Origin of the sequence: Streptomyces sp. NPDC007905 (assembly GCF_042959345.1) — a bacterium.
Lineage (GTDB): Bacteria > Actinomycetota > Actinomycetes > Streptomycetales > Streptomycetaceae > Streptomyces.
On the sequence record NZ_JBIBKS010000013.1, the window covers coordinates 113493 to 228835 of the forward strand.

The following is a 115343-nucleotide window of genomic DNA, read 5'->3' on the forward strand; positions in this document are numbered from 1 at the left end:
GGAGGAGGCCGGCGAGCGGCGCAAGGAGGCGATCGCGGCGGTGGCGGCGGAGGCCGGGCTGCCGAAGCGGGTGGTGTTCGACGCGGTGGTGGCATCGAAGAAGGAGGGGGCGCTCTAGACGCGCACACGCCCTCTGAGCAGGCCTCTTCTCGACTGAGCGGGCGCCCCATGGGAGGGCAAAAGGCCGGCGTGCAAGGCAAAGCCCAGACCCCTCACCGGGGCCCCTTCGGCAAGGAACGTCCAAAACGCCTCCAACACTCGACAGGCCTGATGCATTCGCACTGGTGGAGGCGTCCACTGGCCGAAGGGACGCACCCGTCCCTCGCCCCAGGGGTTCCGGGGGGGAACCCGCGCCGGGGCGCTTGTCCAGCGGACAAGAGGAGCTGGCATGAGTGAGATTGCAGGGCAGACCGGCCTCCGCGGCACGGCCACAGCCGTCGTTCACGAGTCCTATGCGTTCGCCTGCATGCGTTGCGGGCACGGCTGGGAGCAGTCGTACGCGATAGAGCACCACACGGACGCCGACGGCCAGGAGTTCGTGATGTACGTGGCCGACGGCCGGGTCGTGCCGTCGCCGCTGAGCCGGCCCACGTGCCACAACTGCGACGGACACGTCGTCAGGATCATGCGCGCGGGCCAGGTCTCCTCGGTGCGGAGCGCGGCCGAGCGGCAGCACCGCGTGGCGCAGGCGGGCCCGGTCGAGGCTCCGCAGGTGCCGGGGCAGGCCAAGGAGCCGCACCACTGGCATCTGTCCGATCTCCTGCACCCGTTCCACCGCAGGGCGAGCTGAGCGGATCACCGGCGTTCGAAGGCGTGCCCCTTTCGTAGGATCGGAGCATGCCTTCGAACGCCGGCCGCGCCGCACACAAGGACGACAAGAACACGGCTCCGCCGCTCCCGGCACCCCTGCGGGTGCCCGTCGCCGACTCCCACACCCACCTCGACATGCAGTCCGGCACCGTCGAGGAAGCCCTCGCCAGGGCCGCGTCCGTGGGCGTGACGACGGTGGTCCAGGTCGGCTGCGACATCAAGGGCTCGCAGTGGGCCGCCGAGACCGCGGCGGCGTACGAGAACGTCCACGCGACGGTCGCCCTGCACCCCAACGAGGCACCGCGCATCGTCCACGGCGACCCCGACGGCTGGTCGAGGCAGGGCGCCCGCGAGCCGGGCGGCGACCGAGCGCTGGACGAGGCCCTCGCCGAGATCGACCGGCTCGCCGGCCTGCCCCAGGTGAAGGGCGTCGGCGAGACCGGGCTGGACCACTTCCGCACCGGCCCCGGGGGCAAGGCCGCGCAGGAGCGGTCCTTCCGCGCCCACATCGAGATCGCCAAGCGGCACGGCAAGGCCCTCGTCATCCACGACCGCGACGCCCACGCCGACGTCCTGCGCGTCCTGAAGGAGGAGGGCGCCCCCGAGCGCACCGTCTTCCACTGCTACTCCGGCGACGCCGAGATGGCCGGGATCTGCGCCCGCGAGGGCTACTACATGTCCTTCGCCGGCAACGTCACCTTCAAGAACGCCCAGAACCTCCGGGACGCCCTCGCCGTCGCCCCACTGGAACTGGTCCTCGTGGAGACCGACGCGCCCTTCCTGACCCCGGCGCCCTACCGCGGACGGCCCAACGCCCCCTACCTGATCCCGGTCACGGTGCGCGCGATGGCCGCCGTACGCGGCATCGACGAGGACGCGCTCGCGACGGCCCTCGGCGAGAACACCGCCCGAGCCTTCGGGTACTGAGCACACGTTCGGTGGGCAACAGTACGTAATCGAACCACTTTGGAGAGTGACCACCGCTCCGCTAGGTTCTGGGGGCCCCATCCGGACCCCTCTGGCCCATCTGGAGCGTGTCGGCGTGAGCAAGTCGCAGTTCGAGACGTACGGCCCCTACGGCCCTGCCTCCGTGCACACCGCGGAGACGCTGCCGTACGGGATGTACGAGGACACCTACCGGCCCGCTTACGAGGCCGAGGCCTACTTCGTCACCGAGCCGGTGCTGCCGCTGCCGCGGCAGGTGACGAGCGCGCCCGGGACGGCGGTTCAGGTCCCCGAAGCGGTCATGTCCCAGCCCGGGGCGCCCGCAGCGGCGGGCGGCCGTGCCGCGCGCCGGCGCAGGGCGCGCTCCATCGAGCGCCCGGAGTCCGCCCTGCGCCGCCTGCTGCCCCAGGCCCTGGTGGTGGCGTTCCTGGCCGGCGGCACCACCGCCTTCGTCGCCAAGGACAAGGCGATCGAGCTGAGCGTCGACGGCAGGCCGCGCACCCTGCACACCTTCGCCGACGACGTGTCGGAACTGCTCGCCGAGGAGGGCGTGCGCGTGGGGGAGCACGACATGGTCGCTCCCGCCACCGGCACGGCGCTCGCCAGCGGCGACGAGGTCGCGGTGCGCTACGGGCGCCCGGTGCGGCTCACGCTGGACGGCGAGCCGCGCGAGGTGTGGACGACGGCGCGCACGGTGGACGGGGCGCTGCGGGAAATCGGCGTGCGTTCGCAGGGCGCGTATCTGTCGACCTCACGCTCCCAGGGCATCGGACGTGCCGGGCTCGCGCTCGACGTGCGTACCGAGCGCGCCGTCACGATCATGGCGGACGGCCGCACCCGCACCATCCGCACCAACGCGGCCACCGTCCGGGAGGCCGTCGAGGAGGCCGGCATCACCCTGCACGGCCAGGACACCACCTCGGTCCCGCCCTCCAGCTTCCCGCGCGACGGGCAGACGGTGACCGTGCTGCGCGTGAGGGGCGTCAGAGAGGTGCGCGAGGAGCTGATCCCCTTCGGCGAGGAGCGGACCGCGGACCCCTCCCTCTTCAAGGGCACCGAGGTCGTCGAACGCCCCGGGCGGCCCGGGTTGCGGCGGGTCACCTACTTCCTGCGCACCGTCAACGGCGTCCGGGACAAGCCGCGCCGGGAGAAGTCCGAGGTGGTGCGGGGGCCGCGCAAGCAGGTGGTGAAGGTGGGCACCAAGCCCCGGCCGTACTCCGTGCGCGGCGCCGACCACCTCGACTGGCACGGCCTCGCCGTCTGCGAGTCCGGCGGCCGCCCCGAGGCGGTGGACCCCTCGGGGACGTACGGCGGGCTCTACCAGTTCGACACGCGCACCTGGCACAGCCTCGGCGGCAGCGGACGCCCGCAGGACGCGTCGGCGCAGGAGCAGACGTTCCGCGCCAAGAAGCTGTACCTGCGCCGGGGCGCGACCCCCTGGCCGCACTGCGGGGCGCGGCTGCACGGGTGAGCGCCGGACGCCGGACGAAGGGCACCCGGCAGCCCCGTACCCTTGTCCCGTGAGCAGCCCCACCCCCGACGCCCTTCTCGGCCCCGCCGACGTCCGCGAGCTCGCGGCCGCGCTCGGTGTACGCCCCACCAAGCAGCGCGGCCAGAACTTCGTGATCGACGCCAACACGGTCCGCCGTATCGTCCGCACCGCCGGGGTCCGTCCCGACGACGTGGTCGTCGAGGTCGGCCCGGGGCTCGGCTCCCTCACGCTCGCGCTGCTGGAGGCCGCCGACCGGGTCACCGCCGTCGAGATCGACGACGTGCTGGCCGGCGCGCTGCCCGCGACCATCGCCGCCCGGACTCCGGAGCGCGCCGACCGGTTCGCTCTGGTCCACTCCGACGCGATGCACGTTGCCGAGCTGCCCGGTCCCGCACCGACGGCCCTGGTGGCGAACCTGCCCTACAACGTGGCCGTACCGGTGCTGCTGCACATGCTCGAGACCTTCCCGAGCATCGAGCGGACGCTCGTGATGGTGCAGTCCGAGGTCGCCGACCGGCTGGCCGCCGCACCCGGCTCCAAGGTGTACGGCGTCCCGTCCGTGAAGGCCAACTGGTACGCCGATGTGAAGCGGGCCGGGGCCATCGGGCGCAATGTCTTCTGGCCCGCGCCGAACGTCGACAGCGGGCTGGTCTCGCTCGTCCGGCGGACCGAGCCGATCAAGACGACGGCCTCCAGGAAGGAGGTCTTCGCGGTCGTCGACGCGGCGTTCGCGCAGCGCCGCAAGACCTTGCGGGCCGCACTGGCCGGCTGGGCCGGGTCCGCGGCGGCCGCCGAGGCCGCCCTGGTCGCGGCCGGGGTCTCGCCGCAGGCGCGCGGAGAGGCACTGACGGTGGAGGAGTTCGCTCGGATCGCCGAGCAGAGGGAGGCGGGCAAGTGAGCGTGACGGTGCGGGTGCCGGCGAAGGTCAACGTGCAGCTCGCGGTGGGCGCCGCCCGCCCCGACGGGTTCCACGACCTCGCCAACGTCTTCCTCGCGGTCGGTCTGTACGACGAGGTCACCGTCACCCCGGCGGACGAACTCCGCGTCACCTGCGAGGGACCGGACGCCGGCCAGGTCCCCCTGGACCGCACCAACCTCGCCGCGCGCGCGGCGATCGCGCTCGCCGGACGCCGGGGCATCGAGCCTGCCGTGCACCTGCACATCGCCAAGGACATCCCGGTCGCCGGCGGCATGGCGGGCGGCAGCGCGGACGGCGCGGGTGCGCTCCTCGCCTGCAACACGCTGTGGGGTGCGGGTGCTTCACGGGCCGAGCTCCTCGCCATCTGCGCCGAGCTCGGCAGTGACGTGCCCTTCAGCCTGGTCGGCGGTGCGGCCCTCGGCATCGGGCGCGGCGAGCGGCTGACCGCCCTGGAGGTCGGCGGCACGTTCCACTGGGTGTTCGCGATGGCCGAGCGCGGGCTGTCCACCCCGGCGGTCTTCCGTGAGTTCGACCGGCTGGCCGAGGGGCGCGAGATTCCGGAACCGGTGGCCTCGCCGGGCCTGCTGGGGGCGCTGGCGAAGGGCGACCCGGAGGCGCTGGCGGCGGCCGTCTCCAACGATCTTCAGCCTGCTGCCCTGTCCCTCTTCCCGGAGCTGGCCGACACGCTGGAGGCAGGGCGCGGGGCCGGTGCGCTCGCCACGCTGGTCTCCGGGTCGGGGCCGACGACGGCGTTCCTCACGCGTGACGCCGAGTCTGCGGAGAAGGTGGCCCAGGCGCTGCGCGGGTCGGGAACGTGCAGGTCCGTGCGGACGGCTGAGGGGCCGGTGGCGGGGGCGACGGTGGTCTGAGGGCGATCAGAGGGCGTCGATGGCGGTCAGGTCGATGTCGATGTCGTAAGGAACGCTGACCTTGACGTGCTCGTGGTAAGTGCCGGTCAGTGCATAAGTGCCGGTGGCCTCGCCGCGTTCGTAGACCTGGACCACCGGGTGGTGGTCCTGGCCCGCCATGTCGACCAGCCAGTAATGGGGGATGCCTGCCGCGGCGTATTTGTGCGGCTTGTAGTCGCGGTCGCGAGCCTCGGAGTCCGGTGACACCACTTCGACGGCGAGCAGGACATCAGCGACCTGGTAGTACGTCTGTTCCGGGCCCTTGACGGCCTCCGCACGGACGATCGAGACATCAGGCTCCGGGCCGTTGCGACGGTCGATGACGACGGTCATCTCACGGCGGACTCTCAGTTCCCGTGGCGCCGTGCGTCGCAACTCGCTCACCAGCAGGTCGATGACAACGCTGTGGAAGTCCCGCTGGGCACTCACGAAAACCAGGCTTCCGTCGATCAGCTCGGTGTGCGGCGGGAGATCCGGCAGCGTGAACAGGTCGTCCACGGTGTAGCCGTCCGGGGGCGGCACCGGCCAGGAACGGCGGTGCTCTACGGACTCGGCGGCGGTCATGGTTCCTCCCATGGGCGGGATCCTGCTGCCTGCCCTCCACGGTAGCGGCCGTGTCCCGATCACGTCATCACAAAGAGTGACAACCCCCTCGCGCCCTGCTCTCACGCCGCGAGGCCCTACGCTAGAAGGCTGAGATCCCCGCGCACAGGAGTGAAATGGCCGTCAACCTGGTCAATGTCGAGAACGTCAGCAAGGTGTACGGCACCCGTGCCCTGCTGGACGGCGTCTCGCTCGGTGTGCAGGAAGGGGACCGGATCGGGGTCGTCGGGCGCAACGGCGACGGCAAGACCACCCTCATCCGGATGCTCGCCAAGCTGGAGGAGGCGGACACCGGACGCGTCACCCACTCCGGTGGGCTGCGCATCGGCGTGCTCACCCAGCACGACTCGCTCGACCCCGCCGCCACCGTCCGCCACGAAGTCATCGGCGACATGGCCGACCACGAGTGGGCGGGCAACGCCAAGGTCAGGGACGTGCTGACCGGGCTGTTCGGAGGGCTCGACCTGGCCGGTTTCCCGAAGGGACTCGACACCGTCATCGGGCCGCTGTCCGGTGGAGAGCGGCGCCGCATCGCACTCGCCAAGCTGCTCATCGAGGACCAGGACCTGCTCGTCCTGGACGAGCCCACCAACCACCTCGACGTGGAGGGCATCGCCTGGCTCGCGCAGCACCTGCAGAACCGGCGCTCGGCGCTGGTGTGCGTGACGCACGACCGGTGGTTCCTCGACCAGGTCTGCACCCGCATGTGGGACGTGCAGCGCGGCGACGTGTACGAGTACGAGGGCGGCTACTCCGACTACGTCTTCGCGCGTGCGGAGCGTGAGCGGATCGCCGCCACCGAGGAGGTCAAGCGGCAGAACCTCGTCCGCAAGGAGCTGGCCTGGCTGCGCCGAGGCGCGCCCGCGCGTACCTCCAAGCCGCGCTTCCGGGTCGAGGCCGCCAACGAGCTGATCGCGGACGTCCCGCCGCCCCGGGACAGCAGTGAGCTGATGAAGTTCGCCTCCTCGCGGCTCGGCAAGACGGTCTTCGACCTCGAGGACGTCACCGTGCAGGCCGGGCCCAAGGTGCTGCTCAAGCACGTGACCTGGCAGCTGGGCCCCGGCGACCGGATCGGGCTCGTCGGCGTCAACGGCGCCGGCAAGACCTCCCTGCTGCGTGCCATGGCGGCGGCGGCCCGCACCGAGGGCGAGGAGCAGCCGGCCGGTGGCCGTGTCGCCGTCGGGAAGACCGTCAAGCTCGCCTACCTCTCCCAGGAGGTCGCCGAGCTGAACCCGAACACGCGGGTCCTGGAAGCCGTCCAGCAGGTCCGTGAGCGCGTCGACCTCGGCAAGGGGCGCGAGATGACCGCAGGACAGCTGTGCGAGACGTTCGGCTTCAGCAAGGAGAAGCAGTGGACGCCGGTCGGGGACCTGTCGGGTGGTGAGCGACGGCGCCTGCAGCTCCTGCGTCTGCTCATGGACGAGCCCAACGTCCTCTTCCTCGACGAGCCCACCAACGACCTCGACATCGAGACCCTCACCCAGCTGGAGGACGTCCTCGACGGCTGGCCCGGCTCGATGATCGTCATCTCCCACGACCGGTTCTTCGTGGAGCGCACCACGGACCGGGTGTTCGCCCTCCTCGGCGACGGCACCCTGCGGATGCTGCCGCGCGGCATCGACGAGTACCTGGAGCGGCGACAGCGGATGGAGGAGGCGGTCGCCGCGCAGGCCGCCTCGGTGCCCAAGCCGGCCACCACGGAGAAGAGCGCCGCCGACCAGCGCGCCGCCAAGAAGGAACTCCAGAAGATCGAGCGCCAGTTGGACAGGATCTCCGAGAAGGAGTCCAAGCTGCACGCCCAGATCGCCGAGAACGCCACCGACTTCGCCAAGGTCGCCGAACTGGACGCCCAGTTGCGGGAGTTGACCGGTGAGCGGGAGGAGCTGGAGCTCCGGTGGCTGGAACTGGCAGAGGACGCCTGACATTTCTCGCATCTCACGCCGGGGGCGCACGCGCCGTGTGAAGGGGGCGTGAAGGCGCATAACAGCGGTGTCACGGGCCGGTCCTCCCTTGGGAACAGGGGAGGGCACGGCCCCGTCCGCTGTCTGCCCCCAGTGATAGAAAGAGCCGTCTGAGAACTGTCTGAGTACGACCTTGGGTCCGTGAACGAACCTCAGGGCGTGGCTAAAAATCAGTGAACGAGGGGGAAGAGCGCTGATGACGCAGCCGCCCGACCAGCCGCCGCAGGGTGGCTTCGGAGCACCGCAGGACCAGCCGTCGCACGGTGGCGGATTCGGAGCCCCGCAGACGCCGCCCTTTCCGCCGGCCCAACCACCCCAGGCACCGGCTCAGCCCCCGCAACCGCCGCAGCAGCCCCAGCCCGGTTACGGCTATCCCCAGCAGCCCGGCCCCTACGCCCAGCCGGGCCCCTACGGAGCCCCCGGCGCACCCGCAGCCGGAGCGCAGGGCCCCTACGCCCAGCCCCAGCAGCCCGGCCCGTACGGCCCGCAGCCCGGCTCGTACGGCCCGCAGCCCGGCCCGTACGACCCGCAGCCCGGCTCGTACGGCCCGCAGCCCGGTTACGGCCACCCCCAGCAGCCGCCCCAGTACCCGGGCGTGCCCGGCGGCGCCCCCCTCGGCGGGAAGCCGGCGTCCAAGGGCCGTACCGCGCTGATCATCGGTGCCGCGGCGGCCGCGCTGCTTGTCATCGGCGGCACCGTCTACGCGGTCACCAGCGGCGGTGACGACGGCGGCAAGAAGAAGCCGGTGGCCCACAGGAGCGACGACGGCAAGCAGTCCTCCGGCGCGCCGGTCGACCCCGGTGACGGCAGCGGCAACGGCGGCGCGGACCCGGACAACCTCAACGACGGCCGCAAGCCCGGCGAGGCGAAGGTGCTCTGGTACAAGAGCGCACCCGACGCCCCCGGTTCGGGCGCCGACGCGCCCGGCATGTGGTTCACCGGCAGGACGGCGGTGAAAGCGGCGTACAAGCAGGTCTTCGCCTACGACCCGGGCAACGGCAACCCGGCCTGGGACCCGATCACCTTCCCGCAGAAGATCTGCGCGGTCACCCCGCGGAAGTCGGCCGACGACAAGATCGTCGTGGCGTACATGAGCGGCGTCAGCGACCGCGCCAAGTGCAACCAGCTCCAGCAGATCGACCTGGACACCGGCAAGAAGGGCTGGAGCGCCGAGGTCGCCGACGGCGAGCTGTTCGACAGCGCGATCAGCGTGGAGCTGAGCGTCAGTGACAAGACGCTGATGGTGGGCCGTTCACAGTCGGGCACGGCCTACGACATCGACAGCGGCCACAAGCTGTACGACAAGAAGAAGTACGGTGCGGCCTGCTTCCCGAGCGCGTTCGCGGGCGGCGCGGGCCGGCTGGTCCAGGTGGCCTCCTGCGGCGCCGGCGGCAGCAACGAACACGACGAGATCCAGGAACTGGACCCGGCCACCGGCAAGGTCAAGTGGACGCAGCCGGTCAAGAAGGGCTGGAAGGTCGCGCGCACGTACTCCCTCGACCCGCTCGTGGTCTACCTGACCAACGAGGACAAGAAGGCCTGGAACATCTCCACCTTCACCCAGGACGGCAAGTTCCGCTCGGAGGTCAAGGTGAACGAGAAGTTCGCCCCGCGCTGCGGCTGGGCGATCCTGGAGCGCGATCTGCAGGGCTGCCAGGGCGTCGCCGTCGACGCCGACACGCTCTACCTGCCCACCGACACCACCACCGGCGCCAACGAGATCGTCGCCATCAGCCTCGCCACCGGCAAGGAGAAGTGGCGCGTCAAGTCGCCGGCGCAGGAGCCGATGTCCCCGCTGAAGACCGAGGGCGGCAAGCTCATCGCATATGTGCGGCCGTCGTACGACGCCGGCGGCCAGGTCGTGTCGATCCCGACCGGCGGCGGCTCGCACACGACGACCAAGCTGCTGCAGAACCCCTCGGGCACCGCGGAGATCGAGAGCAGCTACTTCGACGGTGCGGTCGACTGGGTCGGCGGGCGCTTCTTCATCTCCTCCACCCGGCTGACCGGCAACGACGACTCGAAGGAGAAGCTGATGATGGCTTTCGGCAAGTGAGCCCCGGCCCGTCTTCCGTCCTCCTTCCGCCGCCCGGCCCCGAGAGCGTCACCGAGGTACCTCCGTCATGACCCAGCCGCCCCCTCCGCCACCGAACCAGCCGCCGCAGCAGGGCGGTTTCGGCCCGCCCCAGGACCAGCCGCCGGCGGGACCCCAGCCGCCCCAGCCCCCACCCGGCTACGGCTACCCGCAGCAACCGCCGGCACCTCAGCCGCCCCAGCCCCCGCCCGGCTACGGCTACCCCCAGGCCCCCCCGCCGGCGCAGCCGCCCCAGCCCGGCTACGGCTACCCGGGCGCGCAGCAGAACCCGTACGCCCAGCCGACCCCGGGCCCCTACCCCCAGCAGCAGGGTTACGGCTACCCGGGCGGCCCTATAGCGCCGCTGCCGCCGCAGCCCGCGCGGCCCGGCGGCGGGCAGAACAACACCGCCCTCGTCATCGTCGTCGCGGCGCTCGTCGTGATCGCCCTGATCGTCGGCGGCGGTGTCTGGTACGCCAAGTCCTCCGGTGACGGAGGCAAGAAGCACGACACCGCCGGCTCCAGCGGGGGCACGGGCGGCAAGAACGGATCCGGGGGAACGTCCACCGGCGGCAAGGAGAAGGTGCCGTCGAACCCCGCCGCCAAGGTTCTCTTCCAGGTCCCGCTGCCCAAGACCGACGACACCGTCGTCACCGCGGGCTCCTGGCTGACCGACAAGGTGTACGCCAAGAGCGGGATCGCGGAGATCGTCGGCTACGACCCCGCCAAGGGCACCAAGCTGTGGACGCTCAAGCTGCCCGGCCCGGTGTGCACGGCCGCCAGGCACGTGACGGCGGACGACCGGACGGCGATCGTCTTCCAGCCGAAGATGCCCGCCAAGAACTCCACCGCGGGATGCAGCCAGGTCGCCGCCGTCGACCTCGACACGGGCACCCGGCTGTGGACGAAGACGGTCAAGGCCGGTGACACCGCGATCAACCTCGACAACGTCACGGTCTCTCAGCACACCGTCGCGGTCGGCAGCACCAACGGCGGTGCCGCGTTCGACATCGACACCGCCAAGGCGCTGTGGCAGCCGAAGCCGGGGGACTCCTGCTACGACGCCGGGTACGGCGGCGGCGCCAAGCTGGTCGCGGTGCGCAAGTGCGGCAGCTACGACAACCGCCAACTGCACATCCAGACCATCGACCCGACCTCCGGGAAGGTGATCTCCGACTACAGGATGGCGGCGGGCGTCGAGTACGCCAGTGTCGTCTCGACCGACCCGCTGGTGGTGGCCGCCGACGTCGGTGACAGCGCCGGAGACGGCAGCGGCATCTCGGACTACTTCTCCATCGACAACAAGACCGGCAGGCTGCTCAGCCGCATCTCCGCGCCCGGCGACACCTACGCCGGCCGCTGCGACGGCATCACGCGCATCGAGGACTGCAAGGAGGTCGTCGCCGGAGGCGGCAAGCTGTACGTGCCGACCGAGGATCACGACGGCAGCGGCAAGTACAGCAAGACCAACGAGATCATCGCCTTCGACCTCGCCACCGGCAAGGAGACCGGCCAGCGCGCCGAGGCCGGCGACGGCTACCTGCTCTCGCCGCTGCGCATGGACGGCGGCAACCTGCTCGCCTACAAGCGGCCGCCGTACGACAAGGGCGGCCAGGTCGTCAGCATCGACGGCGGCTCCTTCAAGACGAACGAGCTGCTGGAGAACCCGGCCACCCAGGACGTGCGGCAGGCGGAGACCACGATGCTCCCCGACTACGCGGAGATCCTGTACGGGCAGGGCCGGCTGTACATGTCGGCCGTGTACGCGCACAAGGTCTCCTACGGCAAGGAGTATCTGCTGCTCGCGTTCGGCGCGGGCGGCTGATCGTACGCCCCGGGGCGCTTCCGAGCGCCCGGGGGTGAATGCGAGGGATTACCAGGGAGTGCCCCGGATTTCATCGATCCGGGGCACTTCTCCTTCATAGGGGCAGCGCGACGTCGAACAAGCGTGTAGCTTCCGGGGGCATGAAGGGCGGGGTGCCGGGGGGCCTCTGTCGTGGTGGGCCGGTGGGCGTCCATAGTGGGGCATCCATGGGGGGGACTGGGGGGTTGCTCTATGGGAGTGCGGCTCATGGTCGTCGACGACCATCGCCTGCTCGCGGAGGCACTGGCGTCGGCGTTGAAGCTGCGCGGGCACCGGGTGCTCGCGGCGGCGGCGCCGGCCGTGGGCGCGGCCGATCTGGTGATCGCGCGGGCGCCGGAGGTGTGCCTGCTGGGCACGGCGGCGCCGGCCGAGCCGGGGGCGTTCGACCCGGTGGTGAAGATCAAGCGGGAGCGGCCGCAGGTGGCGGTGCTGGTGCTGGGTCCGGTGCCGTCACCGAGGGGTATCGCGGCGGCCTTCGCGGCCGGTGCGTCGGGGTACGTACGGCACGACGAGCGGATCGAGGGGGTCGAGCGGGCCATCATGAAGGCCCGGGCCGGTGAGGCGGCGGTGGCTCCTCAGCTGTTGCAGGGAGCCTTCGGCGAGCTGCTCAATCCGGCGGCGCAGCCCGATGACGAGGGGCAGCGGCTGCTGCAGATGCTCACGCCGCGCGAGGTGGAGGTGCTGGTCAGGGTCGCCGAAGGGGAGGACACCCGGCTGATCGCCGCCGGGATGGGGATCGCTCCGAGCACGGCGCGTACGCATGTGCAGCGGGTCCTGATGAAGCTGGGGGTCGGCTCCCGCCTGGAGGCTGCGGCACTGGCGGCGCGGACGGGGCTGCTGGACCGTGCGGGGCCGCTGACGGCGGGGCCGGAGTCGTAGCGGACCCCCGCCCCGCGGGCGACGGGGCTGCGCCCTACTCGTTCTTCCCCGGCTCCACCGGCTCCTCCGGCAGGCCTTCCGGAGGCAACGGCGGCGGGGTCGGCCGCAGTTTCAGCCATGCCAGGAAGAAGACGCCGAGGAGCAGCATGCCGATGCCGGTCCACAGGTTGATGTTGACGCCCTGGGCCTTGGCGATGGCGGCCTGGGAGTCGGTGATGCCGACGATCGTGACGATGACGCCGTAGAGCACGAACAGGCCGCCGATGATGCGGCGCAGGTCGAAGATGCGGGCCGCGGTCGCGGACTTGCCCTCCAGCTCGGTGACTTCCCGCTGGACGTCGTCCTCGGAGTAGTGGAAGGGCTCGTGGTGCTCGTGACGGCGCGAGTGCTCGGTCATGGTTTCCTCATCCTCCCGCGGTCAGAACGAGAACGGGATGTAGCAGACGGCGGCCAGGATGATCGCTCCCCAGCCCAGCAGGGCGGGCCTGCGGTACCAGGCGTCGTCGCCGGGGGCGGGCGGTTCGGCCATGCCGGGGGAGCGGGTGCCGTAGACCAGGCCCTGCAGCTCGTGCGCCGGCTTCGGCGTGGTGAACAGGGACACGGCGAACATCACGACCGCGCCGGCGACGAAGCCCGCGATGGCGGAGACGAAGTTGGCGCCCTGGTCGGAGGGGATCGAGATGATGCCCTTCTTGTAGAACACGAAGTAGTTGACCATCGCGGTCACGGTGCCGGCGAGCAGCCCCCAGAAGCCGGACCTGGCCGAGGCGCGCTTCCAGAACATGCCGACGATGAAGACCACGAACATCGGCACGTTGAAGAAGGAGAACAGCGTCTGCAGGTAGGCCATGATGTTCGAGAACGAGGACGCCAGGAACGCGGTGCCGATGGAGGCGACGACGCCGATCGCGGTGATCAGGCGGCCGAAGCGCACGTAGTACCCGTCCTCGCGGCCCCGCACGACGTAGCGGCCCCAGATGTCGTTGGTGAACACCGTGTTGAACGACGACACGTTGGCGGCCATGCCGGCCATGAACGCGGCGAGCAGACCGGTGACCGCGATGCCCAGCACGCCGTTGGGGAGCAGCTCCTGCATCAGGTAGGGGATGGCGTCGTTGTACTGGTAGCCGGAGCCGGGAGTGCCGAAGTTCGGGATGAGCGCGGCGACGACCAGTCCGGGGATCATCACCAGGAAGACGAAGAAGACCTTCGGGTAGGCGGCGATCAGCGGGGTCCGCTGGGAGGCGGAGAGGTTCTTCGCGGACAGGGCGCGCTGCACCTCGGCGAAGTTGGTGGTCCAGTAGCCGAAGGAGAGGACGAAGCCGAGGCCGAGGACGATCGTCAGCCAGTTGGCACCGAGCGGGTTGCTGCTGCCGATGCCGGTGCCGCCCCAGGCGGTGGTGAAGTTGTGGCCGTGGGTGGCGGTGAGCTTGTCGGTCAGGCCGCCCCAGCCGCCGACCTTCTTCAGGCCGAGGACGGTGATCGGGATGAGGGCGGCCAGGATCACGAAGAACTGGAGCACCTCGTTGTAGATCGCGGAGGACAGGCCGCCCAGCGTGATGTACGCCAGCACGAAGGCGCCGGCGACCACGATGGCCACCCACTGCGGCCAGCCGAGCAGGGCCTCGACGACGATCGAGAGGGCGTAGAGGTTGACGCCGGCGATCAGGATGGCTGCGAAGGCGAACAGGATCGAACTGAGCAGGTGAGCGCCCCGGTCGAAGCGCAGCAGCAGGAACTCGGGGACCGAGCGGACCTTGCTGCCGTAGTAGAAGGGCATCATCACCAGGCCCAGGAACACCATGGCCGGGATGGCGCCGATCCAGTACCAGTGCACGGTGTAGGCGCCGTACTGGGCGCTGTTCGCGGCCATGCCCAGGATCTCGGTGGCGGCCAGGTTCGCGGAGATGAAGGCGAGGCCGGTGATCCAGGCGGGCAGCGAGCGTCCCGAGAGGAAGAAGTCGAGGCTGGTCTTCACCGAGCGGCGGGCCGCGAAGCCGATGCCGAGGACGACGACGAAGTAGATCGCCAGGATCGTGTAGTCCAGCCAGTTGGTGGGGAGCCGTAGCTGCGCCGCCAGATAGGTGGGGGCGTGTGTGGGGGTTTGCATGAGAACTCGCTTCGTTGCGCGAACTGATCCAGAGCGGAACCTACGCCTCCGCGTTCAGCAATTGAACACTTCTGTTGGGGTTCTTTGTTTGATCGTGATGGGCCGAGGTGTTGTCGGGTTGTGATCTGTTATGTTTGATTGTGTTGAGTGATTGGGTGCGGGACGTAGAGGAGTCCGGCGTTGAAGAAGACCTCGACACGGCTGGCCGACGGTCGTGAACTGATCTACTACGACCTTCGGGACGACAGCGTGCGGACCGCCGTCGACCGCCGTCCGCTGGACCGTACGGTCACCACGTCCGAGATCCGCCGCGATGTGCTGCTCGGCGACTCGGTGGCCATCGCCTCCCACCGTCAGGGCCGCACCTACCATCCACCGGCCGACGAGTGCCCGCTGTGCCCGACACGGGGCGAGCGCCTCAGCGAGATCCCGGACTCCTCGTACGACGTCGTCGTCTTCGAGAACCGCTTCCCCTCGCTGGCCGGCGACTCCGGCCGCTGCGAGGTCGTCTGCTTCACCTCCGACCACGACGCCTCCTTCGCCGACCTCACCGAGGAGCAGGCGCGCCTGGTGCTGGACGCGTGGACGGACCGGACGTCGGAGCTGTCGCATCTGCCCTCCGTCGAGCAGGTGTTCTGTTTCGAGAACCGCGGTGAAGAGATCGGTGTGACCCTGGGGCATCCGCACGGACAGATCTACGCCTACCCCTTCACCACGCCCCGCACCGCGCTGATGCTCCGCTCGCTCGCCGCCCACAAGGAGGCGACCGGCGGGGAGAACCTGTTCGACGCCGTCCTGGAGCGGGAACTCGCCGACGAGCGGGTCGTCCTTGAGGGTGAACACTGGGCGGCCTTCGTGCCCTACGCGGCGCACTGGCCGTACGAGGTCCACCTGTACCCGAAGCGCCGGGTGCCCGATCTGCTCGCGCTCGACGAGGCGGCACGCACAGAATTTCCCCAGATCTATCTGGAACTCTTGAGGCGCTTCGACCGGATCTTCGACGGCCGGGAGGGAGGGGAAGGCACCGTGGAGGAGCCTCCGACGCCGTACATCGCGGCCTGGCACCAGGCCCCCTTCGGCACGCTGGAGGAGTTCGACGGTGTCACGCGGGACGACTTCGCACTCCACCTCGAGCTTTTCACCATTCGCCGCACTTCCGGCAAGCTGAAGTTTCTCGCGGGTTCCGAGTCCGGCATGAGCGTGTTCATCAACGACGTGCCGCCGGAACGCGCGGCCGAGCGACTGCGAGAGGTAGCGAGTTCATGAAGTACCTGGTGACGGGTGGCGCGGGTTACGTCGGCAGTGTCGTGGCCCAGCACCTGCTGGAGGCCGGCCACGAGGTCACCGTCCTCGACAACCTCTCCACCGGCTTCCGCGAGGGCGTGCCCGCCGGGGCCGCGTTCGTCGAGGGCGACATCCGCGATGCCGCCAAGTGGCTCGACGCCTCCTACGACGGCGTGCTGCACTTCGCCGCCTCCTCGCAGGTCGGGGAGTCGGTGGCGAAGCCGGAGAAGTACTGGGACAACAACGTCGCCGGCAGCATGGCCCTGCTCGGCGCGATGCGCGAGGCGGGTGTCCGCAGGCTCGTCTTCTCCTCCACGGCGGCCACCTACGGCGAGCCCGAGCAGGTCCCGATCGCGGAGACCGCCCCGACCAGGCCGACCAGCCCCTACGGCGCCACCAAGCTCGCCGTCGACCACATGATCACCAGTGAGGCGAACGCCCACGGCCTGGCCGCGGTGTCCCTGCGCTACTTCAACGTGGCCGGTGCCTACGGCGCGTACGGCGAGCGCCACGACCCCGAGTCGCACCTGATCCCGCTGGTCCTCCAGGTCGCTCAGGGCCGCCGCGAGGCGATCTCCGTCTACGGTGACGACTACCCCACCCCGGACGGCACCTGCGTCCGCGACTACATCCACGTCGCCGACCTGGCCGAGGCCCACCTGCTGGCCCTGACGGCCGCGCAGCCGGGCGAGCACCTGGTCTGCAACCTCGGGAACGGCAGCGGCTTCTCCGTCCGCCAGGTCATCGACACCGTCCGCAAGGTCACCGGGCACCCGATCCCCGAGGTGGTGGCACCGCGCCGCGGCGGCGACCCGGCGGCCCTGGTCGCCTCGGCGGACACGGCCCGCGAGAAGCTGGGCTGGAACCCGTCCCGCGCGGACCTCGCGGGGATCGTCGCGGACGCGTGGGAGTTCGCGCAGAGCATCGCAAGGGAGCAGTAGTGGGGGCACAGCAGGTCCGGGAGCGCTTCGCCGAACTGTACGGAGCGGAGCCCGAGGGAGTGTGGGCGGCGCCGGGCCGGGTCAACCTGATCGGCGAGCACACCGACTACAACGACGGCTTCGTGATGCCCTTCGCGCTGCCGCACCAGGCGACGGCGGCGGTCTCCCGCCGCACCGACGGCGTCCTGCGCCTGCACTCGGCGGACGTCGAGGGCGGGGTCGTGGAGCTGTCGCCGGACGCACTCGCCCCGCGGAGCGACCAGGACTGGACGGCCTACCCGGCGGGCGTGGTCTGGGCCCTGCGCGGGGCCGGGCACCCGGTCACCGGCGCGGACGTCCACCTCGCCTCCACGGTCCCGACCGGCGCGGGCCTGTCCTCCTCGGCAGCTCTGGAGGTCGTGATCGCGCTCGCGCTCAACGACCTGTACGAGCTCGGCCTGCCGCGCTGGCAGCTGGCCCGCCTGTGCCAGCGTGCCGAGAACGTCTACGTCGGCGCGCCGACCGGGATCATGGACCAGACGGCGTCGGCCTGCTGCCAGGAGGGCCACGCCCTCTTCCTCGACACCCGCGACCTGTCCCAGCGGCAGATCCCCTTCGACCTGGCGGCCGAGGGGCTGCGCCTGCTGGTGGTCGACACGCAGGTCAAGCACGCCCACAGCGGTGGCGAGTATGGCAAGCGCCGGGCCGGCTGCGAGAAGGGCGCGGCCCTGCTCGGCGTCGACGCCCTGCGCGACATCCCCTACGCCGGACTCGACGCCGCCCTGGCCCGGCTCGGCGACGAGGAGGAGGTCGTCCGCCTGGTCCGGCACGTCGTCACCGAGGACCAGCGGGTCGAGCGGGTCGTGGAACTCCTCCGCTCCGGCGAGACCCGCGCGATCGGCCCGGTCCTCACCGAGGGCCACACCTCCCTCCGCGACGACTTCCGCATCTCCTGCCCCGAGCTGGACCTGGTCGTCGACACCGCCCTGGCGCACGGCGCCCTCGGCGCCCGGATGACCGGCGGCGGCTTCGGCGGCTCGGCGATCGTCCTGGCGGAGGCGACCGACGTGGACACCCTCACCAAGGCGGTCGAGGAGGCCTTCGCCGCGGCCGGCTTCATGACACCCCGCGTGTTCGAGGCGGTGCCGGCGGCGGGGGCGCGGCGGATGAACTGACGGCATCGACTCCCCCGGCCCTCACCGGGCCTCGTGCGCGATCCACGTGCACGGGGCCCGGTGCCGTCCTTCCCGGACCGTGGCACCGGCCGCCGAAGTACCAAGCTCAGACGGGGCACTTGGCACCGGCCGGTAATGCACATGGCCATTACCGCCCTGCGGCGGTACACCAGGAGACACGGGGGAGGCCACGCATGGCGTGGGAGGAGTGGGAGCAGCTGAAGGCTCAGGCGGCCGATCGGCATTCCACACGGATGCAGCTCACTGAGCACGCCTACAGGCCGGCCGGGTGCAAGGGTTCCCGCGACTTTCCCCAAGAGTTGCCCCCCCTACGAGGACGGCTGATGAAGGACGACGAGATCGTCGCGCATTTCGACGGCCGTGGCCGTGTCCACCTGCGGTTCGGCCGCGTCTGTGCCGAGAAGGCTCGCCGCATGGTGGAGATCGCCCACGCGCTCGGCTACCGGCCGCTTGCTGCGGGCGCTCTCCGTCGGGGTGACGTCCCACGTTTCCACGAACGCGACGACGACCCCCGGGCCCGCCGCCGGGCCGAGCGGACCGTCGAGCGGCTGCGGGCGGGCGGTCCCGTGCTGGTGGACGACGAGTCGGCGTTGCCCCCTCCGCCCCCGCCGGCCCCGGCCCCGCCGCTGATGCCCCGGCAGCCGACGCCCCGCCCCCGGCGGTCGTTGGAACCCCAGCCGACGCCACCGGTGGGGCCGCCCGGGCCCCGGGTTCCGCCCCGGCCGCCCCACCCGCCCCCGCCTCCGGCGCCTTTGTCCGCGGCGGAGTGAGCGTCCGTCAGGCCAGACACTTCGTCAGCGAGTACTCCGTGATGCCCGGTGGATAGTCGGGGATCACGCACACCACCTCGTAGCCCTGCTTCGTGTAGAACTCCGGGGCCTGGAAGTCCCACGTCTCCAGCCGGGCGGTCGTGCAGCCGCGGGCGGTGCGGGCGATGTGCTCGGCCTCGGCGAGGAGGCGCGTGCCGAGGCCCGCGCCGCGGTGGCGGGAGTCGACCCACAGGTAGGTGACGTGCAGCCAGGTCGTCCAGGTGTGGCCGACCAGACCGCCCGCCAGGTCGCCCGCCGCGTCCAGTGCCCACACGTGCAGCGGGACTTCGCGCTCGCCGGGCGTGCCGCGCAGGGCCGCGAGGACGGGGGATGCCGCCGTGTTGGTGTCCCTCAGCCGGGAGCGGAGCAGATCACGTCGGCCTTTGTCGACTTCCGCCTCAATACGAAACATGCGGCACACCATAAACGTGCCGGACGGCCAGTTCTGTAAATCGACTTCCGCTCCGTGCTCCCATCCGTACTCTGAGGAACAGCACCGGTGGGGGCCGGTGCCGATCAGGGGGCGAGACAGGCGGGTACGGCACCCGCGGTGGGGGTAGCAGTGTCCGCAACGGCGGCGGCCGTGCGGTCGGCGTTCCTTCCGCGGGTGTCGTGTCCGCGCGCCTCGTCGTTCAGCCGGACCTTGGGTATCCCCTGCTCCGCGCGGAGCCTGGGGAAGGGGGTTTCGTGGTTCGCATTCGAGTCCTGGTCGTCGACGACCACCGCATCTTCGCCGAGTCACTGGCCGCGGCGCTGGCCGCCGAGCCCGACGTCGACGTCTCCGCCGCGGGCAGCGGCCCGGCCGCGCTGCGCTGCCTGGAACGAGCGGCCGCCGAAGGCCGCCGCTACGACGTCCTGCTCGTCGACGCCGACCTGGGCGGCAACCTGCCCGGCGTCCGCCCGGCCGTGCCCGTCCAGGAGGGCAACGAGGAAGGCCTGGTGGACGGGATCTCGCTGGTCGTGGGCGTCCGCTCGGCACAGCCCGCGGTGCGGACCGTGGTCCTCGCCGAGAAGGACGATCCCCGGCGCGCGGCCCTCGCGCTGCAGGCCGGCGCCTCCGGGTGGGTCGCCAAGGACTGCTCCCTCTCCCGGCTGCTGTCGGTGATCCGGGGTGTGCTGCGCGACGAGACCCATCTGCCGCCCGCCCTGCTCACCGGCGTTCTCAAGGAGCTGACGGCCGCGCGCAAGCACCGCACCGAGAGCGAGCGGCTGGTGGAGTCGCTGACCCCGCGCGAGCGGGAGGTGCTGCGCTGCATGGTCGCGGGCCTGGGCCGCAAGGCCGTCGCCGAACGGCTGTTCCTCTCCCCGCACACCGTGCGCACCCACATGCAGAACGTCCTCGGCAAGCTGGGCGTCCATTCGACCCTGGCCGCCGTGGCGCTCGCCCGGCGGGCCGGCGTGGGACCGGTGGACCTGGGGCCTGCCGGGCGGATGGTGCCGGAGAAAACGAACAGCGCCTGATCAACGTGCGTCAGCGGGGTCTGGTGCGGATGCAAGGCGGAGGAGGGAGTCGACGCGGAGCGTCGGCGAGTGGCGACAGCGCGGCAGCTGTGCGTGCCAGACCCCCGCGTCTCCGGCAGGAGCCGCGCGGCAGGCCCCTAGCTGGTGCTGTGACCGGAAAGGTGTGCCGGAAAGCTCGCGGCGTCCGGTGCTGGGGGCACCTCCCACGCCGTTCACAGTGGGGGAGCCTCGCAAGGCGGAGCATCGCCTGCGTACTGGATGTACTCGGGTGATGCGACAACGCGGCGAGGTGCCGTGCCGGGCGTCGCGAGCCGGTGAATCTTTCCGGCCACAGCCCTTCTAGCCGGGGATGTTGTCGAACGGGGCGGTCAACTGGCGTAGAAGTGCCGCCAGTTCGGCGCGCTGGGCGCGGGACAGCTCGGCGAGGATCGCCCGCTCCTGGTCCAGCAGGCCCGCCAGCGCCTGGTCCGCGCGATCGCGGCCCGTGTCGGTCAGCCGGACCAGCACGCCCCGCCGGTCGCTCGGGTCGGGCAGCCGTTCCACCAGGCCCTTCTTCGCGAGCCGGTCGATCCGGTTGGTCATGGTGCCCGAGGTGACCAGGGTTTGGGTCAGCAGCTGTCCGGGGGAGAGCTGGTACGGCGTTCCCGCGCGCCTGAGTGCGGTCAGTACGTCGAACTCCCAGGGCTCCAGTTGGTGCTCGGCAAAGGCGAGCCGCCGTGCGCGGTCCAGGTGCCGGGCCAGTCTGCTGACCCGGCTGAGCACCTCGAGCGGCTCCACGTCGAGGTCCGGGCGCTCCCGGCGCCACGCTGCGACCAGCCGATCGACCTCGTCCTCCATGGAGATCAGTGTAGTGGTTGTGTCGACATGAAGTCTCTTGATCTCAAGTCTCTTGACATCGAGATAAATGGGGCGGGACAGTGGGAGACATGACGACGCCCACCTGGGATCCGGCCCAGTACCTGCGCCATGCCGGCCACCGCGCCCGCCCCTTCATCGATCTGCTCGCCCGCGTCCCCGCCCTCCCGGACGAACGGCCGCGCATCGCCGACCTCGGCTGCGGCCCGGGCAACGTCACCGCCCTGCTCGCCGAACGCTGGCCCACCGCCCACATCACCGGCTACGACAACTCGCCCGAGATGCTCGACAAGGCGCACGTCGACCACGAGGGCGCGACGGCAGGGGGCGGCCGACTGGACTTCGCGCACGCCGATGCCCGCGTGTGGACGCCCGGGGAGCCGTACGACCTGATCGTCTCCAACGCCACGCTGCAGTGGGTGCCGGGCCACGCCGACCGCTTCGTCGACTGGATCGCCGCTCTGAAGCCCGGCGGCACCTTCGCCTTCCAGATCCCGGACAACATCGACGCCCCGCTGCACGCCCTGATGCGCGAGCTGGCCGCCGGGCCCCGCTGGAAGTCCCGCCTCGCCGACGTGCTGCGCCACACGGACTCCGTCCACGCGCCCGGCACCTACCTGGACCGCCTCGCCCGGCTCGGCTGCGCCACGGATGTATGGCAGACCACGTACTTCCACGTCCTGACCGGCGAGGACCCCGTCCTCGACTGGGTCAAGGGCACCGGTCTGCGACCCGCCCTGACCGCACTGGCCGACGACCCCGGGGCCCGGGAAGCCTTCGTCGCCGAGTACCGGGACCTGCTGCGGGAGGCCTACCCGAGCGCGCCGTACGGCACGGTCCTGCCGTTCCGCCGGATGTTCGCCGTGGCCGTGAAGGGGGAGTGAGGGTGCTCGTCGCGATCGACCACGTCCAGCTTGCGGCGCCGCCGGGCTCGGAGGATGCCCTGCGGGCGTACTACGGGAACGTCCTGGGGCTGACGGAAGTACCCAAGCCGCCGGTGCTCGCGGCGCGCGGGGGCTGCTGGTTCCGGGCTGGTGCCGTCCGGCTCCACCTGGGCATCGAGGGGGACTTCCGCCCGGCACGCAAGGCGCACCCCGGACTCCGGGTGACGGACATCGAGGCCTACGCGGCTCGGCTCGCCGAGCGCGGAGCACCGGTGACCTGGGACGACAACCTCCCGGGCCACCTGCGCTTCTACTCCGTGGATCCGGTGGGGAACCGGCTGGAGTTCCTGGAGGCGGTCAAGCCGTCCGGTCCAGGTGCGTGACGAGGACCCGGGCGACGGCTCCGGCCAGTGCGCGGCGCCCGGATCCCGGACGAGGCGGACGCTCACGGATCCGGCCCCGGCATTCACTCGACTCGTGCGCGGGGGACAGCTGGTCCGAGCGTCCCCCTCGGCCCTGCGCGCCGCCGGTAATCGGCAACCCGTCAGGGCGTCTTCGAGATCCTCCGATCGCCCACGGTCTCGCGGGGCTACCTCGTGTCCCCCCGGTTCAGCTCTTCCGGTGCCCGATCAACCGCGGCTTCTGCTCCAGCCCGTCCAGCCCGTGCCAAGCCAGATTCACCAGATGGGCAGCGACCTCCGCCTTCTTCGGGCGGCGCACGTCCAGCCACCACTGGCCGGTCAGGGCGACCATCCCGACCAGGGCCTGCGCGTACAGGGGCGCCAGCTTCGGGTCGAAGCCGCGGCTCTTGAACTCGCGGCCCAGGATGTCCTCCACCTGGGTGGCGATGTCGGAGATGAGGGAGGCGAAGGTTCCGGTGGACTGCGGGATGGGGGAGTCGCGGACCAGGATACGGAAACCGTCCGTGTACTCCTCGATGTAGTCGAGCAGCGCGAAGGCCGCCTGTTCGCACAGTTCGCGGGGGTGGCCGGCCGTCAGCGAGCTGGTCACCATGTCCAGCAGGCGCCGCATCTCGCGGTCCACCACCACCGCGTACAGTCCCTCCTTGCCGCCGAAGTGCTCGTACACCACCGGCTTGGAGACCCCGGCCTTCGCCGCGATCTCCTCCACCGAGGTGCCCTCGAAGCCCTTCGCCGCGAAGAGCGTGCGACCGATCTCCAGCAGCTGCTGGCGGCGCTCCGCACCGGTCATACGCGTCCGGCGGGTCCGCCGCTGCTTGTCATTGCCGGGATTGCTGCTGGAATCGGTCGCCACGGCGTCAATCATGCCGCCTCGGCCGTATCCTTCCGGCGCTGGGAGCCGCCTTCCTCGGTGTTACGGCGCGAATCGATACGCGAGCGTGACGGCCAGCGCACGTCGTACGCCCAGCCGAGCAGCTCGAACCAGCGGATGAAGCGGGCCGAGGAGTCGATCTGCCCACGCATCACACCGTGCCGGGCCGAAGTCGGGTCGGCGTGGTGCAGGTTGTGCCAGGACTCCCCGCAGGACAGGACCGCAAGCCACCAGACGTTGCCCGAGCGGTCCCGCGACTTGAACGGCCGCTTGCCCACCGCGTGACAGATCGAGTTGATCGACCACGTCACATGGTGCAGCAGCGCCACTCGCACGAGTGAACCCCAGAAGAACGCGGTGAACGCGCCCCACCAGGACATCGTCACCAGGCCGCCGATCAGCGGAGGCAGGGCGAGGGACAAGGCCGTCCACAGGACGAACTGGCGGGAGATCGCCCGGATCGCCCTGTCCTTGATCAGGTCCGGCGCGTACTTGTCCTGCGGCGTCTGCTCCTCGTCGAACATCCAGCCGATGTGCGCCCACCACAGGCCCTTCATCAGCGCGGGGACCGTCTCCCCGAACCGCCACGGAGAGTGCGGGTCGCCCTCGGCGTCGGAGAACTTGTGGTGCCTGCGGTGGTCGGCCACCCAGCGCACCAGCGGCCCCTCGACCGCCAGCGACCCCATGATCGCGAGCGCGATCCGCAGCGGCCGCTTGGCCTTGAAGGAACCATGGGTGAAGTACCGGTGGAAACCGATCGTGATGCCGTGGCACCCAAGGAAGTAGAAGAACACCAGCAGGCCCACATCGAGCCAGCTCACCCCCCAGCCCCAGGCCAGCGGCACGGCCGCCACCAGTGCCAGGAACGGCACGGTGATGAACAGGAGCAGCGTGATCTGCTCGATCGAGCGCTTCTGCTCGCCGCCCAGCGTGGCGGAGGGGGTGGAAGTGTCGTTGGCCTTACGGGCTTCTTCGATCACGTCGGAACTTGAGGTCATGCGCGTCCCCTGTGGGGTCGAGGGTAGAGGCGGGTGCCGGGCCGCCGGGACCGGGCGGGACTCGAACGGTGCTCCCCTACGGTTCCGTAACCTACGGCAACGTAAGTATGGCAGCGCGTCCCCCGGCGGCAAGAGCCCCAGAGCCTGCGCGTCCGCATGGCCACCTATCCTTGGAGTCGGTCGGACAGCGCGGTCCGCTCTGAATCCTTCCCGGACGTTCCAGCCCGTATGCGGCACCCGCCGCGTGATGGACGGATGTCCCGGGTTCCCTCCCAGACGAGCTTCAACACTGCAAGGAGCCGCACCTGTGAGCAGTGCCGACGACCAGACCACCACGACCAGCAGCGAGTTGCGCGCCGACATCAGGCGACTGGGTGACCTCTTGGGCGAGACTCTCGTACGGCAGGAAGGCCCCGAGCTTCTCGACCTGGTCGAGAAGGTCCGTCGCCTCACCCGCGAGGACGGCGAGGCCGCCGCCGAACTGCTGCGTGGCACGGAACTGGACACCGCGGCCAAGCTGGTCCGCGCCTTCTCCACCTACTTCCACCTGGCCAACATCACCGAGCAGGTGCACCGCGGCCGCGAACTGCGCGCCAGGCGCGCCGCCGAGGGCGGCCTGCTCGCCCGCACCGCCGACCGGCTCAAGGACGCCGACCCCGAGCATCTGCGGCAGACCGTCGAGCACCTCAACGTTCGCCCGGTGTTCACGGCGCACCCCACCGAGGCCGCGCGCCGGTCGGTCCTGAACAAGCTCCGGCGCGTAGCCGCGCTCCTGGACACCCCCGTCCTCGACTCCGACCGCCGCCGCCACGACGTCCGCCTCGCCGAGAACATCGACCTGGTGTGGCAGACGGACGAGCTGCGCGTGGTGCGCCCCGAGCCCGCCGACGAGGCCCGCAACGCCATCTACTACCTCGACGAACTCCACGCCGACGCCGTCGGCGACGTCCTGGAGGACCTCACCGCCGAGCTGGAACGCGTCGGCGTCAAGCTCCCCGACGACGCCCGCCCCCTCACCTTCGGCACCTGGATCGGCGGCGACCGCGACGGCAACCCCAACGTCACCCCCCAGGTCACCTGGGACGTCCTCATCCTCCAGCACGAGCACGGCATCAACGACGCCCTGGAGATGGTCGACGAGCTGCGCGGCCTGCTCTCCAACTCCATCCGCTACACCGGCGCCACCGAGGAACTCCTCGAGTCCCTCAAGGCCGACCTGGAGCGGCTGCCCGAGATCAGCCCCCGCTACAAGCGCCTCAACGCCGAGGAGCCCTACCGGCTCAAGGCCACCTGCATCCGGCAGAAGCTGGAGAACACCAAGCAGCGCCTCGCCAAGGGCACCGCCCACGAAGAAGGCCGCGACTACCTCGGCACCGGCGAGCTGCTCGCGGACCTGCGGATCATCCAGACCTCCCTGCGCGAGCACCGCGGCGCCCTCTTCGCCGACGGCCGCCTCAACCGCACCATCCGCACCCTGGCCGCCTTCGGCCTCCAGCTCGCCACCATGGACGTCCGCGAGCACGCCGACGCCCACCACCACGCCCTCGGCCAGCTCTTCGACCGTCTCGGCGAGGAGTCCTGGCGCTACGCCGACATGCCCCGCGAGTACCGGGCCAAGCTCCTCGCCAAGGAACTGCGCTCCAGAAGGCCGCTGGCCCCCACCCCGGCACCCGTCGACGCGGCCGGCGCCAAGACCCTCGGCGTCTTCGAGACCGTCAAGCGCGCCCTGGAGGTCTTCGGCCCCGAGGTCATCGAGTCCTACATCATCTCCATGTGCCAGGGCGCCGACGACGTGTTCGCCGCGGCCGTGCTGGCCCGCGAGGCCGGCCTCCTCGACCTGCACGCAGGCTGGGCCAAGATCGGCATCGTGCCCCTCCTGGAGACCACCGACGAGCTGCGCGCCGCCGACACCATCCTCGAGGACATGCTCTCCGACCCGTCCTACCGGCGCCTGGTCGCGCTGCGCGGCGACGTCCAGGAGGTCATGCTCGGCTACTCCGACTCCTCCAAGTTCGGCGGCATCACCACCAGCCAGTGGGAGATCCACCGCGCCCAGCGGCGACTTCGCGACGTGGCCCACCGCTACGGCGTGCGCCTGCGCCTCTTCCACGGCCGCGGCGGCACCGTCGGCCGCGGCGGCGGCCCCTCCCACGACGCCATCCTCGCCCAGCCCTGGGGCACCCTGGAGGGCGAGATCAAAGTCACCGAGCAGGGTGAGGTCATCTCCGACAAGTACCTCATCCCCTCCCTCGCCCGGGAGAACCTCGAACTGACCGTCGCGGCCACCCTGCAGGCCTCCGCCCTGCACACCGCCCCCCGCCAGTCCGACGAGGCCCTCGCCCGCTGGGACGCCGCCATGGACGTCGTCTCCGACGCCGCCCACGCGGCCTACCGCCGCCTGGTCGAGGACCCCGACCTGCCGGCCTACTTCTTCGCCTCCACCCCGGTCGACCAGCTCGCCGACCTGCACCTCGGCTCCCGGCCCTCCCGCCGCCCCGACTCCGGCGCGGGCCTGGACGGCCTGCGGGCCATCCCGTGGGTGTTCGGCTGGACCCAGTCCCGGCAGATCGTCCCCGGCTGGTTCGGCGTCGGCTCCGGCCTCAAGGCCCTGCGCGAGGCGGGCCTGCGGCAGGAAGGCGACGCCGTGCTCGCCGAGATGCACGGGCAGTGGCACTTCTTCCGCAACTTCATCTCCAACGTCGAGATGACCCTCGCGAAGACCGACCTGCGGATCGCCCAGCACTACGTCGACACCCTCGTCCCCGACGAGCTCAAGCACGTGTTCGACACCATCAAGGCCGAACACGAGCTGACCGTCAGCGAGGTGCTGCGGGTGACCGGTGGAAAGGAACTGCTGGACGCCCAGCCGGTCCTGAAGCAGACCTTCACCATCCGCGACGCCTACCTGGACCCCATCTCCTACCTCCAGGTCACCCTGCTCAAGCGCCAGCGTGACGCGGCGGCAGCCGGCGCCTCAGCCGACCCGCTGCTCGCCCGCGCCCTGCTCCTCACCGTCAACGGCGTGGCAGCGGGACTGCGCAACACCGGCTGACAGCCACGCCACAACGAGGGTGCCCCCGGGGTCGTACGACCCCGGGGGCACCCCTTTTCTTTTCTCTGCCGGCTCTCCCTACGGCCGCCTCAGCCCTGCCGGGCCCTGCGGCGCCGGGCCACCAGGTAGCCGCCCGCGCCGACCAGCGCCGCGGCACCGGCCGACAGCAGGCCCACCGGAACACCGTTGCCGGTCTCGGCCAGGTCACCGCCCGCACCCTGCGCGGACGGCGCGGAGGACGGCGCGGAGGACGGCGCGGAGGACGGCGCTGAGGACCGGGAGGAGGACCGGGAGGAGGACCGGGAGGAGGACCGGGAGGAGGGGGCCGCGGAAGAAGGAGACGCCGAGGGCGACACGGACGCGCCCGGGGCCGAACCCGGGGACGAGGCGGACGGCGACGCCGAGCCGGACGGCGACGCCGAGCCGGACGGCTTGCCTCCGCCTCCGGCGGAGCCCTTGCAGTCCGTCCAGAACACCTTGTGTTTGGCCGCGCCCTTCTCGCCGTCGAAGTTCCAGAACAGCTTGTAGTGCCCGTCCGGCAGCGACAGACCCCCGGTACGGCCGTGACCGTCCGCGTCCAGGGCGAGAGCACCGGGCTTCACGGTCTCGCCCTTCACGGCGGCCGTCGGCGCCCAGGCCTCGATGTGCCAGTCGACGCGCCGGCCGCCGTCCAAGCCGAAGGCGTCCAGGTAGCAGGTGCACACATGCGGCTCGTTGCGGCGCAGTTCCTCGCCGGTGGTGGCGTCGTGGATCTTTACGGTGCCGTTGTCACCGGGGCTGTCGCATGGGCGGCGGCCGGGGCGGCAAGGCGACCGAGGCGAGGGCGGTCGGCGCGCCGACGCGAGTGAGGGTGGGCACAGGGCAGTCCATCTTCGAGATGCGAACGGGAGGACGACAGGAAGATGTGGAGGGGGCGGTTCAGCTTCCAGCGCCGCCAGGCCGCCGGTCCATCACGAACAGGCAACACATAGGCCCCCCACAGACGTGAAGAACGCCCCAACCCCTCAGAGGGTCACGAACGATGCCGTGAGCAACGCGGCTCCCGCCCCCGCCAGCACCCACGCCACCCGGGTCAGCCGCATCCCGCCCGCGACCACCACCGAGGCCATCAGCAGCGCCCCGCCGAACGGCACCCAGGCGTACAGGATCCCCGCCGGCCCGGACCGCACCACCTCATCGGTCCCCGGCTTCACCACCACGTCGTACGTCCGGCCCCTGCGCACCGCGACCGTCTTCGCGATCACCATGCTCGAGCGGGCCCGCGCGCCCTGCGACACCGGTGCGAACGGGCCACTGCACGTGTCCTCCGCACAGCCCGTCACCCTGATCGTGCCGCGCTCACGCCCCTTGGTCAGCATCACGTGCTGCGCCGTGCCCCAGGAACCCCACACCCCGGCGAACAGGATCAGCGCGGCGAGCGCACCCATCGCCGCGACCCGCCCGAACCGCAGCGCGGTCACGGAGGCCTGGCGAGAGGTGGTGGCTGTGGCAGGCATGGCCGGGATCATTGGCCATACCGCTGCGACCGGTCAACTCCCCCGGGTGCCATGCCAGGACAAGTCAGGAGTTGTACGCGCTCTGCGCCCGCTCCAGCCCCTCCGACACCAGACACTCCACCGAGTCCGCCGCCCGCTCCACGAAGTAGTCCAGCTCCTTGCGCTCCGCCGAGGAGAAGTCCTTCAACACGAAGTCCGCCACCTGCATACCACCCGGCGGACGGCCGATCCCGAACCGCACCCGGTGATAGTCCGCCCCCATCGCCTTCGTCATCGACTTCAGACCGTTGTGCCCGTTGTCGCCACCGCCCAGCTTCACACGCAGCGTGCCGTAGTCGATGTCCAACTCGTCATGGACCGCCACGATGTTCGCCACCGGCACCTTGTAGAAGTCCCGCAACGCGTTCACCGGGCCCCCGGACAGGTTCATGAACGACATCGGCTTCGCCAGGATCACCCGCCGGTTCGCCGGCCCCACCGGACCGATCCGCCCCTCCAGCACCTGCGCCTGCGCCTTGCCCGCCCGCTTGAACTTCCCCCCGATCCGCTCCGCGAGCAGGTCCACCACCATGAAACCGACGTTGTGCCGGTTCATGGCGTACTCAGGCCCTGGATTACCGAGCCCGACAATGAGCCAGGGGGCGTTGGCGGGGGTGGTCACGTCGTCCATGTCTCCTTATGCAACAGCCGCTGCTCCCCCGAGGGAAGCAGCGGCTGACACCGCTTGCGGCAGCCGTGCCGCCACCGCTGTGGGCAATCGTTCCCGGGCGCGGCCGGCAGTGCCGGGCGCCCCGAAAACAGCTCCCGGACCTGCTACGGCCGGACCGGTCGGGCTCAGGCCTCGGCGACTTCCTCGGCCTCGGTCTCCTCACCCTCCGCGGCCTCCTCGATCTGCGCCTGCAGGACCTGCAGGACGACCGCGTCCTCCTCGACGGCCAGGGTCACGCCGGACGGCAGGGTGATGTCCTTGGCGTGGACGGAGGCACCGGCCTCCAGGCCCTCGACGGAGACCGTGACGGCCTCGGGGATGTGCGTGGCCTCGGCCTCGACCGGCAGCGCGTTCAGGACGTGCTCGAGCAGGTTGCCACCCGGGGCCAGCTCGCCCTCGGTGTGCACCGGGATCTCGACCGTGACCTTCTCGCCGCGCTTGACCAGCTGCAGGTCGACGTGCTCCAGGAAGCCCTTCAGCGGGTCACGCTGCACGGCCTTCGGGATCGCCAGCTCGTTGGTCTTGCCGTCGATGTCCAGGGAGATCAGGACGTTCGGCGTACGCAGCGCCAGCAGCAGGTCGTGGCCCGGCAGGGTCAGGTGCAGCGGGTCGGAACCGTGGCCGTACAGCACACCGGGAACCTTGTTCTCACGGCGGATACGACGGGCGGCACCCTTGCCGAACTCGGTGCGCGTCTCGACGGTGAGCTTGACCTCGGACATGTTCATCACTCCTCGGAACTGGGAACGGACGTGGTCACCCGGCCACGAACGGCCTGCTACGAAGAGCGCGTCGATAACGGACCGCCGTGCCCCCGTCAGAAACGGAGTACGGCCTCCCTCGCCGAGCAACTGCAGCAGTCTACTCGGCAGGGGAGGCCGCACCAAAAGGATCTTCAGCTAGCCCGCGCAAGGGGCCTGCAGAAACCTCACTGCTCGTCGAAGAGGCTGGTCACCGACCCGTCCTCGAACACCTCACGCACCGCACTCGCGATCGTAGGAGCGATCGACAGCACCTTGATCTTGTCCAGGTGCACCGACAGCTCACCCGGCGTCGGCAGCGTGTCCGTCAACACGAACTCACTCACCCGCGAATTCTTCAGCCGGTCCGCGGCCGGCCCGGAGAGAACGCCGTGCGTGGCCGTCACGATGACGTCCTCCGCACCATGCGCGAACAGCGCATCCGCAGCCGCGCAGATCGTGCCACCGGTGTCGATCATGTCGTCCACCAGCACACACACACGACCCTTGACCTCACCCACGACCTCGTGGACGGTCACCTGGTTCGCCACATCCTTGTCACGCCGCTTGTGCACGATCGCCAGCGGCGCACCCAGCCGGTCGCACCAGCGGTCCGCCACCCGCACACGACCCGCATCCGGCGACACGACCGTCAGCTTGTCGCGGTCCACCTTCCGGCCCACGTAGTCGGCCAGCAGCGGAAGCGCGAACAGGTGGTCCACCGGACCGTCGAAGAAGCCCTGAATCTGATCCGTGTGCAGATCGACCGTCAGGATCCGGTCCGCCCCCGCCGTCTTCATCAGATCCGCGATCAGACGCGCCGAAATCGGTTCACGGCCCCGGTGCTTCTTGTCCTGCCGCGCGTAACCGTAGAACGGCACGATGACCGTGATGGAGCGGGCCGACGCACGCTTCAGCGCGTCGATCATGATCAACTGCTCCATGATCCACTTGTTGATCGGAGCCGTGTGGCTCTGGATCAGGAAGCAGTCCGCACCACGAGCCGACTCCTGGTAACGGACGTAGATCTCACCGTTCGCGAAATCGAAGGCCTTCGTCGGGACGACCCCGACCTCCAGCTGCTGGGCGACCTCCTCGGCAAGCTCGGGGTGGGCGCGGCCGGAGAAGAACATCAACTTCTTCTCGCCGGTCGTCTTGATCCCGGTCACAGCACAGTCTCCTCAGAGGTTGTCTCAGCCAGCCGGCTGCTCGGCGACCTCTCGGCTGGGCGTGAGAGGCCGTATCAGCTGGTAAGGGTGCGGGTGCACGCTCGCGATGTGCACTTATCACGGTACGCCGTGTTTGGCGCACCCGTGTCCGGTCAGCCCTCGCGCTCGCCCTGCCGCGACGCCGCCTCGGCCGCCTTCGCGGCCGCACTCCCAGGACGCTTACGAGCCACCCAACCCTCGATATTCCGCTGCTGGCCACGGGCCACGGCCAGCGAACCGGGCGGCACATCCTTCGTGATCACGGACCCCGCGGCGGTGTACGCACCGTCCCCGACCGTGACAGGAGCCACAAACATGTTGTCCGAACCCGTCTTGCAATGCGACCCGACAGTCGTGTGGTGCTTGCTCTCACCGTCATAGTTCACGAACACACTCGCCGCCCCGATGTTCGTGAAATCACCGATCGTCGCGTCACCCACGTACGACAGATGCGGAACCTTCGTCCCCTCACCGATCGACGAGTTCTTCGTCTCGACATACGTACCGATCTTGGCCTTCGCCCCGAGACGCGTACCAGGCCGCAGATACGCGTACGGCCCGACCGACGCCCCCTCACCGATCCGCGCACCCTCCGACACCGTGTTGTCCACCCGCGCCCCCGCACCCACCCGGGTGTCCTTCAGCCGGCTGTTCGGCCCGACCTCCGCACCCGCACCGATGTGCGTCGAACCAGTGAGCTGGGTGTTCGGATGCACCACGGAGTCCTGCTCGAACGTCACCGTCACATCCACCCACGTGCCGGCCGGATCCACGACCGTCACCCCGTCGAGCATCGCCCGGGTGAGCAGTCGCTCGTTGAGAATGCGACGCGCCTCCGCGAGCTGCACACGGTTGTTGATCCCGGCGATCTCCCGATGATCACCCGCCACGGACGCGCCGACCCGATGGCCGGCCTCCCGCAGAATCCCCAGAACGTCGGTCAGGTACTCCTCGCCCTGACTGTTGTCCGTCCGCACCTTCTTCAGCGCGTCCGCCAGCAACTGCCCGTCGAACGCGAACACCCCGCTGTTGATCTCCCGGATCGACCGCTGGACATCGGAGGCGTCCTTGTGCTCCACGATCGCCGTGACGGCACCGGTCGCCTCGTCGCGGACGATACGGCCGTAACCCGTCGCGTCCGGCACCTCGGCCGTCAGCACGGTCACCGCGTTGCCGTCGGCGCGATGGGTCGCGGCGAGCTCCTTCAGGGTGTCGCCGGTCAGCAGGGGGGTGTCCCCGCAGACGACCACGACGGTCCCCTCGACAGCCCCGCCCAACTCCTCCAGCCCCATCCGCACGGCGTGCCCCGTGCCGTTCTGCTGCGCCTGCACGGCCGTACGGACAGCGGAGTCGATCTCGGTCAGGTGCGCGGTCACCTGCTCACGGGCGTGACCCACGACGACGACCAGGTTCGCCGGGTCCAACTCACGGGCGGCGGCCAGCACATGGCCCACCAGGGAACGGCCACAGATCTGGTGCAGGACCTTCGGTGTGGCCGACTTCATACGGGTGCCCTCACCCGCTGCAAGAACGACGACGGCTGCCGGGCGGATGGCGCTCACGGGGTTGCCCTTCGGCTCTGGATGGGTGGGGGTGACAGCCGCAGGATACCGGGGTGTGTTCTGGGGGATATGAGAGCGGGCCCTGACAGTGCGGTCAGGGCCCGAACCTGGGTCTTGTGTGCTGTGGCTCCCGGAGAAGGATTCGAACCCTCATTCAACGGACCAAAACCGTTTGTCCTGCCCTTAGACGATCCGGGATGGTTTGCGCTCTATGTCCGATTCGGTTGATCGGCTTCGCGTGCGGCCTCCACTATGCCGTACCAAGAGCCCTCGATGCGACGGTACAAGTCGGCGCCTTTCAGGACTTCAACCGTGAGGCAGCCTCGATGGTCGTCGCCAGTGTTCTTGCGAACCGTCTTTGGATTGTGCTTCTTGAGTGTCGTCTTGTTGAAGGCGGAGCGGTCCATGCCGACGAGATCGGCCCAGTGCTGTTCGGCGCCCGGCACGTCCGCTGTTTCATGGATCATGACGGTGAACCGCAGGCGCTCCCGCTCCACTCCCAGGAGGTCGAGCCAGTCGAGGAAGACCTTGATCATGCCGGGGGCGCTGTTGACGAAGGTGACGTTCTCGCGGCGGTCATACGGCTTGTCCTTGGCGCCCTCGGCCCAGTAGAGCCCCACGCCGACGAGGAAGAGCTCACGGGCCGACACGCTGCCGACGGCCTGCTTGGCCTCGTCCTTGGTGTGTCGGCGCTCTTCGTTCCGGATGCGCAGCTTCTCCTCCCACCCCTTCCTTGCGATGGCTGCGGCTTCTTCCGGGGTGCGTTTGCGCTCGGGCTTCGGCAAGTCCCGGACCCACAGTGACACCGAGCTTCGTGAGCACCCCAGTGCGGCCTCGATCTGGTCGTACGTCCGTCCCTGGAGCCGTAGCTCCCGCGCCTTCTCGCGCAGGTCGTCCTTCGCGTTCGGTCGCTTCGTCCACTCCGGCGGTGGCTCCCCCTTGTTGGTTGAGGATGTCGTTGTTGAAGATCTTCAGCTCGTCCCGGATCTTCCGGAGGCTGTAGCCCTCGCGCCGCAACGCGACCGCTCGCTCCCGCAACCCCTCGAAGTCCTCGTACGTGCCGCTCCTGCCAGGTGCATGTGCCATGTGCATACCGTCCGGGCGGAATGTCTGCTTCCGGGGTCGAACGGGTGTGGTTCAACAGTTCGAGGGATTCCGGCGGGTTTCGAGGTCGTTCGATTACGGAGTGTGGTCCGCGCGGGTAGGTGAAAGTCGCCGGAAAAGGCGCCGCCCGCGCCCGTAGGCTGGTCGCATGACCACGACGGGGGAAGAGCACGCCAGGGCCCTGACCGGCCCGTGGTGGTGGGCCAGGTGGCGCAGTGCGGTGCTCGACGGGAGTCTTGCGCTGGTGTCGGCCGTGGAGTGCGGTGCGGAGGGGATTCCGTTCGCCCGGGATGCGGGCATCCCGGTGTCGGTGGGGATCGTGTTCGGGTTGATCGCCGGATCGGTCCTGCTGGTGCGCAGGAAGTGGCCGATCGCCGTCGTGCTGGTCGCGATCGCGATCACGCCGGCCCAGATGGGTTTCCTGATGGGCATCGTCGGCCTGTACACGCTGGCGGCGTGTGAGTTGCCGCGCCGGATCATCGTGGCGTTGGCGGGGATGAGCCTGCTGGGCACGATGATCGTGACGTTCGTGCGGGTGCGGCAGGACATGGCGCGGGGGGACCTGACGCTCGGTGACTGGTTTGTGCCGTTCGCGTCCATTACGACGTCCCTGGGGCTGACGGCGCCGCCGGTGCTGCTGGGGTTGTACGTGGGGGCGCGGCGCCGGTTGATGGAGAGCCTCAGGGAGCGGGCGGACAGTCTGGAGCGGGAGCTTCAGTTGCTCGCGGAGCGGGCGGAGGAGCGGGCCGAGTGGGCGCGCAACGAGGAGCGGACGCGGATCGCTCGGGAGATGCATGACGTCGTCGCGCATCGGGTGAGCTTGATGGTGGTGCATGCCGCGGCGCTGCAGGCGGTTGCGCGGAAGGATCCCGAGAAGGCCGTGAGGAATGCCGCGTTGGTGGGGGACATGGGGCGGCAGGCGTTGACGGAGTTGCGGGAGATGCTCGGGGTGTTGCGGGCGGGGGAGGACGCGGGGCGGCGTGCGGCTTCGGCGCCGTTGGTGGCGGTGGGGATGGCCGCTGTGCGGGCGGCTTCGCGGGTGGCCGACGAGGACGGGCCGTGCCTGTCGGAGTTGGAGGAGTTGATCGGGCAGTCGGCGGCCGCGGGGATGGTGGTGGATCTGTCGGTCGAGGGGGCGGCGCGGTCGTATGCGGCGGAGGTGGAGCAGACGGCGTTCCGGGTGGTGCAGGAGGCGTTGACGAACGTCCACAAGCATGCGGCGGGTGCGAAGACGCATGTGCGGCTGGCGCATCGGGGTGCGGAGATCGCGATGCAGGTGGAGAACGAGCCGCCGCCTGAGCCGGGGTCGGCGTCGGCGGCGCGGTTGCCGTCGGGTGGCAATGGCCTGCTGGGGATGCGGGAGCGGGTGGTGGCGCTGGGTGGGGTGTTTGTGTCGGGGCCGACGGATGCGGGGGGTTTTCGGGTGTCGGCGGTGATTCCGGCCGTGTGAGGCGGCGTGAGGCGGCGTGACGTCGGGGCTCGGCCGGTGGCCGGGTGTATCCGGTCCCGGTGCGGCGTCGTGCGTGCCCGGTTCTCGGCCCGGGCGTGTCCGGTGGCGGTCGGCCGTTTCGGCTCTCAGCCCGTTGTCAGGCGTACGGGCTCGGTGCCGGCGATGAGGGTGGACAGGGCGTGGTCGATGTCGGGGCCGACGTACCAGTCGCCGGTGTGGTCGAGGGTGTAGACGCGGCCTTCGGTGTCGATGGCGAGCAGGGCGGCGGTGTCGGTTTCCTCGCCGAGGGGGCTGACCTCGGTGCCGAGGGCGCGGCCGAGGTCGCCGAGGGTGCGGGCGAGGTGGAGGCCGTGCAGGGGGTCGAGGTGGAGGGTGGCCGGGGCGACCTGGCGGCCGGGGCCGGTGGGGGTGATGTGGAGTCCGCCGAATTCGGCCCAGGCTTCGACGGCGGCGGGGAAGACGGTGTGCCGGTGTCCGGCGGGTGAGGTGTGTTCGCGCAGGGTGTCGGCCCAGATTTCCGCCTGCTTTATGTCCCAGCGGCCGGGTTGCCAGCCGGCGGTGCGCAGGGCGGCGTCGACGGGGACGGGGAAGCGTGAGGGGGGTCCCCCGTGCACGAGTGGGGTCGGGTGCTGGGGGGTGGAGGTGCGGTCGGGGTGCATCGGCCCTTCGATCGTCGTGCGTGTGCGTGGTTCTGGAGGACGCCGGGTGTCAGCCGTCGGTTGCCGTGGGGTCGACGATGCGGACGCCGAAGTGGGCGCTGAGGGCGGTGCAGGCGCGGCAGGGTGTGGCGAAGCTGCCGTGGAGGGGATCGCCGTCCTCGCGTATGCGGCGGGCGGTGAGTTTGGCCTGTTTGAGGGCTCTGCGGGCTTCGCCGTTGGTCATGGGTTTGCGGGCGGCGCGTTTGCTGCGGGCGGCGTCGGCGGCGGTGATGTGCCGGGAGATGAGGATGGTTTCGGCGCAGCGGCCGGTGAAGCGGTCGCGTTGGGCGCTGGTGAGGGTGTCGAGGAAGTCCTGGACGAGGGGGTGGAGGGGCGGGGGCTGGTCGCCGCGGGCGGCGGTGCCGGTGAGGGTGGTGCCGCGGACGGAGAGGGCGGCGGCGACGGTGGGCAGGATGCCGTCGCGGCGGTGCAGGAGGGCGGGGACGGGGGGCGTGCCGGTGCCGCTCCAGCCGATGCGAGGGTCGCCGGCCCGCACATCGTTATCTCCGGTCTGCAAGGTATTCATGATCGTCATCCCCTCCCGGGCATCCCCCCGAAGGACACAGAGTGCCAAATGCCGTGGCTGCTGCGGAAGCTGGGGCGGTGCGACACGCCCCGTTCGGGGCGGGCTGTCACGGTGGGGTGACGGCTGGTCACGGAAGCGGAGGCGGGAAGCGGCGGGGATGGGGCGGGGTGGGGTGGAGGCCCGGTGACCGGTGTTCGTGTACCGCATAGGCTGTCGCCATCCGCGATCGACACCGCCGTTCAGGCCAGAGAGAACGCCGCAGGGGGCAACCGCCATGACGACAGGTCGGCTCGGGCAGCAAGCCGCGCCGCCGAACGCGGCCTATGCCGGGCAGGTCGTGCACTTCCCGGATCCGGTTCGGGCGGCGCGTCACCCGAGAGGGGTACGGGTCGATGAGCGCGGTTACCCGGATTTCTCGCCGTACGCGCGCGCGGCGGCGGAGATCGCCGATCCACCGGAGGGTTTCGGTGTCGACGAGTTGCGGCTGACGGACTATGTGTCGGCGAATGCCGCGCTCGCGGCTACGGGGCACGAGTTGTGGGACACGGTGCCGGATGTGGCGACGCCGCACGGCTGGACGTGGCATCACGTGGTGGGTTCGCGGCGGCTGGAGTTGGTTCCGGTCGAGGTGAAGGCGTTGCTGCGGCACCACGGTGGGGTGGCGACGGCTCGGGTGGACCAGGGCAAGCGGGGGACGCGGCCCTTGCAGGAGACGCGTCCGGCGCACTTCGGGCTGCCGAAGTCGGGTGTGGCGGTGACGGAGTCGCAGGTGCAGGGTGTTGAGGAGGATCTGGGCTACCGGTTGCCGGGTGCCTATCGTTCGTTCCTCAAGGCGGCGGGTGGTTCCGCGCCGGTGGGTGCGGCGCTGGATGCCGAGTTGGGGCTGCTGCTGGACCAGCCGTTCTTCACGGTGCGGGACGAGGCGGCGGTCAATGACCTGGTGTACGTCAACAAGTGTCTGCGTGACCATCTGACGAAGGATTATCTGAGCGTCGGTTTCGTGCAGGGCGGGTTGCTCGCGGTGAAGGTGAGGGGCGAGCGGGTCGGTTCGGTGTGGTTCTGCGCGTACGACGATGTGCGGGACGTGGATCCGTCGTGGTCGCCGGCCGAGCGCGTGGAGCGGCTGCTGTTGTCGTGTGGTGATGATTTCGACGCCTTCCTGGCGCGGCTCGCGGGTAATCCGCCGGAGCTGGAGACGGTGGCGAACCTGATGGTGGACGGCGGTTTCGCGCGTGCCGTTCCGGTGTCTTCCGACCCGGTGGGGGAGTGAGTTTCGGGCGATGGTGACCTTCGCGCAGGCGCAGGAGCGCGCCGAGGAGTGGATCAACGGGGATGTCCCGGCGTACCAGCATCGTGAGGTGCGGGTGCGGGAGTTCGAGCTGGGTTTCGTGGTGTGGGGCGAGGACCGTGCGGAGGGCCCGCGTGCGGACGCGGGCGCGCAGCGGCTCGTCATCGCCCGGGACAGTGGTGAGGCGACGTTGTGGCCGGCGTTGCCGGTGGGTGAGGTGATCCGCCGGTACGAGGAGGAGTACGGCCGTGGCGACGAGGTGGAGGACGCGGTGCCGGCGCCGGCTGCCCGGGTGGATCTGAACCAGACGTCGTTCCTGTTGAGTCCGCCGGAGTGGTTGCAGGAGGCGGCGGACAAGCTGGGTATTCCGGATCGGCGGGCTGGGGCGGACACGGGCGCTGCGGCTTCGGGTGCGGCTTCGGTGGATTCCGGTGCCGGTACCGGGTCCGGTCCGGTCGGTGGGGGTGCCGCTGGGGGCGGGGCGCTTGCCGAGACGCAGGCCGGGGTGCCGGCGGGGGCGGATGCTCCGGCTCCGGCTGGCACCGAGGGTGCGGGTGCGGGTGCGGGTGCGGGTGCGGCCGGTGGGCCGGGGAGCGGTGCGTCGTGGCCGGCTGCCGGGGCCGGTGCGCCGGAGGTGCCTGTCGGGGCTACGCCGTGGGCCGGTACGGACACCAACGCGGATGCGGGTGAGGACCGTTCGGTGCCGTTGCCCGCGACGGTGTTCGCGCCGCCGTTGAGCGACACGGACGGCGCGGCTCCGCGGCCGCCGGCGGCCGCGCCGGACGCGAAGACGGCGCTGATGTCGGGGGGCAGCCAGCTGCCGCCGACGGCGGTCGCGCCGGCGCTGGACGCGTCGAACGTGCCGGGGGCGCCGGGTGCTCCGCGGAACAGCACGCCGGCGCCGCCTGAGGGTGCGCCGTCGTACGGCTATCCGCAGGCACCGGCGGCGCCGGGTGCGCCTGTGTACGCTCCGGCGCCTGGCGCTGCGGGCAGTCCTCCCGCGCCTCCCGGTGTTCCTGGTGCTCCGCTGGGCAGCACGACTGCGCCACCACCTGCGGGTGCCGCGCCGTACGGCTACCCGCAGGGTCCGGGTGCGCCGGGTGTTCCCGGTGGTCCGCAGGGTGTTCCTGGTTACGGCTATCCGCCGGCGGGCGGCGGTCCGAACGCGCCGCGGCCTCCGGCCGGTTCCGGCGCGCCGCAGCCTCCGGCCGGTCCGGCCGCGCCGGGGCGTCCGCTCGCGCCGAATGCCGGGGACATCGCGGACGCCGCGACCAGCAAGGCCGCGCCTCCGCCCCGCAAGGCGCGTGGGGGGCCGGGCACACCTCCGCCTCCGCCTCCGCCTCCGCCCCCGCCCCCGCCCCCGCCGGGCGCCCCGGGTACGCCGGGCGCGCGCCCCGGGAGCACGCCGCCGCCCGCGCCCGGCGGGCCTGCGGGTGGGTACGTGCCGACGCAGCTCGTGTCGGCGCTCGGGCCCGAGGGGCCCGAGGGACAGGGTGCTCCAGGCACGCAGGGGCAGGGCGCGTCGAACGTGCCCGGTGCCCCCCACATGCCTGGCGCGCCTGGTGCTCCGGGTGGCGCACCTCCCGGGGGCGTGCACCACGCGGAGACCGTGCTGGCCGACCCGAGTTGGATGGGACCCGCGCCGCAGCCTCCGGGCGTGCCGGGCGTTCCTGGTGCCCCCGGTGTTCCGGGTGTTCCGGGTGCCCCCGGTGTTCCGGGCCCGCGGGGTATGGCGAGCGCCCCGGGCATGCCGAACCCGCCCGGCGCTCCCGCGGCTCCGGGCGCCCCGGGCATGCCTCCGGCCCCGGGCGCGCCTCACTTCGCAGGCGCCCCCGTCGCACCCCAGCCGCCCGGCGCCCCCGGCGTCCCTGGCGCCCCCGTCGCACCCCAGCCGCCCGGCGCCCCCGGAGACGCGCGCGGTGCTGTGCACCACGCGGAGACCGTGCTGGCCGCGCCTCCCGTGGGTGGCCCGGGCGCGCCGCCGCCGCCCGCCCACGGCGCACTCGGCGCGCCGGGCGCTCCCGGTATTCCGCCCGGCGTCCCCGGTGCCCCGCAGCCGATGCCGCCGGGTGCCATGCCGCCGGGTGCGATGCCGCCGGGTGCGATGCCGCCGCCGGGCGGGCCCCTGCCGGGGCAGCCTCCGGCGTACGGCTATCCGCCGCAGCCCCCCGGGCAGCCGACGGTCGGCCCCGGCTACCAGGCCGTGCTGCGCTACCGCGCGCAGGACGGTTCGGAGCAGCAGCTGATCCGGCGTTCGGCGCCGGGTACGCCGCACCCGGAGTGGCAGATCTTCCACGAGCTGCGGGCGATGAACGTGCCGCCGGACCAGGTGCTGGAGCTGCACACCGAGCTGGAGTCGTGCGAGCTGCCGGGTGCGTACTGCGCGCGGATGATCCGGGAGCAGTGGCCGCAGGCGCGGATCACCAGCATCGCGCCGTACGGGATGGATCACGCGAGCCGGCAGCAGGGTATGCAGCAGTTGCTGGCGCACCAGGGCGAGTTGCACCAGGTGGCGGACGGTCCCGCGCGGCCGGCGCCGGTGCGGGCGCCGCTGGCGCCGGTGCCGGCCGCGCCGCCGATCCCGCCGGAGGGCATCGCGCAGGAGCTGGCGGCGGCGTTCGGGCCGGGGGTCTTCCGGTTCGAGCAGCAGGCGGTGTCCCGCCAGGGTGTGCCACCGGTCGTGGCGCACACGCTGGTGGTGGCCGGGCTGCCGGTGGACATGGGCCCGTTCTTCTGGGCGCAGGCCCAGCCGGGCCGTCCGGTGCCGACGCTGGCGGAGCTGGCGGCCGAGCGCGGGGTGCAGTCGGCTGCGGACGCGGGCTCGTACCTGGTGATGGGCACGGACTTCGGCAAGGCGCTCTGTGTGCAGTACGGGACGGCGAACATCGTCGCCGTGCCGGTGGAGGCGGGCCCGGGTGGTGCGCCGGTGGCGCCGCAGTTCGTGAACACGGGGCTGCCGGAGTTCGCTCGGTGCCTTGCGCTGCTGGGCCGGATGTGGCGCCTCAGGTTCGGGCTGAACCAGGAGCAGGCGGGCCGTTGGACCGTCGACTTCCAGGCGCAACTGGCCGCCCTGGACCCGGCGGCGCTCGGTTCGCCGGAGAGCTGGTGGTCGGTGCTGCTGGAGCAGATGTGGGACGGGCTGCTGTAGTCCGCGCGCCGGGAGCCTGGTCGCCTCATGCCCGTCACGCGCGCGCGTGACGGGCATGAGGGGCGGGGGGACTTCGAGCCGTTCCGGGGTGAGCCGGTGGCGTACTGCTACCGCATGCTGGGCTCGTTCCACGAGGCCGAGGACCTGACGCAGGAGACGATGCTGCGGGCCTGGAGGGCCCGGGACCGGTACGACCCCGCGCGGGCCTCCGTGCGGACGTGGCTGTACCGGATCGCGACCAACGCCTGTCTGAGCGCGCTGGAGGGCCGCGCCCGCCGCCCGCTGCCGTCGGGGCTCGGGGCGCCGAGCGGGGATCCGGGCGCGCCGCTCGCGCCGGGGCTCGACATTCCCTGGCTGGAGCCGTTTCCCGAGGCGCGCTTCGACGTGGAGGCGCGCGTGGACCTCAGGCTCGCGCTGGTGGCAGCGGGCCGTGCTGGTGCCGCGAGGTGCTGGAGTTCTCCGCCGCCGAGGTCGGACGTCCGTGGCCGCCGTCAACAGCGCGCTGCAGCGGGCCCGTGCGGCCCTCGCGCGAGGGGGCGAGGCGGCCGAGGTCACCGAGCCGGACGACCCCGAGGTGCGGGCGGTGGTGCAGAAGTACGTGCGCGCCTTCGAGTGCCGCTGATGTGCCGGCGCTGGTACGGCTGCTGACCGGGGACGCGGTGCTGGAGATGCCGCCGGTGCCGCTGTGGTACCGGGGCGGCCGGGACTACGGCCGTTTCATGGAGCGGGTGTTCGGGTTGCGTGGCACGGGCCGGCGGGTGGCGCAGGTGGCGGCGAACGGGCAGCCGGCGCTCGGCTCCCGTTCGCGGTGGCGAGCCCTGCTACCCGGTCGCGGAACTGGAGCGGGACTCGCTTGACGTCCTGCGGGGCGGTGTTCGCCTCCCCGGAAGGGCGCGCGACCGCCGCCGACGCGGCGCACCCGCAGTGGCTCGCGCCCGTCCGGAGCATGGTCGTCACCCTGGAGGAGGACGTGCTCCGAACGGGAACGTCCAGGGCCCTGGACGGCCGCGCGACCGGGAATCGCGGCATGCGGGGAGATTTCGACCATGACCTGCCTGTGGAGTGTCGTGTTATGTACCCTTACGCACGATCCATCAAGATGTGCGCCACATCATCCTGTCGTGCACGTGCGGTGGAAAGGGGTTCCCAGGGTGAGCAGCGCATCGATGACGCCGCACGGCTTCGTGACCGTCCGGGGGCGCGCCTACCGCCCCGACCAGGTCGACGCGTACCTGGAGGCGCTGTGGCAGGACCGGGACGCCGCGTGGGAGCGCGCCGCGCGGCTGACCGTGCTCGCCAAGGACATGGATGCGGAGGCCGAGCGGCTGCGTGAGACGGTCGCGCAGCTCCAGCCGCAGACGTACGAGACCCTCGGGGAGCAGGCGCAGCACCTCTACCAGCTGGTGCTGCAGGAGGCGGCGGCCGTCCGCGAACGCGCCCGGTGCGAGGCGCAGGAGCAGCTGGCGCAGGCAGAGGCGTACGCCCTCGGCCTGCGCCAGGCGACGCAGGAAGCGGCGGACGCGCTCCGCGCGGACGCCGAGGAACGCGCCCGCCAGTACCTCCTCGCGGCGCGCGCCGAGGCCGACGACCTGCGCGTCGGCGCCCGGCGCGAGGTGAAGGAACGCCGCGGGGAGGCGCTCGGCGCGTTGCGCGAGGCGCGGCAGCGCATCACCGGCACGCTCGCCGAGCAGTCCAGGGAGCACGCCGAGCGGTGGGCCGCCGCCGAGCGGGAGGAGGTCGAACGGGTGGCCGAGTTCGAGGCCCGCCACGCCGAGCGGCTCGCCCGGGCGGAGGCCGCCCTGTCCGACGCGAAACGCGAGCTCGGCGAGGCCGAGGAGACCGCGCGCCGCTGCCAGGAGGAGGCACACGAGCGTGCCGCCGAGATCATCGCCGCGGCACGGGTGCGCGAGGAGCGGATCGCCCGGGAGACGGAACGGGTGCTGCGCGAGCACGGCGAGACCTGGGACGATGTCCAGGCGCACATGGACTCGGTGCGCGACAGCCTCATCTCGCTGATGGGCAGGGCGGCCCTGGAATAGCGGGCCGCACCCGAACGGCGTCCCCTCAACCGCCCCTGCGTACCGCCCCCGCCAGGATCCAGCCCTCCACCGCCTCGTACTGGCGCCGCTGTTCCTCCGCCTTCCGGCGGCCCGAGGCGACCGTGCCCAGCCAGCCGAAGAAGAAGCCGGCCGGGATGGAGACGATGCCGGTCGTGGTGAAGGGGAACCAGTTGAAGTCGGCCTGCGGGAAGGCCGAGGCGGGCGAGCCGGAGACGAGGTTGGTGCCCGGCATGAGCAGCAGCACGGTCAGCGAGCCCCCGATCAGCGTGCCCATCAGCCCGCTGCGGGTGTAGCGGCGCCAGAAGAGGCTGTACACCAGGGCGGGCGCGAGGGCGGAGGCGCCCAGGCAGAAGGAGACGGTCACCAGCGGCTGCAGGCTGTGGTGCTGCACCAGGATGGCCAGCAGGATCGTCGGCACCCCTATGGCGAGGGCCGAGAGGCGGGCCAGGGCCATCTCCCGGCGGGCCGGCATCTCCTGCACCCGGCCCGCGAACACGTCGTGGGCGAGGGAGTTGGCGCAGGCGAGGATCATCCCGGCCACCGAGGCGAGCAGCGTCAGGAAGATCGCCGTCGTCACCATGGTGAACAGGAAGGTCTCCGCCGTCGACACGTCGGTGCCGAACGCCGCCCGCGAGCCCAGCAGATAGGCCGTGTTGCCCTGCGGATCGGCCGCTCCGATCGCCGCACTCCCGACGAGGGCCGTGGCGCCGAACCCGATCACCGTGAGCACCAGCACGAACAGTGCCACGAGGGACACCGCCCAGGACAGCGAGCGGCGCACCTGGCGGGCGCTGGAGGCGGTGTACGTGCGCATGGTGATGTGCGGCAGGCAGGCACCGCCGAGCACGATGGTCAGCTCCGAACTGATCATGTCCAGGCGGGCGCCCGGGTGTCCGGCGAACTCGAGTCCGGAACGCAGGAAGGCCGGTCCCGCCCCGCTCTTCGTCGCCGCCGTCTGGAACAGCGCGCCCGGGTCCCAGTCGAAGCGGCGCAGGATCAGTGCGGCGACCAGGGCGCCGGAACCGACCAGCATCACGATCTTCAGGATCTGGATGAGCGCGGTGCCCTTCATGCCGCCGATCGCCGCGTAACTGATCATCAGCGCGCCCACTCCGACGACACAGCCGGTCTTCAGCGACTCGTTCGAGAAACCCAGGAGGAACGCCATCAGCTGCCCGGTGCCGGCCAGTTGGACCAGCATCATCGGCAGCAGCGAGGCGATCGTCACCACGCAGGCCGTGATCCGCACACACCGGCCCGGCATCCTGCGGGCCAGTGCGTCGCCCATGGTGAACCGGCCCGCGTTGCGCAGCGGTTCGGCCAGCAGGAACATCAGCAGCATCAGTGACAGCGTCGTACTGAGGGCGAGCACCACACCGTCGTAGCCGCACAGGGCGATCACGCCGCCGGTGCCGAGGACGGTGGCCGCCGAGATGTAGTCGCCGGCGATGGCCAGGCCGTTGCGCAGCGGGGACAGGGAGCCGTAGCCGGTGTAGAACTCGTCGAGGTCGTCGCCGTCCGGGCCGGTCATCACGCACAGCAGCAGGGTGAGGGTGGCGACGGCGGAGAAGGCGACCAGCGACATGGTCTGCGCCGAGCTGCTGAAACCGGTGAAGCCGGTCAAGCCGTTCGGGTCCGGGGAGGCACTGGTGTTCATCGGGCCGCTCCTCGCCGCACGTCCAGTTCGGCCTGCTTGCGGATGCGGTCCGCGAGCGGGTCCACGTGGCGGCGCGCGGTGTGCTCGTACAGGGCGATCGCCAGCCAGGTGACCGGGAGTTGCAGCAGGGCGAGCAACAGGCCCGCCGGGACGCCGTCGGTGACCGTGCGCGTCATGACCTGCGGCGCGAACGCGGACAGGGCGAGGAACAGGGTGAAGTAGCCGAGCGCGGTGAGCGTGGCGGTACGGCGCTGCCAGCGGTAGGCGCTGCGCAGCACCCGCAGGTCGCTGTGCTGTCCCAGGGGGTCGCGGGGCGGGGTGCGGAGCGGGCGGGGTGGTTCGGGGGGCGGGGGCTGCCAGGGGTAGCTGAGGTACGACGGCGGCTGCGGGGGGTCGTAGGACATCCCATGGGCTCCTTGCGCGGCTCGGGTCCGTGGCGGCGGACCGCAGGGAGGTGGGGGGCGCGGAGCCACGCACGCTACTCGCGGGGTTCGGGGGCGCGCGGTGTTTTCGCCAAACTGGACGGTCGGTACGCGCTTACTGCGGGAAAACGGCCGTGGCCTCGGGTGTTACCCGCGTTAACCAGGGGGTGGGGCGTCACTCCTGCCGCTCCGGGAACCGCCGGGGCGCCATCAGCAGCAGGACCAGGAAGGCCAGCGCCGCAGCGCAGGCCGCGCCGAAGTACACCGCGTGCACCGCCGCGGCGATCGCCCGCCGGGTCGCCTCGGGAGCCGTACCGGCGTCCAGCGCGCGCGTGACGGACTCCAGGTCGCCCGCACCGCCCAGGCGCGTGGCCAGCACCCCGTTGGCGACGGCACCGAAGACGGAGGCGCCCACGGTCTGCCCGGTCTGCCGGCAGAACAGCACCGACGCCGTCGTCGTCCCCCGCTCCGACCAGCCCACCGACGACTGCACCCCGATGATCAGCGGCAGTTGGAAGAGTCCCAGCGCACCGCCCAGCAGCAGCATCAGGAGCATCGGCTGCCACCACGACCCGGGATACGGCAGGAACGGGAACGCGAGCAGGATCAGCGTGCCGAGACCGATGCCGAGCAGCGCGGTGTTCCGGAAGCCGATGCGCCGGTACACGTGCTGGCTCAGCGCCGCCGACCCCGACCAGGTCAGCGTCCACACGCACAGCACAAGACCGGCGGCCGCCGGTCCCAGCCCGAGCACCGACTGCGCGTACGTCGGCAGGAACACCGACGGCGCCACCATCAGCAGCCCCAGCGCACCGAACGCCAGGTTGACGGCCGCGATCGTACGGCGCCGCCACACCCACCCCGGGATGATCGGCTCCGCCGCCCGCCGCTCCACCCACACCACGGCCCCGGCCAGGGCGAGTCCGGTGCCGAACAGCGCCAGCGAGGGCGCCGACAGCCACGCCCAGGCCACCCCGCCCTGCACCAGCGCGGTCAGCAGTACCCCGCCGCACCCGAACACCGCGAGCGCGCCCGCCCAGTCCACGCGCACACGGGTCGCCCTTTCCCGCTCGGCCTCGTGCAGATGACGCACGATCAGCCACAACGCGGCCGCGCCGATCGGCAGGTTGACGAGGAAGATCCAGCGCCAGCCGGCGTACGCGGCCAGCACCCCGCCCAGGCCCGGCCCGGCCACCGCCGACACCGCCCACACCGTGGACAGCCGGGCCTGAATCTTGGGGCGCTCCGCCAGCGGGTACAGATCGGCGGCCAGCGTCTGCACCGTCCCCTGCAACGCCCCGCCGCCCAGCCCCTGCACGATGCGGAACGCGATCAGCGCGCCCATGTTCCAGGCGCCCGCGCACAGCAGCGAGCCCAGCAGGAACACGGCGGCGCCCGCGACCAGGACCGGCTTGCGGCCGAAGGTGTCGGACAGCTTGCCGTAGACGGGCAGGGTGACGGTGACGGCGAGCAGATAGCCGGAGAACAGCCAGGAGAACACGGAGAACCCACCGAGGTCGCCGACGATCTGCGGTACGGCGGTGGAGACGATGGTGGCGTCGAGCGCGGCCAGCGCCATCGAGAGCATCAGCGCGGCGACGACCGCGCCTCTGCCGCGGGCGCCCCGCTGCGCGGTGGCGCCGTCGCGTATCGCGGGTGTCGTACTCCCCACCGGAACCCCTCCCCGTGCCCCTTGCACCTATCCCGGTACGACAGCTTCCCACGACAGCCGCGACTTGACCCTGACGCGACGGGAGGGTGGAGCCTTGCTGCGCCGGTGGGTGGAGCCGACCCCCGAGAAGGACTCCACCCGGCGGTGGACCACCCCTAGGGGTATCTCCGTACTACGGCTCGGGGAGGGTTCGTCCCGCCGGAGGACGAGAGGGGCCCGGTGCCGTCCTTAACCTGGCTTTACGCCGCTGGGGGGGGCGGCTGACCGAACCGGCGGGGGTGGGGTTTTCCCCCGCACAAGAGGGGGCTTCGCACCAGCGCGCGGCCCACTCGCCGCACGCGAGACTCATCGACGTACCCAGAACGACGCACCGGCCTCGCCGGGGCGCTTCCGCAACTTGTCGACCGACATAGGAGACATACCGTGACATCGGCTGTGACCATTCCCAGGCACGGGGGCACTGGAGGGCGTACGGCCGTTGCCGCCCGGGCTCGGCAGGTCGTGAAGGCGTACGGGTCCGGTGAGACTCGTGTCGTCGCCCTGGACCACGTCGACGTGGACATCGCCCGCGGTCAGTTCACCGCGATCATGGGCCCCTCGGGGTCCGGTAAGTCCACCCTGATGCACTGCCTCGCCGGCCTCGACACCGTCACCTCCGGGCAGATCCACCTCGACGAGACCGAGATCACCGGCCTGAAGGACAAGAAGCTCACGCAGCTGCGCCGGGACCGGATCGGCTTCATCTTCCAGGCGTTCAACCTGCTGCCGACGCTGAACGCGCTCGAGAACATCACGCTGCCCATGGACATCGCCGGGCGCAAGCCGGACCGGGCGTGGCTGGACCGGGTCGTGGAGACCGTCGGGCTCGCCGGGCGGCTCAAGCACCGGCCCACCCAGCTCTCCGGCGGCCAGCAGCAGCGTGTGGCCGTGGCCCGTGCGCTCGCCGCCCGCCCGGAGATCATCTTCGGCGACGAGCCGACCGGAAACCTCGACTCGCGTGCCGGAGCGGAAGTCCTGGGCTTCCTGCGGAAGTCCGTGGACGAACTGGGCCAGACCATCGTGATGGTCACCCACGACCCGGTCGCCGCCTCCTACGCCGACCGCGTGCTCTACCTCGCCGACGGCCGCATCGTGGACGAGATGCACCAGCCGACGGCCGATCAGGTCCTGGACCGGATGAAGGACTTCGACGCCCGGGGGCGCACGTCATGACCGTCCTGAAGACCTCGATGCGCAACTTCCTCGCGCACAAGGGCCGCATGGCGCTGTCGGCCATCGCGGTGCTGCTGTCGGTGGGGTTCGTCAGCGGGACCCTGGTGTTCACCGACACGATGAACACCACCTTCGACAAGCTCTTCCAGGCCACAGCCTCGGACGTGACGGTCAGCGCCAAGGGCTCCTCCGACAGCGGCGAGACCACCTCCCGCACCGGCAAGCCGCCGGTCATGCCGGCCTCCGTGCTCGGCGAGGTCCGCAAGGCCGAGGGAGTACGGGCGGCCGAGGGCACGGTGTTCTCCACCTCGGCCACCGTCGTCGACGCCCACCTGGACAAGCTGTCGCCCAGCAGCGGCGCGCCGACCATCGTCGGCGGCTGGAACGGCAACGACGCCCGCACCATGAAGATCACCTCCGGTACGGCGCCGAAGGGCCCGGGCCAGGTCATGGTCGACGCGGACACCGCCGACAAGCACCACCTGAAGCTCGGTGACGACATCGGCGTGATCACCGCCGTCGGTACGCACCACGCGCGCGTGTCCGGCATCGCCACCTTCACCGTCACCAATCCCGGCGCGGCCATCTTCTACCTGGACACCAAGACCGCCCAGCAGACCCTGGTCGGCCGGACCGGCGTGTACACCAACGTCAACGTCACCGCCGCCAAGGGCGTCACCGACGCGCGGCTGAAGAAGAACGTGACCGCCGCACTCGGCCACGGCTACAAGGTGCAGACCGCCAAGGAGGTCGCCGACGCCAACCAGAAGGACGTCGAGAGCTTCCTGAACGTCATGCGGTACGCGATGCTCGGCTTCGCCGGGATCGCCTTCCTGGTCGGCATCTTCCTGATCATCAACACCTTCTCGATGCTGGTCGCCCAGCGCACCCGGGAGATCGGCCTGATGCGTGCCATCGGCTCCTCCCGCCGCCAGGTCAACCGGTCCGTGCTCATCGAGGCGCTGCTGCTCGGCGTCATCGGCTCCGTCCTCGGCGTCGGTGCCGGCGTCGGCATCGCGGTCGGCCTGATGAAGCTCATGGGCACCATGGGTATGCACCTGTCCACCGACGACCTGACCGTCGCCTGGACCACCCCCGTGCTCGGCCTGCTGCTCGGCGTGGTCGTCACCGTCCTCGCCGCCTACCTGCCCGCCCGGCGCGCAGGCAAGGTCTCCCCGATGGCCGCCCTGCGCGACGCGGGCGCCCCGGCCGACGCCAGGGCCGGGATCGTACGGGCCCTGCTCGGCCTGGTCCTCACCGGCGCCGGCGCCGCGAGCCTGTACGTCGCCGCCACCGCCGACAAGGCCAAGGGCGGCTCCGGGTGGCTGGGACTCGGCGTGGTGCTGACCCTGATCGGCTTCGTCGTCATCGGCCCGCTGCTCGCCGGCGCACTGGTCCGCGTCCTCGGCGCGGTCATGCTGCGGATCTTCGGACCCGTCGGACGGATGGCCGAGCGCAACGCGCTGCGCAACCCGCGCCGCACCGGCGCCACCGGCGCCGCGCTGATGATCGGCCTGGCCCTGGTGGCCTGCCTGTCGGTGGTCGGCTCCTCCATGGTGGCCTCCGCCACCGACCAGCTCGACAAGACGGTCGGCACGGACTTCATCATCTCGCCCGACAACGAGCAGCTGATCAAGCCGCAGGAGGTCGCGGCCGTCAAGTCCACCCCGGGCCTCGCGCGGGTCACCGAGTACCGGCCGACCCAGGCCGACTTCACCACCCCGGACGGCAAGACCCTCAAGGACACCGCCATCACGGGTGCGGACCCGACCTACGCGACCGACCTGCGCACCAAGACGGTCGCCGGCGACCTCGAGGACGCCTACCGGCCCGATTCGATGTCGGTCCACCAGAAGTTCGCCGAGGACCACGGCATCCACCTCGGCTCCAGGATCACCGTGGCCTTCGAGAACGGCTCCGCGGCCCGCCTGACGGTACGCGCGATCACCAGCGACGACACCGTCATCGACAAGGGCGCGATGTACACCTCCCTGGCCACCATGGCCACGTACATCCCCGTCGGCAGGATGCCGCTGGACCAGATGGTCTTCGCCTCCGCCAAGGACGGGCAGCAGGCCGCCGCCTACAAGGCGCTCAAGACCGCGCTGCACAGGTACCCGGAACTGACCGTGCGCGACCAGACCGACTACAAGAAGGCGCTGAAGGACCAGATCGGCCAGCTGCTGAACATGATCTACGGGCTGCTGGCGCTCGCGATCATCGTCGCGATCCTCGGTGTGGTGAACACCCTCGCCCTCTCCGTGGTCGAGCGCACCCGCGAGATCGGCCTGATGCGGGCGATCGGCCTCTCCCGCCGCCAGCTGCGCCGCATGATCCGCCTGGAGTCCGTGGTCATCGCGGTCTTCGGCGCCCTGCTCGGCCTCGGGCTCGGCATGGGCTGGGGCGCGACCGCCCAGAAGCTCCTCGCCCTGGCGGGCCTGAAGGTCCTGGACATCCCCTGGCCGACGATCATCACCGTCTTCGTCGCCTCGGCCTTCGTGGGCCTGTTCGCGGCACTGATCCCGGCGTTCCGGGCGGCCCGGATGAACGTACTGAACGCGATCGCGACGGACTAGCCGCGCAGGCTGAGCCGACGACCACCGCATACGGGGGTTGCGGGGGAAACCCCGGTGCCGGAGAGCTCTTGGAGCTCTCCGGCACCGGGTTCTTCCGCATCGGACCGAGCAGGAACGCCGTGGGGCCGCTTCTCGGCCGAGTCGGGCGGTGGCTGGGCAGCGGCCGGGGGTCCAGGGGGCTCCGCCCCCTGGACGGCCCGCTGCGGCGCCCGGCACCGGAAGGCGGAGTTGTCCACAGGCTCCGACGGCAATCCCGACGGAGTCGTAGGCTGGACACCCCCGGCTGCCACCCGCGCCGGGCTACTTGCGTTGCCCACCCCTGGACGGAAAGCCCCCCATGAGCCTGCACGGTCTGCTCGACGCCGTCGTCAAGGACCCCGCCCTCGCCGAAGCGATCACGGCGGCCGCGGACGGCAACCGCATGCACGTCGACCTCGTCGGCCCCCCGGCGGCCCGACCCTTCGCGGTCGCCGCCCTCGCCCGCGATGCCGCCCGCCCGGTGCTCGCGGTGACCGCGACGGGCCGCGAGGCCGAGGACCTGGCGGCAGCCCTGCGCTCCCTGCTGCCCCCCGAGGGCGTCGTCGAGTACCCCTCCTGGGAGACCCTCCCGCACGAGCGGCTCAGCCCCCGCAGCGACACCGTCGGCCGTCGCCTCGCCGTCCTGCGCCGCCTCGCCCACCCCAACCCCGACGATCCCGGGACCGGCCCGGTCTCCGTCGTCGTCGCACCCGTACGCTCCGTGCTCCAGCCCCAGGTCAAGGGCCTCGGCGACCTGGAACCGGTGTCCTTGAAGACGGGCCGGACCGCCGACCTGAACGAGGTCGTGGAAGCCCTCGCTGCCGCCGCCTACGCGCGCGTGGAGCTGGTGGAGAAGCGCGGCGAGTTCGCCGTACGCGGCGGCATCCTGGACGTGTTCCCGCCCACCGAGGAACACCCCCTGCGCATCGAGTTCTGGGGCGACGACGTCGAGGAGATCCGCTACTTCAAGGTCGCCGACCAGCGCTCCCTCGAAGTCGCCGAGCACGGCCTGTGGGCCCCGCCCTGCCGCGAGCTGCTGCTGACGGACGACGTACGCGCACGCGCGCGTGCCCTCGCCGAACAGCACCCGGAACTGGGCGAACTGCTGAACAGGATCGCCGAGGGCATCGCGGTCGAGGGCATGGAGTCCCTCGCCCCCGTCCTGGTCGACGACATGGAGCTGCTCCTCGACGTCCTGCCCAAGGGCGCCATGGCCGTCGTGTGCGACCCAGAGCGGGTCCGCACGCGCGCCGCCGACCTCGTCGCCACCAGTCAGGAGTTCCTGCATGCCTCCTGGGCGGCCACCGCGGGCGGCGGCGAGGCCCCGATCGACGTCGGCGCCGCCTCCCTGTGGTCCATCGCCGACGTCCGCGACCGCGCGCGCGAGCTGGACATGATGTGGTGGTCCGTCTCGCCCTTCGCCGCCGACGAAGAGCTCGACGCCCACACCCTCAAGCTGGGCATGCACGCCCCCGAGACCTACCGCGGCGACACCGCCAAGGCCCTCGCCGACACCAAGGGCTGGCTCGCCGACGGCTGGCGCGCGGTGTTCGTCACCGAGGGCCACGGCCCGGCCGCCCGCACCGTGGAGGTGCTCGGCGGCGAGGGCATCGCCGCCCGCATGGACGCCGACCTCGGCGAGCTGAGCCCGTCGGTGGTGCACGTCTCCTGCGGCTCGATCGAGTACGGCTTCGTCGACCCGGCGCTCAAGCTCGCCGTGCTCACCGAGACCGACCTGTCCGGCCAGCGCACCGCGACCCGCGACGGCGCCCGCATGCCGGCCCGCCGCCGCAAGACCATCGACCCGCTCACCCTGGAGCCGGGCGACTACATCGTCCACGAACAGCACGGCGTCGGCCGCTACATCGAGATGGTCCAGCGCACCGTCCAGGGCGCCACGCGCGAGTACCTGGTCGTGGAGTACGCCCCCGCCAAGCGCGGCCAGCCCGGCGACCGGCTCTACATCCCCACCGACCAGCTGGAGCAGATCACCAAGTACGTCGGCGGCGAGGCCCCCACCCTGCACCGGCTCGGCGGCGCCGACTGGACGAAGACCAAGGCACGCGCGAAGAAGGCGGTCAAGGAGATCGCCGCCGACCTGATCAAGCTCTACAGCGCCCGTATGGCCGCCCCCGGCCACGCCTTCGGCGCCGACTCGCCCTGGCAGCGCGAGCTGGAGGACGCCTTCCCCTACGTGGAGACCCCCGACCAGCTCAGCACCATCGCCGAGGTCAAGGAGGACATGGAGAAGTCGATCCCCATGGACCGCCTGGTCTGCGGCGACGTCGGCTACGGCAAGACCGAGATCGCGGTCCGCGCCGCCTTCAAGGCCGTACAGGACGGCAAGCAGGTCGCCGTCCTCGTCCCCACCACCCTGCTGGTGCAGCAGCACTTCGGCACGTTCTCCGAGCGGTACTCGCAGTTCCCCGTGAACGTGCGGGCGCTGTCCCGCTTCCAGACCGACACCGAGGCCAAAGCCGTCCTGGAGGGCCTGAAGGAGGGCGCGGTGGACGTCGTCATCGGCACCCACCGCCTGTTCTCCTCCGAGACCAGGTTCAAGGACCTCGGTCTGGTCATCGTCGACGAGGAGCAGCGCTTCGGCGTCGAGCACAAGGAGCAGCTGAAGAAGCTCCGCGCCAACGTGGACGTGCTCACGATGTCCGCGACCCCGATCCCGCGCACCCTGGAGATGGCGGTCACCGGCATCCGCGAGATGTCCACGATCACCACGCCTCCGGAGGAGCGGCACCCGGTGCTGACCTTCGTCGGGCCGTACGAGGAGAGGCAGATCGGAGCCGCGATCCGCCGGGAACTGCTGCGCGAGGGCCAGGTCTTCTACATCCACAACCGGGTCGAGTCCATCGACCGCGCGGCCGCCCGGCTGCGCGAGATCGTCCCCGAGGCGCGCATCGCCACCGCCCACGGCCAGATGTCGGAATCCGCGCTGGAGCAGGTCGTCGTCGACTTCTGGGAGAAGAAGTTCGACGTGCTGGTGTCGACCACGATCGTCGAGTCCGGCATCGACATCTCCAACGCCAACACGCTGATCGTGGAGCGCGGCGACACCTTCGGCCTGTCCCAGCTGCATCAGCTGCGCGGCCGCGTGGGACGAGGCAGGGAACGGGGCTACGCCTACTTCCTCTACCCCCCGGAGAAGCCGCTCACCGAGACCGCCCACGAGCGCCTGGCGACCATCGCCCAGCACACCGAGATGGGCGCGGGCATGTACGTCGCGATGAAGGACCTGGAGATCCGCGGCGCCGGTAACCTCCTCGGCGGCGAGCAGTCCGGGCACATCGCCGGCGTCGGCTTCGACCTCTACGTCCGCATGGTCGGCGAGGCCGTCGCCGACTACCGGCGCCAACTGGAGACCGGCGAGATCGAGGAGGAGGCGCCGCTCGAGGTCAGGATCGAGCTGCCCGTCGACGCACACGTCCCGCACGACTACGCCCCCGGCGAGGGACTGCGCCTGCAGGCCTACCGGGCCATCGCCTCCGCCAACTCGGAGGAGGACATCAAGGCCGTCCGCGAGGAACTCACCGACCGCTACGGCAAGCTGCCCGAGCCGGTGGAGAACCTGCTGCTGGTGGCCGGGCTGCGGATGCTCGCGCGCGCGTGCGGCGTCGGCGAGATCGTCCTGCAGGGCACCAACATCCGCTTCGCGCCGGTGGAGTTGCGCGAGTCGCAGGAACTGCGGGTCAAGCGGCTGTACCCGGGCACGGTCATCAAACCGGCCGTGCGCCAGGTGCTGGTCCCGCGCCCGAAGACCGCGAAGGTGGGCGGCAAGCCGCTCGTCGGCCGCGAACTGCTGGGCTGGGTCGGCGAGTTCCTCGCCTCGATCCTGGGGTCGTAGGCACCGGCGATCGGGGCGGTCCGCGTGCGGATCGCTGAGCCGGCCGTCCGGTGAGAGGCGCCGGCCACGGAGGCGGGCCGCGCCCTGCGCCGTAGCGTGGAGGAGCACACCCGGCGCCTTGCCGCCGGCCCCTGGCGGACGCTCGGCGGGGGCGCCACCGGCCGTCTCGACGGCGTCCTCGCCGACTGCTGGGCCGCGCTCCTGTCCTCCGGACCGCTGCCGTCGGCGTCCACCCTGGGCACCGGCCTGGCGTGAGCGGGCGCACGGGTGCGTCCCTCGGGCTCCCCTGCCACGCCGTCTGCTGCCCCAAGTCCGGGCCGAGTTGCCCCGGTTCACCCCTTCAGGACCCATCTGCTTACGGCGGTGGGCCCGTTACCGTGGGGGCAGGAACGATCCGCCCGTACAGCAGGGCGGACAAGGGCGAGCAAGGGGGACGCACCGTGACGCGTCTGAGGGGCGGGGCGGTCACCGCGGTGGTCGTCATGACGGTCGCCGTGGCCGGCTGCAAGAGCGTGCAGACCAAGGGCTCCTCCGGCCCGCAGGAGACCGGGCGCGGGGGAGCGGCCCTGGCCGCCGCCGACGCTCTGACCGTCAAGGGCCGTGCCCCCAAGACCGGTTACTCCCGCGCCCGCTTCGGCGCCGCCTGGGCCGACACCGACTCCAACTCCTGTGACACCCGCGACGACATACTCAAACGCGACCTGAAGGAGGTGAAGTTCACCGGCGGCACCTGCAAGGTCTCCTACGGTCTGCTGGAGCCGGACCCCTACACCGGCAAGGACGTCACCTACCGGCGCGGCCGCAGCCAGGTCGACATCGACCACGTCGTCGCCCTCTCGGACGCCTGGCAGAAGGGCGCGAAGTACTGGGACCCCGGCAAACGCATAGCCCTGGCCAACGACCCCCTCAACCTCATCGCGGTCGACGCGAGCACCAACCGGGGCAAGGGGGACGGGGACACGGCCACCTGGGTCCCGCCGAACAAGGCCTACCGCTGCACGTATGTGGCCGCCCAGGTGGCCGTCAAGAAGAAGTACGGCCTGTGGGTCACCGCCGCCGAGAAGGCCGCGATGAAGAAGGTCCTCGCCACCTGCCCGGACCAGAATCTGCCTACGGGCGGCAACCCGACGAAGGCCCCGGAGCGGTTCCGGGCGCGGTGACCCCGGCCGGGGGCCTCTCGCCCGCCGCCGAACCCCGGGTGCGTCGCCGCGGCCGATCCGCTTTCCCGGCCGGACGTGTGGCGCCTACCGTGGCCGTCACGGACGTGCGGGTGAGCAGCCTCGCCGAGCGGCTCGATGGGTTGCCGGCGGTGCTCGGGATGGCCGACACATGGCCCGAGTTCGTCAGCGAGTACGCGCACCGGGTCCGCCCCGACGGCCTCCCCGAGGACCCGTGGCCGCGCGTCCGCGCCCGCGCCGGCGCCACCATCGACTCCGTCGCCCCGGCCTCCATGACCGTGGGCGCCTCACTGGAGAGTGGCGCCGCTGGACCGGGCTGCCCTTCGACACCCCGGGGGACGTCGAGGTGCCCGGCGCGCTGGTCCCGGTCCGCTGCGAACCGGAGCGCGGGTACGGCGTCCACGTCGAGCCCGACGTATGGATGCGCCACCCGCTGTGACCCCGCGCCGGGCCCCCTGTCCGGCTCAGCCGCCCAGCGCGTCCAGGTCGACGACCTTCCCGGCGGGCTTCTGCGCCGGGACCGGCTTCTCGTAGTCGGCGAAGGACAGGTGCACCGGCTCCTTCGTACCGGAGGAACTGTCGACCCGCAGCAGATACGGCTTGCCCTCGGTCGCCACGTACAGCGTGTAGCGGTCCTTGCCGTCCTTCTCGTGCAGCACGATCGCCGGCTTGCCGTCGACGGTGGTCGTCTTCCCACGGGTGGCGTCCGAGTTGACGTCGCCCGCCCCACCGAGGACCGAGTCCAGATCGCAGAAGCCCGCGATGTCCTTGGCGTCCTGGCCCTTGACCGCCATCTTGGCCCACTTGCCGGCCAGCAGTGAGACGACCGCATCGGTGTCCGCCTTGGACTCGCCCTCGCTCTGGGCGCGCAGGAACGCCTCGTCGTACTTCATGTAGACCGTGTTCCCGGTCTTGACCAGGTCGGCCTTGTCCTGACCGCCCATGCTCATCGTGCCGGCGCACTCGCCCCGCTTGTTCAGGGCCATGTCGATGCTGATGGCGCCCTTGCTCTGGTCGTCGGCGACATCGCCCTTCATCCGCAGCGACGAGGCCCCCGTGGTGGCCTTCATCGCCCGGTCGGCGATCTCTCCACCGCTCAGCCCGGCGAACGGGCCCTTCGGCTTGCTGTCCGCCTTGTCCTGCCCCGGCAGACAGCCGGTGAGCCCCGCGGTGGCCGCGGCGGCGAGACAGAGGGCGGCGAGGGCGGTACGGCGCATGGGAGTTCCTTGTCTAGAGAAGTGAACTGGATGGGGATGGAGCGGAATTGAGGTGAGCGAGGTGGAGCGAGGTGGAGCGAGGTGGAGTGCGTGACGTGTGCGGTGGCTCGTGCAGCGCTGGGTGGGTGCGGTGCTGCACGCCGGGTGACCCGTCGGGTCAGGCCGTCTTCTTCCAGTCGCCGCAGCCGGTCGTCTTGAAGTAGGCGTCCGTGGCGCGGATGGTGACCACGGCCGTGCCCGTCATGTTGTCGTTGGCGGTGATCGAGTCGAGGCCGTGCTCGGCGTCCTTGGTGCGTTCCCAGGAGCAGGAGTCGTCGCTGTTCCCGGCCGACTTGTAGGTGCCCGGGGCGATGTCGGCGCCGACCTTGAACATGCCCCCGTCGCCGTCCATCGAGGAGGCGGGCGTGCCCTTCGCCTTCGGGGCGATGGCCTCCCAGTCGTGGCAGCCGGTCGACTTGAACAACGTGTCACCGGCCTTGATCGTCACGTAACTCGTGCCGGTGACGTTGTCGTTGGCCGGCCGCGAGTCGGTCTCGCCCGAGGCGTCCTTAATGCGCTCCCAGTAACACATGCCGTCGGTGTTGCCGGTGGTGCGGTAGGTGCCGGGCTTGACGTCGGGGCCGACCTGGAAGTCGCCGTCCCCGTCGAGGGCGGCCTTCTCCTTCTCGGCCGTCTCGGCGCCCCCCGAGTCCTTCTTCCCGTCCGCCCGGTGCGCGGGGGAGGCCGAGGAGCCCTTGCCGCCGCCGGAACCGCCGTCCTTGCTGTGGCTGTCGGCGTTCGCGGACACGACACCGATGACGACGACCCCCACGACGGCGCTCAGCGCGATCTTGCCCTTCATGCCCATGACGGGACCCCCTCCCGATGTGGCGGCCACCCACTCCGGCTGGCCGCCCGTTCGCTGGGTCAATAAGATCAGAGCCTGTGAACCGAGTCAACACGATTCACATCTTCGACTGCGTACACGGTCGTGAATGTATGGGTCTTGTGTACGCCGGTATGCTCGGCACACACAGGACGAGGGGAGCGGGGCCGGTGCAGGACAACGCGACAGAGGTGACCGCGGCCGGTATCGCGCGGCTCGCCGGAGTGGGCCGTGCCGCGGTCAGCAACTGGCGGCGCCGGCACGCCGACTTCCCCAAGCCGGTGGGCGGCACCGAGACCAGTCCGTCCTTCGCGCTCGCCGAGGTGGAGGCGTGGCTGCGCAAGCAGGGCAAGCTCGCCGAAGTCCCGCTGCGGGAGCGCGTCTGGCAGCAGCTCGCCGGACATCCCGAAGGGCCGGTCACCGCCCTGGTGCACGCCGGCTGCGTCCTGTTGCTCATCCGCGAGCGGCCCACCGTCTGGCTCGACGTGAGCGCCGGCTCCGACGAGCGGCTGGCCGCCATGCTGCCCGGTGCGCTGGACCAGGTGCTCACCCCGCGCTTCGGCGCCGCGCGCGGCCGCGGCGTTCACACCGGCCGGGCCGGGCTCGCCTCATCGGCTGTGAACAGCTCGCTCTCTGTGAACACCCCGCCCGCCGCTCAGACCCCGGGCGCCGTGAACACCCCACCCGGCGTGAACACCTTGCCCGACCCCGCGCCCCACGTGAACACCCCGCCCACTGTGAACCCTCCATCCCCTCTGCACAGCCCCTCCGCCGCCCCCACCGCGCCCGCGATCCACACCCCCACCGGCCCCCAACTCCTCCTCTCCGCGCCCCTCCTGCGCGGCGCCGCCGAGCTGGCCGCCGAGCTGGGGGCGCGGCAGACCTTCGAGTTCCTGCTGGGCCGGCACCTGGACGCCAGCCCGCGCCAGTACACGCTCACGCCGGCCGAGCTGGCCCGTCTGATGGCCGACCTCGCCGGCCCCGCCCGCACCGTCCTCGACCCGGCCAGCGGCACCGGTGCCCTGCTGCGCGCGGTGGACAGCCGTCCCGACCAGGAGCTGTACGCCCAGGACAGCGCCGCCGACCTCGCCGCGCTGACCGCGCTGCGACTCGCCCTGCAGTCGCGGGCCACCGTGCGCGCCGCTGTCGGCGACACCCTGCTCGGCGACGCCTACCCGGAGCTGCGCGCCGACGCCGTCCTGTGCCACCCGCCGTTCAACGAACGCAACTGGGGCCACGACGAACTCGCCTACGACGCCCGCTGGGAGTACGGCTTCCCCGCGCGCACCGAGTCCGAGCTGGCCTGGGTCCAGCACGCGCTGGCGCGACTCGCCGACGGCGGCACCGCCGTCCTGCTCATGCCGCCGGCCGCCGCCTCCCGCCGTTCCGGGCGCCGGATCCGCGCCGACCTGCTGCGCCGGGGCGCGCTGCGGGCCGTGGTCGCGCTGCCGGTCGGCGCGGCACCGCCGTACAACCTCCCGCTCCACGTGTGGGTGCTGCGCCGGCCCGACCGGACGCCCGCGGCGCCCGAGGTGCTGCTCGCCGACACCGGGCGGTTCGCGGGCGAGGCACGCGGCGGCCCGGACTGGCAGGCGGTACGGGGCGCCGTCCTGGACGCCTGGCGTGCCTTCGCGCGCGCGGGGCGGCTCGATGACCGGCCGGGGCTGGCGCGTTCCGTGCCGGTCATCGAACTGCTCGACGACGACGTGGACCTCGCGCCCGCCCGCCATCTGCCGCCCCCGGCCCCGACCGACGGCGTGGAACAGCTCGCGGCGGTGCGCGAGCACCTCGGCGCGACCCTGCGGCTGACCGCCGATCTCACCCCGCCGCCCGCCGACCCGGTGCCGGCCGCCCGCTGGCCGCTCACCACCGTCGGCGAGCTCGCGCGCGGGGGCGCGCTGACGCTGCGCACCGGAGGGAACGGCGGCCACGCGCGCGTGCGCGTGCTCACCGATCATGACGTGCTCGCCGGAACGGCACCCTCCGGGACGCTTCCGGAGACCGACGAGGAGGCCGTGCTGACCGAGCCGGGCGACGTCGTCCTCCCGGTGCTCGGCGGCGGGTCGGTGGCGCGCGTGATCGACGATGCGACCGGGGGCGCCGCCCTGGGGCGCAACCTCGTGCTGCTGCGCCCCGATCCGGCGGCGCTCGATCCCTGGTTCCTCGCCGGCTTCCTGCGCGGCACGGCCAACCACCGTCAGGCCAGCAGCTACGCGTCCACGGCCACCCGCCTGGACGTGCGCCGCCTCCAACTGCCCCGGCTTCCGCTCGGCGAACAGCTGCGCTACGGCACGCGGTTCCGCGCACTCGACGAGTTCGAGCGGGCGCTGCGCCACGCGAGCCGGCTGGGGGAGCAGCTCGTGCGCGGGATGTACGACGGGCTCACGGACGGCACCGTCGCGCCTGATTGACCTCGGAGCCCGGACAACGGTTCGGTACAACCCGGACCGCTTGTCCGTGTCGGGCCATATGCTCGATGCGACCATCGCACGAGTGGCGTTGTCTGCCCGGCGGAGCACACCGGGCGGACACGCACGCCCATTTCAGGCATCAGGAGCAGCCATGCAAGGCCACGGCTACGCGCAGCCGGGGAAGCAGCCACCGCACCCCGCGTGGCTCGTCTTCCTGCGCGTGCTGTTCGTCGCGGTCGGAGTCTTCAGCATCGGCTTCCTGACCTGGGTGATTCTGCTGCGGCTGGCCGTCGTCACGCGCAAGTCGCTGGACTGGGGCCTGTTCGTGGCGGTGCTGGCGGCCGACATCCTCAGCATCGTGCTGCTCGGCAGCGAGCCCGGCGACGAGGTCCACACCCGTGGCGGTTACCTGGGCATCACCCTGCTCCTCGGCGCCCTGGCCGCCACGGTCGTGTACTACCTCGTGGCGGACACCCGGTACTTCCAGGGGCTCCGGCAGGCGTACGGGGGCGCCCCGGCGGTGTCCGCGTACGGCTATCCGCGGCCTGTGGCGCCGTTCACCGCGACGAGCGGGACACAGAACCCCGCGCCCGTGCCGTCCCCGCCCGCCACGCCGCCCATGGTGCACACGCCCGTCCCGCAGCCCGCGCCGCAGCAGCCTCCGCCGCCGCAGCGCCCGGCGCCCGCCCGGATCGACCAGGTCCGTGCGGAGCTGGACGAGCTGAGCGACTACCTGCGCAAGCACGACGGCCACCACGACGGCCGTCAGGACTCCGGCCACGAGGGTGGACGGTGACCGTGACGACAGGACGTGTCGTCGCCGGCCGCTACGAACTGTCCACCCTCATCGGCCAGGGCGGCATGGGCCAGGTCTGGACGGCGTACGACCAGCGGCTCGACCGGCGGGTGGCGGTGAAGCTGCTGCGCCCCGACAAGGTGGCCGGCCAGGAGGCGGACGAGCTGCGCCGCCGCTTCGTGCGCGAGTGCCGGGTCACCGCCCAGGTCGACCACCCGGGCCTGGTCACCGTGCACGACGCGGGCAGTGAGGGCGAGGAGCTCTTCCTCGTCATGCAGTACGTCGACGGCGCCGACCTCTCCGACCACCTCGCCGAACACGACCCGTACCCGTGGCAGTGGGCGGTCGCGGTGGCCGCGCAGCTGTGCGCCGTGCTGAGCGCCGTGCACGCCGTACCGATCGTGCACCGCGACCTCAAGCCGCGGAACGTGATGGTGAAGCAGGACGGCACGGTCACCGTCCTCGACCTGGGCGTCGCCTCCGTGATGGACACCGACACCACGCGCCTGACCCACACCGGCTCGCCGATCGGCTCACCTGCCTACATGGCGCCCGAGCAGGCCATGGGCGGCGCGGTCGGCCCGTACACCGACCTGTACGCGCTCGGCGTGCTGCTGCACGAACTGCTCAGCGGGGACGTGCCGTTCGCCGGGTCCACGGCGCTCGGCGTGCTGCACCGGCACTTGTACGAGCCCCCGCTGCCCGTGCGCCGCATCCGCCCCGAGGTCCCCGAGGCGCTGGAAGCGCTCGTGCTGCGCCTGCTCGCCAAGGACCCGCAGCACCGGCCGGCCTCCGCGCAGGAGGTGTACGAGCACCTCGCGCTGCTCCTGCCCGCGCGCGGGATGCCGACCGGGGCGCCGCTGGACCCCACACGTCCCTTCCTGCGCCCGCACGCCCCCTGGCCGGACCTCGCGCGGACGCCCGCCCCCCAGCCCGCACCCGTCGCGCCCGCGCCGGCGGTGACCGAGAAGCCCGACGTCGCCGCCGCCGTCGACGAGGTCAAGCGGCTCCTCGGGGAGGGCCGGATCACCCAGGCCGTGGACATACTCGGCGCGATCCTGCCCGCCGCGGCCGAGCAGCACGGCGAGCACTCCCCGGTCGTGCGCACCCTGCGCAAGCAGTACGCGGCCACCCTCATGGACGACGGCCAGTACCGGCGCGCGCTGCCCGAGCTGCGCCGCCTGGCCGACGAACGCGCCACCGAGGCCGGCCAGGCCGACCCGCAGTCCCTGCGCTTCCGTTACGAGGCCGCCCAGTGCCTGGAGCAGCTCGGGGAGCCTGCGGCGGCGCTCGCCGAATACCGCGCGCTGCTGCCGTACTACGAGAACCAGTACGTCTCCGGCGACCCGCAGCTCGCCCACGACGTCCGGCGCCGCATCGGCCACCTGCTGCTCGCCCTCGGCGACCGTCCGGCCGCCCACGACACGCTCGCGCGGCTCCTGATGGACGTGGAGCGCTTCCACGGCCCCGGTCACCCGCTGGCGGCGGAGATCCGGCGAACGCTGGGGTGGCTGGGGCAGGTGCGCGGCTAGATTTTGCCGTTCCCTGAGGGATTCTTGTGATCTTCGGGGGGTTGAGTTTCCCGAAGGCAGTAAGGGCGCGGTATAGGTTGCGTTTCGTTTTGCCACGGCACGCACGAGCAGGGGTGGGGTTTCATGGCCGGTCATCGGCAGTCGAAGAAGCGCAGGTACGTCACATGGGCGGTGGCCGGAGCGGCCGTCGTCGCCGGCGCCGGCCTCGCCGCGCAGAGCTCCATGGCCGCCACCGCCTGGCCCGCGCAGAAGACCTTCACCGGCCGCGCCTTCGACACCTGCACCGCACCCTCGCAGTCCACGATGAAGGCCTGGCACACCGGCTTCTACGGCGCCGCCGCCGTCTACGTGGGCGGCAAGAACCGCGGCTGCGGCCAGCCCAACCTCACCTCCTCCTGGGTCAAGTACGTCACCGGCCTCGGCTGGAAGCTGATCCCGATCTACGTCGGTGCCCAGCCGCCCTGCCAGTCCGGCTCCAACCCGGAGAAGCTGACCGCCTCCACCGCGGCCTCCCTCGGCGCGACGGACGCCGCCGATGCCGTGGCCAAGGCCTCCGCGCTCGGCATGAAGGCGGGCAGCGCGATGTACCTGGACATGGAGGCGTACGACATCACGAACACGTCGTGCAACGACGCCGTGCTGACGTACGTGCGTGCCTTCGACAAGGGGCTGCACGCCAAGACGTACCGCGCCGGCTACTACGGCTTCACCAGCTCCAGCGCCAAGGCCGTCGCCACCGCCACCGACAGGACGGATCTGCCGGGCAACCTCTGGTACGCGCTGTGGGACAAGCAGAACACCACCACCGCGGACTGGCCGTGGGGTTCCACCCAGTTCACCAACCACAGCCGGGCCCACCAGTACATGGTCAACAGCAAGGAGGCGCACGGCGGTGTCACGCTCACCGTCGACCGTGACGCGTGGGACGCGCCGGTGGCCATCACCGGCTGACCGGAGCGGTGTGGCGCGGCGGTGCCCGAAGCGCGCGTGAATCGTTGGTCGAATGGGTTGGCCGCAGGCTGCCCACTGCCTACCATCGATCACCGCAAGACCTTGTGCGCCCGCCGTCGCCCGACCACCACCCCTGGCGGAGGCGCTGGCGCGCCGCACCTGTCCTTGCAATCTCCCTTGGAGGTCTCCTTGCACCGCCGCCGTCGCACCGCGCTCGTCCTCTCCGCCGCGATCGCCGCCGCGGCACCCCTCCTCACCGCCTGCGGAAACGAAGCGCACCCCGGCGCGGCCGCCGTCGTGGGAGGACAGCGCATCACCGTCGCCCAGCTGGAGCGCCGGGTCAACGAGGTACGCGAGGCGCAGCGGGCCGCGGTGCCGGATCAGACCCAGTACCAGCAGGTCCTCGCCTCCACCGGCAGCCTCACCCGCGACACCCTGCACAACATGGTCCTGGACCAGGTACTGCACCGTGCCGCGCAGGACGAGGGGATCACGGTCACCCGCAAGGAGGTCCTGCAGATGCGCACCGGTCTGGAGCAGCAGGCCGGCGGCGCCAAGGGACTGCAGACGGCCTGGCTGCAGAAGTATGGCATCGCGCCCAAGCGCCTGGACGACAACCTCCGCCTGCAGCTGGAGGCACAGAAGCTGGCCTCGAAGCTCGGCACCGAAACCACCCAGCCCGCGTTCTGGAGGGCCCTCTCCCAGGCTTCCGGCGAACTCCGCATCGACCTCAACCCGCGCTACGGCTCCTGGGACGTGCAGAAGAGCAGCCGGGTGGACGCCAAGACGCCGTGGGTGCGTGAGGTCACGGCGGGAGCGCAGCAGCAGACGGCGTAGCGGGCGGAATTCGTGGTGCCGTAACGGTGCGGCAGCGGTCGCCGGAAGCCTGACGGTCATACGATCACACGACGCCCGTGCCCCTGTGGACAACCGATCCCGTCCGACTTCGCCGTGGGTTACGTTCGGATCGTGAACGCAACCAGCCCCGAAGCCGCCCCCGGCCGCATCGTCCTGCTCACCACCAGCCACCGTGTCGCGCCCGGCCTGCTGTCCTGGCCCGCCTGGCAGGTGCTGCGCGCCGCCGACGCCGTGCTGTGCGCGGACGGCGCGCATCCGCAGCTGCCGTATCTGCGGGAGGCCGGGATATCCGTGGCGGAGGCGTCCCCCACCGCCCAGGAGCTGGTCGACGCCTGCGCCGGCGGGCGGACGGTGGTGGTCGTGGCCACGGGCGAGGGAGAGCCGGCCCTCACCGACGGCCTGGCCCGGCTGGCCGGCTCCGGCCGGGCGCGGATGCCGGAGCTCGAGCTGCTGCCCGCCTCCTACGACCTGCCCGGCGCCCGCCTCCTCGACCTCGTCCAGGTCATGGACCGCATCCGCGCCGAGTGCCCCTGGTCCTCCCGGCAGACCCATGAGGGCCTGGCCAAGTACGGCATAGAGGAGGCGTACGAACTGGTCGAGGCGATCGAGGCCGGCGACCGCGAGGAGTTGCGGGAGGAACTGGGCGACGTCCTGCTCCAGGTCGTCTTCCACTCCCGCATCGCCGAGGAGGACCCGGACGCGCCGTTCTCCATCGACGACGTCGCCGGCGGCATCGTCGCCAAGCTGATCCACCGCCACCCCCATGTCTTCGGCGAGGAGAAGGCCGAGACACCGGAGGACGTCAAGGAGCACTGGCTGCGCACCAAGGCCGAGGAGAAGCAGCGCACCTCGGTCACCGAGGGTGTCCCCCTCGGCCAGCCCGGTCTCGCCCTCACCGCCAAGCTCGCCGCCCGCGTGCGCACGGCGAATCTGGACGTGCCACCGCCGCACGGCGAGGGCATCGGCTACGAACTGCTGGCCCTGGCGGTCCGCGCCGAAGCGGACGGCGTGGATCCGGAGGCGGCGCTGCGGGCGGCGGCTCGGGTCTACCGGGACGCCATCAAGGAGACGGAGGAGCGGGGAAGGAGCGGCGCGGAGAACGGGAGGTGAGGCGACGGGACTGGGCTGTTCTCCCGGAAAAGCGGGGCGAACCCGACGAAGCCGAACAGCGGTACCGCGAAGCCGCGGACAGGGGCCGCTCCGGTGCCCGCAAGGCCCTCGCCGACAGACCCGAGAAGCCGGATACCGTCAAGGAGTGACCAACCAGCCCCACCCCCCGGCCGCCCCCGACCTCTTCACCTGGGAGTTCGCCGCCAACCCCTACCCCGCCTACGCCTGGCTCCGCAAGCACGCCCCCGTGCGCCGGACGCGGTTGCCCAGTGGCGTCGAGGCCTGGCTGGTCACCCGGTATGCCGACGCCAAGGAGGCCCTCGCCGACCAGCGGCTGAGCAAGAACCCGGCGCATCACGACGAGCCCGCGCACGCCAAGGGGAAGACCGGTATCCCGGGCGAGCGCAAGGCCGAGCTGATGACCCATCTGCTGAACATCGACCCACCGGACCACACCCGCCTGCGCCGGCTGGTCAGCAAGGCGTTCACGCCTCGCAGGGTCGCCGAGTTCGCGCCCCGGGTGCAGGAGCTGACCGACCACCTCATCGACCAGTTCGCCGGGACGGGCTCGGCCGACCTCATCCACGAGTTCGCCTTCCCGCTCCCCATCTACGCCATCTGCGACCTGCTCGGCGTCCCGCGCGAGGACCAGGACGACTTCAGGGACTGGGCGGGGATGATGATCCGGCACGGGGGAGGGCCGCGGGGCGGGGTGGCGCGGTCCGTGAAGAAGATGCGCGGCTATCTCGCCGAGCTCATCCACCGCAAGCGCGCGGCGCTGCCCGACACCCCCACCGCCGGCGAGGACCTGATCTCCGGTCTCATCCGCGCCTCCGACCACGGCGAGCACCTCACCGAGAACGAGGCCGCCGCCATGGCCTTCATCCTGCTGTTCGCCGGGTTCGAGACCACCGTGAACCTGATCGGCAACGGCACGTACGCCCTGCTCAACCACTCCGAGCAGCGCCACCGGCTGCAGGACTCGCTGGCCCGCGGCGAACGAGGCCTCCTGGAAACCGGCGTCGAGGAACTCCTGCGCTACGACGGGCCGGTGGAGCTGGCGACCTGGCGGTTCGCCACCCGGCCGCTCACCATCGGCGGGCAGGACATCGCCGCCGGGGACCCGGTGCTCGTCGTACTCGCCGCCGCCGACCGGGATCCGCAGCGGTTCGCCGATCCGGACGTGCTGGACCTGTCCCGGCGGGACAACCAGCACCTCGGGTACGGCCACGGCATCCACTACTGCCTCGGCGCCCCGCTCGCCCGGCTGGAGGGCCAGACCGCGCTCGCCACCCTCCTCACCCGCCTCCCCGACCTGCGGCTCGCGGCGGATCCGGCCGACCTGCGCTGGCGCGGCGGACTCATCATGCGCGGCCTGCGCACGCTGCCCGTGGAGTTCACGCCCGCTACCGAAAAGGTCGTAGAAACGTCAACATGACAGACGTTCAACTTTGTGATCTTCACGTGATCTGCGCGGCATTAACTTGTGACAAGTGATCGTCTGCCGATACGTTCACCCATCAGCGCGGCGTCGAGCCTCACCCGCCGCGCCGCTCCTGCTGTCGCCCGAAAGGTTTCCGCATGCTCTCCGGGAACGGTCGTCACCGTCGCCCCCGTCAGGCCCCCGCCCTCCTCGTCGCGGCAGGAGTGACCGGCTCCGCCATCGCCATCCCGCTCCTCGGCGCGGCGAGCGCCAACGCTGCCGACGGCACCACGTGGGACAAGGTGGCCGAGTGCGAGAGCGGCAGCTCCTGGAGCGCCGACACGGGCAACGGCTACTACGGTGGTCTGCAGATATCCCAGGACGACTGGGACAAGTACGGCGGCACCCAGTACGCCGACAGTGCCGACCAGGCCAGCCGTTCGCAGCAGATCGCCGTCGCCGAGAAGATCCTCGCCGACCAGGGCACCACCCCCTGGGCCACCTGCGCCCTCCTCTCCGGCCTGACCTCGAACTCCGGCTCCCTGGACGTCGACACGGGCGTCGGTGACTCCGGCTCGGCCGGCTCCGGCACGGGCTCGTCGGACTCCGGTGACTCCTCCGGGTCCACGGATACGTCCAATTCCACCGGAAATTCCGTCTCGTCCGGCCTGCCGGATTCGTCGTCCTCGTCCGACTCCTCCTCGGATGCGACCGCCACGCCGTCCCCCGGTGCGAGCAAGGGCGCCGGCTCCACCGGCCCCGGTGAGCGAACCGGCACCCACAAGTCCGACACCTCCGCATCGCCGGACTCCGGGAGCACGCAGGGGAGTGCGCCCGCCACTACCAACCCCGTACTGGACGAGTCGGACAATTCATGGCAGACCGGCGGCTCTTGGAGCCTGGTCGACACCGGTGCCCTCAGCAGTGGCGGACGTCACCGCGGTGACAGTGCGGACGAAAGCGTGGCAAACGGTCAGAACGCCACTTCCTCCGGCCGTCACACCTCCCGCGATGCGAGCACCTACACGGTCCGCGGGGGAGACACGCTCGCCTCCATCGCCGACTCCCTTGCCGTCGACGGCGGATGGCACGCGCTCTACAGCCTGAACGAGAAGGTCATCGCCGACCCGAACCACATCGCTGCCGGTCAGACCCTGGAAGTCGGTACCGAAACGGGCGATAAGTAGCGGGAGTTGACGTCCCACTTCACACCCAATGTCCGGTTTGGTGAAAGTGTGGGATGAGTCTCAGAAGCCCTGATCGTCTTTGAAATTCCGCTGATCGCCTGTCTACGGTCGAGACCGCTCGTCACCACGAGCCCCGGCAGTCGCAACGCCGAATCCTGCCAGCGGTTGCCCGGGAACAGTCGTCGCGTCATGCGCCGTAGGCAGGAGCGGGGGACCCAAGGTAAGCGCCGAGCCCAGCAGTTGAGCTGGACCCGGCTAGGGGTGAAGTCGTGCCTCCCCGAGAGGCGCGACCGGGCAACTCAACCGGCCCGAACCCGACAGCTCACCTCGCAGGCGTCGGTGAGGGGATCGATCCATGCTGTTTTCCGGCAAGGGCAAGCACCGTCGTCCGTCCAAGGCCGTCCGCGCCATCGCCGTCGCCGGCGTCGCCGGTGCCGCCGTCGCCGCCCCGCTGATGGCGGCCGGCAGCGCCTCCGCCGCCACCGCCTCCGAGTGGGACGCGGTCGCCCAGTGCGAGTCCGGCGGCAACTGGTCCATCAACACCGGCAACGGCTACTACGGCGGTCTGCAGTTCTCCGCCTCCACCTGGGCCGCGTACGGCGGCACGCAGTACGCCGCGCAGGCCAACCAGGCCAGCAAGGCGCAGCAGATCCAGATCGCCGAGAAGGTCCTCGCGGCCCAGGGCAAGGGCGCCTGGCCGGTCTGCGGCACGGGCCTGTCCAGCGCCGCCTACAACGGCTCCGCGCCCAGCGCCTCCTCGAAGAGCGCCGCGCCCAGCACCACCACTCGCTCCACCGGTCAGCAGGCCGCCACTCGCTCCACCACGCGCACGGCCCCCTCGGCGAGCAAGACCGTCACCACCCCGACCGGCAAGAAGGTCAAGAAGGGTGACGGCGAGTACAAGGTCGTCAAGGGCGACACCCTCAGCACCATCGCCGACAAGCACCACGTCCAGGGCGGCTGGAAGAAGCTCTTCGAGCTGAACAAGGGCATCGTCGAGGACGCCAACCTCATCTACCCGGGCCAGCAGCTGCACCTGAAGTGACACCCGGCTCCCACACCCACCACAGCGCTCTCACACCACGGCCCGCCCCCTGAAGGCCTCGTGAGGGTCGCCCCCCGTCCCCCACGGGCTCCCCGCCCCGGCGCGTCTTCCCCCGTACGCGCCGGGGCGGGGCTCTTTGTTTCCCGCTCTTCAGCCGGGTCCCGCCCGCGCCCCACTTTGTTCCGCGCATGAACAATGGGTACGGTCTCCCTGTCCTCCCGTGCCTCTCCCCGCCCCTTCCTGTCCACGGGACGGTCGGTCGGTGGCCGACGCCCCCGGGACGGATAGGCTTCAGGCGCAAGGCACACCAGCCCCGCAGAACCAGCGTCACATCCATGAAGGAGATGCTCGTGCCGTCCATCGACGTCGTCGTAGCCCGGGAAATCCTGGACTCCCGAGGCAACCCCACGGTCGAGGTCGAGGTCGGCCTCGACGACGGCAGCACGGGTCGTGCCGCCGTCCCGTCCGGCGCCTCCACCGGCGCCTTCGAGGCCATCGAGCTCCGCGACGGCGACCCGAACCGCTACCAGGGCAAGGGCGTCGAGAAGGCCGTCCTCGCCGTCATCGAGCAGATCGGCCCGGAGCTCGTCGGCTACGACGCCACCGAGCAGCGCCTGATCGACCAGGCCATGTTCGACCTGGACGCCACCGACAACAAGGGCTCCCTCGGCGCCAACGCCATCCTCGGCGTCTCCCTCGCCGTCGCCCACGCCGCCTCCGAGGCCAGCGACCTCCCGCTCTTCCGCTACCTGGGCGGCCCGAACGCGCACCTGCTGCCGGTGCCGATGATGAACATCCTGAACGGCGGCTCGCACGCCGACTCCAACGTGGACATCCAGGAGTTCATGATCGCCCCGATCGGCGCGGAGTCCTTCTCGGAGGCCCTGCGCTGGGGCACCGAGGTCTACCACACGCTGAAGAAGGTCCTGAAGAGCAAGGGCCTGTCCACCGGCCTCGGCGACGAGGGCGGTTTCGCCCCGAACCTCGGCTCCAACCGTGAGGCCCTCGACCTCATCCTGGAGGCCATCAAGGAGGCCGGCTACGCCCCCGGCCAGCAGATCGCTCTCGCCCTCGACGTGGCCGCCTCCGAGTTCTACAAGGACGGCAAGTACCTCTTCGAGGGCAAGGAGCGCTCCGCCGCCGAGATGACGGAGTACTACGAGGAGCTGGTCGCGGCCTACCCGCTCGTCTCCATCGAGGACCCGCTGTTCGAGGACGACTGGGCCGGCTGGAAGGTCATCACCGACAAGCTCGGCGACAAGGTCCAGCTGGTCGGCGACGACCTGTTCGTCACCAACCCCGAGCGCCTCGCCCGCGGCATCGAGGAGGGCGCGGCCAACGCCCTGCTGGTCAAGGTCAACCAGATCGGCTCGCTGACCGAGACCCTGGACGCCGTCGAGCTGGCCCAGCGCAACGGCTTCAAGTGCATGATGTCCCACCGCTCCGGCGAGACCGAGGACGTCACCATCGCCGACCTGGCCGTCGCCACCAACTGCGGCCAGATCAAGACCGGTGCCCCGGCCCGCTCCGAGCGCGTCGCCAAGTACAACCAGCTGCTGCGCATCGAGGAGATCCTCGACGACGCGGCGGTGTACGCCGGCCGCAGCGCCTTCCCGCGCTTCAAGGGCTGACCCAACCGGGGTTCAACCCGGAGTAAGCCTTAGCCAGTCGTACGTACGTCCCCGTACCCGGTCCCGTACCGTGTCCGGGGACGTACGCACGTGTGAGGCACACCGGCAAGGGGAGGCGAGGGCCAGATGGCCGTGAAGGACCGGGACCGTTTCTCCACCGCGACCAGGCTGCGGCAGCTCGGCGAGCAGACGGCGGCCCGGGTCTATCGCTCCCAGACCAAGCGGCAGGCCCGCCGCTCCCGGCTCACCGGCCGCGCCGCCCTGCTCGCGCTGGTGCTGTGCTCGCTGATCGTCGCGCTCGCCTACCCGATGCGGCAGTACGTCTCCCAGCGTGCCGAGATCGCCGACCAGCAGCGGCAGCAGGAGCAGGCCCGCAAGCGCGTCGAGCAGCTGCGCGACCTGAAGGCGCGCTGGCAGGACGACGCCTACGCCGAGCAGCAGATCCGGCGCCGGCTGCACTACGTGATGCCCGGGGAGACCGGGTACGTGGTGATCGACCCGGGCGCGGCCAAGCAGTCCCGCGCCGACCTCGGGGCCGCCCACCGGCCCTGGTACGCGAACGTCTGGGACGGGGTCGACAAGTCCGACGCCTCCGACCAGTGAACCGACAGAAAGCCACCCTGAAAGCAGTCATGGAAACGCCTCCGCCGCCCACTTTGCGCACCGAGCCCACCGACGCCGACGTCGAGGCCTTCAAGCAGCAGCTCGGCCGCCCGCCGCGGGGCCTGCGGGCCATCGCGCACCGCTGCCCCTGCGGTCAGCCGGACGTCGTGGAGACGGCACCCCGCCTGCCCGACGGCACGCCCTTCCCGACGACGTACTACCTGACGTGCCCGCGCGCCGCCTCGGCGATCGGCACGCTGGAGGCCAACGGCGTCATGAAGGAGATGACCGAGCGTCTGCAGAGCGACCCCGAGCTGGCCGCCGCCTACCGGGCCGCGCACGAGGACTACATCCGGCGCCGGGACGAGATCGAGGTCCTGGAGGGCTTCCCGAGCGCGGGCGGCATGCCGGACCGGGTGAAGTGCCTGCACGTGCTCGTCGCCCACTCGCTGGCCGCCGGCCCGGGTGTGAACCCGCTGGGCGACGAGGCGATCGCGATGCTGCCGCAGTGGTGGAGCAAGGGGCCGTGCGTGCAGCCGCTGGAGGCGCCCGACCCGGCGGACGAGCACCCGGGTGAGGAGGGTCCCGTCCTCGACCCGGCAGAGGTCCGCAGCGGCTTCTTCGCGGACAGGCCGATGGTCGCGCCCGGCTTCACCCGGGTCGCGGCCGTCGACTGCGGCACGAACTCCATCCGGCTGCTCGTCGCCGACGTCAACCCGGCCACCGGCGAGCTCCTGGAGCTGGACCGGCGCATGACGATCGTGCGGCTCGGCCAGGACGTGGACCGCACCGGCCGGCTGGCCCCCGAGGCGCTGGAGCGGACCTTCGCGGCGTGCCGGGAGTACGCCGAGGTGATCCGTGAACTCGGCGCCGCGAAGGTGCGGTTCGTCGCCACTTCGGCCTCCCGCGACGCGGAGAACCGGGACGACTTCGTGCGCGGGGTGGTGGACATCCTCGGTGTGGAGCCCGAGGTCATCACCGGCGACCAGGAGGCCGAGTTCTCCTTCACCGGTGCGACGAAGGAGCTCGGCGGGCACGGCCAAGGGGGCGCGGAGCGCCCTTCGACTGAGGGTGGTGGGACACGGGCGGGCGACCTCGCCAAGCCCTACCTGGTGGTGGACATCGGCGGCGGCTCCACCGAGTTCGTCGTCGGCGACGACCGCGTCCGGGCCGCGCGGTCCGTGGACGTCGGCTGTGTGCGGATGACCGAACGACACCTGGCGCACGACGGCAAGGTGAGCGACCCGCCCACCGAGGAGCAGATCGCCGCCATGCGGGCGGACATCGAGGCCGCCCTGGACCTCGCCGAGCAGACCGTCCCGCTGCGCGCTGCGCACACCCTGGTCGGCCTCGCCGGCTCGGTCACCACCGTGTCCGCGATCGCCCAGGACCTGCCCGAGTACGACTCCGCGCGCATCCACCACTCCCGCGTCTCCCGCGACCGCGTCCGCGAGATCACCGAGTGGCTGCTGCGCTCCACGCACGCCGAGCGCGCGGCGATCCCGTCCATGCACCCCGGCCGGGTCGACGTCATCGGCGCGGGCGCCCTCGTCCTGCTCGCGATCATGGAGCGGATCGGGGCCGAGGAGGTCGTCGTCAGCGAGCACGACATCCTCGACGGCATCGCGTGGTCGGTGGCATAGCTCTCTTTTGTTACTCGCTGGTAGTCATCGGCTGAGCAGGTCGGATAACGTCTGAGCGGGACTGTGGGGCCCTCCAGGGCCTTTCGGTGGCAGTCGGTCGGAAAACTTCGTGAAGTTCTTCACAAGGAATTCCGCCTCGTGGAACCGCGAAAAGGGGCCGATAGGCCCTTCCGGGGCCTCCTGGGCCGTTTGAACATGTTCAGGCGACAGGTGTGAGAGGGGCCTGGGAGGGGCTCCCGCAGGGGTGTTGCGAGGTGCTCACCACCGCCTCGGTGACCCAGAGAGGCAGCTCACGCGGCCTTGACAACGGGTCGGACCACCCCTGGGTTCCCCGTCGCCGTCATGACCTGCGTCACGCGGGCCGCGGAGTTTAGCACAGGCTCTGCCGGAGCTTGTGAAGGGGCGCACGAGCACCCCCCCTGAGGCGGGTGGATACTCGATGGCATGAGCACCACGGAGCGTCCCAGGATCCTCGTAGTAGGCGGTGGGTACGTAGGCCTGTACGCAGCTCGGCGCATTCTCAAGAAGATGCGCTACGGAGAGGCGACCGTCACGGTCGTCGACCCCCGGTCGTACATGACCTACCAGCCCTTCCTCCCCGAAGCCGCCGCCGGCAGCATCTCCCCTCGCCACGTCGTCGTCCCGCTGCGACGCGTGCTGCCGAAGGCGGAGGTCCTCACCGGCCGGGTCACTACCATCGACCAGGACCGCAAGGTCGCCACGATCGCCCCCCTGGTGGGCGAGGCGTACGAGCTGCCCTTCGACTACCTGGTCATCGCGATGGGCGCGGTCTCCCGCACCTTCCCGATCCCCGGCCTCGCCGAGCAGGGCATCGGCATGAAGGGCATCGAGGAGTCCATCGGCCTGCGCAACCACGTCCTCGAGCAGCTCGACAAGGCCGACTCCACGACCGACGAGGAGATCCGCCGCAAGGCGCTCACCTTCGTCTTCATCGGCGGTGGCTTCGCGGGTGCGGAGACCATCGGCGAGGTCGAGGACATGGCCCGGGACGCGGCCAAGTACTACAAGAACGTGTCCCGTGAGGACATGCGGTTCGTCCTCGTCGACGCCGCCGACAAGATCCTGCCGGAGGTCGGCCCCAAGCTCGGCCAGTACGGCAAGGAGCACCTGGAGAGCCGGGGCGTGGAGATCTACCTCTCCACCTCCATGGACTCCTGCGTCGACGGCCACGTGGTGCTGAAGAACGGCCTGGAGGTCGACTCCAACACCATCGTCTGGACCGCCGGCGTCAAGCCGAACCCGGCCCTCGCCCGCTTCGGCCTGCCCCTCGGCCCGCGCGGCCACGTCGACTGCGAGCCCACGCTCCAGGTCAAGGGCACGGACTACATCTGGGCCGCCGGTGACAACGCGCAGGTCCCGGACCTCGTCGGCCGCAAGGCGGGCAACGAGAACGCCTGGTGCCCGCCGAACGCCCAGCACGCGTTGCGCCAGGCCAGGGTGCTCGGCGACAACGTGATCTCCGGCATGCGGGGCTTCCCGCAGAAGGACTACGAGCACGCCAACAAGGGTGCGGTGGCCGGTCTCGGCCTGCACAAGGGCGTGGCGATGATCGTCATGGGCAAGATGAAGATCAAGCTCAAGGGCCGCCTCGCCTGGTACATGCACCGTGGCTACCACGGTCTGGCGATGCCGACCTGGAACCGCAAGATCCGCGTCTTCGCCGACTGGACCCTCGCGATGTTCCTCAAGCGCGAGGTCGTCTCCCTCGGCGCCATGGAGAACCCCCGCGAGGAGTTCTACGAGGCTGCCAAGCCGGCGCCGGTCGCAGCCGCGAGCAAGGCCGACAAGACCGGGGCGAAGGCCAAGGCCTCCTGACCCCCACCGGTCGGCGCCCCTGACCCTCGGTCAGGGAACCTACCTGAAGGACCTCCTGCCATCCGTGGTGCGGGAGGTCCTTCGGTGTTTTCCGGGCCTATTTACATGTGTTGTGCATCTGTTTTGGCTCGGTTGTAACTCCTTTGCGGGACTGCGCTGAGCGCTTCGCGGTGTTTACGTGGTGAACGGACATCCGGGATCGTCGTCTTGGAGGTGTGCGCCATGGCCGACGCCGCGTCGCGGCTGACGAGTGTTGCCGAGCAGGTGCTGGGAGCACCGCTCCCGGTACGGATCCGCGCCTGGGACGGTTCCCAGGCCGGCCCGCCGGGTACCCCGATCCTCGTCATCCGCAACCGCCGCGCCCTGCGCCGGCTGCTGTTCAAGCCGGGCGAGCTGGGCCTGGCCCGCGCCTGGGTCGCCGGGGACCTGGAGGTCGAGGGGGACCTGTACACCGCCCTCGACGCCATGGGCGGCTTCGTCTGGGAGCGCGGGGAGGACGCCCGCACGCTGACCCAGGCGCTGCGCGACCCCGAGGTACGGGCCGCCGGGCGCGAGCTGCTGATGCTCGCCGGGCCGCCGATCCCGCCCGCCCCACCGCGCGAGGAGGTGCGCAGACGCCGTCATCTGCACACACGGCGCAGCGACAAGCGGGCCATCAGCCATCACTACGACGTCGGCAACGACTTCTACGAGATCGTCCTCGGGCCGTTGATGGTCTACTCGTGCGCCTACTGGGAGGACGGCGGCACCCTGGAGTCCGCCCAGCGCGACAAGCTCGAACTGGTCTGCGGCAAGCTCGGCCTGACGGAGGGACAGCGGCTGCTGGACGTCGGCTGCGGCTGGGGCTCGATGGCCGTCCACGCGGCCCGTGAGCACGGCGTGAGCGTCGTCGGGATCACGCTGTCGCAGGAGCAGGCCGCCTACGCCCGCAAGCGCGTCGCCGACGAGGGGCTGACCGACCGGGTGGAGATCCGCGTCCAGGACTACCGGGACGTCGCGGACGGCCCCTACGACGCCATCTCCTCCATCGGCATGGCCGAACACGTCGGCTCCGAGCGCTACCTGGAGTACGCGCGCGTCCTGTACACCCTGCTGAAGCCCGGCGGACGGCTGCTCAACCACCAGATCGCCCGCCGCCCGCAGCGCGACGAGTCGACGTACGAGGTCGACCGGTTCATCGACGCCTACGTCTTCCCGGACGGCGAACTCGCGCCGATCGGCTCCACCGTCACCCAGCTGGAGCGGGCCGGCTTCGAGATCCGGGACGTGGAGTCCATCCGCGAGCACTACGCCCGCACCCTGCGCCAGTGGGTCGCCAACCTGGAGACCGGCTGGGACCGCGCGGTCCGTCTCACCAGCCCCGGCCGCGCACGCGTCTGGCGCCTTTACATGGCCGCCTGCGCGCTCGCCTTCGAGCACAACCGCATCGGCGTCAACCAGGTACTGGCGATCCGCACCCCGCACTCGGGCGCCTCGGGCCTGCCGTTGCGGACCCGTACCTGGAACCCCTGACACAGCGAGGTACCTGGAACCCCTGACACGGCGAGGGCCCCGCTCCGGTCACGGAAACGGGGCCGTCGATCGTCGAAGGGCTACTCCGCCTTGATCGCCGCCAGCATGTTCAGCCGGGCCGCGCGCCGGGCCGGCCACAGCGCGGCCAGCACGCCGACCACCGCCGCGAGCAGCAGGAAGACCGTCATCCGGCCCCAGGGCAGGACCAGTTCGTACGTCGCCATCTTCGTGCCCAGCAGTTCGCCGGCCGCCCAGCCGAAGAACACGCCCAGGCCGATGCCGAGCACGCCGCCGAACAGGGAGATCACCAGGGACTCCAGACGGACCATCCGCTTGACGGCCTTGCGGTCCAGGCCGATGGCGCGCAGCATCCCGATCTCCTGGGAGCGCTCGAAGACCGACATGGCCAGGGTGTTGATGACCCCGAGGACCGCGACGATCACCGCCATGCCGAGCAGGCCGTAGAGCATGTTCAGCATCGTCGTGAACATCTTCGCGATGTCGTTGGAGATGTCCTGCTTGTCCTGGACCTTGATCGCCGGGTTGGAGCCGAGGGCCTTCTCCAGCTTGTCCTTGGCCGACCCGGAGGCGCCGCCGGCCGTCTTCACCATCACCTGCATGTCGGCCGGCTCGGTCAGGTGGGGGGTGAGGACCGTGTTGTCGAGCATGATCCCGCTGATCATGTCGTTGCCCTCGTAGACCCCGGCGACCGTCAGCTTCCGCGCCTTGCCGTCCTCGAAGTGCGCGGTGAAGTCCGAACCGGCCCGCCAGCCGTGCGAGGTGGCGGTGTCCTTGTCCACGACGACCTGAGAGCCGCCCACCTTGAAGGAGCCGTCGTCCACCGTCAGGTCCGTCAGCTCGCCGATCACCGGGCCGTTGACACCGGTGAGGAACTCGGTTCCGCCGTCGATGCGGGACTCGCCGTTGCGCAGCGGGCTGCTGGCCGTGACGCCGTCGGCGGCGGCGAGCTTCGTCGCCACGTCGGGGGAGAGCGGGCCGCGGTTGGCCATCGAGACGACGTAGTCCGCGCGGATCGCCGAACTGGCCATCCTGTCGATCGACGTCTGCAGGCTGCCCGCCATCACCGTCATGCCGGTGATCAGGGTCAGGCCGATCATCAGCGCGGACGCCGTGGCGGCCGTACGGCGCGGGTTGCGCAGCGAGTTCTGGCGGGCCAGCTTGCCCGAGACGCCGAACACGCGCAGCAGCGGGGCGGCGGCCGCGATCAGCGGGCGGGACAGCAGCGGAGTCAGGATGAACACGCCGATGATCAGGAGTACGGCACCCAGACCCATCGGGCCCTGGGCCGCGTCGGCGTCCATCGCCGTGGCCGCGAGGACCACCGCGACACCGGCCGCCGAGAACAGGGCGCCGAGCGTGTTGCGCAGCACCAGCGACTTGGTGGTCGCCTTGGCGTGCACGCTGCTCATCGCAGCCACCGGCGGGATCTTCGCGGCCCGGCGGCCCGGCAGCCAAGCGGCCAGCACGGTGATGACGATGCCGACCGCGAGAGCGGCCACCACGGTGCCCGGCGTGATCACCAGCGGCCCGTCCGGGACGCTCGCGCCGAAGGAGCCCAGCAGGCTCCGCAGCCCCGCGCCGATGCCGATGCCGACAGCCAGACCGGTCGCACCGGCGACCGTGCCGACCACGAACGCCTCGATCAGCACCGAACGGGTGACCTGCCGGCGGGAGGCACCGACCGCCCGCAGCAGGGCCAGCTCCTTGGTGCGCTGGGCGACCAGCATGGTGAAGGTGTTGGCGATGATGAACGTGCCGACGAACAGGGCGATACCGGCGAACACCAGCAGGCTCTGCTTCAGACCGCTCATCGACGAGGAGATCATCCGCGCCTGGTCGTCGGCGAGCCGCTTGCCGGTGGTGGTCTCCACCAGGCGCGACGGCAGCGCCTGGTCCAGGGCCGCCTTGAGCGCACCCTGGCTGGTTCCGGCCGCCGCCTTCACGTCGATCTCGTCGTACGTGCCCTTCTTGCCGAACAGCGACTGGGCGGTCGGCGTGTCGAACAGGGCGAGGCTGCCGCCCGCGGCCACGTTGCCGTCGTCGGTGGTGAAGACGCCGCTGATGCGCGGGGTGAGGACCGGGCCGTCGACGGAGATGCGCACGGTGTCGCCGACCCGGTAGCCGGCGCGCTCGGCGGTCCTGGAGTCGATCAGCACCTCGTCCCTACCGCGTGGGGCGTGGCCGCTGATGACGGGGTAGCGCTCGTCCTTGGCGCCCCAGTAGTTGCCGCCCTCGGACTGCCAGCCGGCGCCGAGCAGCTTGCCGTCCTTGCCGGCGATCGCGGTGAAGCCGGTGACGACACCGGTGGCGGAGGCGGCGCCCGGAACCTTCTCGGCCCGGTCGAGCAGCGCCTGGGTCAGCTCGGTGGTCCTGCCGACCTTGTCGCCCCTGGAGTCCTGGTACTTGGGCTGTACGGCGACGTCGACCTGGTCGAAGCCCTTGGCGGAGCTCTTCTGGTAGGCGTCGGAGATGGTGTTGGTGAAGACCAGCGTCCCGGACACGAACGCCACGCCGAGCATGACGGCGAGCACGGTCATCAGGAGCCGGGCCTTGTGCGCGAGTACGTTGCGCAGGGCGGTGCGGAACATCAGCTGGTACGGCCCTTCGCGTCGAACTGCTTCATGAGGTCGAGCACGGAGTCGGCCGTGGGGGAGTGCATCTCGTCCACGACCCGCCCGTCCGCGAGGAAGATCACGCGGTCGGCGTAGGCCGCCGCCACCGGGTCGTGGGTCACCATGACCACCGTCTGGCCCAGTTCACGCACGGAGTTGCGCAGGAAACCCAGCACCTCGGCGCCGGAGCGCGAGTCGAGGTTTCCGGTCGGCTCGTCACCGAAGATGATCTCGGGCTTGGAGGCGAGCGCACGAGCGACGGCGACCCGCTGCTGCTGGCCGCCGGACAGCTGCGCGGGCCGGTGGCTGAGCCGTTCGGACAGCCCGACCATCTGGATGACCTGGTCCAGCCACGCCTTGTCGGCCTTCCGGCCCGCGATGTCCATCGGAAGGGTGATGTTCTCCAGCGCGGTCAGCGTCGGGAGCAGGTTGAAGGCCTGGAAGATGAAGCCGATCTTGTCCCGGCGCAACTTGGTGAGCTGCTTGTCCTTCAGGGAGCCCAGCTCGGTCTCGCCGATCCGCACGGACCCCGAGGAGAAGCTGTCCAGGCCCGCCACGCAGTGCATCAGCGTGGACTTGCCGGAGCCGGACGGACCCATGATCGCGGTGAACTCGGCCTGACGGAAGTCGACGGAGACCCGGTCGAGGGCGACCACCCGGGTCTCGCCCTGCCCGTAGATCTTCGACAGCTCCGTGGCGCGTGCGGCCACGGCCGTGGTTCGGCCGGCGGTGGGTGTGGTGGTCACGGGAAGGTGCTCCTGTCGGGACGACGACTGTTGCTGGGGACTGCTCCATCGTCCCGGCCGCCGACGCCCGTGTAGTCAGTCGCTGTTCCGGTTCCGAGGAGCGACTGCGGTCGGACGGAGGGGGCCCGCGTCATACCTGGGGAGGACGGGCGACCCCGAGAGCCGCATGGTCCAGAACAGGTGGACCGCCCTCGTTCGGTAGGTGAAATTCCGTCATTCCGCGTACGCGCGCGCCCACGCCACGTCACGCTATTGGCAAGTGCTGATGGCCCGTTCCATGGGCTGATGCACCCTCAGACCTCAATAAAATAAGACAACTTCGGGTCGTCCCGTCCGCTGTTCGAGCGACGCGTCCCGATAGGCTCGGACCCTCGAAGCGGAGCCCATGGCCTGCCCGGATGGTGGAATGCAGACACGGCGAGCTTAAACCTCGCTGCCCCTTCGCGGGCGTGCCGGTTCAAGTCCGGCTCCGGGCACTTTCCGCCTCCGTACCCGCCCCTCGAACCCTCGCACGACCGTCGGCAGTGGAGTCGGCGCGGTCGCAGACTCACGTGAGCGGGCGGCCGAGGCGGGCGGCGGCGGAGCGCGCACCGTCAGGGGCGCGAGGACGTGCTGGAGTGCGACTACGTCGTCGGGTGCGATGGCTTCTGGGGCGTGGCCTGGAAAGCCTTCCCGGCCGCCGTCTCCCGGGTGTTCGAGCGGACGTACCCCTACGCCTGGCTCGGCATCCTCGCCGACGCCGCCCCCTCGCACGACGAACTGGTCTGCGCCCGCCACGACCGCGGCTTCGCCCTGCTGTCGATGCGGTCCCCGTCCATCACCCGTCTCTACCTCCAGGTGCCCGTCGGTACCAAGGCCGAGGAGTGGGCGACGAGGAGATCTGGGCCGAACTGGAGCGGCGCTTCGAGACCGACGGCGACTGGACGCTGGAGCGCGGTCCGATCAGCCAGAAGTCGGTCACCCCCATGCGGTCCTTCGTGCGCGAGCCGATGCGCCACGGCCGGCTCTTCCTCGCCGGCGACGCCGCCCACATCGTGCCGCCCACGGGCGCCAAGGGGCTGAACCTGGCCGCAGGTGACGTCGTGATCTTCGCCCGGGCACTCGTCCACCAGAAGGCGACCGGCTCCCCGGGCCTCCTCGACGCCTGCTCCGCGACCTGCCTGCGCCGGATCTGGCAGGCCGAGCGGTTCTCCTGCGCCATGACGACCCTGCTGCACCTCGCCCGGGACGGCACCGCCTTCGACGCCCGCCTCGAGTTGGCCCGGCTGGAACGCATCGCCTCCACCCGTTCGGCCGAGGCCGACCTCGCCGAGGCCTGCACGGGCTTCCCGCTGGACTGACCGGCCATGTCGCGGCTCGGTAAGGGAATGCCGGCCTCCGTGGCCGGGAATGAGCCCTCCGCGTAGCGTGTTGCGCAGCACGGCGAGGGAAAGATCCTCCCCAGGGACTACGGTCGATCCTTTGCCAGTCCATTACTCTTGAGCCAAGGCCACGCAGGGTGGCCATGGAGGAGTGAAATGAGGAGCAGTAACCCGGTCTTCTCGCGACGGGGGTTCAGCCGCGACAACGGCTACGCCGGCTTCAACACCGCACCGCAGGCCGGGTACGCACAGGGCACCCCCTACGCGCAGAATCCGTACGCGCAGAACCCGTACGCCCAGCAGGACGTGCAGTACGGCGCCCCGCCGCAGGCCCCGGCCACCACCGGCCGGATGACGATGGACGACGTCGTCATGCGTTCGGGCCTCACGCTCGGCACGGTCGCCGTCGGCGCCGTCCTCGCCTGGGTGCTGCTGCCGGTCTCGGCGACCAGCTACGGCCTGGCCTTCGGCGCCGCGATCGTCGCGATGGTCCTGGCGCTGGTGCAGAGCTTCAAGCGCACTCCGGCGCCCGCGCTGATCCTGGGCTACGCCGCCTTCGAGGGCGTCTTCCTCGGCGTCATCAGCGAGATGTACAACAGCCGCTGGAGCGGCGCCCCCTTCCAGGCGGTGCTCGGCACCCTGGCCGTCTCGGCCGCGACCCTGCTGGTCTACAAGGCCGGCTGGATCCGCGTCACCGCGCGCTACGCCCGCATCGGCATGGCCATCGCCATCGCCTTCGTCCTCGTCCTGGCGGTCAACCTGCTGCTGGTCGCGTTCGGCGTCGCCGAGAACGGCGGCCTGCGCAGCTTCGGCCCGCTCGGCGCGATCGTCGGCATCATCGCCATCCTGCTCGGCGCGTTCTTCCTGACGCTCGACTTCAAGCAGATCGAGGACGGCATCGCCTACGGCGCCCCGCGCAACGAGTCCTGGCTCGCCGCGTTCGGCCTCACCCTGACCCTGGTGTGGATCTACGTGGAGATGCTGCGACTGGTGGCGATCTTCAGTAGCAACGACTAGCCGCGCCGGTCGCGCGGAGGGGCCCCGGGGGAACCCGGGGCCCCTCCGGCGTCTCAGAGCAGCTTGCGGGCTGCCCTCCTCAGGTCGTACTCATGGACGATCGCCTTCGCGTGGCCGTACGCGAGGTCGTACTCGTGCCGGAGCCAGCTGACCTTCTCCTCGAAGCGGAACAGGGCGGGGCCTTCTTCTACGGTGCGCAGCCAGTCGGAGACTTCACGACCGGTGCAGTGGGGGATGCGGGCGAGCAGATTGCGGTGGGTCTCCTCGGAGAAGAGTTGGGACATCGGCGCCTCCGAACGCAAAGGGGATGTAAGCCGGTCCTTCACGTCACCGTGCCTGAGCGTTCGCGTATTGGCAACAGTGCGGCGCGTTACGCTCGGCGCGTGGTTGATACGACGCCCTTGACCCGAGCAGTGGATCACTTCGCCGACCGGTTGCGGGCGGCACCCCAGAGTCGGCTCCAGCGGAGCGCCGCCGCGGAGGCGCTGGCCTTGGCCAGGGAGTTGGCACGGTGGGCGCAGCGGGTGGAGGAGCCCGCTGCCGAGCCGCGCGAGATGCCGGACGCGGGGATGTTCGCCGCCGCCGATCAAATCCTGGTGGCCGCACACGACTTGGCCGTGGTGTTGGACAGCGACGACCAGGTCGCCGAGGCGGTGGAGCTGGTGGAGGAGGCGCGGAAGAGGGCGGGGGTGTGAGGCGTGCCGGCGGCTACAGGGACGCTATGACCCTGTCGGCCAGGATGTAGACCATGTCCTCGCCGCACGCGAACGTCAGCGTGTAGGCGCCGGAGATGCCCGAGCCGCCGAGGAGGTACGGGCTCTCGCCCTCGCGCACTGCCGCTGCCAGGCGCTCGGCCGTTTCCCGGTGTCCCGGAGTCATGCACAGGGTCGTGCCGTCGGCGAAGACGTAGACGTCGAGGGTGCCGAGCGGGCCGGGACGGACGTCGGAGAGTTCGACCTGGTCCGCTGCCAGCTGCTCCAGGGCGGTCACCGTGCGCTCGTGGTCGTTGACGGCCGGTGACTGCACCGGGACGAAATCGGGGTGCGAGGGGTGGCGGCGGCGGGCCGCGGCCAGCTCGGGGGACTCCGTGGGGTTACCTCCCTGGACGAAGTCCTTGGAGGAGAACTCGTCGGCCTCGGTGCTCGGCTCGGAGACCGGCTCCAGCGGCTCCAGGCCCGAGAAGTCGGCCTGCCGGGGCAGGAACAGGTCGCCGTCGGACAGGCCCAGCAGGGAAGGCGCGTCGGAGGCGTCACGGGCCTCCTGGGCGGCCCAGAATGCGCGGGCCTCGGCGAGCTCCCGCTCCCGCTCCTCGGCGAGCGCCTCGGCCACGGCCGCGCGTATCTCGTCCGCGTCGGCGGCACGGGCGGCGGGCAGCAGCGCGCCCACGGCGGCAGTCTGGCTCTGGGCGAGCTGGGCCTGCAGCTCCGTGAGCTGACGGCGCAGCTTCAGGACCGTCCGCAGGACGGCGACGCCCACGGCGCCCGTGGCGGCCGTGGTGAGCAGCAAGGCGATCGGCATGGCGCTCACTGACGTACTCCCAGGTTCAAAGTCGACCCCCGACTTCCTACATCAGCTTGAAGGGCGGACTAAGCAGCTGTCAGTGCGTAACGTCACGAATCGGACAGGACTTTGGGTTCGTGGTTTCGCGGGTCACTGCGCTGACCTGCGTTGACCTGCAGCGTTACCCCTGGCGGGGGAGATAGGTCACATCCTGAGGGAGATTGGATCACAAAACGGCCCAGAACCCTGGTGTTTTCCGGGTTCTGGGCCGCTCGATGACCTGCCGTGCCCGGCCGGTCACCGGCCGTCGATCAGCTGAGGCGCTCGATGACCATCGCCATGCCCTGGCCGCCGCCGACGCACATCGTCTCCAGGCCGAACTGCTTGTCGTGCCACTGCAGCGAGTTGATGAGCGTGCCGGTGATCCGGGCGCCGGTCATGCCGAAGGGGTGGCCGACGGCGATGGCGCCGCCGTTGACGTTCAGCTTGTCGATGTCGATGCCGAGGTCGCGGTACGAGGGGATCACCTGGGCGGCGAAGGCCTCGTTGATCTCGACCAGGTCGATGTCGTCGATGGTGAGGCCGGCGCGGCGCAGGGCCTGCTGGCTGGCCTCGACCGGGCCGAGGCCCATGATCTCCGGGGAGAGGCCGGAGACGCCGGTCGCCACGATGCGGGCGAGCGGGGTCAGGCCCAGCTCGCGGGCCTTGGTGTCGCTCATGATGACCACGGCCGCCGCGCCGTCGTTCAGCGGGCAGCAGTTGGCGGCGGTGACGAGGCCGTCGGGGCGGAAGACGGGCTTGAGCCCGGCGACGCCCTCCAGCGTCACGCCGGCGCGCGGGCCGTCGTCCTTGCTGACCACGGTGCCGTCGGGGAGGGTCACCGGGGTGATCTCGCGCTCCCAGAAGCCGTTCTTGATGGCCTCCTCGGCGAGGTTCTGCGAGCGGACGCCGAACTCGTCCATCTCCTGCCGGGTGATGCCCTTCCAGCGGGCCAGGTTCTCGGCGGTCTGGCCCATCGTGATGTACGCGTCGGGGATCAGCCCGTCCTCACGCGGGTCGTGCCACGTGGTGCCCTCCTGCTGGGCGACGGCCGCGGTACGGGCCTCGGCCTCGGCGAACAGCGGGTTGTGCGTGTCCGGGAGGCTGTCGGAGTTGCCCTTGGCGAAGCGGGAGACCGTCTCGACACCCGCCGAGATGAAGACGTCGCCCTCGCCGGCCTTGATGGCGTGCAGTGCCATGCGGGAGGTCTGGAGCGAGGAGGAGCAGTAGCGGGTGACCGTGCAGCCCGGCAGGTGGTCCATGCCCATCTGCACGGCGACGATCCGGCCGAGGTTGTGGCCCTGCTCGCCGCCGGGGAGGCCGCAGCCCAGCATCAGGTCGTCGATGTCCCTGGGGTCCAGCTCGGGGATCTTGGCGAGCGCCGCCTGGATGATGGTCGCGGCCAGGTCGTCGGGGCGCAGGTCCTTGAGGGAACCCTTGCCGGCGCGGCCGATGGGGGAGCGGGCGGTCGAGACGATGACGGCTTCGGGCATCACGACTCCAGAGAAGAAGGGGCGGCGCATCGCGCCTCGTTGAGGGGCGGTGGTCGGGCGACGGGTGGGCATACGGAGGATTGGCAGGACCGCTTGGGAAGTTACCCGGCCGTATGGTTCAGGTCACCGGTGTCGCGGTGTGACTCTGACCGCAATTTACTAAGCGCTTGCTTGGTGTCCCGCGCGTGTCGCTCGGCGGTCGGCCGGAAGGGCGCGGGTCGGCAGGGGTGGCCGTCCCGCGTGCCACCCGTCCCGGTGGATCGAACGGTGAACGCCGAAACCTCACGCCGACGGGCGTGCGGGCTCGGCCTCCGACACCCGTCGCCGGCGCCGCCGCTTCAGCAGCGCCCACGGCCCCCGAGGTCCTGTCGGCATCGCCGCCGTAACCTCCGTACCGGCCTCCGACGCGGCCTCGGCCGCGGCGCGCGCCACCGGCAGGAAGCCCTCGCGGCGGAACACGTCCGGCCGCTCCTCCTCCGCCGGCCACAGCCCCAGCGCCGCGCACACCGTCGGCAGCACCGCCATCGCCGCCGTGGCGTACCCCTCGGCGGAGGGGTGGTAGTTGTCCGGCCCGAACAGCTCCCGGGGGTTCGCCTCGAACTCGGGCCCGAGCAGATCGCCGAGCGACACCGTCCGTCCGCCCTGCTGCACCACCCCGATCGTCTGGGCCGCCGCCAGCTGCCGCGAGGCCCGGCGGGCCAGCCACCGCAGCGGCTGCTGGACCGGCTCGATGGTGCCCAGGTCGGGACAGGTGCCGACGACCACCTCCGCACCGGCCGTGCGCAGCCGTCGTACCGCCGCCGACAGGTGCCGTACCGAACGTGTCGGCGGCATCCGGTGTGTGACGTCGTTCGCGCCGATCATGATCACGCAGATGTCGGGGAGCGGGGACGGGGACGACAGGACCAGTGCCACCTGGCGGTCCAGGTCGTCCGACCGGGCCCCGGGGAGGGCCACGTTCCGCAGCTCCACCGGGCGCTCCGCCACCGCCGCCAGCCCCGACGCCAGCAGCGCCCCCGGTGTCTGGCCCGCCCGGTGCACTCCCTGCCCGGCCGCCGTGGAGTCGCCGAGCATGGTCAGCCTGAGGGGCGGCTCACCGGGAATGTCGTACGCGTGGCCGTACAAGCCGTCGGCCGGCGGCACCCGGCCGCCGCTGCCATTGCCCACATGGCGCCGGGCCAGCCGCACCTCCGCCAGCAGCAGGCCGACGGCGGCCGCCCCGATCAGCCCGACCCCGCCACCGCCGTACGCCGCTCCGGCCGCGATGCGCCGGGCCGCTCTCGCCCTCGACATGCTCGTCATGCGTCGCCGCCACCTCCTCGTAGCCGTACATCCACTCCTTGCCCCGTACGGACCGTTCGCCAATCTCAACGGGGAGTGAACGCCCGTCCCGCGCCACTCCGAGGGCTTTAGGCTGGCGACACCAACTACGACCACTGTTTTTTGCAAGCAACCGGAGACAACGGTGCGATTTCACGACTCGATGATCAGCCTCGTCGGCAACACCCCGCTGGTGCGGCTCAACAACGTGACCAAGGGCATCCAGGCCACCGTCCTGGCCAAGGTGGAGTACTTCAACCCGGGCGGTTCCGTGAAGGACCGCATCGCCCTGCGCATGATCGAGGCCGCCGAGCAGAGCGGGGAGCTGAAGCAGGGCGGCACGATCGTCGAGCCGACCAGTGGGAACACGGGTGTGGGCCTCGCCATCGTGGCCCAGCAGAAGGGCTACAAGTGCATCTTCGTGTGCCCTGACAAGGTGAGCACCGACAAGATCAACGTGTTGCGCGCCTACGGAGCCGAGGTCGTGGTGTGCCCGACCGCGGTGGACCCCGAGCACCCGGACTCGTACTACAACGTCTCCGACCGGCTGGTGCGCGAGACCCCCGGCGCCTGGAAGCCCGACCAGTACTCCAACCCCAACAACCCGCTCTCGCACTATCACTCGACCGGCCCCGAACTGTGGGAGCAGACCGAGGGGAAGATCACCCACTTCGTGGCGGGCGTCGGCACCGGCGGCACCATCTCCGGCACCGGCCGCTACCTGAAGGACGCCAGCGACGGCAAGGTCAAGGTCATCGGCGCCGACCCCGAGGGCTCCGTGTACTCCGGCGGTTCCGGACGGCCCTACCTCGTGGAGGGCGTGGGCGAGGACTTCTGGCCCACCGCCTACGACCGGACCGTCGCCGACGAGATCGTCCCGGTCTCCGACAAGGACTCCTTCCAGATGACCCGCCGGCTGGCCAAGGAGGAGGGCCTGCTGGTGGGCGGCTCCTGCGGCATGGCCGTCGTGGCCGCGCTGCGGGTCGCCGAGCGGCTCGGCCCGGACGACGTCGTGGTCGTCCTGCTGCCGGACAGCGGGCGCGGCTACCTCAGCAAGATCTTCAACGACGAGTGGATGGCCGACTACGGCTTCCTCGAGGACGAGGGCCCCTCCGCCCGCGTCGCCGACGTCCTCAGCGACAAGGAGGGCGGCTCCATCCCGTCGCTGGTGCACATGCACCCGGAGGAGACCGTCGGCCAGGCCATCGAGGTGCTGCGCGAGTACGGCGTCTCGCAGATGCCGGTCGTCAAGCCGGGCGCCGGTCACCCGGACGTGATGGCCGCCGAGGTCGTCGGGTCCGTCGTGGAGCGGGAGTTGCTGGACGCCCTGTTCTCCAAGCGGGCCTCGCTCGACGACCCGCTGGAGAAGCACATGTGCTCCCCGCTGCCCCAGGTCGGCTCCGGCGAGCCGGTCGGCGACCTGATGCAGGTGCTGGGCTCGGCGGACGCGGCGATCGTCCTGGTCGAGGGCAAGCCGACCGGAGTGGTCAGCCGCCAGGACCTGCTGGCCTTCCTGGCCAAGGGCGGGAACAAGTAGGAAACCTGCGGTGAACTGCCCGTAGCGGCGGCGAACTTGCGGTGACCTCGACGGATCGAGCCGTTCCGGAAGTGGTACGAGCGTGTCACGTGCGCGCAGCACCCGCTTAACACGGGTACGGCACATTGGTGGGTGTCGGCAGGGCGGGAGCGGCTCCCCGCCCCAGCCGGCGCCGAACGGCGCCAAGGACCTCCGGAGCGGCTCCCGGACCTCCATGGACGCCACGGACGCGCAAGCCCGGCCCTGACCCGGCCCGCGTCCTTCGCGGGGACCGCCGTCGTCCCGCCCCCCGGCAACGGGGGTGCGGCGGTCCCCGCGCAATGCCTCCCAGCCGACCTGCGGTCGCGGTGACTTCGGCACCGCCGGTCACGGCCGTCGTGGCCGAGCGCCGTCGCGGCGGCAGGGGTCAGCGGGCGTCGGTTGTCGCCCAACGCCACGAAGCCGGCCGTCACCCACCTCTCGCGGTCCCTGCGCACCGAGCGAGGTGGGGCCGCGGGACGTGCGGGTCACCGACATCGAGCCGGGGCTCACGGAGACCGAGCTGAAGACGCACGTCGGCAGCGCCGAGCTGTCCGGGCAGCTGGACGGCATGTTCGAGGCGATCGGGGGCCTGACGGCGGCGGAGGTCGCGAATGCCGTCGCCTACGCCACCGGCCGCCCCAGGCGCGTCCATCTGCGCCAGATCATGGTCCTGCCGACCTTGAAGGCGTGAGCCGGGCGGGCCGCTCAATCCTGCCGGGAGGACCGGTCCCGGCGCCCGGTGACGATCTCGGGGTTGAGCCGCACGGCCTGGGCCGCGTTGACGCCGACGATGCCGACCCAGGCGGCCACCATCCCGGACATCCCGGCGAGGGCGCCGCCGATCGCGGACAGCGGGATCGCCGAAATCAGGGAGACGATGGCGAAGCCGAAGCGTTCGGCCCAGCTGTCGGCCCCCTTCCGCCGCCGGGCGCCGCGCGCGTCCGCCATCCGCTGCTCGGCCAGGTGCCGCCGCACCCGCCGGTCCACCGTGTCGTCGATGCGCTGCTCGACCTTCTCCAGGAAGGAATCGACGAGCGCGGAGTCGTACTCCTCGCCCAGTTCCCTGCGTGCCCGTACGGTGGCGTCCAGATCCTTCTTGAGGTCGACGTCCCGTGAGTCCAGTGCGCTCATGCGCTTCACCCTAGGGAGCGGTCGCGCCCGCCGCACTGGGGACAACCCCCCTCTTCGCCCCGGCGCCGGTACCGCTTCTCGATCGACGCCCGGCGGCTGCTTCACCAGCCCGTGCGGCGCCGTCGGGAAGCGCTTGTGGACCCGTCGAACCGCATCATGAGATGTCCCTTGCCCGACTGCATAATGTCATGCAGAGTTCTTGGTGTCTGAATAGGTTGTCGCTGCTCGGGTGTCGGCCCGAGGTGACGACGACCGCGGAGCAAGACCGGATGGCCGGTTCGAGGGGAGTTTGGGCTTGATGTCGTCTCGCGTCATGGACGCACCGGAGTCCGTGCGGTCCGCGACCGTGGTCCTCGACGGGACCGGACTCGGCGTCGAGGACGTCGTACGGCTCGCCGACGGGGACGCCCGGCCGGTCCCGGAGGCCGACGCGATGCGGCGGGCGGAGGAGTCCTGGAACGCCGCCCGGCAGATCGCGGCGACCGGGCGCGTCTACGGCCGCTCCACCGGCGTCGGCGCGAACCGGAACGACGACGTGCCCACCGAGGCCGCCGCCGGACACGGTCTGCGCCTGCTGCGCAGCCACGCCGGTGCCATCGGCGAGGAACTCCCCGCCCGGCAGGTGCGCGCGATGCTCGCCATACGGGCCAACCAACTGCTGGCCGGTGGCGCCGGGCTGCGGCCCAGCGTGGTCACCGCCCTGTGCGAGGCGCTGGGTGGCGGCGCCCATCCGGTCGTCAACGAGTTCGGCTCCGTCGGCACCGGGGACATCGCGGCGCTGGCCCAGGTGGGGCTCGCGCTGGCCGGGGAGCAGCCGTGGCGGGGAGCGGGCGCGCCCGAGCCGCAGCCCCTCGACAACAACGACGCCCTCGCCCTGATCAGCAGCAACGCCCTCGCCCTCGGCCAGTCCGCGCTCGCCCTGCACGAACTGCGCGGGCTGATCGGCGCCACCCAGGTGGTCGCGGCGCTGTCCCTGCTCGCCGTCGACGGCTCCCACGAGGCGTACGCCGCGCCCGTGCACGCCGCCCGCCCGCACCGCGGGAGCACCGAAGCGGCCCGGCGGATGCGGGAGCTGATCGGCGCCGCGGACCGGCCGACCCCGCCGCTGGGCCGGATCCAGGACCCGTACGGCTTCCGCTGCCTGCCCCAGATCCACGGCCCCGCGCTCGACGCGGCGGACGCCCTCGAGCAGGTCCTGGCCGTGGAGATCAACGCGGCGGCCGAGAACCCGCTCATCGCGCCCGAGGACCTGGCCGCCTACCACCACGGCGGCTTCTACCAGGCCCAACTTGCCCTCGCCCTGGACCACTTCCGACTCGCGGTGACCCAGGTGGCCCGTCTGTCCACGTCCCGCCTGTCCACCCTCAACGAGCCCGCCTACACCCGTCTGCGCCCCTTCCTCGCCGACCACGAACCGGCCGCCTCGGGCGTGATGATCCTGGAGTACGCGGCCGGAGCCGCCCTCGGCGATCTGCGGGCCTTCTCCGCCCCCGCGTCGCTCGGACACGCTGTACTCTCCCGGGGCGTCGAGGAACAGGCGAGTTTCGCCTCGCTCGCCGCGCGTCAAACGCTGCGCGCGTGCGGTGCGTACCGTCTGGTGGTCGGCTGCGAACTCGTCGCCGCCGTCCGGGCGCTGCGCCAGCGCGACCTGAGGCCCGACCCGGGGCTCGGGGCCGGACGGGCGTTCGCGCTCGCCGAGTCGGTCCTCGACCACGACCTGGCCGACCGGCCGCTCACGGACGACGTGACGGCGGCGGCCGCACTGCTCGACCGGTTCACGGACATCTGGAGGGGGAGCACGTCATGAGCGTGGACAGGAGTACGGCTGCGACATCCGGTGCGACGGACAGTCCGGCCACGCGGCTGCAGGCCCTCTTCGAGGGGCACCGGCTCACGCCCACCCAGCGCCGCATCGCGCACAGCATGGTGCGGCGGGCCGCCGACGTGCCCTTCCTGTCCAGCGTGGAGCTGGCCGAGCTGGCCGGGGTCAGCCAGCCCTCGGTGACCCGGTTCGCGGTCGCCCTCGGCTTCGACGGCTACCCCGCCCTGCGCAAGCACCTGCGCGAGGTCGTGCCCGCCGAACCGGCCGCCGAGGCGGGCTCGTACAACGAGTACCAGCAGGCCGTCGAGGCCGAGATCGAGAACCTGAAGCACCTCGCGGAGCTGCTCGCCGACCCGCGCCCGGTGCAGAAGGCCGGCCGGATCCTGGCCGCCTCCCGCCCGCTGCCGGTGCTCGGCCTGCGCGCCGCCGCCTCCCAGGCGTACGGCTTCGCGTACTTCGCCGCCAAGGTCCACCCGGACGTCCGGCTGCTCAACGAGGGCGGCACGATGATCCACGACCGCATCGACGCGGCCGTCCGCGCGGGCGCCACGGCCCTGCTGTGCTTCGCGCTGCCCCGGCACCCGCGCGAGGTCGTCGACACCCTCGCCTACGCCAAGGAGGCCGGCCTGACCGTCGTCACGGTCGCCGACTCCGCCTTCGCGCCGGTCGCCAACTACTCCGACCTGCTGCTGCCCGCCGCCGTCGGCACCGGGCTCGCCTTTGACACCGCGTGCGCGCCGATGCTGCTCGGGCGGGTACTGCTGGAGGCACTCTGCGACGACCTGCCCGAGGCCCAGGCCCGGTTGGAGGAGTTCGACGCGAACGCGGCCGCCCGGGGGCTGTTCGTCGAGTGAGCTGCCGCGTTCTCAGACTCGTCTCACCTTCTGCCGCTAGCTTCGTGAGGAGACGCAGGCGCTGTGTGGAAACGTGACACGGGAGGCTGACGTGGCGCGCGGAGAACGCGGAGGACAGGGGCTGGCCCGGGTGGCCGTCGTCGTACGGGCCGGGGCCGCACCGCTGTGGTGGTTCGGGGTGTTCGGTGCCGGGATCGGTGCCCTGGTGCCCGGGGTGACCGGGCGCCGGATCGGGGTCATGGCGGGGGCCGCGCTGTTCCTTCTGGCCGCGGCCGTCGTGGCACTGGTACGGCGGAAGCGGTACGCCGCCCTCGTTCGCGGGGCGGCCCGCGCGGGCAGGTACGACGTGCTGCAGGACCGGGCGGTGACGGTGCGCAGCTGGCGCCGCGGACACCGCTGGTGGCTCCTGCTGGCCTTCGCCGTCGCCCTCGGCAGCTCCTTCGCGGTGCCCGCGGCCGGGGGCATGCTGCTGGCCGGGGCCGGCACCGGGCTGCGGCTGAAGGCCGCCTGGCTCGGACGGCGCGAGCGGGCCGGGGACACGCTGCTGTGGGTGCGCGTCGACTGGCTCGACAAGCGGGGCGGAAGCCCTGCGGGCAAGGCCGTGAAGGGCCTGCGGGGTACGGGCATCGCGGCCGGCGACGCGGCCCCGGGCGGGGCCCGCCGCCGTACCGCGGCGCTCGTGTGATCGAGAGCTAGACCTCCAGGTCCTCCTCGATCCTCCTCAGCTGGTGCCGGGCCATCGCCAGGTTGGCCCGGGAGGCGTCCAGGACGAGGTAGAGGAAGAGACCGTTGCCGCCGCGGCCCTTGAGCAGGCGGATCAGGTGGTACTGGTCCGACAGAGTGATCAGGATGTCGTCGATCTCGGCCTTGAGGCCCAGATGTTCCATCGTGCGCATCTTGGCGCGGATCACGTCCGTGTTGCCCGCGGCGGCCACGTTCAGGTCGAAGCTCTTGCTGCCGCCCATCGTGCCCAGCGCCATGCCGCTGGTGTAGTCGACGAGGGCGACGCCGGTGGCGCCCTCGATGGAGGTCAGCGCCTCTTTCAGAGCGGTTTCGGTGTTGGCCATGGTGGTCCTCTCAGCTGTCGGTTGCGGTGCGCGCTTCGGTGGCCGTGGTGCGTGGCGCGCGCGTGGGTCGGGTACGTGGTGCGGGTGTGGTTCTGGCGGTGGGCCGGGTGGCTGCCGCCGCGGCCTCGGCGGCGTCGAGCAGCTCCCCGATGCGGGCGCCGGCCCGGCGGCCCTCCAGATGCAGCCGGCCGACGTTGACCCGGTCCTGGGTGAGCAGGGTCAGCACGGCGGTGCGGCCGGCCGCGTAGGTGGCGATGTAGCCGTGTTCGCCACGGACCAGCAGCTCCCGGAAGCCGCCGTGCCCGGTGGCGTCGGCGACCCGTACGGCCACGCCGAGCGCGGCCGCGGTGAGCGCCGCGAGGCCCTCCGGGTCGACACCGGGGGTGTCGTGGGCGACGACGAGACCGTCGACGCCGGCCGCGAGCGCGCCGGTGAGCTGCGGGACACGGGTCCGCAGCCGGCGCAGCTCGTCCACGACGGCCTCCAGGTCCTGTTCGGGCACCATCAGCTCTCTCCTCTCGGCGGGGCGGTGCCGTTCAAAGCGCCTCCAGCGCATCCCTGAGCCTCTTCAGCAGCGCGATGTCGGGGTCGGTGACCGTGAGCGGGGGAGTCGGGAGACTCGGCGGTGGAGCGGGGGCCGTGGGCACCGGCCGGACGAGTCCGGCCGCCGCGAGCCGGCGTACGTCCACCAGCGTGTGGAACGCCTGCCTGCCCAGGTTGCGGGCGATCTGCGAAGCCGAGCGGACGCCGTCCACCCGGTCCAGGACCGCCCGCTGGCGGGGAGTGACCGGCGCCGCCGCGGCCGCGTCGGCGCGGATCAGCGGGGCGCTGTCGGCCGCCGGGTCCGGCCACAGGCGGTGCAGCAGCAGACGCCGGCGCAGGGTCTCGCGTTCCAGCGCGATGACCGGAACCGAGGGCAGCGGCCCGAGGCGGGGTTCGCTGTCGTAGCGGAAGCGGCCCGGGGTGCTGCTCGGGGACAACGCGAAGTATCCCGCGTCGTACAGCGCGTCCAGGTGGCACAGCTCCAGGGCGCCCTCGGGCAGCAGCCCGGCATCCAGCAGCCGGTGGGCCGCCCCCCTCGTGTCGCCGGCCTGCTCGGCGGCCCGTTGCCAGGCGGCACCGGCGAGGGTGCCGTGGGCCGTGAGGAGCACCTCGAGACCGGGGGCGTGGGGGCTCTCGGCGTGCACCACCCGGCCCTCGGCGAGGTGCAGGGTGCCGTGCTCCCGGACGAGGACGCCGGTGGCCTGTTCCTCGGCGAGCCGCCGGAGCATCGGCGACAGCGCGCCCGCCGTACGCTCCTGTGCGGCGGTTCTGTCCCGCACCGGTAGCGGCGGCGGTGTACCGACCATGGTCATCCCAGCACCAGCCGGGCGGCCATCTCACCGAGCCGGATCCGGGCGAGGGCGAGGTTGCCCTCCTCGCGGCCGAGCCACAGGTGCAGGAACACGCTGCTGTCGAAGGACGTGTCCACGAACCGCAGCAGGTGGTAGCTGTCGCGGTTGCTGACGATCACGTCCTCGACGGGCGGCCGTCCGTCCTCGCCGTCGCCGGCCGCGAAGGCGCCGTGCTCGGCGGCCAGCCGGGCCAGTTCGGCGGCCTCGGCCGCGGTGGTCTCGTGGTCACCGCCGGGGGCCTCCCCGACGGTGCCCAGAGCCAGTCCGCTCGTCCAGTCCACCAGCGCGGCCCCCCGGGCACCGGGCAGTCGCATCGCTTCCAGTAAGCACTCGTCGATTCCGGGCACGCCGGCTCCCCTCCCGCCTGTACTCCGGTTGAGTGACAGTGACACTACGCAACGTGTGCGCGAAGGGTGAGCGCTTTGGCATTTTCCAGTGGAACGTGCTCCCGGCGTACTAGTGTTGGCCAACTGGCGACTGTCCAACGGCAGTTAAACCATTTGTTCGAGACGCGCTCGGGGTGTGTCAACGGCTCCCGGGCACGTGGAGGGTGGTGAGCGCGGACGCGTGCGCCCCGCCGGACTCGGCCACGACCTCCGGCACCGTCTGGGGCTCCCGTACGGTCGCGAAGGCCACACCGCCCGTCCCGTCCGGCGCGAAGCCGTAGATCCCCGGCCGGACGAGGGAGTTGTAGGCGTAGTGGTGGGCGAAGTAGTACGCGCCCGTGTCCAGCGCCGCCGCGTAGTCGCCCTGTTCCAGCAGCGGCAGGGTGCGCCCCTCGGCGAGCAGATCGCCCGAGAAGCAGGCCGGCCCCGCCACGTCCTGCACCACCTCGGGGCCCGGCTTGGGGCGCCCCTTCGCGTCGTAGGCGGCGATCCGCAACGGCCACGCCCCCGGCGCGTACACGGTCCGCGTGGCCACCTGCACGCCCGCGTGCGTCACCGCGATCCGCCGCCCGCCGGAGCTCTTGGCGTACTCCACCCGCGCCACCACCGTGCCGTGCTTGGCCAGCAGCGACCGCCCGAACTCCGTCACCAGCCCGTACCGCCCGTCGAACAGCCCCGGCACCTCCCGCGCCAGCAGCCGCGCGTACTGCGCGTAGGTCGGGGCCGTCCCTTCCGCGGCGAAGTTGACCGGCAGTCCGCCGCCGATGTCGAGCGTGTCGATCTGCGGCCGCCCGATCCGCGCGTTGATCTCCTCCGCCAGCGCGTACGTCTCCGCCACGCCCCGCGCCATCAGTGACAGCGGGATGCCCTGCGAACCCGTGTGCGCGTGCAGCCGCGTCAGCCACGGCCGGTCCGCGTAGGCCCGGACGACCCACTCCCGGGCGCCCTCGTCGCGCAGTGCCACGCCGAACTTGGAGGTCTCCGTCGCCGTCGAGGTCGCCCCGATGGTGCCCGCGCCGACCTGCGGGTTGACCCGGATGCCCAGCGGCGACCGGGTGGCCGCCACGGGGGCGCCTCCGATGCCTTTCGGACCATGGGCGAGGACCAGCGCGTCGAGCCGGTCCAGCTCCTGCGGGTTGTCCGCGTTGACGGCGATGCCCAGCGTGAGCGCCTCGCGCAGTTCGGCCGGCGTCTTGGCGGGCGAGTCGAGCACCGTCCGGTCCGGCGGCAGCCCCGCCGCCCGCGCCAGCGCCAGTTCGCCCGGGCTGGCCACCTCCGCCCCGATGCCCTCCTCGTGCAGCAGCCTCAGCACCGGGACCAGCGGGGTCGCCTTCACCGCGAAGGCATGCAGTACCGGCGTGCCCGGCGCCACGACCGCGTCGAACGCCGCCCGCAGGGCCGCCGCCGACTCCCGGATGCCGGTGACGTCCAGCAGTCCCACCACGGCCGCGTCCGGCCCGAGCAGCCCCTGCTCCACGGCGCCGCACACCGCCTCGTTCCGCCGGGCGGCCCGCTCCCGGGCCTCGCTGTCGGTGTCGTGCTCCACGACCTCTCCCCTCCTCTCGGCCTTCAGGTACTTCCAGCCAAACATCCGGGACGCGCGGACGCGGCCGCCCGGATGTATTGACTAGCTCTATTCAGACAGACAGGATGTGAATAGAGAGAGCAACAGGAGGAGGCAGACGATGTCGGGACCCCGCCCCGTACGAGCACCGCGCGGCACGGAACTGAGCACCCTGGGATGGCAGCAGGAAGCCGCCCTGCGGATGCTGCAGAACAACCTCGACCCCGAGGTGGCCGAGCACCCCGACAAGCTCGTCGTCTACGGCGGCACCGGCAAGGCCGCCCGTGACTGGCGCTCCTTCGACGCGATGGTGCGCACGCTGCGGACCCTCAAGCAGGACGAGACCATGCTGGTCCAGTCCGGCCGTCCGGTCGGCGTGATGCAGACCCACGAGTGGGCCCCGCGCGTCCTCATCGCCAACTCCAACCTCGTCGGCGACTGGGCCAACTGGGAGGAGTTCCGCCGTCTGGAGGCCCTCGGCCTGACCATGTACGGCCAGATGACGGCCGGCTCCTGGATCTACATCGGCACCCAGGGCATCCTCCAGGGCACCTACGAGACCTTCGCCGCCGTTGCCGCGAAGAAGTTCAACGGCACCCTCGCCGGGACCATCACCCTGACCGCCGGCCTCGGCGGCATGGGCGGCGCCCAGCCCCTCGCCGTCACCATGAACGACGGCGTCGCCATCTGTGTCGACTGCGACCCGCGCGCCATCGAGCGCCGCATCGAGCACCGGTACCTCGATGTGAAGGCCGACTCCCTCGACCACGCGCTGCAGCTGGCCGTGGAGGCCCGGGACGCCCGTCGCCCGCTGTCCATCGGCGTCCTCGGCAACGCGGCCGAGCTGGTCCCGCAGCTGCTCGCGATGAACGCCCCCATCGACATCGTCACCGACCAGACCTCCGCCCACGACCCGCTGGCCTACCTGCCGGTGGGCGTGGCCTTCGAGGACATGGCCGACGCGGCCGCCAAGGACCCGGCCGGCTTCACCGCCCGCGCCCGCGAGTCCATGGCGAAGCACGTCGAGGCCATGGTCGGCTTCATGGACGCCGGCGCCGAGGTCTTCGACTACGGCAACTCCATCCGCGGCGAGGCCCGGCTGGCCGGGTACGACCGCGCCTTCGCCTTCCCCGGCTTCGTCCCGGCGTACATCCGGCCCCTCTTCTGCGAGGGCAAGGGCCCGTTCCGCTGGGCGGCCCTGTCCGGCGACCCCGCCGACATCGCCAAGACCGACAAGGCCATCCTCGACCTCTTCCCGGAGAACGAGTCCCTGGCCCGCTGGATCAAGATGGCCGGTGAGCGCGTCCACTTCCAGGGCCTGCCCGCCCGCATCTGCTGGCTCGGCTACGGCGAGCGCGACAAGGCCGGCGAGCGCTTCAACGACATGGTGGCCTCCGGCGAGCTCGCGGCTCCGCTGGCCATCGGCCGCGACCACCTGGACTGCGGCTCCGTCGCCTCCCCGTACCGCGAGACCGAGGCCATGCTCGACGGCTCCGACGCCATCGCCGACTGGCCGTTGCTGAACGCCATGGTCAACGTGGCCTCCGGTGCGTCGTGGGTGTCCCTTCACCACGGTGGTGGCGTGGGCATGGGGCGCTCCATCCACGCCGGCCAGGTCACCGTGGCCGACGGCACCAAGCTCGGCGGCGAGAAGATCCGCCGGGTGCTCACCAATGACCCCGGCATGGGCGTCATCCGGCACGTGGACGCGGGCTACGACATCGCCGAGTCCGTCGCGCAGGAGCGCGGAGTGCGGGTGCCGATGCGCGAGGGTGACGAGGCGTGAGTGAGGTCCAGGGAGGGCACGGCAACTCTCCGGCGGGGGCCGAGGCCTCGTCGCCGGGTGCGGGTTCGGCCGTGCCCGCCTTCCCCCGGGCTCTCGGCTCCGCTCGAGCAGGGGGGACCCCCGACGACCTGTGGAACGACTGCCCACAGCCGGTGCGGTCCGCGGGTTCGGGTGATGCGCCACAGCCTGGTGCCTCCTTCCAGGAGATGTGGCGGGAACTGCTCCCCATCGGCCGGCACCCCGACTCGCGCGGCTACCGCCGTTTCGCCTGGACCGGGGCCGACGCCGAGTGCCGGGCCTGGTTCCAGGAGCAGGCCGAGGCCCGGGGGCTCGCCTACGAGGTCGACCGCAACGGGAACCAGTGGGCCTGGCTCGGGGATCCGGCCGCCGGGGACGCCGTCGTCACCGGGTCGCATCTGGACTCGGTGCCGGACGGCGGCGCCTTCGACGGGCCCCTCGGTGTGGTCTCCTCCTTCGCCGCCCTGGACGAACTGCGCGGGCGGGGAGCGCGGTTCACCAAGCCCCTGGCCATCGTCAACTTCGGTGACGAGGAGGGCGCCCGGTTCGGGCTCGCCTGTGTCGGCTCCCGGCTCACCGCCGGGCAGCTGACCGTCGAGCAGGCCCACCGGCTCACCGACGGCGGGGGCATCAGCCTTCCGCGGGCCATGGAGGCCGCCGGCCACGACCCCGACGGCATCGGGGCCGACCCGGAGCGGCTGGCCCGTATCGGCGCCTTCGTCGAACTGCACGTCGAGCAGGGCCGCGCGCTGGACCTGTCCGGTGACCGGGTCGGCATCGCCAGTGCCATCTGGCCGCACGGCCGCTGGCGCTTCGACTTCCGCGGCGAGGCCAACCACGCGGGCACCACCCGCCTGGTCGACCGGCGCGACCCGATGCTGTCCTACGCCGAGACCGTGCTCGCGGCCCGCCGGGAGGCCGAACTGGCCGGTGCTGTCGCCACCTTCGGCAAGATCTCCGTCGAGCCCAACGGCGTCAACGCCATCCCTTCCCTGGTGCGCGGCTGGCTCGACTCCCGCGCCGCCGACCAGGAGACCCTGGACACCGTCGTCACCGGCGTGGAGAAGGCCGCGCGCGAGTACGCGGCCGCGCACGGGGTCGACCTGGACGTCGTCCGGGAGTCCTTCACCCCGGTGGTCGAGTTCGACCACGCGCTGCGCGACGAACTCGGCCGCATCCTGGGCCGGGACACCGGGCTGAAGGTGCCCGTCCTGGGGACCGGCGCCGGACACGACGCCGGAATCCTCTCCGGGCGCGTTCCGACCGCCATGCTGTTCGTGCGCAACCCCACCGGCGTCTCGCACTCCCCGGCCGAGTTCGCGGCCGAGGACGACTGCGTGGCCGGGGTGAGCGCGCTCGCCGACGTACTGGAAGGACTGGCCTGCAGGTGACCACACGGACCTACTGGTTGGAACACGCCTGGCTCGGCACCAACGTCGAGCCGGGCGTGGCCGTCACGGCGTCGGTCAGCGGCTCCGCCGCGGGGCTGGACGGCCGTATCACCGCCGTCCGCACCGGTGTACCCACCCCGCCGCCCGGCGCCGAGATCCTGCGCGGCCTGACGCTGCCCGGTCTGGCGAACGCCCACTCCCACGCCTTCCACCGGGCGCTGCGCGGCACGGTCCAGGTGGGCAGCGGCACCTTCTGGACCTGGCGCGAGGTGATGTACTCCGTCGCCGACCACCTGACCCCGCAGACCTACCACGCGCTCGCCCGCGCGGTGTACGCCGAGATGGCGCTGGCCGGCATCACCTGCGTCGGCGAGTTCCACTACGTGCACCACGCGCCCGGCGGCACCCCCTACGCCGACCCCAACGCGATGGGCGAGGCGCTGATCGCGGCCGCCGCCGAAGCCGGTATCCGCATCACCCTCCTGGACACCGCCTACCTCTCCTCCGCCATCTCGAACAAGCACGGTGGCGAGCCGCCCAACGCCCACCAGCTGCGCTTCTCCGACGGCAGCGCGGAGGCCTGGGCCGAACGCTGTGCCGTTCTCAAGGAGCGGGACCACGCGCGGATCGGGGCGGCGATTCACTCCGTGCGCGCCGTGCCCGCGGACCAGTTGGCGACCGTGGCGCGGTGGGCCGAGGAGCGGCGGGCCCCGCTGCATGTGCACCTGTCGGAGCAGACCGCCGAGAACGACGCCTGCCAGGCCGCGCACGGCTGCACCCCCACCCGGCTGCTCGCCGACCACGGCGTCCTCGGGCCGCGCACCACCGGGGTGCACAACACCCACCTCACCGACGACGACATCGCGCTGCTCGGCGGCTCGGGCACCGGCACCTGCATGTGCCCGACGACCGAGCGCGACCTGGCGGACGGCATCGGCCCGGCCGTCGCCCTGCAGCGGGCGGGCTCCCCGCTCTCCCTCGGCTCCGACAGCCACGCCGTCGTCGACCTGCTCGAGGAGGCACGCGCGATGGAGCTGAACGAGCGGCTGCGCACCCGCACCCGGGGCCACTGGACGGCCGCCGCCCTGCTGCGCGCGGCGTCGGCGGACGGCCACGCGGCACTGGGCTGGCAGGACGCGGGCAGCCTGGAGGAGGGTGCGCTCGCCGACTTCACGACGATCGCCCTGGACTCCGTCAGGACGGCGGGGCCGCTGCCGCGGCTCGGCGCCGAGACAGCCGTATTCGCCGCGTCCGCCGCGGACGTACGCCACACCGTCGTGGGCGGCCGTCATGTCGTACGAGACGGTGTCCATGCCCTCGTGCAGGACGTGCCGTCGGCGCTGGCGGACGCCATCGAGGCCCTGCGAGGCTGAAACCGATCGTCACCCCTGAGGACACCATGAGCAGCAGCACCGTCATCACCAACATCGCCACGCTGGTCACCAACGACCCCTCCCACGGAGGGAGGTCCCCCCGCTCGAGCACATGCGAGAGCGGGGGAGGCTCCCCCCTCGGTCTGATCCAGGACGCGGCCGTCGTCATCGACGGCGGACGCATCGCGTGGACCGGTGAATCCAGCAAAGCACCCGCCACTGACAACCGGGTCGACGCGGGCGGCCGGACGGTGCTGCCGGGCTTCGTGGACTCCCACTCCCACCTGGTCTTCGCCGGTGACCGCACCCAGGAGTTCAACGCCCGCATGTCGGGCCGCTCCTACAGCGCGGGCGGCATCCGCACCACGGTCGCGGCCACCCGCGCCGCCACCGACGCGGAACTGGAGCAGAACCTCACCCGGTACCTGGCGGAGGCCCTCCGCCAGGGCACCACCACCCTCGAGACGAAGTCGGGCTACGGCCTCACCGTCGAGGACGAGTCCCGGGCCCTGCGCATCGCGGCCCGCCACACCGACGAGGTGACGTACCTCGGCGCCCACATCGTCCCGCCCGACTACGCCGACGACCCGGCGGCCTACGTCGCCCTGGTCACCGGCGAGATGCTGGACGCCTGCGCGCCCCACGCCCGCTGGATCGACGTCTTCTGCGAGAAGGGCGCCTTCGACGGCGATCAGGCCCGGGCGATCCTCACCGCGGGCCGGGCCAAGGGCCTGCACCTCCGCGTCCACGCCAACCAGCTCTCCTACGGGCCCGGCGTCCAGCTGGCCGTCGAGCTGGACGCGGCGAGCGCCGACCACTGCACCCATCTCACGGACGCGGACGTGGACGCCCTCGCGCACGGCGACACGGTCGCCACCCTGCTGCCCGGCGCCGAGTTCTCCACCCGCGCCGAGTGGCCGGACGCCCGCCGCCTCCTGGACGCGGGCGCGACGGTCGCCCTGTCCACGGACTGCAACCCCGGCTCGTCCTTCACCTCCTCGGTGCCCTTCTGCATCGCCCTGGCCGTGCGGGACATGCGCATGACGCCCGACGAGGCGGTCTGGGCCGCCACGGCGGGCGGTGCGGCGGCCCTCCGCCGCACCGACATCGGCCACCTCACCCCCGGTGCTCACGCCGACCTGACGCTGCTGGACGCCCCCAGCCACGTCCACTTGGCGTACCGGCCGGGGGTTCCGCTGGTCAGCGGGGTCTGGCGCAGGGGCGAGCGGGTCGTGTGACCGGGCGGCCCGGGGCCGTGTTCAGGCGGCCCCGGCCCGCCACCGCTGCCCCGAGCCCCCGTTCAACGGCTCCAGCGCCACCCCGTCACCACCGTCCGGTGTCACCGCCGTCTCGATGGCGATCGCCGGGCGGATCGTGCCGTCGGGGTCCACGGTGAAGCGGAGGTTCTGGCCGTTGCGACCGTAGACCGAGTCGCAGTCCCAGATGCCCACGCCCCGGTCGGTCGAGCCGCGGCTGTCCAGGCAGTAGTCGGAGTCGGCGGCCGAGCGCAGCACGCCCAGGCCGGCGTCGACGCGCCAGCGCTGGGTGGCCGAGGAGTCGCAGGGCGCCGTGATGACGTCGTTGCCCTGCGACAGGTCGCCGTCACTGATGTCCAGACAGCGGCCCGTGGCGAGGTTTACCACCTGGGCGTAGGCGCTGCCCGGCGGTGAGAACGTGGGGGACGGGCTCGGTGTGCGGCGGGGCGGCGGGGGCGTGGTCGGGCGGTGGGTAGTCCTGGCGGGCGAGGGCGACTTGGTCGTGCGGGAAGGAGTCGGGGAGGGAGAGGGGGAGGAGGACGCGGAGACCGTTGCCGTCACCGTCACCGGTGGGGGCGTGGGCGTCGCCGCCGCCGGTGGCCGGTCGGGTGCGTCCGGCGAGGTCAGGAGGAACACCAGCAGCGGGGCCAGGGCCACGCCCAGGGCAGCCGAGGCCAGCACGTAACGGCGCTGCGCCGGCCGGTTCCTGGTCAGCTGAGGCGCTGTGGGGACCGGGACCGGCTCGGCCTGGCGTATGTACGACGTTCCGCCCCAGGGCAGCAGGCCCTCCGCCAGCGCCTGCCTCGGGGTGTCCCGCAGGGCGGTCAGGTTCTCGAACGCGGCCGTGCAGTGCGGGCATTGGGCCCTGTGGGCGTCCAGGTCGGCGCTGCGGCGGGGACCGTCCTGCCGTACCGCCTCCTCGATCAGACGGCGGAAGTCGGCGCAGCGCGGGTCGTCGGAGGCGGCCAGACGGTGTCTCAGGCACGCCTGCGCCAGGGCCTTCAGTGCCTGCGGGATGCCGTGGGAGACGTCCGCGCGGCTCAGGCCGAGGAAGGCGGCGGTGCGCTCCATGGGCTCCTCTTCGAGGACGCCGTACCAGATCAGGCCCTGGGTGCGGGAGGAGAGCGTGTGGAACGCCGGCAGCAGGGGAGGGGTCGGGCCCTCGGGCAGACCACTGGAGTTCAGCACCAGCAGGAGCGCGGGGTCCACACCCGCGGAGCGCTCGTCCACCGCCCACGCGGCCGCCAGCCGTGCGGTCAGGAGCAGGAGATGGTGGCGCAGCGGGACGTTCGGCTCCCGGCCGCGGGCCGTTTCGCGGGCCGCCGTGGTGAAGGCCTCCGCCGCCAGCCGGCGTGCGGCGGACTCGCTCGCGGCGCACAGACGGGCGTAGGCGAGGACCGCCGGGTGGTGCCGGCGGCGCAGCTCCTGCAGTGCCGGGTAGGCCGTCGAGGTGGGGGCGCGCAGCAGTTCCGTCAGCCGTGTGTCCGGCGTGTCCGCGTGTCCGTCGCCCGCATCGGCCCGGTCGCCACCCTGAGCCATCCAGCACCCTCCGTCCCCAAGACCTCTGACGTACCAGCAGGTTCGGGGGCCCATCGTGATGCAGGGGGCGGGTCCGGGAAAGAGGTTACCCAGGGTAACCGCATAACGGTTCGCGTCACGGCCGGCAGAAAGGTTCGCGCCCCGGCCGCATGACGGCCGGCACCCCGGGTACCGTCCACCCGGGGTATTGCGGCCCGCACACGACGAAGCGGCCCGGCACCGTCGGCCGAGCCGCCTCACGCGCGCACCCGGAGGTCACTCCTCCAGTGTCAGCCCCTTGCGCAACCGCACCAGCGTGCGCGAGAGCAGCCGGGACACGTGCATCTGGGAGATGCCGAGTTCCTCGCCGATCTCCGACTGTGTCATGCCCGCGACGAAGCGAAGGGAGAGAATCTTCCGGTCCCGGGACGGGAGTTCGGCGATCAGGGGCTTCAACGACTCGACGTACTCGATGCCTTCGAGCCCGTGATCCTCGTACCCGATGCGGTCCGCCAGCGCACCCTCGGAGTCATCCTCCTCGGGCTGGGCGTCCAGGGAGGAGGCGGTGTAGGCGTTCGAGGCGGCCATGCCCTCGAGGACCTGGTCGTTGGAGATGCCGAGCCGCTCGGCGAGCTCCGCGACAGTGGGGGCGCGGTCCAGCTGCTGGGCCAGCTCGTCCCCGGCCTTGGCCAGATCCAGCCGAAGCTCCTGCAGCCTGCGCGGTACGCGCACGGACCACGAGGTGTCACGGAAGAAGCGCTTGATCTCGCCGATGATGGTCGGCATCGCGAAAGTGGGGAACTCCACACCGCGGGCGAGCTCGAAGCGGTCGATCGCCTTGATCAGGCCGATCGTGCCGACCTGGACGATGTCCTCCATCGGCTCGCTGCGGGAGCGGAAGCGCGAGGCGGCGAACTTGACGAGCGCGAGGTTCAGCTCGACGAGTGTGTTGCGGACGTACGAGTACTGGTGCGTCCCTTCCTCCAGCGACTCCAGCCGCTCGAAGAGGGTCTTGGACAGGGCCCGCGCGTCGACCGGGTCGACCTCGTGGAACAGGGGGATCTCCGGGAGTCCCTCGAGCGGGTCGAGAGCGTCGATGGGATCGATGGGATCCAGTTGTTCCGGTGGGGGTGTCGACGTCGCGATCCGGGTATGCGATTCGTCGAGCCGGGGTGACATGGGTGTCCTCCATCGTTCTCGGCATATGGCTGCCGAAGCCAGTACGTGCACTGCGGTGTGCGGCGCCTCCAAAGCCGGCGTGTAGGGGTGTGTGTCTTTACTAGCCCTACCTGCTTTCCGGAGAGGATCGCAAGTACGTTCTGTAGCGGTATGTCCGATTGTGTGAGGTTGTTCGGGTGTCGAAGTGTGCGAGGAAGGCGTAATGTTCGAGGGCATCAGTAGCCACGACCTCGGGAGAGAGACGGCATGGACCACGGGACGGTCGGCAGCGCACAGTCGGGCCGACTTCTGGTGGAGGTGCGCGAAGAGGGCTCCAGCGCCGTAGTGACACCGGCGGGTGAGCTCGATCACCACACCGCCGATCTTCTGCGCGAGCCGCTCGACGACCTCCTGGACAAGGGATTCTCACGGCTTGTGGTGGACTGCTCACGGCTGGAGTTCTGCGACTCCACGGGCCTGAACGTACTGCTCGGGGCCCGACTGAAGGCGGAGGCCGCCGGCGGGGGAGTGCATCTGGCAGGGATGCTCCCCGTAGTCGCGCGTGTGTTCGAGATCACCGGGGCCGAGGCGGTCTTCACCGTCCATGACTCCGTAGAGGCGGCGCTCGCCGGCGACGGCGACTGAACCCGTGCCCCGGCCGTCTCCCGCGAGTCGATGCCCGTGCCTCGCACGAGTCGCGCCCACTGTGGGGGTGTTTCGCCGGATCGGTCGGGCAGGAGACATCCTGGAACCCGGCGGTCGCCGGTGCGGCCGCCCGCTTCGGGAACCGGCGAACGGCCTGGGTGCGACGTATGTACGAAGGGCGGACGACCGAGGGGCGACGGAGGAGCCACGTGCGGACCGCGGGCGAACGGTGTACGGACCGACCGGTACCGATGGGTGCCGGACTTTTGAATCGTGAACTGGTGAATCGGTGAGGTGAAGCGCTGATGAGCACCACCCGGCCTTGCTCGCCGGGCGACCGCGGCCCGGAGCCGAGCGGCGCTTCCGGGGTGTCCGAGGGGGGTGCGCCGGTGGGAGGCGCGTCCGCGGGGGCGGCCGTGCCGTCCGTGCCGTCCGAGGGTGTGCAGGAAGCCCCGGGGCGGCAGGTCCGAAGGCTGCGCCTGGACGGCGAGAGCGGGGTCGTCCCGCTCGCCCGCGACTTCGCCCGCCAGGCGCTGTACGCGTGGGGCTGGCTGCCCGCCGCCTCCGCGGACCAGCGGGCCGCCGCCGAGGACGTGCTGCTCGTCGTGTCCGAGCTGGTCACCAACGCCTGCCTGCACGCCGAGGGCCCGGACGAGCTGTTCCTCGCCTGCGACAACAAGGTGATCCGGGTGGAGGTGTCCGACCGCGGCACCGGCCAGCCGTCCCCCCGCACCCCGCACCGCGCCGGCCGCCCCGGCGGCCACGGCATGTTCATCGTGCAGCGGCTGTGCCTGGACTGGGGAGTCGTCCGTGCGCCGGGCCGCGCGGGCAAGACGGTGTGGGCGGAGCTGGGCGCCCCGGCGTGAGCGTGCCGACGGCGGCCCGATCGCGCCCCAACGGCTGTGCGCCCACGGCCACCTGAGTCCCCGTCTTCACTCGACTCCCCCTCCGAGCACGCCGGATCGGCACAACTCCGGCGTGTGCCGCGTCTTCCTTCCTCACGACCCCGGGCGTACCTTGACGGCCCAATCTGATGTGCCGTCAGGAACGGATGGGGTGGACCGACCGTGTCGTACCCGAAACGAACCGCCGCGCTCGTGTCCGCCGCGGCCCTGGCCGGCTCGGCGGTGCTGCTCGCCGCACCGGCGGCCCACGCCGACGTCGTCGATGTCGACTACCACTGCAAGACGCCGATCGGCGACAAGAGCGCCGTCTCGCCCATCGACATCACGGGCGTCAAGAGCGGCAGCGGCTACAGGATCACCATGTCCTGGCAGAAGGGCGTCTCCTCCAGCCCGGTCGAACTGGGCAAGGGCGCGATGAACCCGGGCGCGACCATCGAACTCGGCGGCGCCGACAGCGGCACCCTCGCGGTCACCGGGCCGGCCAACGCGGCCGCGATCCCCGCCGACACGCCCATCAAGATCAGTGACCTGAGCGGCACCTACACGCCGAAGAGGACCGGCAAGGTCACCTTCACGGCGGCCACGCTCACCATCAAGGCGCTCGGTACGACGACCACCTGCACCCCCACCAACAACCCGAAGCCGTCCCTGACGCTGGACGTGACGGCGGCCGGCGGTTCGTCGGCATCGGCGTCGTCGACGTCGTCGTCGGGCGGTTCCGGCGACCGGCTCCCGCAGACCGGCCCCGAGGACTCCGCCGTCGCCCTCGGCACGCTCGGCGGCACGGTCCTCCTCGCGGGCGCGGCGGGCGCGCTGTGGCTGACCCGACGGAACCCGGCCGTACGCCGCTGAACCGCAGCTCAAGACCGTGGAGCCGCCCATGCCGTCCGCCGCCCGTGTCCTCGGCCTCACCCTGCTCCTGCTGCCGGCGTCGGCACCGGCCGCGCAGGCCGCGGCGGGCTGGTCGGTCACGCCCGCCGGCGCCCAACGCCCCTCCTTCTACGCCGAGGGCGTCCCGGGAACGGTCCTGCGGGACACGGTGTCCGTGACCAACCGCGGCCGGAAGCCGCTCACCGTACGACTGCGCGGCACCGGCGTGCGCGTCGCGTTCGCCCGCACCGCTCTCCGCGTCCCCGCGCGCACCCGTGCCGAGGTGCCCTTCACGGTGACCGTGCCGGCGGGCGCCGCTCCCGGCGACCGCTCGGGCACCATCGCCGCCCGGGACGCGGACGGCCGTACGGCGACCGTCGCGCTCCGGCTGCGCGTGGGCGGCCCGGCACTGTCCGCGTTGACCGTCGAACATGTGGCGGTGCGCGGTGACCGCATCACGTACGAGCTGGTCAACCGGGGTACGACCGTCCTCGTACCGAAACTCGCGGTTCACGCGGACGGGCTCCTCGGCCCGGTCCTGGACCGCCCCGCCCGCGCCCTGCCGGTCCGCCTGCCACCGGGAAGCCGCCGGACCCTCAGTGAGCCCTGGCCCGACCGGCCGGCGCTGGACGACGTCGACGTACGGCTGACGGTGACCTCGGCGGGCGGCGCCCACGACACCACGCACACATCGGCCCGGTTCGTGCCCTGGGGCGCGGTGACGGGTGCCGTCTCGGCGGCGGCCGGGGCGGTGGCCGCGCTGTCGGCCGTGCGGCGGCGCAGGCGTCGGGCGAGCCCGGCGGAGGAGGGCGGACCTCCGCGTGCGGAAGGCGAGTTGACGGGAGCGGGGACGTGAGCGGAAAGGCCGGGACGCCCGCGCTGGTGGCGGTGCTCGCGCTGCTCCTGCTGCCGTTCACCGGTCCGGCGGCCGCGGCGGACGGCCCCGTCGTGAAGCTGTCCGCGTCCCAGGCGGGTACGGGCGGTTCGGTGACCGTCAGCGGGAGTGGCTGGCGGCCGCGCACGCTGCTGATGATGCTGGTCTGCGGGCGGGCCACCCCGTCCCGCGGTGTGATCGGCGGCACCAACTCCTGTGCCAACGGCGACGGCCGGGCCGTGACCACGGACGCCGACGGCTCCTTCGCCAGGAAGCTGCCGGTCGCCGAGCCGCCCGTGCCGTGCCCCTGCGTGGTGCACGTCGCCGCGGTCACCGGTGCGAAGGCCGAGGCGGACGCCGTCCTCCGGGTCGCCGGGCATCCCGTCGCCCCGCTGCCCGCCGAGTCCTCCGGCGGCCGGCTGTCGATCCTCTCCGACACCCGGCTGACCGGTTCCAGCGGCGTGCTGACCTGGTTCGGGGCCCCGCCGAGCCGCACCCTGGTCTTCACCGCCGGCAACATCGGCTCCACCGCGATCAAGGACCCGGTCTTCCGGGTCGGCACCGCGCACGGCGTGTTCGCCCCCCAGTGGGACGAGCAGCAGTGGCGCGGCACCCTCGCGCCCGGGAAGAAGGCGCAGATCCAGTTGCCCGTCGAGCTGCCGGCCGGGGCGCACGGCGACTACACCGTGTCCCTCCGGTACGACGGCAGGGTCCTCGCCGAGCAGCCGTGGGGCGTGGGCCGCCCCTGGGGTGTGACGCTGTTCTGGATCCTGCTCTGCCTGGTCGTCCCGGCCGCGCTGTTCCGTGCCGGAATGGCCGTGGTGGACCGGGTACGGCCGCGCCGGCCGGGCGGCGTCCGCCACCGGCGCCTCGCGCGGCCCGTCCTCCGCCCGACTCGCTCCCGCCCGCCCGGGCCCGGGCCCGACACGACTTTGACCCTGCCGTGGTTCACCCCGGACTCCGTCCCGGGCGGCCCGGCCGGCCGGCTCTCCGCACCGCACGACGACAGCCCGACGAGTCCTACGACTCCCACCACGAAGGGACCCACGTGAGCATGCGAAGGAGAGGCACACCGGCCCGCCGAACGGGCGCAGCGGGCGCCGCACTGGTGCTCTGCTCGGCAGGCGTGCTGCTGGGCGTGGCCGCCACGCCCGCGCAGGCGGCCCAGGTGTCGTTCGCCACCCACTGCGTGCCGCCCGCGGGCATCGACCCGGTCGACGGCACCACCAAGGTCGAGATCACCGCGCCGGCCACGGCGAAGGTGGGCGACACGGTGGACATCGTGTGGAAGTTCGTACAGGCCGCCTCCAAGAACCCCGACATCATCGACCTGCCCGCCAACTCGGTACAGCCGTCCGGGGTGCTGAGGGCGGCCGGGGCGCAGACCGCCGACGTCGCCCTGCAGGGCCCGCGGGAGAACCCGGCGATCCCCAAGGGCGGCGCCATGGTGCTGTCGGACATGAAGGGCGGCCTGAAGCTGACGGCGGCCGGTGAGGTGACCCTGACGCCGGACGCGTACACGGTCAACGCGATGTCGACGGACACCAAGTGCACGCCGAAGGAGACCGTGCAGAAGGCGGCGACGATCGAGGTGACGCCGGGGAGCGGGGGCACGTCCAGTACGACGCCGACCCGGTCGAGCACACCGACCGGGCCGACGACACCGACGAGCAGCGCGACCGCCACGGCGACCGCGACCGGCGGCACCGGGCAGACCGACTTCACGGGCAAGGAGGTCCAGGTTCCCTACGCCTGCAAGACGCCGATCGGGGACAAGGACGCGACGTCGCCGGTGCAGATCAACGCCAAGAAGAGCGGCGGGAGTTACGACCTCGTCGTGCAGTTCAAGAAGTCGGTGATGGACAGTCCCGCCGACATCCCGAAGGACTCCGTGAAGCCGTCGATGGAGGTGGTGCTCGGCGGCGCGGACAAGGGCACCGTGCACGTGGAGGGGCCGACGAACGCGAAGGACATCAAGTCCGGCGACCCGATCGAGATCCCCGACCTGACCGGCACCTACAAGCCCGGCGCGGGCGGCACCTCGACGCTGTCCCCGGGTGTGCTGACCATCAAGGCCCTCGGTACGACGACGACCTGCACACCGAAACGGACGGAGGTCTCCCTCACCCTGGACACCACCCAGCAGCCGGGCGGCGCCTCGGGCGGCACGTCGGCCTCCGGGGGGTCGGCGTCCTCGTCGTCCGGCGCGAGCAGCAGCGGCGCGGGCGGCCTCGCCGAGACCGGCTCCGGCGACCACGGCGCCCTCAAGGCGCTCGGCCTGGTGGCGGGCACGGCGATCCTGCTGGGCGGCGCCGTGTTCACGTTCATGCCGGGGCGCAGGACGCGGTAGTCCCGGGCGAAAAGGAAGGAGGGCCACCGCATCCCGGGGATGCGGTGGCCCTCCTCGGGCCTCGGACCACGTCAGCGAACGTCGCCCATCAGCCTGTTGACCTTCTTGCGGTACATCCACACCGCGGCACCGGCGACCACGGCGAGCACGGCCTCCAGGGCGACGAAGCCGGTCTTGTCGAGGTTCACACCACCGACGGCCGGGTTGGACAGCAGCGCGGTGATCGAGTCGCCCGCGGTGACCGCGAGGAACCAGACGCCCATCATCTGCGAGGCGTACTTCTGCGGCGCCATCTTCGTCGTCACGGACAGACCCACCGGCGACAGCGTCAGCTCACCGATCGTCTGGACGAAGTAGATCGCGACCAGCCACATCGCCGCGGCCTTGTGACCGCCCTCGGCGATCGACAGCGGGGCGAGGAAGAGGAAGAACGACGCACCGACCAGCACCAGGCCGGAGGAGAACTTCACGATCGTGCTCGGCTCCTTGCCGCGCCGGTTCAGCCACAGCCACAGCCAGGCGAAGACGGGCGCCAGGGCCATGATCATGACCGGGTTGACCGACTGGTACCAGGAGACCGGGAACTCCCAGCCGAGGACGGAGTTCTCGGCCTTGCCGTCGGCGAAGAGCGACAGGGTCGAACCGCCCTGGTCGTAGATCATCCAGAAGACGGCCGCGGCGACGAAGAACCAGATGTACGCCGACACCTTCGACTTCTCGGCCGAGTCCAGGTCCTTGTCGCGCAGGATGCGGGCGATGACGAAGACCGGGACGATCAGGCCGATCAGGGTGAGCGGGATCAGCGCCCAGTTCAGGGTGAAGTGGCCGGAGAAGCCGACGGCACCGTAGAAGACCGCGGCGATCGCCAGCCAGATCAGGCCCTTGCGCAGCGTGGCGGACTTCTCCGCGGCGGACAGCGGCGTGGGAACGACGCTGCTCGTCTCGCTCAGGTGACGGCTGCCGAGCAGGTACTGGGCCAGACCCAGCGCCATGCCGAGCGCGGCCAGCGCGAAGCCGAAGTGCCAGTTGACGTTCTCCCCGACGGTGCCGATGACCAGCGGCGCGGCGAAGGCACCCAGGTTGATGCCGATGTAGAAGAGCGTGAAGCCACCGTCCCGGCGCGGGTCGTTCGGGCCGTTGTAGAGGTGGCCGACCATCGTGGAGATGTTGGCCTTCAGCAGACCCGAACCGATGGCGACGAGACCCAGGCCGACGAAGAAGCTGGCGGTCGCGGGCAGCGCCAGGCACAGGTGGCCGAGCATGATGATCAGGCCGGAGACGGCCACCGTCTTGCGGGGGCCGAGGAAGCGGTCCGCGACCCAGCCGCCGGGCAGGGCGAGCAGGTACACGAGCGACACGTACACCGAGTAGATCGCGGTCGCCGTGCCCGCGCTCAGGTGCAGGCCACCCGGGGCCACCAGGTACAGCGGGAGCAGGGCCCTCATGCCGTAGTAGGAGAAACGCTCCCACATCTCGGTCATGAAGAGAGTGGCCAGTCCGCGGGGGTGGCCGAAGAAGGTCTTCTCGGAACCGGGGGTGCCCGGGCGGACCGAGTCCTTCGTCAGGCTGGACGCCATGGTCGTTCCTTGCTGGTCAAGACGCGCGTTGGAGCGCTGCGCGCCCGGTGGGGGTGCGGCCGGCACCGGCAGGGTCGGCCGTCCACCCCACGCCCAGGGGGAGTCCGCTCCGGATCGCGGAGCGGCGGACGGCGACCACCGGGATCCACGCCCCGGGACGCGTCAGTACGTCCGGAGCCAGGCCAGAGGTCATTCCTTTCAAGGCCGACCGTGGTCAGCCCACACACAAAAGAGACCTTCAGCGTCGAGTGCTCGCCAAAGGTCCTTGGTGTGCTACAGGCGTTCAGTTCACCATACGGCAGGACAGTGCCTGATATGGAAGGACTTGAGACACGGATCACAGGTGTCGCCGGAACCGCAGCGCCTGTTTCGAAGGTCCCCCCTACGATCGCACCCCTCGGGCAATGGTTCGTACCACCGGCCGGGAAGGTAAGAATCCCTGGAACCGATCACACCCCAGCACTGTGCGCAGGCGGTCTACCATCACCTCATGACCCGTGTACTGCTCGCCGAGGACGACGCGTCCATCTCGGAGCCGCTGGCCCGCGCCCTGCGCCGGGAAGGTTACGAGGTCGAGGTGCGCGAGGACGGACCCGCCGCACTCGACGCCGGAATGCAGGGCGGCGTCGACCTGGTCGTGCTGGACCTGGGCCTGCCCGGCATGGACGGCCTGGAGGTCGCCCGCCGACTGCGCGCCGACGGCCACACCGTGCCGATCCTCATCCTGACCGCGCGGGCCGACGAGGTGGACACCGTCGTCGGTCTGGACGCGGGCGCCGACGACTACGTCACCAAGCCCTTCCGGCTCGCCGAACTGCTCGCCCGCGTGCGGGCCCTGCTGCGGCGCGGCGCCGCGGAGCCGCAGCAGCCGCCGGCCACGCACGGGGTGCGGATCGACGTCGAGTCGCACCGGGCGTGGATGGGCGACGAGGAACTCCAGCTCACGGCAAAGGAGTTCGACCTGCTGCGGGTCCTCGTGCGGGACGCCGGCCGGGTCGTGACGCGGGACCAGCTCATGCGCGAGGTCTGGGACACCACGTGGTGGTCGTCCACCAAGACCCTCGACATGCACATCTCCTGGCTCCGCAAGAAGCTCGGCGACGACGCGGCGAACCCCCGGTACATCGCGACGGTCCGCGGCGTGGGCTTCCGCTTCGAGAAGAGCTGAGCCCCTCCCAGGGGTCCGACGGTCACTGAGGGTAACAGGACATGCGCCGACGTCTCATCCAGTCCACCCTCGCCGTCGTCCTCGTGGTGATCGCCGTCTTCGGTGTCTCCCTGGTGATCGTCGAGACACGGACGATCAGCAGCAGTGCCCAGGAGCGGGTGGAGTCCGAGGCGGTGCGGCTGGCCAGCATCGTGGACAGCCGGATCCTCGCGGCGGAGAGCGTCAACGCCGACGTCCTGCGCAACCCGGTCAGCAAGGACCAGTACGCCGAGATCCGCATGCCCGGCCGGGCGCCGATCCAGATCGGCACCAAGCCCGAGGGCGATGTCATCCACTCCACCCAGACGGGCGAGGAGGGTGAGACGGTCACGGTGCAGGAGCCGCGCTCCGCGGCGACCCGCGAGGTCGGCCGGACCCTGCTGATCATCGGGCTGGTGGCCCTGCTCGCGGTCGTCGCCGCCGTGCTGCTCGCCGTACGGCAGGCCAACCGGCTCGCGTCCCCGCTGACCGACCTCGCCGAGACCGCCGAACGCCTCGGCTCGGGCGATCCGCGCCCCCGGCACAAGCGGTACGGCGTCCCCGAGCTGGACCGGGTCGCCGACGTGCTGGACTCCTCCGCCGAGCGCATCGGCCGGATGCTGACGGCGGAACGGCGCCTCGCGGCCGACGCCTCCCACCAGCTCCGTACGCCGCTGACCGCGCTGTCCATGCGCCTGGAGGAGATCACCCTCACCGACGACCCGGACACGGTGAAGGAAGAGGCGAACGTTGCCCTCACGCAGGTCGAGCGGCTGACGGACGTGGTGGAGCGGCTGCTGACCAACGCGCGGGACCCGCGTACCGGCTCCGCCGTCACCTTCGACCTCGACGAGGTCATCCAGCAGCAGCTCGCCGAGTGGCGGCCCGCCTACCGCAGTGCCGGCCGGGCCGTCGTCAGCTCCGGCAAACGGCATCTGCAGGCCGTCGGCACGCCCGGCGCGGTCGCGCAGGTGCTGGCCGCGTTGATCGAGAACTCGCTGATGCACGGCGGTGGCACGGTCGCCCTGCGCACCCGCGTCACCGGCAACCAGGCCGTGGTCGAGGTCACCGACGAGGGGCCCGGCGTCCCGGCCGACCTGGGCGCCCGGATCTTCGAGCGCACGATCAGCGGGCGGAACTCCACGGGCATCGGCCTGGCCGTCGCCCGGGACCTCGCGGAGGCCGACGGCGGCCGGCTGGAGCTGCTCCAGGCCCAGCCGCCGGTGTTCGGCCTGTTCCTGTCCCGCACGCCTCCGGCCCGCAAGATGGACGAGGACCAGCCGACGGTCCGCTAGCGGGCCCCTACGGAACGCGCTGCCTGGGCGTGGGCTTCTTCGTCTCCCGCTCGAGGATCGTTTCCGCGTCGGCCAGGGTCTCCCGACCCGGCAGCGTCCGGAACACCCAGCTGCGGTACGACCAGAACCGGAACAGGGTGGCGACGCCGATGCCGAGGAACTTGAAGACGTTGCTCTGCAGCGGGCTGTCCCAGCCGAAGCCGTACGTCGCCAGGTAGAGCACGCCGTTCTCGATCACCAGGCCGATCGCGCTGAACACCAGGAACAGCGTGAGTTCCTTGGTGCGCCCGCTCTTGTCGCGGTCCCGGTACGTCCAGTAACGGAAGCCGACGTAGTTGAAGGCGATCGCGACGACCGTCGCGATGATGCTGGCGCGCACCACCGGCAGGTCGGAGACGTGCCGGACCAGGTTGAACACGCCGAGATTGACAAGGACGCCGACGCCGCCGACGGCACCGAATTTGGCCACCTCGCGCACGAGTCGTTGCAGCCCCGAGGAACGACGTTCCATGGCTGTAAAGCCCCCGTCCGTAGGTTTCGTCACCCAGCCATGCTAGCCAGGCGGCCCGTCCGGCGCCTGTGGACGAGGCCACAGCTTGGGAACGGGTCGGAAAGAGGCGGGAAAGTCCCGGGTAAGAAGCGGTGATGGGGGACGCGATCCGGCCGGGTCCGCGTGGCCGATACGCTAGGGGGGTGACGTTCCCGGTAGTCGGCATGGTCGGCGGGGGGCAGCTCGCGCGTA

At 71.4% G+C, this 115343-nt stretch carries 97 protein-coding genes, 2 tRNA genes, 7 pseudogenes and 1 riboswitch (2 of these 107 cut by a window edge); of the genes and pseudogenes, 68 read left to right on the forward strand and 38 right to left on the reverse strand.

What is annotated here, in order from left to right; translation table 11 throughout:
• The 6 genes from rsmI to ACFZDC_RS23525 form a co-directional block, all read left to right on the forward strand.
• Positions 1-118, forward strand: the final stretch of a protein-coding gene (gene rsmI, locus ACFZDC_RS23500) for a 16S rRNA (cytidine(1402)-2'-O)-methyltransferase (protein ID WP_391326717.1). The gene continues 734 nt to the left of window position 1, outside the view; the window shows 118 of its 852 coding nt (coding positions 735-852); its start codon lies off the left edge, out of view; it ends in the stop codon at positions 116-118.
• Between the two features lie 270 nt (positions 119-388).
• Positions 389-790: a hypothetical protein gene (locus ACFZDC_RS23505; protein WP_391326719.1), complete on the forward strand. Its 402-nt coding sequence runs from the start codon at positions 389-391 to the stop codon at positions 788-790.
• Between the two features lie 47 nt (positions 791-837).
• A complete protein-coding gene (locus ACFZDC_RS23510) occupies positions 838-1737 on the forward strand; it encodes a TatD family hydrolase (protein ID WP_391326721.1) in 900 nt (299 codons plus the stop codon).
• Between the two features lie 115 nt (positions 1738-1852).
• On the forward strand, positions 1853-3226 hold the full coding sequence (locus ACFZDC_RS23515; protein WP_391326722.1) for a ubiquitin-like domain-containing protein: 1374 nt from the start codon (positions 1853-1855) through the stop codon (positions 3224-3226).
• A 49-nt stretch (positions 3227-3275) separates the two neighbouring features.
• Entirely contained in the window at positions 3276-4145 is an 870-nt protein-coding gene (gene rsmA / locus ACFZDC_RS23520; RefSeq protein WP_391326724.1) for a 16S rRNA (adenine(1518)-N(6)/adenine(1519)-N(6))-dimethyltransferase RsmA, read from the forward strand.
• Complete coding sequence (locus ACFZDC_RS23525) at positions 4142-5035, forward strand: 4-(cytidine 5'-diphospho)-2-C-methyl-D-erythritol kinase (RefSeq protein WP_391326726.1); 894 nt, start codon at positions 4142-4144, stop codon at positions 5033-5035. Before rsmA ends, ACFZDC_RS23525 begins: the two co-directional genes overlap by 4 nt.
• A 6-nt stretch (positions 5036-5041) precedes the next feature.
• Here the strand turns inward: ACFZDC_RS23525 and ACFZDC_RS23530 are convergent, their stop codons facing one another.
• Positions 5042-5650, reverse strand: a complete 609-nt coding sequence (locus tag ACFZDC_RS23530) for a Uma2 family endonuclease (protein ID WP_391326728.1) — start codon at positions 5648-5650, stop codon at positions 5042-5044.
• 143 nt (positions 5651-5793) lie between these two features.
• Between ACFZDC_RS23530 and ACFZDC_RS23535 the strand changes: the two genes are divergently transcribed.
• The 4 genes from ACFZDC_RS23535 to ACFZDC_RS23550 all read left to right on the forward strand — a co-directional run bounded on the left by ACFZDC_RS23535 (position 5794) and on the right by ACFZDC_RS23550 (position 12455).
• On the forward strand, positions 5794-7599 hold the full coding sequence (locus tag ACFZDC_RS23535) for an ATP-binding cassette domain-containing protein (RefSeq protein WP_391326729.1): 1806 nt from the start codon (positions 5794-5796) through the stop codon (positions 7597-7599).
• A 235-nt stretch (positions 7600-7834) separates the two neighbouring features.
• Entirely contained in the window at positions 7835-9694 is a 1860-nt protein-coding gene (locus ACFZDC_RS23540; protein WP_391326731.1) for a PQQ-binding-like beta-propeller repeat protein, read from the forward strand.
• A 67-nt stretch (positions 9695-9761) separates the two neighbouring features.
• Positions 9762-11537, forward strand: a complete 1776-nt coding sequence (locus tag ACFZDC_RS23545) for a PQQ-binding-like beta-propeller repeat protein (RefSeq protein ID WP_391326732.1) — start codon at positions 9762-9764, stop codon at positions 11535-11537.
• Positions 11538-11768: 231 nt separating this feature from the next.
• Entirely contained in the window at positions 11769-12455 is a 687-nt protein-coding gene (locus tag ACFZDC_RS23550) for a LuxR C-terminal-related transcriptional regulator (RefSeq protein ID WP_391326734.1), read from the forward strand.
• Between the two features lie 34 nt (positions 12456-12489).
• Here the strand turns inward: ACFZDC_RS23550 and ACFZDC_RS23555 are convergent, their stop codons facing one another.
• Positions 12490-12852 carry a hypothetical protein gene (locus ACFZDC_RS23555; protein ID WP_391326736.1) on the reverse strand — a complete coding sequence of 121 codons (363 nt, stop codon included), beginning with the start codon at positions 12850-12852 and terminating at the stop codon, positions 12490-12492.
• Between the two features lie 21 nt (positions 12853-12873).
• Entirely contained in the window at positions 12874-14565 is a 1692-nt protein-coding gene (locus tag ACFZDC_RS23560; RefSeq protein ID WP_391326738.1) for a sodium/solute symporter, read from the reverse strand.
• A gap of 180 nt (positions 14566-14745) precedes the next feature.
• Between ACFZDC_RS23560 and galT the strand changes: the two genes are divergently transcribed.
• The 4 genes from galT (at position 14746) to ACFZDC_RS23580 (ending at position 18735) form a co-directional block, all read left to right on the forward strand.
• Entirely contained in the window at positions 14746-15831 is a 1086-nt protein-coding gene (gene galT, locus ACFZDC_RS23565; protein ID WP_391326740.1) for a galactose-1-phosphate uridylyltransferase, read from the forward strand.
• On the forward strand, positions 15828-16790 hold the full coding sequence (gene galE, locus ACFZDC_RS23570; RefSeq protein ID WP_391326741.1) for a UDP-glucose 4-epimerase GalE: 963 nt from the start codon (positions 15828-15830) through the stop codon (positions 16788-16790). Before galT ends, galE begins: the two co-directional genes overlap by 4 nt.
• Positions 16790-17944 (forward strand): galactokinase, encoded by a 1155-nt coding sequence (gene galK / locus ACFZDC_RS23575; protein WP_391326743.1) that lies wholly within the window; start codon positions 16790-16792, stop codon positions 17942-17944. Before galE ends, galK begins: the two co-directional genes overlap by 1 nt.
• A 344-nt stretch (positions 17945-18288) precedes the next feature.
• Positions 18289-18735, forward strand: a complete 447-nt coding sequence (locus ACFZDC_RS23580; protein ID WP_391326745.1) for a hypothetical protein — start codon at positions 18289-18291, stop codon at positions 18733-18735.
• Between the two features lie 7 nt (positions 18736-18742).
• Here ACFZDC_RS23580 and ACFZDC_RS23585 read toward each other — a convergent pair whose 3' ends face one another.
• Positions 18743-19198, reverse strand: coding sequence for a GNAT family N-acetyltransferase (locus ACFZDC_RS23585; protein WP_391326747.1), 456 nt, complete (start codon positions 19196-19198; stop codon positions 18743-18745).
• Positions 19199-19461: 263 nt separating this feature from the next.
• Between ACFZDC_RS23585 and ACFZDC_RS23590 the strand changes: the two genes are divergently transcribed.
• A complete protein-coding gene (locus tag ACFZDC_RS23590; protein WP_391326749.1) occupies positions 19462-20235 on the forward strand; it encodes a LuxR C-terminal-related transcriptional regulator in 774 nt (257 codons plus the stop codon).
• Positions 20236-20574: 339 nt separating this feature from the next.
• On the opposite strand, the gene tamR is transcribed toward ACFZDC_RS23590, so the two are convergent.
• Positions 20575-21072, reverse strand: coding sequence for a MarR family transcriptional regulator TamR (tamR, locus tag ACFZDC_RS23595; RefSeq protein ID WP_391326751.1), 498 nt, complete (start codon positions 21070-21072; stop codon positions 20575-20577).
• 89 nt (positions 21073-21161) lie between these two features.
• Here tamR and ACFZDC_RS23600 point away from each other — a divergent pair, with 89 nt between their 5' ends.
• Both ACFZDC_RS23600 and ACFZDC_RS23605 read left to right on the forward strand, forming a co-directional pair.
• The gene (locus ACFZDC_RS23600) at positions 21162-21974 is read left to right on the forward strand and encodes a trans-aconitate 2-methyltransferase (RefSeq protein ID WP_391326753.1); all 813 of its coding nucleotides are present in this window, start codon (positions 21162-21164) and stop codon (positions 21972-21974) included.
• A 2-nt stretch (positions 21975-21976) separates the two neighbouring features.
• A complete protein-coding gene (locus ACFZDC_RS23605) occupies positions 21977-22357 on the forward strand; it encodes a VOC family protein (protein ID WP_391326755.1) in 381 nt (126 codons plus the stop codon).
• 226 nt (positions 22358-22583) lie between these two features.
• Here the strand turns inward: ACFZDC_RS23605 and ACFZDC_RS23610 are convergent, their stop codons facing one another.
• Positions 22584-23261 carry a TetR family transcriptional regulator gene (locus tag ACFZDC_RS23610; protein WP_391326756.1) on the reverse strand — a complete coding sequence of 226 codons (678 nt, stop codon included), beginning with the start codon at positions 23259-23261 and terminating at the stop codon, positions 22584-22586.
• Positions 23258-24265 (reverse strand): fatty acid desaturase, encoded by a 1008-nt coding sequence (locus tag ACFZDC_RS23615; RefSeq protein WP_391326757.1) that lies wholly within the window; start codon positions 24263-24265, stop codon positions 23258-23260. Before ACFZDC_RS23615 ends, ACFZDC_RS23610 begins: the two co-directional genes overlap by 4 nt.
• Before the next feature lie 307 nt (positions 24266-24572).
• Here ACFZDC_RS23615 and ppc point away from each other — a divergent pair, with 307 nt between their 5' ends.
• Positions 24573-27317 (forward strand): phosphoenolpyruvate carboxylase, encoded by a 2745-nt coding sequence (gene ppc / locus ACFZDC_RS23620; protein ID WP_391326759.1) that lies wholly within the window; start codon positions 24573-24575, stop codon positions 27315-27317.
• Between the two features lie 89 nt (positions 27318-27406).
• Here the strand turns inward: ppc and ACFZDC_RS23625 are convergent, their stop codons facing one another.
• The 8 genes and pseudogenes from ACFZDC_RS23625 to ACFZDC_RS23660 form a co-directional block, all read right to left on the reverse strand.
• Complete coding sequence (locus ACFZDC_RS23625; protein WP_391326761.1) at positions 27407-28021, reverse strand: LPXTG cell wall anchor domain-containing protein; 615 nt, start codon at positions 28019-28021, stop codon at positions 27407-27409.
• A 300-nt stretch (positions 28022-28321) separates the two neighbouring features.
• Complete coding sequence (locus ACFZDC_RS23630; RefSeq protein WP_391326763.1) at positions 28322-28825, reverse strand: hypothetical protein; 504 nt, start codon at positions 28823-28825, stop codon at positions 28322-28324.
• A gap of 52 nt (positions 28826-28877) precedes the next feature.
• Complete coding sequence (pth, locus tag ACFZDC_RS23635) at positions 28878-29483, reverse strand: aminoacyl-tRNA hydrolase (protein WP_391326765.1); 606 nt, start codon at positions 29481-29483, stop codon at positions 28878-28880.
• Between the two features lie 164 nt (positions 29484-29647).
• Entirely contained in the window at positions 29648-30244 is a 597-nt protein-coding gene (locus tag ACFZDC_RS23640) for a 50S ribosomal protein L25/general stress protein Ctc (RefSeq protein WP_391326767.1), read from the reverse strand.
• A 206-nt stretch (positions 30245-30450) separates the two neighbouring features.
• Entirely contained in the window at positions 30451-31431 is a 981-nt protein-coding gene (locus tag ACFZDC_RS23645) for a ribose-phosphate diphosphokinase (RefSeq protein ID WP_391326768.1), read from the reverse strand.
• A 152-nt stretch (positions 31432-31583) separates the two neighbouring features.
• Positions 31584-33032, reverse strand: coding sequence for a bifunctional UDP-N-acetylglucosamine diphosphorylase/glucosamine-1-phosphate N-acetyltransferase GlmU (gene glmU, locus ACFZDC_RS23650; protein WP_391326769.1), 1449 nt, complete (start codon positions 33030-33032; stop codon positions 31584-31586).
• 124 nt (positions 33033-33156) lie between these two features.
• Positions 33157-33230, reverse strand: a tRNA-Gln gene (locus ACFZDC_RS23655).
• 11 nt (positions 33231-33241) lie between these two features.
• Positions 33242-34118 (reverse strand): annotated as a pseudogene (locus tag ACFZDC_RS23660) (hypothetical protein).
• 166 nt (positions 34119-34284) lie between these two features.
• On the opposite strand from ACFZDC_RS23660, the gene ACFZDC_RS23665 reads away from it, so the two are divergent.
• A complete protein-coding gene (locus tag ACFZDC_RS23665) occupies positions 34285-35586 on the forward strand; it encodes a histidine kinase (protein WP_391326771.1) in 1302 nt (433 codons plus the stop codon).
• A gap of 125 nt (positions 35587-35711) precedes the next feature.
• Here the strand turns inward: ACFZDC_RS23665 and ACFZDC_RS23670 are convergent, their stop codons facing one another.
• Both ACFZDC_RS23670 and ACFZDC_RS23675 read right to left on the reverse strand, forming a co-directional pair.
• Positions 35712-36245 carry an SUKH-3 domain-containing protein gene (locus ACFZDC_RS23670; RefSeq protein WP_391326773.1) on the reverse strand — a complete coding sequence of 178 codons (534 nt, stop codon included), beginning with the start codon at positions 36243-36245 and terminating at the stop codon, positions 35712-35714.
• A gap of 49 nt (positions 36246-36294) precedes the next feature.
• Positions 36295-36819 (reverse strand): YwqJ-related putative deaminase, encoded by a 525-nt coding sequence (locus ACFZDC_RS23675; RefSeq protein WP_391326775.1) that lies wholly within the window; start codon positions 36817-36819, stop codon positions 36295-36297.
• Between the two features lie 265 nt (positions 36820-37084).
• Here ACFZDC_RS23675 and ACFZDC_RS23680 point away from each other — a divergent pair, with 265 nt between their 5' ends.
• The 6 genes and pseudogenes from ACFZDC_RS23680 to ACFZDC_RS23705 all read left to right on the forward strand — a co-directional run bounded on the left by ACFZDC_RS23680 (position 37085) and on the right by ACFZDC_RS23705 (position 43285).
• Positions 37085-38080: an HNH endonuclease gene (locus ACFZDC_RS23680; RefSeq protein WP_391326777.1), complete on the forward strand. Its 996-nt coding sequence runs from the start codon at positions 37085-37087 to the stop codon at positions 38078-38080.
• A 10-nt stretch (positions 38081-38090) separates the two neighbouring features.
• A complete protein-coding gene (locus ACFZDC_RS23685) occupies positions 38091-41246 on the forward strand; it encodes an SUKH-4 family immunity protein (RefSeq protein ID WP_391326779.1) in 3156 nt (1051 codons plus the stop codon).
• A gap of 114 nt (positions 41247-41360) precedes the next feature.
• Positions 41361-41465 (forward strand): annotated as a pseudogene (locus tag ACFZDC_RS23690) (sigma factor); the annotation flags it as partial.
• A gap of 262 nt (positions 41466-41727) precedes the next feature.
• Positions 41728-41868, forward strand: coding sequence for a hypothetical protein (locus ACFZDC_RS23695; RefSeq protein ID WP_391326946.1), 141 nt, complete (start codon positions 41728-41730; stop codon positions 41866-41868).
• Position 41869: 1 nt separating this feature from the next.
• Entirely contained in the window at positions 41870-42103 is a 234-nt protein-coding gene (locus tag ACFZDC_RS23700) for a hypothetical protein (RefSeq protein WP_391326948.1), read from the forward strand.
• Between the two features lie 294 nt (positions 42104-42397).
• Positions 42398-43285, forward strand: coding sequence for a cellulose-binding protein (locus ACFZDC_RS23705; protein WP_391326781.1), 888 nt, complete (start codon positions 42398-42400; stop codon positions 43283-43285).
• Positions 43286-43310: 25 nt separating this feature from the next.
• On the opposite strand, the gene ACFZDC_RS23710 is transcribed toward ACFZDC_RS23705, so the two are convergent.
• The 3 genes from ACFZDC_RS23710 to ACFZDC_RS23720 all read right to left on the reverse strand — a co-directional run bounded on the left by ACFZDC_RS23710 (position 43311) and on the right by ACFZDC_RS23720 (position 47057).
• Positions 43311-44963, reverse strand: coding sequence for a cation acetate symporter (locus ACFZDC_RS23710; RefSeq protein WP_391326782.1), 1653 nt, complete (start codon positions 44961-44963; stop codon positions 43311-43313).
• Entirely contained in the window at positions 44960-45367 is a 408-nt protein-coding gene (locus ACFZDC_RS23715; protein WP_391326784.1) for a DUF485 domain-containing protein, read from the reverse strand. The genes ACFZDC_RS23710 and ACFZDC_RS23715 overlap by 4 nt, the downstream gene beginning before the upstream one ends.
• Before the next feature lie 193 nt (positions 45368-45560).
• The gene (locus ACFZDC_RS23720; protein WP_391326785.1) at positions 45561-47057 is read right to left on the reverse strand and encodes an MFS transporter; all 1497 of its coding nucleotides are present in this window, start codon (positions 47055-47057) and stop codon (positions 45561-45563) included.
• 423 nt (positions 47058-47480) lie between these two features.
• Here ACFZDC_RS23720 and ACFZDC_RS23725 point away from each other — a divergent pair, with 423 nt between their 5' ends.
• From ACFZDC_RS23725 to ACFZDC_RS23750, 6 genes and pseudogenes are all read left to right on the forward strand, one after another.
• Positions 47481-48269, forward strand: a complete 789-nt coding sequence (locus tag ACFZDC_RS23725) for an ATP-binding cassette domain-containing protein (RefSeq protein WP_391326787.1) — start codon at positions 47481-47483, stop codon at positions 48267-48269.
• A complete protein-coding gene (locus tag ACFZDC_RS23730; RefSeq protein WP_391326788.1) occupies positions 48266-50845 on the forward strand; it encodes an FtsX-like permease family protein in 2580 nt (859 codons plus the stop codon). Before ACFZDC_RS23725 ends, ACFZDC_RS23730 begins: the two co-directional genes overlap by 4 nt.
• A gap of 337 nt (positions 50846-51182) precedes the next feature.
• A complete protein-coding gene (gene mfd / locus ACFZDC_RS23735) occupies positions 51183-54716 on the forward strand; it encodes a transcription-repair coupling factor (RefSeq protein ID WP_391326790.1) in 3534 nt (1177 codons plus the stop codon).
• 75 nt (positions 54717-54791) lie between these two features.
• Positions 54792-54971: pseudogene (locus ACFZDC_RS23740) on the forward strand (hypothetical protein); the annotation flags it as partial.
• A gap of 185 nt (positions 54972-55156) precedes the next feature.
• Positions 55157-55876, forward strand: coding sequence for a DUF1524 domain-containing protein (locus ACFZDC_RS23745; RefSeq protein WP_391326792.1), 720 nt, complete (start codon positions 55157-55159; stop codon positions 55874-55876).
• Positions 55877-56058: 182 nt separating this feature from the next.
• Positions 56059-56333: pseudogene (locus ACFZDC_RS23750) on the forward strand (N-acetyltransferase); the annotation flags it as partial.
• A gap of 25 nt (positions 56334-56358) precedes the next feature.
• On the opposite strand, the gene ACFZDC_RS23755 reads toward ACFZDC_RS23750, so the two are convergent.
• Both ACFZDC_RS23755 and ACFZDC_RS23760 read right to left on the reverse strand, forming a co-directional pair.
• Positions 56359-57111 carry a hypothetical protein gene (locus ACFZDC_RS23755; RefSeq protein ID WP_391326794.1) on the reverse strand — a complete coding sequence of 251 codons (753 nt, stop codon included), beginning with the start codon at positions 57109-57111 and terminating at the stop codon, positions 56359-56361.
• A gap of 157 nt (positions 57112-57268) precedes the next feature.
• A complete protein-coding gene (locus tag ACFZDC_RS23760; protein WP_391326795.1) occupies positions 57269-57958 on the reverse strand; it encodes a hypothetical protein in 690 nt (229 codons plus the stop codon).
• Positions 57959-58146: 188 nt separating this feature from the next.
• Here ACFZDC_RS23760 and ACFZDC_RS23765 point away from each other — a divergent pair, with 188 nt between their 5' ends.
• The 15 genes and pseudogenes from ACFZDC_RS23765 (at position 58147) to ACFZDC_RS23835 (ending at position 76514) form a co-directional block, all read left to right on the forward strand.
• Entirely contained in the window at positions 58147-60387 is a 2241-nt protein-coding gene (locus tag ACFZDC_RS23765; protein ID WP_391326797.1) for an N-6 DNA methylase, read from the forward strand.
• 151 nt (positions 60388-60538) lie between these two features.
• Positions 60539-61183, forward strand: a complete 645-nt coding sequence (locus ACFZDC_RS23770; RefSeq protein ID WP_391326799.1) for a hypothetical protein — start codon at positions 60539-60541, stop codon at positions 61181-61183.
• A gap of 38 nt (positions 61184-61221) precedes the next feature.
• On the forward strand, positions 61222-62715 hold the full coding sequence (locus tag ACFZDC_RS23775) for a protein kinase (RefSeq protein WP_391326936.1): 1494 nt from the start codon (positions 61222-61224) through the stop codon (positions 62713-62715).
• Between the two features lie 123 nt (positions 62716-62838).
• Positions 62839-63666 (forward strand): glycoside hydrolase domain-containing protein, encoded by an 828-nt coding sequence (locus ACFZDC_RS23780; protein WP_391326801.1) that lies wholly within the window; start codon positions 62839-62841, stop codon positions 63664-63666.
• A 189-nt stretch (positions 63667-63855) separates the two neighbouring features.
• The gene (locus ACFZDC_RS23785) at positions 63856-64503 is read left to right on the forward strand and encodes a SurA N-terminal domain-containing protein (RefSeq protein WP_391326803.1); all 648 of its coding nucleotides are present in this window, start codon (positions 63856-63858) and stop codon (positions 64501-64503) included.
• A gap of 132 nt (positions 64504-64635) precedes the next feature.
• Positions 64636-65634, forward strand: a complete 999-nt coding sequence (locus ACFZDC_RS23790) for a nucleoside triphosphate pyrophosphohydrolase (protein ID WP_391326805.1) — start codon at positions 64636-64638, stop codon at positions 65632-65634.
• Positions 65635-65779: 145 nt separating this feature from the next.
• Positions 65780-67072 (forward strand): cytochrome P450, encoded by a 1293-nt coding sequence (locus ACFZDC_RS23795; protein ID WP_391326807.1) that lies wholly within the window; start codon positions 65780-65782, stop codon positions 67070-67072.
• Between the two features lie 143 nt (positions 67073-67215).
• Positions 67216-68244, forward strand: a complete 1029-nt coding sequence (locus ACFZDC_RS23800; RefSeq protein ID WP_391326809.1) for a transglycosylase family protein — start codon at positions 67216-67218, stop codon at positions 68242-68244.
• Between the two features lie 182 nt (positions 68245-68426).
• Positions 68427-68595: riboswitch (cyclic di-AMP (ydaO/yuaA leader) on the forward strand.
• A gap of 4 nt (positions 68596-68599) precedes the next feature.
• Complete coding sequence (locus ACFZDC_RS23805) at positions 68600-69289, forward strand: transglycosylase family protein (protein ID WP_391326810.1); 690 nt, start codon at positions 68600-68602, stop codon at positions 69287-69289.
• Between the two features lie 344 nt (positions 69290-69633).
• Entirely contained in the window at positions 69634-70920 is a 1287-nt protein-coding gene (gene eno, locus ACFZDC_RS23810; protein WP_132785201.1) for a phosphopyruvate hydratase, read from the forward strand.
• 126 nt (positions 70921-71046) lie between these two features.
• The gene (locus ACFZDC_RS23815) at positions 71047-71523 is read left to right on the forward strand and encodes a septum formation initiator family protein (protein WP_391326811.1); all 477 of its coding nucleotides are present in this window, start codon (positions 71047-71049) and stop codon (positions 71521-71523) included.
• Positions 71524-71552: 29 nt separating this feature from the next.
• A pseudogene (locus tag ACFZDC_RS23820) lies at positions 71553-71954 on the forward strand (DUF501 domain-containing protein); the annotation flags it as partial.
• A 204-nt stretch (positions 71955-72158) separates the two neighbouring features.
• A complete protein-coding gene (locus ACFZDC_RS23825) occupies positions 72159-73166 on the forward strand; it encodes an exopolyphosphatase (protein WP_391326938.1) in 1008 nt (335 codons plus the stop codon).
• A gap of 444 nt (positions 73167-73610) precedes the next feature.
• Positions 73611-75002 (forward strand): FAD-dependent oxidoreductase, encoded by a 1392-nt coding sequence (locus ACFZDC_RS23830; RefSeq protein WP_391326812.1) that lies wholly within the window; start codon positions 73611-73613, stop codon positions 75000-75002.
• Positions 75003-75224: 222 nt separating this feature from the next.
• Positions 75225-76514, forward strand: a complete 1290-nt coding sequence (locus ACFZDC_RS23835; protein ID WP_391326814.1) for a class I SAM-dependent methyltransferase — start codon at positions 75225-75227, stop codon at positions 76512-76514.
• A gap of 80 nt (positions 76515-76594) precedes the next feature.
• Here the strand turns inward: ACFZDC_RS23835 and ACFZDC_RS23840 are convergent, their stop codons facing one another.
• Positions 76595-79123, reverse strand: a complete 2529-nt coding sequence (locus ACFZDC_RS23840; protein WP_391326816.1) for an FtsX-like permease family protein — start codon at positions 79121-79123, stop codon at positions 76595-76597.
• Positions 79123-79893 (reverse strand): ATP-binding cassette domain-containing protein, encoded by a 771-nt coding sequence (locus tag ACFZDC_RS23845; protein ID WP_391326818.1) that lies wholly within the window; start codon positions 79891-79893, stop codon positions 79123-79125. Before ACFZDC_RS23845 ends, ACFZDC_RS23840 begins: the two co-directional genes overlap by 1 nt.
• Positions 79894-80285: 392 nt before the next feature.
• Between ACFZDC_RS23845 and ACFZDC_RS23850 the strand changes: the two genes are divergently transcribed.
• From ACFZDC_RS23850 to ACFZDC_RS23860, 3 genes and pseudogenes are all read left to right on the forward strand, one after another.
• Positions 80286-80369 (forward strand) — tRNA-Leu (locus ACFZDC_RS23850).
• A gap of 133 nt (positions 80370-80502) precedes the next feature.
• A pseudogene (locus ACFZDC_RS23855) lies at positions 80503-81233 on the forward strand (FAD-dependent monooxygenase).
• A 177-nt stretch (positions 81234-81410) separates the two neighbouring features.
• Entirely contained in the window at positions 81411-82271 is an 861-nt protein-coding gene (locus ACFZDC_RS23860) for a Bax inhibitor-1/YccA family protein (RefSeq protein ID WP_391326820.1), read from the forward strand.
• Positions 82272-82324: 53 nt separating this feature from the next.
• Here ACFZDC_RS23860 and ACFZDC_RS23865 read toward each other — a convergent pair whose 3' ends face one another.
• Positions 82325-82555: a DUF4287 domain-containing protein gene (locus ACFZDC_RS23865; RefSeq protein WP_020940491.1), complete on the reverse strand. Its 231-nt coding sequence runs from the start codon at positions 82553-82555 to the stop codon at positions 82325-82327.
• Between the two features lie 99 nt (positions 82556-82654).
• Here ACFZDC_RS23865 and ACFZDC_RS23870 point away from each other — a divergent pair, with 99 nt between their 5' ends.
• Entirely contained in the window at positions 82655-82966 is a 312-nt protein-coding gene (locus ACFZDC_RS23870; RefSeq protein ID WP_391326821.1) for a hypothetical protein, read from the forward strand.
• Between the two features lie 13 nt (positions 82967-82979).
• Here ACFZDC_RS23870 and ACFZDC_RS23875 read toward each other — a convergent pair whose 3' ends face one another.
• The 3 genes from ACFZDC_RS23875 to ACFZDC_RS23885 form a co-directional block, all read right to left on the reverse strand.
• On the reverse strand, positions 82980-83798 hold the full coding sequence (locus ACFZDC_RS23875; RefSeq protein WP_391326823.1) for a hypothetical protein: 819 nt from the start codon (positions 83796-83798) through the stop codon (positions 82980-82982).
• 284 nt (positions 83799-84082) lie between these two features.
• Complete coding sequence (locus tag ACFZDC_RS23880) at positions 84083-85303, reverse strand: acetyl-CoA C-acetyltransferase (RefSeq protein ID WP_391326825.1); 1221 nt, start codon at positions 85301-85303, stop codon at positions 84083-84085.
• Between the two features lie 282 nt (positions 85304-85585).
• Complete coding sequence (locus ACFZDC_RS23885; protein ID WP_391326827.1) at positions 85586-86605, reverse strand: GDSL-type esterase/lipase family protein; 1020 nt, start codon at positions 86603-86605, stop codon at positions 85586-85588.
• Positions 86606-86768: 163 nt separating this feature from the next.
• On the opposite strand from ACFZDC_RS23885, the gene ACFZDC_RS23890 reads away from it, so the two are divergent.
• Together ACFZDC_RS23890 and ACFZDC_RS23895 are read left to right on the forward strand one after the other, a co-directional pair.
• Complete coding sequence (locus ACFZDC_RS23890; RefSeq protein WP_391326828.1) at positions 86769-88160, forward strand: cystathionine beta-synthase; 1392 nt, start codon at positions 86769-86771, stop codon at positions 88158-88160.
• Positions 88161-88592: 432 nt separating this feature from the next.
• Positions 88593-88872 (forward strand): annotated as a pseudogene (locus ACFZDC_RS23895) (short-chain dehydrogenase); the annotation flags it as partial.
• A 14-nt stretch (positions 88873-88886) separates the two neighbouring features.
• Here the strand turns inward: ACFZDC_RS23895 and ACFZDC_RS23900 are convergent.
• Positions 88887-89312 (reverse strand): hypothetical protein, encoded by a 426-nt coding sequence (locus ACFZDC_RS23900; RefSeq protein WP_391326830.1) that lies wholly within the window; start codon positions 89310-89312, stop codon positions 88887-88889.
• 298 nt (positions 89313-89610) lie between these two features.
• Here ACFZDC_RS23900 and ACFZDC_RS23905 point away from each other — a divergent pair, with 298 nt between their 5' ends.
• The 3 genes from ACFZDC_RS23905 to ACFZDC_RS23915 all read left to right on the forward strand — a co-directional run bounded on the left by ACFZDC_RS23905 (position 89611) and on the right by ACFZDC_RS23915 (position 92673).
• Positions 89611-91119: an aromatic amino acid lyase gene (locus ACFZDC_RS23905; protein WP_391326832.1), complete on the forward strand. Its 1509-nt coding sequence runs from the start codon at positions 89611-89613 to the stop codon at positions 91117-91119.
• Positions 91116-91988 carry a MurR/RpiR family transcriptional regulator gene (locus ACFZDC_RS23910; protein ID WP_391326834.1) on the forward strand — a complete coding sequence of 291 codons (873 nt, stop codon included), beginning with the start codon at positions 91116-91118 and terminating at the stop codon, positions 91986-91988. Before ACFZDC_RS23905 ends, ACFZDC_RS23910 begins: the two co-directional genes overlap by 4 nt.
• 91 nt (positions 91989-92079) lie before the next feature.
• Entirely contained in the window at positions 92080-92673 is a 594-nt protein-coding gene (locus ACFZDC_RS23915; RefSeq protein ID WP_391326836.1) for a hypothetical protein, read from the forward strand.
• Positions 92674-92680: 7 nt separating this feature from the next.
• On the opposite strand, the gene ACFZDC_RS23920 is transcribed toward ACFZDC_RS23915, so the two are convergent.
• The 5 genes from ACFZDC_RS23920 to ACFZDC_RS23940 form a co-directional block, all read right to left on the reverse strand.
• Positions 92681-93055, reverse strand: a complete 375-nt coding sequence (locus ACFZDC_RS23920) for a hypothetical protein (RefSeq protein ID WP_391326837.1) — start codon at positions 93053-93055, stop codon at positions 92681-92683.
• A 10-nt stretch (positions 93056-93065) separates the two neighbouring features.
• A complete protein-coding gene (locus ACFZDC_RS23925) occupies positions 93066-93560 on the reverse strand; it encodes a roadblock/LC7 domain-containing protein (protein ID WP_391326839.1) in 495 nt (164 codons plus the stop codon).
• A 31-nt stretch (positions 93561-93591) separates the two neighbouring features.
• Entirely contained in the window at positions 93592-94410 is an 819-nt protein-coding gene (locus ACFZDC_RS23930) for a transcriptional regulator (RefSeq protein WP_391326841.1), read from the reverse strand.
• Complete coding sequence (locus ACFZDC_RS23935) at positions 94407-94796, reverse strand: hypothetical protein (protein WP_391326843.1); 390 nt, start codon at positions 94794-94796, stop codon at positions 94407-94409. The genes ACFZDC_RS23930 and ACFZDC_RS23935 overlap by 4 nt, the downstream gene beginning before the upstream one ends.
• A gap of 178 nt (positions 94797-94974) precedes the next feature.
• Positions 94975-96426 carry a diaminopimelate decarboxylase gene (locus tag ACFZDC_RS23940; protein ID WP_391326845.1) on the reverse strand — a complete coding sequence of 484 codons (1452 nt, stop codon included), beginning with the start codon at positions 96424-96426 and terminating at the stop codon, positions 94975-94977.
• A 94-nt stretch (positions 96427-96520) separates the two neighbouring features.
• Between ACFZDC_RS23940 and hutU the strand changes: the two genes are divergently transcribed.
• The 4 genes from hutU (at position 96521) to hutI (ending at position 102205) form a co-directional block, all read left to right on the forward strand.
• Positions 96521-98185, forward strand: a complete 1665-nt coding sequence (gene hutU, locus ACFZDC_RS23945; protein ID WP_391326847.1) for a urocanate hydratase — start codon at positions 96521-96523, stop codon at positions 98183-98185.
• A 206-nt stretch (positions 98186-98391) separates the two neighbouring features.
• A complete protein-coding gene (locus ACFZDC_RS23950; protein ID WP_391326940.1) occupies positions 98392-99594 on the forward strand; it encodes an allantoate amidohydrolase in 1203 nt (400 codons plus the stop codon).
• Positions 99591-100967, forward strand: coding sequence for a formimidoylglutamate deiminase (locus ACFZDC_RS23955; protein WP_391326849.1), 1377 nt, complete (start codon positions 99591-99593; stop codon positions 100965-100967). The genes ACFZDC_RS23950 and ACFZDC_RS23955 overlap by 4 nt, the downstream gene beginning before the upstream one ends.
• Positions 100968-100993: 26 nt before the next feature.
• Positions 100994-102205, forward strand: coding sequence for an imidazolonepropionase (hutI, locus tag ACFZDC_RS23960; protein ID WP_391326851.1), 1212 nt, complete (start codon positions 100994-100996; stop codon positions 102203-102205).
• Between the two features lie 21 nt (positions 102206-102226).
• Here hutI and ACFZDC_RS23965 read toward each other — a convergent pair whose 3' ends face one another.
• Together ACFZDC_RS23965 and ACFZDC_RS23970 are read right to left on the reverse strand one after the other, a co-directional pair.
• Positions 102227-103762 (reverse strand): ricin-type beta-trefoil lectin domain protein, encoded by a 1536-nt coding sequence (locus ACFZDC_RS23965; protein WP_391326853.1) that lies wholly within the window; start codon positions 103760-103762, stop codon positions 102227-102229.
• A gap of 255 nt (positions 103763-104017) precedes the next feature.
• Entirely contained in the window at positions 104018-104920 is a 903-nt protein-coding gene (locus ACFZDC_RS23970; protein WP_391326856.1) for a SigB/SigF/SigG family RNA polymerase sigma factor, read from the reverse strand.
• 246 nt (positions 104921-105166) lie between these two features.
• Here ACFZDC_RS23970 and ACFZDC_RS23975 point away from each other — a divergent pair, with 246 nt between their 5' ends.
• The 6 genes from ACFZDC_RS23975 to ACFZDC_RS24000 all read left to right on the forward strand — a co-directional run bounded on the left by ACFZDC_RS23975 (position 105167) and on the right by ACFZDC_RS24000 (position 110543).
• On the forward strand, positions 105167-105544 hold the full coding sequence (locus ACFZDC_RS23975; protein WP_391326858.1) for an anti-sigma factor antagonist: 378 nt from the start codon (positions 105167-105169) through the stop codon (positions 105542-105544).
• Between the two features lie 305 nt (positions 105545-105849).
• Complete coding sequence (locus ACFZDC_RS23980; protein ID WP_391326860.1) at positions 105850-106410, forward strand: ATP-binding protein; 561 nt, start codon at positions 105850-105852, stop codon at positions 106408-106410.
• A 201-nt stretch (positions 106411-106611) separates the two neighbouring features.
• The gene (locus ACFZDC_RS23985) at positions 106612-107301 is read left to right on the forward strand and encodes an LPXTG cell wall anchor domain-containing protein (protein WP_391326862.1); all 690 of its coding nucleotides are present in this window, start codon (positions 106612-106614) and stop codon (positions 107299-107301) included.
• Positions 107302-107329: 28 nt separating this feature from the next.
• Positions 107330-108175, forward strand: coding sequence for a hypothetical protein (locus ACFZDC_RS23990; RefSeq protein WP_391326863.1), 846 nt, complete (start codon positions 107330-107332; stop codon positions 108173-108175).
• The gene (locus ACFZDC_RS23995; RefSeq protein ID WP_391326864.1) at positions 108172-109245 is read left to right on the forward strand and encodes a hypothetical protein; all 1074 of its coding nucleotides are present in this window, start codon (positions 108172-108174) and stop codon (positions 109243-109245) included. Before ACFZDC_RS23990 ends, ACFZDC_RS23995 begins: the two co-directional genes overlap by 4 nt.
• Before the next feature lie 2 nt (positions 109246-109247).
• Positions 109248-110543 carry a hypothetical protein gene (locus ACFZDC_RS24000; RefSeq protein WP_391326866.1) on the forward strand — a complete coding sequence of 432 codons (1296 nt, stop codon included), beginning with the start codon at positions 109248-109250 and terminating at the stop codon, positions 110541-110543.
• 71 nt (positions 110544-110614) lie between these two features.
• Here ACFZDC_RS24000 and ACFZDC_RS24005 read toward each other — a convergent pair whose 3' ends face one another.
• Entirely contained in the window at positions 110615-112120 is a 1506-nt protein-coding gene (locus ACFZDC_RS24005; protein WP_391326868.1) for an oligopeptide:H+ symporter, read from the reverse strand.
• Positions 112121-112610: 490 nt separating this feature from the next.
• On the opposite strand from ACFZDC_RS24005, the gene ACFZDC_RS24010 reads away from it, so the two are divergent.
• Positions 112611-113288 carry a response regulator transcription factor gene (locus ACFZDC_RS24010; RefSeq protein WP_030653180.1) on the forward strand — a complete coding sequence of 226 codons (678 nt, stop codon included), beginning with the start codon at positions 112611-112613 and terminating at the stop codon, positions 113286-113288.
• Positions 113289-113329: 41 nt separating this feature from the next.
• Positions 113330-114601, forward strand: a complete 1272-nt coding sequence (locus ACFZDC_RS24015) for an ATP-binding protein (RefSeq protein ID WP_391326871.1) — start codon at positions 113330-113332, stop codon at positions 114599-114601.
• 7 nt (positions 114602-114608) lie between these two features.
• On the opposite strand, the gene ACFZDC_RS24020 is transcribed toward ACFZDC_RS24015, so the two are convergent.
• Positions 114609-115112, reverse strand: coding sequence for a GtrA family protein (locus tag ACFZDC_RS24020; RefSeq protein ID WP_391326873.1), 504 nt, complete (start codon positions 115110-115112; stop codon positions 114609-114611).
• Between the two features lie 182 nt (positions 115113-115294).
• Here ACFZDC_RS24020 and ACFZDC_RS24025 point away from each other — a divergent pair, with 182 nt between their 5' ends.
• Positions 115295-115343, forward strand: the 5' portion of a protein-coding gene (locus ACFZDC_RS24025; RefSeq protein ID WP_391326875.1) for a 5-(carboxyamino)imidazole ribonucleotide synthase. The gene runs 1091 nt beyond the window's last position; only the first 49 of its 1140 coding nucleotides appear in the window; its start codon is at positions 115295-115297; the stop codon falls past the right edge of the window.

What these genes read in the sequence shown, in the direction of transcription:
- ACFZDC_RS23640 (WP_391326767.1), bottom strand. Translation starts at nt 30,244, where the DNA reads ATGTCCGAGGTCAAGCTCACCGTCGAGACGCGCACCGAGTTCGGCAAG.
- ACFZDC_RS23835 (WP_391326814.1), top strand. Translation starts at nt 75,225, where the DNA reads ATGGCCGACGCCGCGTCGCGGCTGACGAGTGTTGCCGAGCAGGTGCTG.
- ACFZDC_RS23830 (WP_391326812.1), top strand. Translation starts at nt 73,611, where the DNA reads ATGAGCACCACGGAGCGTCCCAGGATCCTCGTAGTAGGCGGTGGGTAC.
- ACFZDC_RS23970 (WP_391326856.1), bottom strand. Translation starts at nt 104,920, where the DNA reads ATGTCACCCCGGCTCGACGAATCGCATACCCGGATCGCGACGTCGACA.
- ACFZDC_RS24015 (WP_391326871.1), top strand. Translation starts at nt 113,330, where the DNA reads ATGCGCCGACGTCTCATCCAGTCCACCCTCGCCGTCGTCCTCGTGGTG.
- ACFZDC_RS23910 (WP_391326834.1), top strand. Translation starts at nt 91,116, where the DNA reads ATGAGCGTGGACAGGAGTACGGCTGCGACATCCGGTGCGACGGACAGT.
- ACFZDC_RS23710 (WP_391326782.1), bottom strand. Translation starts at nt 44,963, where the DNA reads ATGAACACCAGTGCCTCCCCGGACCCGAACGGCTTGACCGGCTTCACC.
- ACFZDC_RS23770 (WP_391326799.1), top strand. Translation starts at nt 60,539, where the DNA reads ATGCAAGGCCACGGCTACGCGCAGCCGGGGAAGCAGCCACCGCACCCC.
- ACFZDC_RS23930 (WP_391326841.1), bottom strand. Translation starts at nt 94,410, where the DNA reads ATGACCATGGTCGGTACACCGCCGCCGCTACCGGTGCGGGACAGAACC.
- ACFZDC_RS23680 (WP_391326777.1), top strand. Translation starts at nt 37,085, where the DNA reads ATGACGACAGGTCGGCTCGGGCAGCAAGCCGCGCCGCCGAACGCGGCC.
- ACFZDC_RS23865 (WP_020940491.1), bottom strand. Translation starts at nt 82,555, where the DNA reads ATGTCCCAACTCTTCTCCGAGGAGACCCACCGCAATCTGCTCGCCCGC.
- ACFZDC_RS23805 (WP_391326810.1), top strand. Translation starts at nt 68,600, where the DNA reads ATGCTGTTTTCCGGCAAGGGCAAGCACCGTCGTCCGTCCAAGGCCGTC.
- ACFZDC_RS23815 (WP_391326811.1), top strand. Translation starts at nt 71,047, where the DNA reads ATGGCCGTGAAGGACCGGGACCGTTTCTCCACCGCGACCAGGCTGCGG.
- ACFZDC_RS23920 (WP_391326837.1), bottom strand. Translation starts at nt 93,055, where the DNA reads ATGGCCAACACCGAAACCGCTCTGAAAGAGGCGCTGACCTCCATCGAG.
- mfd (WP_391326790.1), top strand. Translation starts at nt 51,183, where the DNA reads ATGAGCCTGCACGGTCTGCTCGACGCCGTCGTCAAGGACCCCGCCCTC.
- ACFZDC_RS23925 (WP_391326839.1), bottom strand. Translation starts at nt 93,560, where the DNA reads ATGGTGCCCGAACAGGACCTGGAGGCCGTCGTGGACGAGCTGCGCCGG.
- ACFZDC_RS23560 (WP_391326738.1), bottom strand. Translation starts at nt 14,565, where the DNA reads ATGCAAACCCCCACACACGCCCCCACCTATCTGGCGGCGCAGCTACGG.
- ACFZDC_RS23685 (WP_391326779.1), top strand. Translation starts at nt 38,091, where the DNA reads ATGGTGACCTTCGCGCAGGCGCAGGAGCGCGCCGAGGAGTGGATCAAC.
- ACFZDC_RS23580 (WP_391326745.1), top strand. Translation starts at nt 18,289, where the DNA reads ATGAAGGACGACGAGATCGTCGCGCATTTCGACGGCCGTGGCCGTGTC.
- ACFZDC_RS23860 (WP_391326820.1), top strand. Translation starts at nt 81,411, where the DNA reads ATGAGGAGCAGTAACCCGGTCTTCTCGCGACGGGGGTTCAGCCGCGAC.
- ACFZDC_RS23505 (WP_391326719.1), top strand. Translation starts at nt 389, where the DNA reads ATGAGTGAGATTGCAGGGCAGACCGGCCTCCGCGGCACGGCCACAGCC.
- galE (WP_391326741.1), top strand. Translation starts at nt 15,828, where the DNA reads ATGAAGTACCTGGTGACGGGTGGCGCGGGTTACGTCGGCAGTGTCGTG.
- ACFZDC_RS23755 (WP_391326794.1), bottom strand. Translation starts at nt 57,111, where the DNA reads ATGCGCCGTACCGCCCTCGCCGCCCTCTGTCTCGCCGCCGCGGCCACC.
- ACFZDC_RS23600 (WP_391326753.1), top strand. Translation starts at nt 21,162, where the DNA reads ATGACGACGCCCACCTGGGATCCGGCCCAGTACCTGCGCCATGCCGGC.
- ACFZDC_RS23990 (WP_391326863.1), top strand. Translation starts at nt 107,330, where the DNA reads ATGCCGTCCGCCGCCCGTGTCCTCGGCCTCACCCTGCTCCTGCTGCCG.
- ACFZDC_RS23550 (WP_391326734.1), top strand. Translation starts at nt 11,769, where the DNA reads ATGGGAGTGCGGCTCATGGTCGTCGACGACCATCGCCTGCTCGCGGAG.
- ACFZDC_RS24000 (WP_391326866.1), top strand. Translation starts at nt 109,248, where the DNA reads ATGCGAAGGAGAGGCACACCGGCCCGCCGAACGGGCGCAGCGGGCGCC.
- ACFZDC_RS23665 (WP_391326771.1), top strand. Translation starts at nt 34,285, where the DNA reads ATGACCACGACGGGGGAAGAGCACGCCAGGGCCCTGACCGGCCCGTGG.
- hutU (WP_391326847.1), top strand. Translation starts at nt 96,521, where the DNA reads ATGTCGGGACCCCGCCCCGTACGAGCACCGCGCGGCACGGAACTGAGC.
- ACFZDC_RS23965 (WP_391326853.1), bottom strand. Translation starts at nt 103,762, where the DNA reads ATGGCTCAGGGTGGCGACCGGGCCGATGCGGGCGACGGACACGCGGAC.
- pth (WP_391326765.1), bottom strand. Translation starts at nt 29,483, where the DNA reads ATGGACGACGTGACCACCCCCGCCAACGCCCCCTGGCTCATTGTCGGG.
- ACFZDC_RS23610 (WP_391326756.1), bottom strand. Translation starts at nt 23,261, where the DNA reads ATGATTGACGCCGTGGCGACCGATTCCAGCAGCAATCCCGGCAATGAC.
- ACFZDC_RS23555 (WP_391326736.1), bottom strand. Translation starts at nt 12,852, where the DNA reads ATGACCGAGCACTCGCGCCGTCACGAGCACCACGAGCCCTTCCACTAC.
- ACFZDC_RS23885 (WP_391326827.1), bottom strand. Translation starts at nt 86,605, where the DNA reads ATGACGAGCATGTCGAGGGCGAGAGCGGCCCGGCGCATCGCGGCCGGA.
- ACFZDC_RS23905 (WP_391326832.1), top strand. Translation starts at nt 89,611, where the DNA reads ATGTCGTCTCGCGTCATGGACGCACCGGAGTCCGTGCGGTCCGCGACC.
- ACFZDC_RS23975 (WP_391326858.1), top strand. Translation starts at nt 105,167, where the DNA reads ATGGACCACGGGACGGTCGGCAGCGCACAGTCGGGCCGACTTCTGGTG.
- ACFZDC_RS24010 (WP_030653180.1), top strand. Translation starts at nt 112,611, where the DNA reads ATGACCCGTGTACTGCTCGCCGAGGACGACGCGTCCATCTCGGAGCCG.
- eno (WP_132785201.1), top strand. Translation starts at nt 69,634, where the DNA reads ATGCTCGTGCCGTCCATCGACGTCGTCGTAGCCCGGGAAATCCTGGAC.
- ACFZDC_RS23585 (WP_391326747.1), bottom strand. Translation starts at nt 19,198, where the DNA reads ATGGTGTGCCGCATGTTTCGTATTGAGGCGGAAGTCGACAAAGGCCGA.
- ACFZDC_RS23615 (WP_391326757.1), bottom strand. Translation starts at nt 24,265, where the DNA reads ATGACCTCAAGTTCCGACGTGATCGAAGAAGCCCGTAAGGCCAACGAC.
- ACFZDC_RS23715 (WP_391326784.1), bottom strand. Translation starts at nt 45,367, where the DNA reads ATGTCCTACGACCCCCCGCAGCCGCCGTCGTACCTCAGCTACCCCTGG.
- ACFZDC_RS23880 (WP_391326825.1), bottom strand. Translation starts at nt 85,303, where the DNA reads ATGCCCGAAGCCGTCATCGTCTCGACCGCCCGCTCCCCCATCGGCCGC.
- ACFZDC_RS23800 (WP_391326809.1), top strand. Translation starts at nt 67,216, where the DNA reads ATGCTCTCCGGGAACGGTCGTCACCGTCGCCCCCGTCAGGCCCCCGCC.
- tamR (WP_391326751.1), bottom strand. Translation starts at nt 21,072, where the DNA reads ATGGAGGACGAGGTCGATCGGCTGGTCGCAGCGTGGCGCCGGGAGCGC.
- ACFZDC_RS23950 (WP_391326940.1), top strand. Translation starts at nt 98,392, where the DNA reads ATGTGGCGGGAACTGCTCCCCATCGGCCGGCACCCCGACTCGCGCGGC.
- ACFZDC_RS24005 (WP_391326868.1), bottom strand. Translation starts at nt 112,120, where the DNA reads ATGGCGTCCAGCCTGACGAAGGACTCGGTCCGCCCGGGCACCCCCGGT.
- ACFZDC_RS23540 (WP_391326731.1), top strand. Translation starts at nt 7,835, where the DNA reads ATGACGCAGCCGCCCGACCAGCCGCCGCAGGGTGGCTTCGGAGCACCG.
- ACFZDC_RS23535 (WP_391326729.1), top strand. Translation starts at nt 5,794, where the DNA reads ATGGCCGTCAACCTGGTCAATGTCGAGAACGTCAGCAAGGTGTACGGC.
- ACFZDC_RS24020 (WP_391326873.1), bottom strand. Translation starts at nt 115,112, where the DNA reads ATGGAACGTCGTTCCTCGGGGCTGCAACGACTCGTGCGCGAGGTGGCC.
- ACFZDC_RS23510 (WP_391326721.1), top strand. Translation starts at nt 838, where the DNA reads ATGCCTTCGAACGCCGGCCGCGCCGCACACAAGGACGACAAGAACACG.
- ACFZDC_RS23530 (WP_391326728.1), bottom strand. Translation starts at nt 5,650, where the DNA reads ATGGGAGGAACCATGACCGCCGCCGAGTCCGTAGAGCACCGCCGTTCC.
- ACFZDC_RS23900 (WP_391326830.1), bottom strand. Translation starts at nt 89,312, where the DNA reads ATGAGCGCACTGGACTCACGGGACGTCGACCTCAAGAAGGATCTGGAC.
- ACFZDC_RS23980 (WP_391326860.1), top strand. Translation starts at nt 105,850, where the DNA reads ATGAGCACCACCCGGCCTTGCTCGCCGGGCGACCGCGGCCCGGAGCCG.
- hutI (WP_391326851.1), top strand. Translation starts at nt 100,994, where the DNA reads ATGAGCAGCAGCACCGTCATCACCAACATCGCCACGCTGGTCACCAAC.
- ACFZDC_RS23730 (WP_391326788.1), top strand. Translation starts at nt 48,266, where the DNA reads ATGACCGTCCTGAAGACCTCGATGCGCAACTTCCTCGCGCACAAGGGC.
- ACFZDC_RS23630 (WP_391326763.1), bottom strand. Translation starts at nt 28,825, where the DNA reads ATGATCCCGGCCATGCCTGCCACAGCCACCACCTCTCGCCAGGCCTCC.
- ACFZDC_RS23545 (WP_391326732.1), top strand. Translation starts at nt 9,762, where the DNA reads ATGACCCAGCCGCCCCCTCCGCCACCGAACCAGCCGCCGCAGCAGGGC.
- ACFZDC_RS23675 (WP_391326775.1), bottom strand. Translation starts at nt 36,819, where the DNA reads ATGACGATCATGAATACCTTGCAGACCGGAGATAACGATGTGCGGGCC.
- ACFZDC_RS23940 (WP_391326845.1), bottom strand. Translation starts at nt 96,426, where the DNA reads ATGTTTGGCTGGAAGTACCTGAAGGCCGAGAGGAGGGGAGAGGTCGTG.
- ACFZDC_RS23840 (WP_391326816.1), bottom strand. Translation starts at nt 79,123, where the DNA reads ATGTTCCGCACCGCCCTGCGCAACGTACTCGCGCACAAGGCCCGGCTC.
- ACFZDC_RS23670 (WP_391326773.1), bottom strand. Translation starts at nt 36,245, where the DNA reads ATGCACCCCGACCGCACCTCCACCCCCCAGCACCCGACCCCACTCGTG.
- ACFZDC_RS23780 (WP_391326801.1), top strand. Translation starts at nt 62,839, where the DNA reads ATGGCCGGTCATCGGCAGTCGAAGAAGCGCAGGTACGTCACATGGGCG.
- ACFZDC_RS23825 (WP_391326938.1), top strand. Translation starts at nt 72,159, where the DNA reads ATGGTCGCGCCCGGCTTCACCCGGGTCGCGGCCGTCGACTGCGGCACG.
- ACFZDC_RS23760 (WP_391326795.1), bottom strand. Translation starts at nt 57,958, where the DNA reads ATGGGCATGAAGGGCAAGATCGCGCTGAGCGCCGTCGTGGGGGTCGTC.